The 109,823-nt window shown below is 66.5% G+C and carries 111 protein-coding genes, 4 tRNA genes, 1 other RNA gene and 2 pseudogenes (2 of these 118 only partly in view); 40 read left to right on the top strand and 78 right to left on the bottom strand.

All coding sequences use genetic code 11. The features are described from left to right. Positions 1-715, top strand: the end of a protein-coding gene (locus J7I89_RS09695; protein WP_214969461.1) for a stealth conserved region 3 domain-containing protein. 923 nt of this gene lie to the left of the window's left edge; the window shows 715 of its 1,638 coding nt (coding positions 924-1,638); its start codon lies off the left edge, out of view; its stop codon occupies positions 713-715. Between the two features lie 51 nt (positions 716-766). Here J7I89_RS09695 and J7I89_RS09690 read toward each other — a convergent pair whose 3' ends face one another. The 3 genes from J7I89_RS09690 to J7I89_RS09680 all read right to left on the bottom strand — a co-directional run bounded on the left by J7I89_RS09690 (position 767) and on the right by J7I89_RS09680 (position 3,731). After that, positions 767-1,678 (bottom strand): phosphodiesterase, encoded by a 912-nt coding sequence (locus tag J7I89_RS09690; protein ID WP_214969459.1) that lies wholly within the window; start codon positions 1,676-1,678, stop codon positions 767-769. Between the two features lie 174 nt (positions 1,679-1,852). After that, positions 1,853-2,338, bottom strand: coding sequence for a glutathione peroxidase (locus tag J7I89_RS09685; protein ID WP_308159857.1), 486 nt, complete (start codon positions 2,336-2,338; stop codon positions 1,853-1,855). Positions 2,339-2,462: 124 nt separating this feature from the next. Continuing rightward, positions 2,463-3,731, bottom strand: a complete 1,269-nt coding sequence (locus J7I89_RS09680; protein WP_251045108.1) for a M23 family metallopeptidase — start codon at positions 3,729-3,731, stop codon at positions 2,463-2,465. Between the two features lie 295 nt (positions 3,732-4,026). Between J7I89_RS09680 and J7I89_RS09675 the strand changes: the two genes are divergently transcribed. Further along, the gene (locus J7I89_RS09675) at positions 4,027-4,935 is read left to right on the top strand and encodes an oxygenase MpaB family protein (RefSeq protein ID WP_214969455.1); all 909 of its coding nucleotides are present in this window, start codon (positions 4,027-4,029) and stop codon (positions 4,933-4,935) included. Between the two features lie 46 nt (positions 4,936-4,981). Here the strand turns inward: J7I89_RS09675 and J7I89_RS09670 are convergent. Further along, positions 4,982-5,069, bottom strand: a tRNA-Ser gene (locus J7I89_RS09670). Positions 5,070-5,235: 166 nt separating this feature from the next. On the opposite strand from J7I89_RS09670, the gene J7I89_RS09665 reads away from it, so the two are divergent. The 5 genes from J7I89_RS09665 (at position 5,236) to J7I89_RS09645 (ending at position 11,472) form a co-directional block, all read left to right on the top strand. Continuing rightward, complete coding sequence (locus tag J7I89_RS09665) at positions 5,236-5,559, top strand: hypothetical protein (protein WP_214969453.1); 324 nt, start codon at positions 5,236-5,238, stop codon at positions 5,557-5,559. Between the two features lie 87 nt (positions 5,560-5,646). After that, an RNA gene (ffs, locus tag J7I89_RS09660) (signal recognition particle sRNA small type) lies at positions 5,647-5,743 on the top strand. After that, positions 5,742-9,290, top strand: a complete 3,549-nt coding sequence (locus J7I89_RS09655; RefSeq protein ID WP_214969451.1) for a DNA polymerase III subunit gamma and tau — start codon at positions 5,742-5,744, stop codon at positions 9,288-9,290. The genes ffs and J7I89_RS09655 overlap by 2 nt, the downstream gene beginning before the upstream one ends. 99 nt (positions 9,291-9,389) lie before the next feature. Beyond that, on the top strand, positions 9,390-9,989 hold the full coding sequence (gene recR, locus J7I89_RS09650) for a recombination mediator RecR (RefSeq protein ID WP_214969449.1): 600 nt from the start codon (positions 9,390-9,392) through the stop codon (positions 9,987-9,989). Positions 9,990-10,113: 124 nt separating this feature from the next. After that, complete coding sequence (locus J7I89_RS09645) at positions 10,114-11,472, top strand: aspartate kinase (RefSeq protein WP_214969447.1); 1,359 nt, start codon at positions 10,114-10,116, stop codon at positions 11,470-11,472. Positions 11,473-11,516: 44 nt separating this feature from the next. Here the strand turns inward: J7I89_RS09645 and J7I89_RS09640 are convergent, their stop codons facing one another. Together J7I89_RS09640 and J7I89_RS09635 are read right to left on the bottom strand one after the other, a co-directional pair. After that, positions 11,517-11,699, bottom strand: a complete 183-nt coding sequence (locus tag J7I89_RS09640; RefSeq protein ID WP_251045129.1) for a hypothetical protein — start codon at positions 11,697-11,699, stop codon at positions 11,517-11,519. 176 nt (positions 11,700-11,875) lie between these two features. Then, positions 11,876-12,100, bottom strand: a complete 225-nt coding sequence (locus tag J7I89_RS09635; protein ID WP_214969443.1) for a hypothetical protein — start codon at positions 12,098-12,100, stop codon at positions 11,876-11,878. 81 nt (positions 12,101-12,181) lie between these two features. On the opposite strand from J7I89_RS09635, the gene J7I89_RS09630 reads away from it, so the two are divergent. Beyond that, positions 12,182-12,685, top strand: coding sequence for a MarR family winged helix-turn-helix transcriptional regulator (locus tag J7I89_RS09630; RefSeq protein WP_214969441.1), 504 nt, complete (start codon positions 12,182-12,184; stop codon positions 12,683-12,685). A gap of 139 nt (positions 12,686-12,824) precedes the next feature. Here J7I89_RS09630 and J7I89_RS09625 read toward each other — a convergent pair whose 3' ends face one another. After that, positions 12,825-15,266, bottom strand: a complete 2,442-nt coding sequence (locus J7I89_RS09625; RefSeq protein ID WP_214969439.1) for a S8 family serine peptidase — start codon at positions 15,264-15,266, stop codon at positions 12,825-12,827. A 244-nt stretch (positions 15,267-15,510) separates the two neighbouring features. On the opposite strand from J7I89_RS09625, the gene J7I89_RS09620 reads away from it, so the two are divergent. The 3 genes from J7I89_RS09620 (at position 15,511) to J7I89_RS09610 (ending at position 17,490) form a co-directional block, all read left to right on the top strand. Continuing rightward, positions 15,511-16,122, top strand: a complete 612-nt coding sequence (locus J7I89_RS09620) for an SSI family serine proteinase inhibitor (RefSeq protein WP_214969437.1) — start codon at positions 15,511-15,513, stop codon at positions 16,120-16,122. 82 nt (positions 16,123-16,204) lie between these two features. Then, on the top strand, positions 16,205-17,125 hold the full coding sequence (locus J7I89_RS09615) for a 3-methyladenine DNA glycosylase (RefSeq protein ID WP_214969608.1): 921 nt from the start codon (positions 16,205-16,207) through the stop codon (positions 17,123-17,125). After that, complete coding sequence (locus tag J7I89_RS09610; protein WP_214969435.1) at positions 17,122-17,490, top strand: serine protease inhibitor; 369 nt, start codon at positions 17,122-17,124, stop codon at positions 17,488-17,490. Before J7I89_RS09615 ends, J7I89_RS09610 begins: the two co-directional genes overlap by 4 nt. Before the next feature lie 133 nt (positions 17,491-17,623). On the opposite strand, the gene J7I89_RS09605 is transcribed toward J7I89_RS09610, so the two are convergent. Beyond that, a complete protein-coding gene (locus tag J7I89_RS09605) occupies positions 17,624-20,704 on the bottom strand; it encodes a S8 family serine peptidase (RefSeq protein ID WP_251045107.1) in 3,081 nt (1,026 codons plus the stop codon). A gap of 334 nt (positions 20,705-21,038) precedes the next feature. Then, positions 21,039-21,224, bottom strand: a complete 186-nt coding sequence (locus tag J7I89_RS09600; protein WP_214969433.1) for a hypothetical protein — start codon at positions 21,222-21,224, stop codon at positions 21,039-21,041. 238 nt (positions 21,225-21,462) lie between these two features. Between J7I89_RS09600 and purS the strand changes: the two genes are divergently transcribed. From purS to purL, 3 genes are read left to right on the top strand one after another with little or no spacing between them, the layout of a single operon-like run. Then, positions 21,463-21,714 (top strand): phosphoribosylformylglycinamidine synthase subunit PurS, encoded by a 252-nt coding sequence (gene purS, locus J7I89_RS09595; protein ID WP_056631212.1) that lies wholly within the window; start codon positions 21,463-21,465, stop codon positions 21,712-21,714. Between the two features lies 1 nt (position 21,715). Continuing rightward, entirely contained in the window at positions 21,716-22,489 is a 774-nt protein-coding gene (gene purQ / locus J7I89_RS09590; RefSeq protein WP_214969431.1) for a phosphoribosylformylglycinamidine synthase subunit PurQ, read from the top strand. After that, positions 22,486-24,819 carry a phosphoribosylformylglycinamidine synthase subunit PurL gene (gene purL, locus J7I89_RS09585; protein ID WP_214969429.1) on the top strand — a complete coding sequence of 778 codons (2,334 nt, stop codon included), beginning with the start codon at positions 22,486-22,488 and terminating at the stop codon, positions 24,817-24,819. The genes purQ and purL overlap by 4 nt, the downstream gene beginning before the upstream one ends. Positions 24,820-24,890: 71 nt before the next feature. Here the strand turns inward: purL and J7I89_RS09580 are convergent, their stop codons facing one another. The 6 genes and pseudogenes from J7I89_RS09580 to J7I89_RS09555 form a co-directional block, all read right to left on the bottom strand. Next, positions 24,891-25,832: an endonuclease domain-containing protein gene (locus J7I89_RS09580; protein ID WP_251045106.1), complete on the bottom strand. Its 942-nt coding sequence runs from the start codon at positions 25,830-25,832 to the stop codon at positions 24,891-24,893. 121 nt (positions 25,833-25,953) lie between these two features. After that, a complete protein-coding gene (locus J7I89_RS09575) occupies positions 25,954-26,247 on the bottom strand; it encodes a DUF503 domain-containing protein (RefSeq protein WP_214969427.1) in 294 nt (97 codons plus the stop codon). A gap of 21 nt (positions 26,248-26,268) precedes the next feature. Further along, the gene (locus J7I89_RS09570) at positions 26,269-26,586 is read right to left on the bottom strand and encodes a putative quinol monooxygenase (RefSeq protein WP_214969425.1); all 318 of its coding nucleotides are present in this window, start codon (positions 26,584-26,586) and stop codon (positions 26,269-26,271) included. Positions 26,587-26,690: 104 nt separating this feature from the next. Then, on the bottom strand, positions 26,691-27,317 hold the full coding sequence (locus tag J7I89_RS09565; RefSeq protein WP_214969423.1) for a hypothetical protein: 627 nt from the start codon (positions 27,315-27,317) through the stop codon (positions 26,691-26,693). 14 nt (positions 27,318-27,331) lie between these two features. Further along, complete coding sequence (locus tag J7I89_RS09560) at positions 27,332-27,880, bottom strand: DUF1990 family protein (protein WP_214969421.1); 549 nt, start codon at positions 27,878-27,880, stop codon at positions 27,332-27,334. 113 nt (positions 27,881-27,993) lie between these two features. Continuing rightward, a pseudogene (locus tag J7I89_RS09555) lies at positions 27,994-28,386 on the bottom strand (MmcQ/YjbR family DNA-binding protein); the annotation flags it as partial. A 45-nt stretch (positions 28,387-28,431) separates the two neighbouring features. Here J7I89_RS09555 and J7I89_RS09550 point away from each other — a divergent pair. Continuing rightward, positions 28,432-29,460 carry an isopenicillin N synthase family oxygenase gene (locus J7I89_RS09550; protein ID WP_214969419.1) on the top strand — a complete coding sequence of 343 codons (1,029 nt, stop codon included), beginning with the start codon at positions 28,432-28,434 and terminating at the stop codon, positions 29,458-29,460. 20 nt (positions 29,461-29,480) lie between these two features. Here J7I89_RS09550 and J7I89_RS09545 read toward each other — a convergent pair whose 3' ends face one another. Then, complete coding sequence (locus tag J7I89_RS09545) at positions 29,481-29,906, bottom strand: CoA-binding protein (RefSeq protein WP_214969417.1); 426 nt, start codon at positions 29,904-29,906, stop codon at positions 29,481-29,483. 286 nt (positions 29,907-30,192) lie between these two features. Here J7I89_RS09545 and acs point away from each other — a divergent pair, with 286 nt between their 5' ends. Genes acs through J7I89_RS09525 form a run of 4 tightly spaced genes read left to right on the top strand, consistent with a single transcriptional unit; the run spans position 30,193 to position 35,501 of the window. Then, a complete protein-coding gene (gene acs, locus J7I89_RS09540; RefSeq protein WP_251045105.1) occupies positions 30,193-32,427 on the top strand; it encodes an acetate--CoA ligase in 2,235 nt (744 codons plus the stop codon). Positions 32,428-32,437: 10 nt separating this feature from the next. Next, on the top strand, positions 32,438-33,673 hold the full coding sequence (gene sfnG / locus J7I89_RS09535) for a dimethylsulfone monooxygenase SfnG (RefSeq protein WP_214969415.1): 1,236 nt from the start codon (positions 32,438-32,440) through the stop codon (positions 33,671-33,673). After that, entirely contained in the window at positions 33,673-35,010 is a 1,338-nt protein-coding gene (locus J7I89_RS09530; RefSeq protein ID WP_214969413.1) for an O-acetylhomoserine aminocarboxypropyltransferase/cysteine synthase family protein, read from the top strand. The genes sfnG and J7I89_RS09530 overlap by 1 nt, the downstream gene beginning before the upstream one ends. After that, positions 35,007-35,501 carry a CoA-binding protein gene (locus J7I89_RS09525; protein WP_214969411.1) on the top strand — a complete coding sequence of 165 codons (495 nt, stop codon included), beginning with the start codon at positions 35,007-35,009 and terminating at the stop codon, positions 35,499-35,501. The genes J7I89_RS09530 and J7I89_RS09525 overlap by 4 nt, the downstream gene beginning before the upstream one ends. A gap of 230 nt (positions 35,502-35,731) precedes the next feature. Here the strand turns inward: J7I89_RS09525 and J7I89_RS09520 are convergent, their stop codons facing one another. The 5 genes from J7I89_RS09520 to J7I89_RS09500 all read right to left on the bottom strand — a co-directional run bounded on the left by J7I89_RS09520 (position 35,732) and on the right by J7I89_RS09500 (position 39,360). Beyond that, positions 35,732-36,412 (bottom strand): hypothetical protein, encoded by a 681-nt coding sequence (locus J7I89_RS09520; RefSeq protein WP_214969409.1) that lies wholly within the window; start codon positions 36,410-36,412, stop codon positions 35,732-35,734. Further along, the gene (locus tag J7I89_RS09515; protein ID WP_214969407.1) at positions 36,409-36,957 is read right to left on the bottom strand and encodes an RNA polymerase sigma factor; all 549 of its coding nucleotides are present in this window, start codon (positions 36,955-36,957) and stop codon (positions 36,409-36,411) included. The genes J7I89_RS09520 and J7I89_RS09515 overlap by 4 nt, the downstream gene beginning before the upstream one ends. A gap of 87 nt (positions 36,958-37,044) precedes the next feature. Then, positions 37,045-37,569 carry a hypothetical protein gene (locus J7I89_RS09510; protein WP_214969405.1) on the bottom strand — a complete coding sequence of 175 codons (525 nt, stop codon included), beginning with the start codon at positions 37,567-37,569 and terminating at the stop codon, positions 37,045-37,047. Positions 37,570-37,755: 186 nt separating this feature from the next. Then, positions 37,756-37,938: a hypothetical protein gene (locus J7I89_RS09505; RefSeq protein ID WP_214969403.1), complete on the bottom strand. Its 183-nt coding sequence runs from the start codon at positions 37,936-37,938 to the stop codon at positions 37,756-37,758. Between the two features lie 132 nt (positions 37,939-38,070). Then, positions 38,071-39,360 carry an adenylosuccinate synthase gene (locus J7I89_RS09500; RefSeq protein ID WP_104140440.1) on the bottom strand — a complete coding sequence of 430 codons (1,290 nt, stop codon included), beginning with the start codon at positions 39,358-39,360 and terminating at the stop codon, positions 38,071-38,073. 398 nt (positions 39,361-39,758) lie between these two features. Here J7I89_RS09500 and J7I89_RS09495 point away from each other — a divergent pair, with 398 nt between their 5' ends. Then, positions 39,759-40,394 carry a uracil-DNA glycosylase gene (locus J7I89_RS09495; protein ID WP_214969402.1) on the top strand — a complete coding sequence of 212 codons (636 nt, stop codon included), beginning with the start codon at positions 39,759-39,761 and terminating at the stop codon, positions 40,392-40,394. Between the two features lie 123 nt (positions 40,395-40,517). On the opposite strand, the gene J7I89_RS09490 is transcribed toward J7I89_RS09495, so the two are convergent. The 3 genes from J7I89_RS09490 to J7I89_RS09480 all read right to left on the bottom strand — a co-directional run bounded on the left by J7I89_RS09490 (position 40,518) and on the right by J7I89_RS09480 (position 42,805). After that, complete coding sequence (locus J7I89_RS09490) at positions 40,518-40,940, bottom strand: DUF3151 domain-containing protein (RefSeq protein WP_214969400.1); 423 nt, start codon at positions 40,938-40,940, stop codon at positions 40,518-40,520. 2 nt (positions 40,941-40,942) lie between these two features. Next, positions 40,943-41,962: a class II fructose-bisphosphate aldolase gene (gene fbaA / locus J7I89_RS09485; RefSeq protein WP_214969398.1), complete on the bottom strand. Its 1,020-nt coding sequence runs from the start codon at positions 41,960-41,962 to the stop codon at positions 40,943-40,945. Positions 41,963-42,130: 168 nt separating this feature from the next. Then, positions 42,131-42,805 carry an RNA methyltransferase gene (locus tag J7I89_RS09480; protein ID WP_214969396.1) on the bottom strand — a complete coding sequence of 225 codons (675 nt, stop codon included), beginning with the start codon at positions 42,803-42,805 and terminating at the stop codon, positions 42,131-42,133. Between the two features lie 53 nt (positions 42,806-42,858). Here J7I89_RS09480 and J7I89_RS09475 point away from each other — a divergent pair, with 53 nt between their 5' ends. Continuing rightward, positions 42,859-43,689: an HAD-IIA family hydrolase gene (locus J7I89_RS09475; RefSeq protein WP_214969394.1), complete on the top strand. Its 831-nt coding sequence runs from the start codon at positions 42,859-42,861 to the stop codon at positions 43,687-43,689. A gap of 10 nt (positions 43,690-43,699) precedes the next feature. Here J7I89_RS09475 and J7I89_RS09470 read toward each other — a convergent pair whose 3' ends face one another. The 16 genes from J7I89_RS09470 to J7I89_RS09395 form a co-directional block, all read right to left on the bottom strand. Next, positions 43,700-44,749 (bottom strand): thioesterase domain-containing protein, encoded by a 1,050-nt coding sequence (locus J7I89_RS09470; RefSeq protein WP_214969392.1) that lies wholly within the window; start codon positions 44,747-44,749, stop codon positions 43,700-43,702. Positions 44,750-44,827: 78 nt separating this feature from the next. Continuing rightward, a complete protein-coding gene (locus tag J7I89_RS09465; protein WP_214969390.1) occupies positions 44,828-45,391 on the bottom strand; it encodes a hypothetical protein in 564 nt (187 codons plus the stop codon). A gap of 91 nt (positions 45,392-45,482) precedes the next feature. Then, positions 45,483-46,241, bottom strand: a complete 759-nt coding sequence (locus tag J7I89_RS09460; protein WP_214969388.1) for a GAF and ANTAR domain-containing protein — start codon at positions 46,239-46,241, stop codon at positions 45,483-45,485. 83 nt (positions 46,242-46,324) lie between these two features. Next, entirely contained in the window at positions 46,325-46,906 is a 582-nt protein-coding gene (pyrE, locus tag J7I89_RS09455; protein ID WP_214969386.1) for an orotate phosphoribosyltransferase, read from the bottom strand. Positions 46,907-46,946: 40 nt separating this feature from the next. Further along, a complete protein-coding gene (locus J7I89_RS09450) occupies positions 46,947-48,194 on the bottom strand; it encodes an FAD-dependent oxidoreductase (RefSeq protein WP_214969384.1) in 1,248 nt (415 codons plus the stop codon). A 148-nt stretch (positions 48,195-48,342) separates the two neighbouring features. Then, the gene (locus J7I89_RS09445) at positions 48,343-48,972 is read right to left on the bottom strand and encodes a gluconokinase (protein ID WP_214969383.1); all 630 of its coding nucleotides are present in this window, start codon (positions 48,970-48,972) and stop codon (positions 48,343-48,345) included. Next, positions 48,962-50,191 carry a D-mannonate dehydratase ManD gene (manD, locus tag J7I89_RS09440; protein WP_214969381.1) on the bottom strand — a complete coding sequence of 410 codons (1,230 nt, stop codon included), beginning with the start codon at positions 50,189-50,191 and terminating at the stop codon, positions 48,962-48,964. The genes J7I89_RS09445 and manD overlap by 11 nt, the downstream gene beginning before the upstream one ends. A 75-nt stretch (positions 50,192-50,266) precedes the next feature. Next, positions 50,267-51,718: a mannitol dehydrogenase family protein gene (locus tag J7I89_RS09435; protein WP_251045104.1), complete on the bottom strand. Its 1,452-nt coding sequence runs from the start codon at positions 51,716-51,718 to the stop codon at positions 50,267-50,269. Continuing rightward, positions 51,715-53,115 (bottom strand): glucuronate isomerase, encoded by a 1,401-nt coding sequence (uxaC, locus tag J7I89_RS09430; RefSeq protein WP_214969379.1) that lies wholly within the window; start codon positions 53,113-53,115, stop codon positions 51,715-51,717. The genes J7I89_RS09435 and uxaC overlap by 4 nt, the downstream gene beginning before the upstream one ends. Positions 53,116-53,289: 174 nt before the next feature. Continuing rightward, entirely contained in the window at positions 53,290-54,333 is a 1,044-nt protein-coding gene (locus tag J7I89_RS09425) for a LacI family DNA-binding transcriptional regulator (protein ID WP_214969377.1), read from the bottom strand. Between the two features lie 164 nt (positions 54,334-54,497). After that, positions 54,498-55,406: a sugar phosphate isomerase/epimerase gene (locus tag J7I89_RS09420; protein ID WP_214969375.1), complete on the bottom strand. Its 909-nt coding sequence runs from the start codon at positions 55,404-55,406 to the stop codon at positions 54,498-54,500. Next, complete coding sequence (locus tag J7I89_RS09415; RefSeq protein WP_214969598.1) at positions 55,403-56,599, bottom strand: Gfo/Idh/MocA family protein; 1,197 nt, start codon at positions 56,597-56,599, stop codon at positions 55,403-55,405. The genes J7I89_RS09420 and J7I89_RS09415 overlap by 4 nt, the downstream gene beginning before the upstream one ends. An 11-nt stretch (positions 56,600-56,610) precedes the next feature. Continuing rightward, positions 56,611-57,459 carry a sugar phosphate isomerase/epimerase gene (locus J7I89_RS09410; RefSeq protein WP_214969373.1) on the bottom strand — a complete coding sequence of 283 codons (849 nt, stop codon included), beginning with the start codon at positions 57,457-57,459 and terminating at the stop codon, positions 56,611-56,613. A 1-nt stretch (position 57,460) separates the two neighbouring features. Further along, positions 57,461-58,381, bottom strand: a complete 921-nt coding sequence (locus J7I89_RS09405; protein ID WP_214969371.1) for a carbohydrate ABC transporter permease — start codon at positions 58,379-58,381, stop codon at positions 57,461-57,463. Next, the gene (locus J7I89_RS09400; protein ID WP_214969369.1) at positions 58,378-59,427 is read right to left on the bottom strand and encodes an ABC transporter permease subunit; all 1,050 of its coding nucleotides are present in this window, start codon (positions 59,425-59,427) and stop codon (positions 58,378-58,380) included. Before J7I89_RS09400 ends, J7I89_RS09405 begins: the two co-directional genes overlap by 4 nt. Positions 59,428-59,439: 12 nt before the next feature. Then, positions 59,440-60,789, bottom strand: coding sequence for an ABC transporter substrate-binding protein (locus J7I89_RS09395; protein ID WP_214969367.1), 1,350 nt, complete (start codon positions 60,787-60,789; stop codon positions 59,440-59,442). Positions 60,790-60,982: 193 nt separating this feature from the next. On the opposite strand from J7I89_RS09395, the gene J7I89_RS09390 reads away from it, so the two are divergent. After that, positions 60,983-62,005 (top strand): LacI family DNA-binding transcriptional regulator, encoded by a 1,023-nt coding sequence (locus J7I89_RS09390; RefSeq protein WP_214969365.1) that lies wholly within the window; start codon positions 60,983-60,985, stop codon positions 62,003-62,005. A gap of 75 nt (positions 62,006-62,080) precedes the next feature. Then, positions 62,081-62,935 (top strand): ammonia-dependent NAD(+) synthetase, encoded by an 855-nt coding sequence (gene nadE, locus J7I89_RS09385; protein WP_214969363.1) that lies wholly within the window; start codon positions 62,081-62,083, stop codon positions 62,933-62,935. A gap of 100 nt (positions 62,936-63,035) precedes the next feature. Here nadE and J7I89_RS09380 read toward each other — a convergent pair whose 3' ends face one another. The 3 genes from J7I89_RS09380 to J7I89_RS09370 all read right to left on the bottom strand — a co-directional run bounded on the left by J7I89_RS09380 (position 63,036) and on the right by J7I89_RS09370 (position 65,734). Further along, positions 63,036-63,947, bottom strand: a complete 912-nt coding sequence (locus tag J7I89_RS09380) for an NADP-dependent oxidoreductase (RefSeq protein WP_214969361.1) — start codon at positions 63,945-63,947, stop codon at positions 63,036-63,038. Between the two features lie 98 nt (positions 63,948-64,045). Then, entirely contained in the window at positions 64,046-64,891 is an 846-nt protein-coding gene (locus tag J7I89_RS09375) for an SDR family NAD(P)-dependent oxidoreductase (protein ID WP_214969359.1), read from the bottom strand. Positions 64,892-64,945: 54 nt separating this feature from the next. Then, positions 64,946-65,734 (bottom strand): IclR family transcriptional regulator, encoded by a 789-nt coding sequence (locus tag J7I89_RS09370; RefSeq protein ID WP_214969357.1) that lies wholly within the window; start codon positions 65,732-65,734, stop codon positions 64,946-64,948. 181 nt (positions 65,735-65,915) lie between these two features. Between J7I89_RS09370 and J7I89_RS09365 the strand changes: the two genes are divergently transcribed. The 3 genes from J7I89_RS09365 (at position 65,916) to J7I89_RS09355 (ending at position 68,598) form a co-directional block, all read left to right on the top strand. Beyond that, the gene (locus J7I89_RS09365) at positions 65,916-66,644 is read left to right on the top strand and encodes a CoA transferase subunit A (protein WP_214969356.1); all 729 of its coding nucleotides are present in this window, start codon (positions 65,916-65,918) and stop codon (positions 66,642-66,644) included. Positions 66,645-66,736: 92 nt separating this feature from the next. After that, a complete protein-coding gene (locus tag J7I89_RS09360; protein WP_214969354.1) occupies positions 66,737-67,411 on the top strand; it encodes a CoA transferase subunit B in 675 nt (224 codons plus the stop codon). Further along, positions 67,402-68,598, top strand: a complete 1,197-nt coding sequence (locus J7I89_RS09355; protein ID WP_214969352.1) for an acetyl-CoA acetyltransferase — start codon at positions 67,402-67,404, stop codon at positions 68,596-68,598. The genes J7I89_RS09360 and J7I89_RS09355 overlap by 10 nt, the downstream gene beginning before the upstream one ends. Positions 68,599-68,713: 115 nt before the next feature. Here the strand turns inward: J7I89_RS09355 and J7I89_RS09350 are convergent, their stop codons facing one another. After that, a complete protein-coding gene (locus J7I89_RS09350) occupies positions 68,714-69,469 on the bottom strand; it encodes an ankyrin repeat domain-containing protein (protein WP_251045103.1) in 756 nt (251 codons plus the stop codon). Between the two features lie 10 nt (positions 69,470-69,479). Continuing rightward, positions 69,480-70,064, bottom strand: a complete 585-nt coding sequence (locus J7I89_RS09345; protein ID WP_214969350.1) for a heme-binding protein — start codon at positions 70,062-70,064, stop codon at positions 69,480-69,482. Between the two features lie 210 nt (positions 70,065-70,274). Here J7I89_RS09345 and J7I89_RS09340 point away from each other — a divergent pair, with 210 nt between their 5' ends. The 6 genes and pseudogenes from J7I89_RS09340 (at position 70,275) to J7I89_RS09315 (ending at position 76,922) form a co-directional block, all read left to right on the top strand. Then, complete coding sequence (locus J7I89_RS09340) at positions 70,275-71,465, top strand: sensor histidine kinase (protein ID WP_214969348.1); 1,191 nt, start codon at positions 70,275-70,277, stop codon at positions 71,463-71,465. Beyond that, a pseudogene (locus J7I89_RS09335) lies at positions 71,462-72,086 on the top strand (response regulator). Before J7I89_RS09340 ends, J7I89_RS09335 begins: the two are co-directional and overlap by 4 nt. A 234-nt stretch (positions 72,087-72,320) precedes the next feature. Beyond that, the gene (locus J7I89_RS09330; protein WP_214969346.1) at positions 72,321-72,641 is read left to right on the top strand and encodes a hypothetical protein; all 321 of its coding nucleotides are present in this window, start codon (positions 72,321-72,323) and stop codon (positions 72,639-72,641) included. 48 nt (positions 72,642-72,689) lie between these two features. Continuing rightward, the gene (locus J7I89_RS09325; RefSeq protein ID WP_214969344.1) at positions 72,690-75,617 is read left to right on the top strand and encodes a PEP/pyruvate-binding domain-containing protein; all 2,928 of its coding nucleotides are present in this window, start codon (positions 72,690-72,692) and stop codon (positions 75,615-75,617) included. Between the two features lie 265 nt (positions 75,618-75,882). Next, entirely contained in the window at positions 75,883-76,086 is a 204-nt protein-coding gene (locus J7I89_RS09320; protein ID WP_013599688.1) for a cold-shock protein, read from the top strand. 254 nt (positions 76,087-76,340) lie between these two features. Further along, a complete protein-coding gene (locus J7I89_RS09315) occupies positions 76,341-76,922 on the top strand; it encodes a DinB family protein (protein WP_214969342.1) in 582 nt (193 codons plus the stop codon). A gap of 170 nt (positions 76,923-77,092) precedes the next feature. Here J7I89_RS09315 and J7I89_RS09310 read toward each other — a convergent pair whose 3' ends face one another. Next, the gene (locus J7I89_RS09310) at positions 77,093-78,352 is read right to left on the bottom strand and encodes an acyl-CoA dehydrogenase family protein (protein WP_374102013.1); all 1,260 of its coding nucleotides are present in this window, start codon (positions 78,350-78,352) and stop codon (positions 77,093-77,095) included. Positions 78,353-78,447: 95 nt separating this feature from the next. On the opposite strand from J7I89_RS09310, the gene J7I89_RS09305 reads away from it, so the two are divergent. After that, a complete protein-coding gene (locus J7I89_RS09305) occupies positions 78,448-80,217 on the top strand; it encodes an AMP-binding protein (RefSeq protein WP_214969341.1) in 1,770 nt (589 codons plus the stop codon). 3 nt (positions 80,218-80,220) lie between these two features. Continuing rightward, positions 80,221-80,727 carry a MarR family winged helix-turn-helix transcriptional regulator gene (locus tag J7I89_RS09300; RefSeq protein ID WP_214969339.1) on the top strand — a complete coding sequence of 169 codons (507 nt, stop codon included), beginning with the start codon at positions 80,221-80,223 and terminating at the stop codon, positions 80,725-80,727. A gap of 93 nt (positions 80,728-80,820) precedes the next feature. Here J7I89_RS09300 and J7I89_RS09295 read toward each other — a convergent pair whose 3' ends face one another. From J7I89_RS09295 to J7I89_RS09270, 6 genes are all read right to left on the bottom strand, one after another. Continuing rightward, complete coding sequence (locus J7I89_RS09295) at positions 80,821-81,585, bottom strand: ABC transporter permease (protein WP_214969337.1); 765 nt, start codon at positions 81,583-81,585, stop codon at positions 80,821-80,823. Continuing rightward, positions 81,582-82,415: an ABC transporter ATP-binding protein gene (locus tag J7I89_RS09290; RefSeq protein ID WP_214969335.1), complete on the bottom strand. Its 834-nt coding sequence runs from the start codon at positions 82,413-82,415 to the stop codon at positions 81,582-81,584. Before J7I89_RS09290 ends, J7I89_RS09295 begins: the two co-directional genes overlap by 4 nt. A gap of 25 nt (positions 82,416-82,440) precedes the next feature. Beyond that, a complete protein-coding gene (locus J7I89_RS09285) occupies positions 82,441-82,806 on the bottom strand; it encodes a DUF1048 domain-containing protein (RefSeq protein WP_214969333.1) in 366 nt (121 codons plus the stop codon). 2 nt (positions 82,807-82,808) lie between these two features. Further along, entirely contained in the window at positions 82,809-83,159 is a 351-nt protein-coding gene (locus tag J7I89_RS09280) for a PadR family transcriptional regulator (protein ID WP_214969331.1), read from the bottom strand. A gap of 193 nt (positions 83,160-83,352) precedes the next feature. Then, positions 83,353-84,027 (bottom strand): PAS and ANTAR domain-containing protein, encoded by a 675-nt coding sequence (locus J7I89_RS09275; protein WP_214969329.1) that lies wholly within the window; start codon positions 84,025-84,027, stop codon positions 83,353-83,355. Between the two features lie 31 nt (positions 84,028-84,058). After that, positions 84,059-84,421, bottom strand: coding sequence for a DUF1508 domain-containing protein (locus J7I89_RS09270; RefSeq protein ID WP_214969327.1), 363 nt, complete (start codon positions 84,419-84,421; stop codon positions 84,059-84,061). Between the two features lie 309 nt (positions 84,422-84,730). On the opposite strand from J7I89_RS09270, the gene J7I89_RS09265 reads away from it, so the two are divergent. Then, positions 84,731-85,141, top strand: a complete 411-nt coding sequence (locus J7I89_RS09265) for a helix-turn-helix transcriptional regulator (RefSeq protein WP_214969325.1) — start codon at positions 84,731-84,733, stop codon at positions 85,139-85,141. A gap of 51 nt (positions 85,142-85,192) precedes the next feature. Here the strand turns inward: J7I89_RS09265 and J7I89_RS09260 are convergent, their stop codons facing one another. From J7I89_RS09260 to J7I89_RS09235, 6 genes are all read right to left on the bottom strand, one after another. After that, positions 85,193-85,456 carry a hypothetical protein gene (locus J7I89_RS09260; protein WP_214969323.1) on the bottom strand — a complete coding sequence of 88 codons (264 nt, stop codon included), beginning with the start codon at positions 85,454-85,456 and terminating at the stop codon, positions 85,193-85,195. Between the two features lie 133 nt (positions 85,457-85,589). Then, positions 85,590-86,345 carry a CPBP family intramembrane metalloprotease gene (locus J7I89_RS09255; protein WP_251045119.1) on the bottom strand — a complete coding sequence of 252 codons (756 nt, stop codon included), beginning with the start codon at positions 86,343-86,345 and terminating at the stop codon, positions 85,590-85,592. A gap of 62 nt (positions 86,346-86,407) precedes the next feature. Beyond that, positions 86,408-87,187 (bottom strand): enoyl-CoA hydratase, encoded by a 780-nt coding sequence (locus J7I89_RS09250; RefSeq protein ID WP_214969321.1) that lies wholly within the window; start codon positions 87,185-87,187, stop codon positions 86,408-86,410. A 37-nt stretch (positions 87,188-87,224) separates the two neighbouring features. Beyond that, a complete protein-coding gene (gene mmsB, locus J7I89_RS09245) occupies positions 87,225-88,145 on the bottom strand; it encodes a 3-hydroxyisobutyrate dehydrogenase (protein WP_214969590.1) in 921 nt (306 codons plus the stop codon). A 49-nt stretch (positions 88,146-88,194) separates the two neighbouring features. Next, positions 88,195-89,313, bottom strand: coding sequence for an enoyl-CoA hydratase/isomerase family protein (locus J7I89_RS09240; protein WP_214969319.1), 1,119 nt, complete (start codon positions 89,311-89,313; stop codon positions 88,195-88,197). Continuing rightward, complete coding sequence (locus J7I89_RS09235) at positions 89,313-90,812, bottom strand: CoA-acylating methylmalonate-semialdehyde dehydrogenase (protein WP_214969317.1); 1,500 nt, start codon at positions 90,810-90,812, stop codon at positions 89,313-89,315. Before J7I89_RS09235 ends, J7I89_RS09240 begins: the two co-directional genes overlap by 1 nt. 154 nt (positions 90,813-90,966) lie before the next feature. Between J7I89_RS09235 and J7I89_RS09230 the strand changes: the two genes are divergently transcribed. Both J7I89_RS09230 and J7I89_RS09225 read left to right on the top strand, forming a co-directional pair. Continuing rightward, the gene (locus tag J7I89_RS09230; protein WP_214969316.1) at positions 90,967-91,773 is read left to right on the top strand and encodes an exodeoxyribonuclease III; all 807 of its coding nucleotides are present in this window, start codon (positions 90,967-90,969) and stop codon (positions 91,771-91,773) included. A 33-nt stretch (positions 91,774-91,806) separates the two neighbouring features. Continuing rightward, on the top strand, positions 91,807-92,709 hold the full coding sequence (locus tag J7I89_RS09225) for a hypothetical protein (protein WP_214969314.1): 903 nt from the start codon (positions 91,807-91,809) through the stop codon (positions 92,707-92,709). Positions 92,710-92,793: 84 nt separating this feature from the next. Here the strand turns inward: J7I89_RS09225 and J7I89_RS09220 are convergent, their stop codons facing one another. From J7I89_RS09220 to J7I89_RS09200, 5 genes are all read right to left on the bottom strand, one after another. Beyond that, positions 92,794-93,846, bottom strand: coding sequence for a LacI family DNA-binding transcriptional regulator (locus J7I89_RS09220; RefSeq protein WP_214969312.1), 1,053 nt, complete (start codon positions 93,844-93,846; stop codon positions 92,794-92,796). Between the two features lie 80 nt (positions 93,847-93,926). Continuing rightward, positions 93,927-94,193 carry a hypothetical protein gene (locus J7I89_RS09215; protein ID WP_214969310.1) on the bottom strand — a complete coding sequence of 89 codons (267 nt, stop codon included), beginning with the start codon at positions 94,191-94,193 and terminating at the stop codon, positions 93,927-93,929. Beyond that, positions 94,190-95,080, bottom strand: coding sequence for a carbohydrate ABC transporter permease (locus tag J7I89_RS09210; RefSeq protein WP_214969308.1), 891 nt, complete (start codon positions 95,078-95,080; stop codon positions 94,190-94,192). Before J7I89_RS09210 ends, J7I89_RS09215 begins: the two co-directional genes overlap by 4 nt. Continuing rightward, entirely contained in the window at positions 95,077-96,114 is a 1,038-nt protein-coding gene (locus J7I89_RS09205; protein WP_214969306.1) for a carbohydrate ABC transporter permease, read from the bottom strand. Before J7I89_RS09205 ends, J7I89_RS09210 begins: the two co-directional genes overlap by 4 nt. Positions 96,115-96,122: 8 nt before the next feature. Beyond that, positions 96,123-97,409, bottom strand: coding sequence for an ABC transporter substrate-binding protein (locus J7I89_RS09200; RefSeq protein WP_214969304.1), 1,287 nt, complete (start codon positions 97,407-97,409; stop codon positions 96,123-96,125). A gap of 127 nt (positions 97,410-97,536) precedes the next feature. On the opposite strand from J7I89_RS09200, the gene J7I89_RS09195 reads away from it, so the two are divergent. After that, on the top strand, positions 97,537-99,582 hold the full coding sequence (locus J7I89_RS09195; protein ID WP_251045102.1) for a glycoside hydrolase family 13 protein: 2,046 nt from the start codon (positions 97,537-97,539) through the stop codon (positions 99,580-99,582). A 205-nt stretch (positions 99,583-99,787) separates the two neighbouring features. On the opposite strand, the gene J7I89_RS09190 is transcribed toward J7I89_RS09195, so the two are convergent. The 10 genes from J7I89_RS09190 to J7I89_RS09145 all read right to left on the bottom strand — a co-directional run bounded on the left by J7I89_RS09190 (position 99,788) and on the right by J7I89_RS09145 (position 106,379). After that, a complete protein-coding gene (locus J7I89_RS09190; protein ID WP_214969302.1) occupies positions 99,788-100,102 on the bottom strand; it encodes a hypothetical protein in 315 nt (104 codons plus the stop codon). Positions 100,103-100,263: 161 nt separating this feature from the next. Continuing rightward, on the bottom strand, positions 100,264-100,875 hold the full coding sequence (locus J7I89_RS09185) for a hypothetical protein (protein WP_214969301.1): 612 nt from the start codon (positions 100,873-100,875) through the stop codon (positions 100,264-100,266). Beyond that, on the bottom strand, positions 100,872-101,435 hold the full coding sequence (locus J7I89_RS09180; protein WP_251045118.1) for a DUF6286 domain-containing protein: 564 nt from the start codon (positions 101,433-101,435) through the stop codon (positions 100,872-100,874). Before J7I89_RS09180 ends, J7I89_RS09185 begins: the two co-directional genes overlap by 4 nt. An 83-nt stretch (positions 101,436-101,518) precedes the next feature. Next, a complete protein-coding gene (locus J7I89_RS09175) occupies positions 101,519-101,902 on the bottom strand; it encodes a hypothetical protein (RefSeq protein ID WP_214969297.1) in 384 nt (127 codons plus the stop codon). Beyond that, complete coding sequence (locus J7I89_RS09170) at positions 101,899-102,090, bottom strand: hypothetical protein (RefSeq protein ID WP_214969295.1); 192 nt, start codon at positions 102,088-102,090, stop codon at positions 101,899-101,901. Before J7I89_RS09170 ends, J7I89_RS09175 begins: the two co-directional genes overlap by 4 nt. Next, positions 102,087-102,545, bottom strand: a complete 459-nt coding sequence (locus J7I89_RS09165; protein ID WP_214969293.1) for an Asp23/Gls24 family envelope stress response protein — start codon at positions 102,543-102,545, stop codon at positions 102,087-102,089. The genes J7I89_RS09170 and J7I89_RS09165 overlap by 4 nt, the downstream gene beginning before the upstream one ends. A gap of 106 nt (positions 102,546-102,651) precedes the next feature. Beyond that, positions 102,652-103,113, bottom strand: coding sequence for a hypothetical protein (locus tag J7I89_RS09160; protein ID WP_214969291.1), 462 nt, complete (start codon positions 103,111-103,113; stop codon positions 102,652-102,654). Positions 103,114-103,402: 289 nt separating this feature from the next. Next, positions 103,403-104,998, bottom strand: coding sequence for a glycoside hydrolase family 68 protein (locus tag J7I89_RS09155; RefSeq protein ID WP_214969289.1), 1,596 nt, complete (start codon positions 104,996-104,998; stop codon positions 103,403-103,405). A gap of 425 nt (positions 104,999-105,423) precedes the next feature. Next, a complete protein-coding gene (locus J7I89_RS09150; RefSeq protein WP_214969287.1) occupies positions 105,424-105,609 on the bottom strand; it encodes a GH32 C-terminal domain-containing protein in 186 nt (61 codons plus the stop codon). 89 nt (positions 105,610-105,698) lie between these two features. After that, positions 105,699-106,379 carry a DUF2306 domain-containing protein gene (locus tag J7I89_RS09145; protein ID WP_214969285.1) on the bottom strand — a complete coding sequence of 227 codons (681 nt, stop codon included), beginning with the start codon at positions 106,377-106,379 and terminating at the stop codon, positions 105,699-105,701. 107 nt (positions 106,380-106,486) lie between these two features. Here J7I89_RS09145 and J7I89_RS09140 point away from each other — a divergent pair, with 107 nt between their 5' ends. Next, positions 106,487-107,215 carry a TetR/AcrR family transcriptional regulator C-terminal domain-containing protein gene (locus J7I89_RS09140; protein ID WP_214969283.1) on the top strand — a complete coding sequence of 243 codons (729 nt, stop codon included), beginning with the start codon at positions 106,487-106,489 and terminating at the stop codon, positions 107,213-107,215. Between the two features lie 16 nt (positions 107,216-107,231). Here the strand turns inward: J7I89_RS09140 and J7I89_RS09135 are convergent, their stop codons facing one another. The 5 genes from J7I89_RS09135 to J7I89_RS09115 form a co-directional block, all read right to left on the bottom strand. Further along, a complete protein-coding gene (locus tag J7I89_RS09135; RefSeq protein ID WP_308159852.1) occupies positions 107,232-108,230 on the bottom strand; it encodes a DMT family transporter in 999 nt (332 codons plus the stop codon). Next, a complete protein-coding gene (locus J7I89_RS09130) occupies positions 108,227-108,832 on the bottom strand; it encodes a TetR/AcrR family transcriptional regulator (RefSeq protein WP_214969281.1) in 606 nt (201 codons plus the stop codon). Before J7I89_RS09130 ends, J7I89_RS09135 begins: the two co-directional genes overlap by 4 nt. Before the next feature lie 146 nt (positions 108,833-108,978). Beyond that, a tRNA-Phe gene (locus J7I89_RS09125) sits at positions 108,979-109,051 on the bottom strand. A gap of 48 nt (positions 109,052-109,099) precedes the next feature. Then, positions 109,100-109,173, bottom strand: a tRNA-Asp gene (locus J7I89_RS09120). Between the two features lie 95 nt (positions 109,174-109,268). Beyond that, positions 109,269-109,341: transfer RNA gene (locus J7I89_RS09115), tRNA-Glu, on the bottom strand. Positions 109,342-109,570: 229 nt separating this feature from the next. Between J7I89_RS09115 and J7I89_RS09110 the strand changes: the two genes are divergently transcribed. After that, positions 109,571-109,823, top strand: the start of a protein-coding gene (locus J7I89_RS09110; RefSeq protein WP_214969279.1) for a DMT family transporter. Its footprint extends 710 nt past the window's final position; only the first 253 of its 963 coding nucleotides appear in the window; it begins with the start codon at positions 109,571-109,573; its stop codon lies beyond the right edge, outside the window.

The raw sequence follows: 109,823 nt of genomic DNA, 5'->3' as shown, positions 1-109,823 counted from the left end.
ATGGCTGGCGGACCATCCGTCGGTGACGATTGTCCGGAGCGAGGAGTTCTTCGCGGACCCCTCCGTGCTGCCGACGCACAACTCCCAGGCCGTCGAGTGCCAGCTGCACCATATCGACGGCCTGTCCGAGCACTTCCTGTACTCCAATGACGACATGTTCTTCGGGCGCCCGGTCGGACCGGACATGTTCTTCACGCCGGGCGGGATCACCAAGTTCATCGAGGCCGAGACACGCATCGGCCTGGGTGACAACGACGCAGAGCGCAGCGGATTCGAAAACGCAGCGCGGGTGAACCGCAAACTGCTGTGGAACCGCTTTGGCCGGATCACCACCCGGCACCTTGAGCACACGGCTGCGCCGCTGCGGCGCAGTGTGGTGGCCAAGATGGAGCGGGAGTTCCCCGCGGAGTTCGCCAAGACGGCGGCGAGCACGTTCCGTGCCGCGGACAACATCTCCGTGACCAATTCCTTCTACCACTACTACGCCCTGCTCACCGGACGCGCAGTCACCCAGACAGCGGCGAGGGTCAGGTACGTGGACACCACGGCCCGCGCCGGCCTGAACTACCTCCCGAAGCTGCTGGCCAAGCGCAACATGGACTTCTTCTGCCTCAATGACGGCAGCTTCCCGGAGGTTCCGGCACAGGAGCGGGCGGAACTCGTCACCGACTTCCTGGAAAAGTACTATCCCATCAAGGCGCCCTGGGAGAAGTAGCCGGGGAGCGCAGGCCGTTGCCCCCGGCTACCTCGCGGTCAGGACGGTTCGCTATTTGGCGGTCAGGACCGGGCGCTTGACCTGATCGGGGATGCGGACCCCGGCGGCGGCCAGCCGACGTTCCGTCTCCTCCGGGCTGACGTACTCCCCTACTGTCGGTGCGGCTCCGAGCGGAACGACCGAATGCACGATCGTGTGCTCATAGACGTGCACGAGGTTGAAGGCTTGTCCGGCGTCGCGGCCGCGTGTGCCTCCCACCGGGACGTTCAGATCCTGGGTGTAACACGTGGCCGAGGCCACCGACACCGGGATGCCGGCGAACGTTCCGGTGGTCGAATAGTGCAGGTGACCGGCGAGGATAGTGCGGACATCAGAGTTGCGGACCACCGCGGCCAGGGCAGCCTGGTCACGGAGCTCCACGAGCACGGACAGGTCCAGGACCGAGGGCACCGGAGGATGATGCAGCGCCAGGATGGTGCCGTCCGGGGCAGGGGTCTCCAGCTGGGCTGCAAGCCAGTCAAGCTGATCGTCGCTGAGCTCACCGTGGTGGAACCCCGGCACGGAGGTGTCCATGGTGATGACCCGCAGGCCGTTGACGTAGTAGCTGTGGTCCACAGGATCGTCGTTGCCCGGCTGGTCCAATAAGCCGGCCCGGAAGTTGGCACGGTTGTCATGGTTGCCCATGGCCCAGATGACCATCGCACCAAGGTCCCTGCACGCCGGTTCAACGATCGCGCGGAGCTTGGCGTAGGCCTCGGGGTCGCCTTTGTCTGCCAGGTCACCGGTGAAGATCACGGCTTCCGGGCGCGCGCCGGAGGCTTGTACCTCGTCGAAAAGCTGGATCAGGCGGGCTTCGCTGTCAACGGCTCCATAAAGGGGGTCCGGACCGCCCAGCAGGTGGGGGTCACTCAGGTGGAGTAGAAAATGACGCGGCCGGGGGTGCTCGGCCTCGATGAGCTCCATTGCTGCCTTCGCGGTAGTTAGGAAGCGGGGCGCCTCCTGTGTCCCTCTCAGTACGCTCCATCCAACCAGATAAAAAGCGAACTTTGGGGAAACTGGAGTTGGCATGTTGAAAAATTACGGCTGCGCCGCCGCTTTCGGGCTACCTTCCTCGCTTTCGTTTAATGACGGCGGTCATCACGCGATGACCTCCTCGATGGCTTGCCTTAGCTCCGGCGACGCCGGATCCACGGCGGAGGCGAACCGCCCCACAACTTCACCGACACGGTTGACGAGGAACTTCTCGAAGTTCCACTTGACCGTGCCCGGCAGAATGCTCTTCTTGAACTTGGTCAGCTCGCTGTACAGGGGGTGCTGCTCTTTGCCGCGGACATTGGCCTTGGCAGTCAGGGGGAAGGTTACGCCGAAGTTTTTCTCGCAAAAGTCGGAGATCTCCGCGTCGTCGCCGGGTTCCTGCCCGCCGAACTGGTTGCAGGGGACGCCCAGGATCTCGAGTCCGCGGCCGCGGTAGGCCGCGTAGAGCTCTTCAAGACCGGCGTACTGCCGCGTGAACCCGCACTCGGAGGCTACATTCACCACCAGCACTGCGTTCCCTTTGAATCGTCCGAAAGCGGTAGCGGTTCCGTCGTTGAGTGTCAGCGGAATCGTGTGGAGGGAAGTCACATGGTGCTCTCTGGCCGGGTGCATAGGTGTCATTAATGACAACGGTAATAGCTGCCGCTGCATTCCTTCGACCTCCTAACCCGGCTGGCGAACAGCCGGACGGCGGGCTACCGCCCGCCGCACCTTACGGCGCGGCGGCGGGTTCCACCGTTACTACACCTTCAGACACGGCCTCTGTGGCGGCAGCCACGGGGGCCTCAGTTGAAACGACTGTCGACGACACCACGGGTGCCGGATCAGCTGTGGGGACCGGCTCAGCCTGGACGGGAGCCACGGCCTCCGTGGGCGGCGGCGTCGGAACCGGATCGGTCACCGGCGCGGACTCGGTTGGTGTCGGCTCCGCTGTCACGACCGGTTCCGTGGGAGGGACCGGGTCAACGGGCACCGGCTCGGTGGTCACGGGCGGCGGCTCCACCGGCGCCGGTTCAACCGGAGGCGGAGTCGGATCGACCGGCGTCGGCGTAGGTGTGGGGGTGGGCGTCGGGGTGGGCGTCGGCGCCGGCTTGGTTGTCGCGGGGGCTGTCGGCTTGGGCGTTGCGGTGGTGGTCGGCGTCGAGGCCGCCTGTGTCGACGACGAGCTGGACACCAGTGTGGTCCCGGCTGCGGAGCTGGTCCGCGGGTTGGCGGCCAGAGCGGCAGCAATGGGCGACAGGCCGTCGTCGGTGTTCCCCGTCAGATAGGGGACGGCCCAGCCCGAGGTGACAGCGGCGCCGGGGTCGAAGCTGGTCAGGACCGCCGGAGTCAGCCCGTCGATCTGCCGGATGGGCAGCAGGGTCCAGTTCGACGGGTCCTGGTGTTGGCCATCCTTAACTACTTCGAAATGCAGGTGGCACCCGGTTGAGGATCCGGTGCTGCCCACTTCTGCGATGACCTCGCCAACCCGCACCTCATCGCCCTTTTCGACTGCTATGCCCTGCAGGTGGTTGTAGGTGGTGATCAGCCCGTTCCCGTGGTCGATCTCCACCCGGTTACCTCCGCCCCAGGGGTGCCATCCGGCTGCCCGGACCACTCCGGAGTCGGCGGCGTAGACGCGGGTTCCGCAGGCCGCGGCATAGTCCTGGCCCCAGTGGAATTCACCATCTTCGCCCGTAATCGGGTTGTGCCGCAGCCCGAACCCGGAAACCGGGTTGAGCACTTCAAGCGGCGCCATGAGGAAGCCTTCGCCGGGGCGCTGTAATTCAGTGGAAGCCACGCCGGGCGTTCGCGGCTTGGTCCGGTTCCCGACCGTCGACGTGTCCACGACCGTCCGGCCGTAGCGGATCCTAGCCAGGGCGTCAGCGGCCGCCTCGCCCAGCACATGCCCTTGGTGCGTGCTGTCCGGATCAAGGAGCGCCGGACCCACAACTCCGGAGGGAGCTGCCAGCGGGACGGCGTCCCCGGCAGGTTGCTGCAATGAAGTGGCCGGTCCTTGGAACCCAAAGGCGAAGACGGAGAACCCGACAACCACAGCCGCGGAGAGACTCCGCAAAGCAATCCGGCCAGGTCCAACTGCCCTCGATGCGCGTCCGTTTCCCCCATGAGTTGCCACTGAAATCTCCTGAATTAGGACCCGCCAACTTCCTTTCTCGACGAGCGTGTCCTCCATTGTGGCCACAGGCCAAGCCGGCGGGAAACCCCTAAAACTGGGGGGATAATGCGGTGCTTTTCATAGGCTTAAGCCGCCAGCATCCGTGGGCAACAATATAAACATGCGGAATTTCCCTAGGGAATGGCGGGCGGAAGTTAGGCGGACGCTCACCGGAAGTCCGGACGTGCCGCCCGACTGGTCACTGGCGTTTGCCCAGGGCGATGACCCGGGCTACTACCTGCCCGGTTCTGCAGTCTGGGCCGTCCATGGGGGCATGCCGACATTAATCGCAGGCATTCGGTCCCTGCTTATGCAGACGCTCCACCCCGGCGTCCTTGCGGGTGTCCACGACCACTCGAACTTCCGCGAGGACCCCGTGGGCCGGCTCGTCAGCACCACCCGCTGGATTCACGCCGTCACCTACGGTTCCCAGGCCGACGCCCTTGCCGCGAGCAGGCGCGTGCAGCGGCTCCACGAGTCGGTGCACGGAAAGTACATTGATGGACAGGGCGGGGTCCGGGACTACTCGGCGAACGATCCCGAGTTGCTCGGGTGGGTGCACCTCACCTTCACCGACTCGTTCCTCTGCGCTCACAAGGTGTGGGGCGGGCGCATCCCGGGCGGTCCCGATGCGTACGTCCGGGAATGGGCACAGGCAGGCCGGCTGATGGGAGTGGACTCGCCTCCGCTGAGCGAGTCCGACCTGAAGCCGCAACTGGACGCCTGGTTCGCATCAGGCGAGCTTCGTGCCGACGAGCGCGTTGCGGAAACCGTGGCCTTCATCCGCAATCCGCCCCTGCATCCGTTCCTGAAGCCCGGCTACCGCGTTCTGTTCGAGGCCGCGGTGCTCAGCCTGGAGCCCCGATACCGCGCCATGCTCGGCCTGCGGAGAGCCCGGCTTGGTCCCTTCCCGTTCCCGGTGACCATCGCCGCCCAGGTGACTCTCGCCGTCGTGCGCCTTGCGCTGGACCGGACAGGGCCGAGTGAGCACGCGGCCCGGGCGCGGCTCCGCCGGCTGGGCGTTGCCTAGAAACAGAAAAACCCGGTTCCGACAATGTCAGAACCGGGTTTCCCGATGGCGGAGAATGGGGGATTTGAACCCCCGAGGGCGTTAACCCAACACGCGTTCCAGGCGTGCGCCATAGGCCGCTAGGCGAATTCTCCAGTAGCTTCTGAATCAAAAGCAGATACTAGAATACCTGAACTTTTCAGCATCGCCCAATTGGGCCATTCGGGGGCTTCAGACGGCCCACGAACAGGCGGCACCGCGCCCGCCCTGGTGCCCTCAACGACCGGTGACGTGCGGGTGCCCGGCTGGCAGGATGGTGCCATGTCCCAGCTCCACGCGCTCGTTGCCTACGTCCCGGAATCCCACGCCGAAGAAGTGCTCGCCGCCATCGGGGATGCCGGGGCCGGCTGGCTGGGCAACTATTCGCACTGTGCGTTTACGTCTCCGGGCACGGGGCGCTTCACGCCCCTCCCAGGAGCCGAGCCCTTCATCGGCGCCAGGGGCGTGGCGGAGCAGGTGGCGGAAGTCCGGATCGAGTGCGTCGTGGAGGAGGAAAGGCTCGACGGCGTCATCCGGGCACTGCGGGCGGCGCACCCTTATGAGGAGCCTGCCTTCATGAGCTGGCCCGTGAACGGGCACCGGTGAGGGGCCCGGCACCGGGCCCCTCACCGGTGCCCGGGCGGCCGCTTCGGAGCCGATTCGGGGCACGCCAAAACTTCGGGTAAACTGTCTGACGGCCCCTCATGTGGCGTCATCCTGTTGAACTCCCCCAGGACCGGAAGGTAGCAAGGGTAGACGGGCTCTGGCGGGTGCATGAGGGGTCTTTTATGTCAGTCCCGATTGGTAGGGTTTTCTCTGTGACTGTTACTACTGCCCTTTACCGTAGATACCGCCCCGATTCGTTCGCGGACGTTATCGGGCAGGAACATGTCACGGAGCCGCTCATGACGGCCCTGCGGAAAAACCGGGTGAACCACGCCTACCTGTTCTCGGGCCCGCGCGGCTGCGGCAAGACCACGTCTGCCCGGATTCTGGCCCGCTGCCTCAACTGCGCCAAGGGCCCCACGGACACCCCCTGCGGCGTGTGCCCCAGCTGCGTGGAACTGGCCCGCGGCGGCTCGGGGTCCCTCGATGTGATCGAGATCGACGCCGCCAGCCACGGCGGTGTGGATGACGCCCGGGACCTCCGCGAGCGCGCCACGTATGCTCCGGTGCGGGACCGCTACAAGATCTTCATCATCGACGAAGCCCACATGGTCACCTCGGCCGGCTTCAACGCCCTGCTGAAGATCGTCGAAGAACCCCCGGAACACATCAAGTTCATCTTTGCCACCACGGAACCGGACAAGGTCATTGGAACCATCCGGTCCCGCACCCACCACTATCCTTTCCGGCTGGTGCCGCCAGAGCCGCTCATGGCCTATCTGGAGCTTCTCTGCAAGCAGGAAAACGTGCCTGTGGCGCCCGGCGTGCTGTCGCTGGTCATCCGCGCCGGAGCCGGGTCCGTCCGCGATTCCCTCTCCGTCCTTGACCAGCTGATGGCCGGCGCAGGCCCCGATGGCCTGGACTACGAGCTCGCCGTCGCGCTCCTGGGCTATACGCATGCTTCGCTCCTGGACGACGTCGTCGAGGCGATCGCAGCCTCGGACGCCGCCACCGTCTTCCGGGCAGTGGACCGCGTCATCCAGACGGGACACGATCCCCGCCGCTTCGTGGAAGACCTCCTGGAGCGGTTCCGGGATCTGATCATCGTCCAGGCAATGCCGGAGAGCGCCCAGTCCATCCTTCGCGGCATGCCCGCGGACCAGATTGCCCGGATGCAGAACCAGGCGCACAACCTCGGTGCGGCCGAGCTGTCCCGCGCAGCCGACGTCACCAATACCGCGCTCACGGAAATGACCGGCGCCACGTCACCGCGGCTGCACCTCGAACTGCTCTGCGCCCGCATCCTGCTGCCCAGCTCCGAACAGACCGAACGCGGGATCGCGGCCCGGATTGACCGCGTGGAGCGCCGGCTGAACTACGCCGGGAACGACGTCGGCGCTCCCGCCGCCGTTTCCGCAGCCCCCGCAGGGACTGCTTCTGCCGCGCCCGCTGCTGCAGCTCCCGTTCGGCCGGCCGCGGCCGCTGCTGCCCCGGCTCCTTCTGCAGCGGCCGCTTCTGCACCAGCCGTTCCGGCCGCCCAGCCTCCCGCAGCCCAACAGCCGGCAGCCGCTCCCGTCACTGCTCCTGCCGAGCGGGAGCCCCTCGCTGCACCCCGGATCAGCACCAATGACTGGCCGGTTGATGAGTCACCTGCGGGCGTCCGCCGGGCGGCTTCGGAACCGCCGGCCGGAGCCGGGCGGGAAGTTGCTGCGCAAGGCAGGCCCGCCGAGCCCGTGCAGACGCCCCGGGCCGCTCCCGGAGAGCAGGCCGCACCGGCTTTCCAGTCAGCGCCTGTCCAGCCGGCGCCTGTCGCGCCGCCCGTCAGCGACTCACGGCCCGCCCCTGGCACGCCGGCTGCCCGGGGTCCGGAGTCACGGCCGGAACCGGCCGCGGCGCAGTCTGCTCCGCCGCAGCGTGCGGCATCCGCACCGGCCGGCGCAGGTGCCGACGTCGAGGTTCTTCGCCGAGCCTGGCCGGAGATCCTGCAGACCCTCACCAAGATCAAGCGCAGCACTTGGGCCCTCGTGGAGCCGAACGCCCAGGTCGGCCAGTTCGACGGCCAGGTGCTCACCCTCGTCTTCACCACGTCCGGGCTGGCCGGGGCCTTCGGCCGCGCGGATCATTCCGAAAACCTGCGGCAGGCCATCCATAAGACGATCGGCATCGACTGCCAGATCACTGCGGTGGCGGCCGGATCCAGCAGCGCAGCGAGCTCTGAGCCAAACCCAAAAGCTCCTACTAGCCGGGACGTCCCGGCTACCACAACGGATGCGGACTGGGGGCTTGCCCCTGCCGCACCCGATTCAACGCCCGCTTCCGCGCCGGCTGCACAGAGTCGCGCCGCTTCCGTTGCGGCCCCCTCTGCCGCGGGGCGTTCGGACGCAGTTCCCGCGGACGGAGTTCCCTCGGACGGGGTTCCTTCGGACGGGGTTCCCTCCGGTGCGGGGCCGGCGCCTGCAGCGCGGCCGGCCGCTTCTGCCCCGGCCGTTTCCACGCCGGCCGTGTCATCGTCGGCCATGTCCACGCCGGCTGTGTCCTCGTCAGCTGAGTCCGCCCCGTCGGCGGATCCTGCGGCTGTATCGCGCCCGGCCGACGTGGCCGGAGCTGAAGCGGCCGCGCCCCTTGCGGCTGGGACCCGCGGTGACGGCGGCGGCCAGCCGTCGCCCGCGGACGGGCAGACCTCGCCGGGGCAGGCGTTTGACGCCGCGCAGGCCGGCGCTTATTCCTACCCGGACGACGATTGGGGGCCGCCCCTCGACGAGGACGCGCCGCCCCTGGATGAAGAACCTCCCATGGACTGGGAACCTTCGCCCCAGGCTCCGGCACGCCCTGCCACGTCTTCGCCCAACCTGCCCCGTGCAGCTCCGGCTGCCGTCGCCCCGGCCTCCGCCGCCCCCGGTGACCGCACCCCTGCACAGGACACATCCGATGATCCGTGGTCGCGTGCCGTGGAGCAGGCTCCCGGCGTGTGGCTCCTCGGTTCCGAGACCAATGTCGGCAGATCCCAGGGCGAGCCCGGTGACGCGCCGGAAACGATCCCCACGGAGCCGGCCGCCCCGCGCTACGAGCCGGCAGCGGCGCAGATTCCCCGGTCCGAACGCCCAGGAGCGAACGTCCCGGCGAGTGCACCTGTTCCTGCGAGTGCACCAGTTCCGGCGACCGGCTCGGCTCAGCCGCTGGGCAACGGCGGCACTCCCCCGCCGGCCGGAACGCCTGAGTCGGGAGTGCCGGAGTTCGCCCCCGCCTACGCGATGGCATCCGCCCAGGCATCGGGCAGCCATGATTACGGCGTCTCTGTACCCGGCATGCAGGCACACGGCACTCAGGCGCCCGGCATTCAGGTGCCCGCTGCGCGAGCTGTCAGTGCACAAACACAGATGCGTGTTCCGGTCTTCGCGCCGAGCGCCGCTCCGGTTACGCAGCCCGGCCCGGCGGCCGCTCCGGCCCACTCGGCAGGAGCCACTGCAGCAGCTCCTCCAGTGCCCGGCAACGGAAAGTTGAGCCTTTACCAGAGGCTGTCCAACAGCCCCGAGGCCGAGGCAGGACGGGCCAAGGCGCCTGCCCGGCAGGCCGAGCCCGCGGCGCCTTACGTGCAGGACATTCCCAGTGCGGACGACGAAACCATCGAGGAATCGGGCGTCTTTGGCCGCGCCGCCGTCGAGCGTATTCTGGGCGGAAAGCTCATTGAGGAACGGTCGCTGGACGGAAGCCCGCTGGTGCCCCGCTACTAGGCCCAACCGATCACCGCCTGACAGCCTGGCGTCCCTGCCCGGCCCCGCCGCGCCGGCCACGCCGGCCGGAGGTCTTCCAACCAAGTAATCGAGGACATTGTGTACGAGGGTGCAGTTCAAGAGCTGATCGATGAGCTCGGACGCCTCCCCGGCGTGGGGCCGAAGTCGGCCCAGCGGCTGGCCTTCCACATCCTGGAGGCCGACCCCCAGGACATGAAGCGCCTGGTGGAGGCCATCACCACGGTGAAGGAGCGCGTCAAGTTCTGCACGGCCTGCGGCAACGTGACAGAGCAGGAATTGTGCAACATCTGCCGGGACCCGCGCCGGGACCCGTCGGTCATCTGTGTTGTCGAGGAATCCAAGGATGTGCTGGCCGTGGAGCGCACCCGGTCATTCCGTGGCAGGTACCACGTGCTGGGCGGTGCGATCAATCCGATTGCGGGCATCGGCCCGGACCAGCTGCGGATCCGCGAGCTCCTCACCCGGCTCAATGACGGCGCCATCCAGGAAATCATCATTGCCACCGACCCGAACCTGGAGGGGGAAGCGACGGCAACCTACCTGGCGCGGATGCTCAAGTCGATCGGCATCACGGTCACCCGGCTCGCCTCCGGCCTGCCCGTTGGCGGCGACCTCGAATACGCCGATGAGGTCACCTTGGGCCGGGCCTTCGAAGGCCGCCGCAACGCCCTGAGCTGACCGCACAGGGTCACAATTCAACGCGAGGCGGACGGCGGCGATAAACTGTTGGCATTAGTTACGCCGTCGCGCCGCAAGGCCGCCTGGCCTCCAAAACTCCGATTGATCCAGTGAGGGTGCACGCATGAGTATGCCCAGTACCGATGTGAAGACCGAACCTCAGCCGCAGGAGCTGGCCGTTGGTGACACCGTCACCACGCAGCTCATTGTGCAGAAGTTCGGCGGCTCCTCGGTGGCCGACGCTGAGGGCATCAAGCGGGTTGCGAAGCGCGTGGTCGATGCGCAGAAGGCCGGCAACGAAGTTGTTGTGGTCGTCTCCGCGATGGGCGACACGACCGACGAGCTCCTGGACCTTGCCGCGCAGGTCACCGACTCCGCCCCGGCGCGGGAGATGGACATGCTCCTCTCCGCAGGCGAACGCATCTCCATGGCGCTGCTGGCGATGGCAATCAACAAGTTCGGCGCCTCCGCGCAGTCCTTCACCGGTTCCCAGGCCGGCATGATCACCGACGGCATCCATGGCAAGGCCCGGATCATCGACGTCGATCCGCACCGCATCCGGACAGCCCTGGACAAGGGACACATCGCCATCGTGGCCGGCTTCCAGGGCATGAGCCGCACCACGAACGAGATCACCACCTTGGGCCGCGGAGGTTCGGACACGACGGCGGTGGCCCTCGCCGCCGCCCTCGAAGCCGACGTCTGCGAGATCTACACCGACGTGGACGGCATCTACACGGCCGATCCCCGCGTCGTGCCGTCCGCGCAGAAGATCGACCGGATCTCCAGCGAGGAAATGCTGGAACTGGCCGCCTCCGGCGCCAAGATCCTTCACCTGCGGTGCGTTGAATACGCCCGGCGGTTCGGCGTGCCGCTGCACGTCCGTTCCTCATTCAGCCAGCACGAAGGCACCTGGGTCCTGCCCGGCGCCGATGACAAGATCACGACTCAAGAGGGAGTTGCCTTGGAGCAGCCAATCATCTCCGGTGTTGCACACGACCGCTCGGAAGCGAAGGTCACCGTTGTGGGTGTACCGGACATTCCCGGCAAGGCTGCGGCGATTTTCCAGGTGATCGCTGACGCGCACTCGAATATCGACATGATCGTCCAGAACGTCTCCACGCACGGCACCGGGCGGACGGACATCTCGTTCACCCTTCCCATCGTCGAGGGCGCGGATGCCCTGGCGGCCCTCCGCGCGGCCGAGCAGGAAATCGGCTTCGAGAGCATCGAGTACAACGAGCACATCGGAAAGCTGTCCCTGATCGGTGCCGGCATGCGTTCGCACCCGGGCGTCTCGGCCACGTTCTTCAAGGCACTGTCCGCAGCCGGCATCAACATCAACATGATCTCCACGTCGGAGATCCGCATCTCGGTTGTGACGCACGCAGACCTCCTGGATGACGCGGTCCGCGCCATCCACAAGGCCTTCGATCTGGACAGCGAAGCAGAAGCCACCGTCTACGGCGGCACCGGCCGCTAAGCACCGGCTGCGCCTACCCGCTCGGCCAGTCCCGTCGGCGCGACCTACTTGAGGTCGCTCTTGCGGACTGCATAGTGGTGACCCTCGGAGTCAGTCTCGACTTCAAACTGGGCCAGATCGTCCTCTGAAGCGTGCTCATAATCGTCATGCAGGTGAACCACCGGTGCGGTCTGATCGCCCTGGGTGGCTGGGCCGAATATGAACCGGAGCCTGTCGGTCATGTCCATAAAGCCAGCAAGCACATGTGCCACAAGTCCCACCCCCTTCCCTGATCGAAGGCGGAGAGCAACTGCTCTTCCATACTGCCAGTGCCCCTATTTTACGCCGGGACCACGAAAATGGCCCCCGGCCGGGCGTGAGGGTCGGGGGCAGGCGAAGGGCGTTTTACGAAGGGCGTTGGGATCTAGCGCAGGGACTTGTCGTCGGGGTTGCGCGGCACCACGTAGGTGCTGCCGTCGGGGCGCTTGACTGTTTCCCACTGCCGGGTCTCGGCCTCGCGCTGGGCGAGCAACCTGCGGTTCTCCTCGGTCATGTCATGCCCCAGGGAACTCCGGTTTGCCGGGCCGAAGATGGCCCTAAGCTTGCCGGTTGCGCGCATGAACCTCTGTGTTGCGTTCTCTTTTGCCACGGTATCCACTCCATTTCCAGGGCCACTGCCGGAATCAACGATACACTAATCATTAGTGCACTAACTATCGAAGGGATGCTCATGACCGGCCGACCGGAAGCCCATGCCACGTCCTCAGCCACCGGGCCAGCCGCTGGCCCCGAAGTACTCGAGGACGACCTCCTGCTGGAACGCCAGCTGTGCTTCGCCCTGACCGTCGCCTCCCGCAGCGTTGTTGGCGCGTACAAGCCGGTGCTGGACAAGCTGGGGCTGACGCATCCCCAATATCTCGTCATGCTGTGCCTGTGGGAATCAAGCCCTCGCTCGGTCCGCGACATCAGCGACGCCCTGGCCCAGGAGCCCGCCACCATTTCACCTCTGCTCCGCCGCCTGGAAACGGCCGGACTCATCACCAGGCGCCGCGTTGAAGGAAACGAACGCGCCCTGGCTGTCGAGTTGACCCCAGCCGGAGCCGCCCTGCGCCGGCGGGCAACGGAGGTTCCCGGCACCATGATGGCCAAACTGGGACTGACCCGGGAACAGGTGGAAAGCCTGCACCGCGCCATGATGGACCTCATAGCCGCCACCGGTTCCGCCCGGAACTAGCGCATCACCAGCGCTCCGCGCGCGCCAAGCGGCGAACGCTCCACACGTACGACGCCGGCACTCACCACGTGAGGTGAGTGCCGGCGTCGCATGTTGTTGCCGGAGCACCTGGCCGCCCCGTCCGGGCGGCCGCCAGGCGCTATGGCGCTACGGGCCGCACCGCCACCGGAGAGCGGACGCTGTTCTTGGACGAGGTCCATGTCAGCGAGCCCATGGAATAGGTGTCCAGCGGAGCTCCGGCGGTGGTGAAGGTGACTGTGAAGGTCGCGCGTTCACCCTTAGCCAGGGTCACCTCGGCAGGGCTTACCGTCGCGGTGATGCCGGGAAGCGTGACGGCCGCCCGGTAGGTTCCCGCTGTCAGTGCAGTGACGGTGCGGGTGACGGTCTGGCTGCCGGCCAAGGCACCGAGCGCCACCGACGGCACGTTGACATCCTTGGCGGCGATCGGCGCCACACCCAATGCGAATCCCTGCCCCTGGAGGAAGCCCATCCAGTCGGCAATTCCAGCGTCGTAGACGAGCCCCGGCGAGGAGAATTTGGCCGGATCCACATGCCCGGCGCCCTGGGCGAAGACGTCATGCACGGCGGCACCGTCAGCGTTGACCAGGTCATAGGCGGTGGTCATGATGGCGGACTTTACCGCCGCCGGTGACCACTGCGGGTTCTTTCCGAGCAACAGGGCACCGGAGCCGGCAATGTGCGGCGCCGCCATGGATGTGCCGGACAGGAACCCGAACTCCTCGCCCTTGAAACCGATCGGCGAAACGGCAGCGAGCACCGCCACGCCGGGAGCCGTGACGTCCGGCTTCAGCAGGTCGCCGTCGGATGCAAGGGTTGGCCCGCGGGAGGAGAAGTCCGCGATCTGCGGCACCGGCGGCAGTTTCGCGCCCGTGGTGTCAGTGGCTTTGAGGCTTGCGGTCAGCCCTGGATTGGCCGTGACCACATCCTTCACCTTGGGGTCGTCGACGTGGACAGTGGGAACAGCATGCAGGTCCGCGTCCATGGACCCTGGGACCAGGTTGACCAGCACCATGCCCACGCCGCCTGCCCGTTTGACCTCGTCACTCTTGGCGACCCGCGGCACCACACCCCGGTCGCAGACCACGATCTTTCCGGCCGCCTTGGCCGGGTCGAGTGTGTCCGGAGCGCAGAGCGCCGCGTTCGCGTCCACGGCAGCGGCCGCCTTCACGGTAACCGCAAGGACGATGGGCTTGGAGCCCACCTCGGTGCTCATCACGCTGGCTCCGGCGAATTTCGCGCCGTTGGACAGCTCAGCGGTTCCGCGGAGGGAGTTGTCGAACGTGGAGGCCGCAACACTGGTCAGCCAGGGACCCGCATGGTTCACAGTGCCCGCACCCGGCCCGGCATTGCCTGCCGACGTCGCCACAAACACCCCTGCCGCTGCAGCATTGAGGAAGGCCAGGGATACGGCGTCGACCGTTGAATTATTGTTGCCGGAGATGGAGTAGTTCAGTACGTCGACGCCGTCCAGGACGGCATCCTGGATGGCGTTGAGGATGTCGGATTCCAGGCACCCCGTTGCCTCAGGGACCGTGCCTTCCCAGCAGACCTTGTATACGGCGAGCTTCGCCGCCGGCGCAACGCCCGAGCTCTTTCCGAAGTCCCGTCCGCCCGCCACCTGGGTGACGTCGCTGTTACCGGCAGCAGTGCTGCCCGTGTGCGAGCCGTGGCCGTTGACATCCAGGGGGGAAAACTTTTCCAGCGGCGACCGGAACTCAGGGGGAACCGCGGCCTTGTAGGCCTGGTCGTAGAAGCGGGCCCCGAGCACTTTGCTGTTGCACTCAGTGCCGTCGAAGCCGTCACCGCTCACGCAGTTACCCACGAACGTTCCGCCGTTGGCCTTCTGCATGCCGATGACGTTGCCTTGCAGACGGAACGGCTCGCCCACGTCGGGAGTGCCGGAGAGCGGCGAGACCTCGTCACCGGCGAAGAACGGGTTGTCCGGCGAGTAGCCGGTGTCCAGCATTCCCACAACCACGCCCTTGCCGGCATCGCTTTCGCCGCCGAAGTGCTTTTCCCAAACGCCGTCGCCGCCGGGAAGGCCGAGGAAATCGCTGGTGGAGTAGTCGGGCTTGCGCAGGCTGTCAGGGACCACGGCCAGCACGTTGTTGTCGCTGGCCAGCCCCTTGACCTGTGCCGCCGAGAGTGCGGCGCTGAAGGCGTTGACGGCCAGGGTGTAGCTCCTGTTGATCGTCACGCCCTTCGCAGCGGCCGCCTGCCGCTGCTTGGCCTTGAGGTGCGCGTCGTACTTACGCGAGTTGGGGCCGGAGGGGTTCAGTTTCTTGCCCTTCGGGACCGCCGTGCCGGGAATGCCGGGCACACCGCCCGAATATGTGGCCAGCGGCTTGTCCTTGAGCATCACAATGTAGCGGCCGTCATCAAAGGATGAGTCGCCGGAGCGGACGGTCGCCGGTGCGCCCGCCTGTGCGGATGACGGCCCTGGCGCTGCCGCCGTCGGTGCGGCGAGGCCCTGGCTGATGACCATTGCGAGACCGGCTGCCAGTACTGCGGGTAGCCGTCTGCAGAATCCGGGGCGGGAAGTTTCTGGATGGGGGGTCATGGGGAGATGCCTTCCTTTGTTCTTGGACCTGTAGACCTTCGGTCCCACGAACTGGACGCTCTGCCCCCCATGGGCGTCATCACTCTTTGGTTGTTGCCGCGCACCCGTTGATGTCAGAAAGATACCGCGGACGCCGCAAAGAATCGATACCCTTCCGTTAGCAATCGCCGGATACCGTTACCGGCCCGTTCCGGCGGCCGGAAGCCGCCGACGGTAGAATAGGAAAAACTTGAGGAGACCCGGCATGCGCAAGCTACTGATTTCTGTGCTGCTCGCCCTCGGAGCGGTGGGCGGCCTTGCCGCCTGCACCCCTGACACCGGAACCGGCCAGCCTTCGGCGACGCCCACCAGCGAATCCCCCGGCACCGGAACGGAGTCACCGGGGGCCACGCCCGGGCCGGGAACGTCTTCCCCTGCCAGCCCGGCTCCGGGCACCACACCGCCCGACGCCGAGACCACCGTTCCCGCCCCGGCGCCGCCGGCCGCTTCGCCGCTGCCGTCGGGCCCCGGTGCCGGTGACGCCGAGCTTTCCATCACGGTGAAGGCCTCCAAAGACGGAACGGCAGTCAACTACACGCTGGTGTGCAAGGGCGGGGCTCCCGTGGCCGAAAGCCAGCACCCCAAGGCCGCTGCGGCCTGCACGGCCCTGAAGAACAATGCCGCCATCCTGAACCGCGTTGCGCCAAGCAAGGACGTCTCCTGCACGCAGCAATACGGCGGCCCGCAGGTTGCGACCGTCACGGGAGTGGTCGACGGCACGCCGGTCGAGACAACGTTCGCCCTGCGCGACGGCTGCGAAATCGGCGCCTGGAACGCCGCCCAGGACGTCCTGGGTTCCTCCAGTGGGTCTGTCTAGGACTGTGGGTCTGTCTAATACCGTGGAGCATGCCAGGACATTGCCGGGCCGGGCGCTGACCACGCCGCCCGCCCGCCCGCACGTGCTTCCTCCAGCCGACTGGAGGGCGCGCGAAGCCGCCCATGCCGAGCGGGTGCGCCGTTACGCCGATCCCTACCTTGCGCGCCGATCAGCCGGCCGCAAGCATCCGGTGGAGGATTTCCTCTTCACCTACTACACGCAAAAGCCCGGCCAGCTCATGCGCTGGCATCCAGGGGACGGCACTGTGCTCTCCGGCGCGGAGGCAGCCGGGCGCAGGGACTGGAAGTACTACCGCGCGCTCGGCGCCGACGAACTTGCCGCCGCCGGCCTGCCGGCCGGCAGCGCTGCCGTGACCCTGGACCGGGCCTCGTTCCTGGCCGAGCGCCGGGACGCGCTGCTCTTCGCCCAGGTCATCCTGGCAGGCACGGCCGCCCGCCCCGCCCAGTTCGGGTGCTTCGGCCTGCATGAGTGGGCCATGGTCTACCGCCAGGAAAAGTTCGAACTCCGCCACGAGTACCTGACACTGCGGCTGGGCGCCACCGGCACAGACAAGGTGGTCGAGGACAACAGGATCCGCTGCTCGCATTTTGACGCGTTCCGGTTCTACACCCCGGACGCCGTGCCGCTGAACGAACTCTCGCCAAGCAGGGAGAACCAGCGGACCATGGAGCAGCCCGGCTGCCTGCACGCGAACATGGATCTGTATAAATGGGCTTACAAGCTCTCGCCCGCCCTGCCCAGCGAACTCGTGATGGACTGCTTCGAGTTGTCATGGCGGGTACGGGCCATGGACATGCAGGCCTCCCCGTACGACCTCACGGACTGGGGCTACCCGCCGATTCCGATAGAGACGGCGGAGGGCAAGGCAGCATACGTGGAGCACCAGCGGGCTTTCTCAGCCGAGGCCCAGGTGTTGCGGACCCGGCTGTTGGCGGAGCTGGCGCCCCTGTTCGAGGCACTCGGCCCGGAGGAACGGCAGTGAGCAGCACGGAACCGGCTCCCGACTTCGACCTGACCGTCACCCTGACCGAGGCACCCGGAAGTCCTGCCCACGTCTTTACGCTGGTCTGCCGTTCCGGCCGACTCACCGAATCAACGCTGCCGGACCCGGCAGGGGCGGTTGCCGCCGTCGAACGCTTCGGCGAGCGGATCTTTTTCCCCACGCCTGGACCGCCCAAACTCTGCACGCAGCAGTACGGCGGTCCGCAGGTGGCAGTCGTGACGGGCCACTACGGCGGACGCACGGTGCAGTCGCGGTTCTCCCTGACGGACGGCTGCGAGATTGCGCGCTGGCGCGCACTGTCCCCTCTCTTGGGCGGAACTGCCGGATCTGCGGGTGCCATCTGAACTTGCCGCCGCTGAGAGGCCGGCCGTGCGGGAGTAGCCGTCTCAGGACTGCCGCTTAACAGCAATGGCCGGCGGTGCCAACCGCCGGCCATTGCTGTCAGGAAACCCTGGGGAACCCGGATCCGGGACCTTCCTAGATGGAGTTATCCGGTGTCCGCGTCAGGTCGTCATTGACGACCTTCCCGGTTTCCTGCTTTTTCTTCGGATCATCCGAAGCCGGCGGGACCCCTGCAATGCCTGCCGGTGTCACCACTACGCTGACGAACGTCGGTGCACTGGCACCGTCGAACGTAACCCGGCCAATGTAGGAACCTGGGGCGAGGTTTTTCCAAGCGAGGGCGAGCTGGCCGGTCTTGCCGTTGGCAAGCCGCACGGGGTCAGGGGTAACGGTTGCGTTGCCCTCGTTTGCGCCAAGGACCGCCGCATCCACGGAAGCCTTGGTGCCCTGGCCGTTGGGGCTGTCGTAGAGATTCACGAACATCCGGTACGTGCCCGCGGCCGGGTTAGGGATGGAAACCGATTCGCTGGCCGCGGCCGTGGCAACAACGATCGCCTGGCCGCTGGGCGTGATGACCACCATGTCGAAATCAGCGCGTTCATCCGCGGAGAACACGGATAGCTTGGCCAGCGGAACGTTGGCGGGGACCTCTACGGTCTTGACGAAATTCGAGGCGTCGGCCGCGTACTTGAACGGCCCGGGAACCAGTTCAATGGCGGAGGAGTCCGCCTTGGACAGGCCGTCCAGCGTCACGTTCGTGGGCGAGCTGGAACCCGAGACGATGCTGATGTTCCCGGCCCCGTTGCCTCCCGCTGACGTGAACGCGACGTTCTTGGGCGCCACGACCGACTGCGGACGGACGGCGATCGGCGAAGCCACGTTCTTGTTGGCGCCTTGCCAGCTGAGCGAACCCGTGGCGAACTGCCCCAGCTTTGCGCTCTGGTTTTCGAAGGACACCTTGAACGTGCGCTTCTCTCCGGCCGCGCCGAACTGCAGGATGGACGGGGTCACCGTGACCTTCACTCCCGGCACGCTGGCCTTGGCGCGGTAAACGCCCGGCGTCAGCGCGGTCACCGTGCGGGTGACCTCGATCTTGCCGGCAAGATTGCCCAGCGAGAAGGAGGGGACGTTCATGTCGCGGGGCCTGGTGACACCGAGGCCGGGCATGCCCAGATCGACGCCGGTGCCCTGGACGAACCGGAGGTAGTCATCGCCGTCGGCGTCATAGACCAGTCCCGGATCCAGTACCCGGGCCGGATCCACCTGCCCGGCACCCGTGGCCAGCACATCGGTGTTCTTCGTGCCGTCGGCGAGCTTGACGTCGCCCGCGGTGGTCATCATGGCCGACTTCACCGCGGCCGGAGACCACACCGGGTTCTTGCCCAGGATGAGGGCGCCGAAACCTGCCACGTGGGGTGAGGCCATGGACGTGCCGGACATGAACCCGAACTTGTCACCGCCTGCGCCAATCGGCGAAACACCGGCCAGTACAGCAACGCCGGGCGCTGCGACGTCGGGCTTCAGCACGTCCGAGTCTGTGGCGATCAGTGGTCCGCGCGACGAGAAACCGGCGATCTGGGGCTGGGCCTCTGCGGGCAGTCCCGTGGTGTCCTTGTTGACGAGGGAGACGGTGATGGCCGGGTTTGCCGCCACCTTGGCCTTGATCGTCTCGGTGGCCGGCGGGTTCACGTGGACGGTGGGGACGGAGTGCTTGTCCGCGTCGAGCGACGATGCGGTCAGGTTCACCAGGATCATCCCGACGCCGCCGCCGCGCGCCACCTCGGCGCTCTTGGCCACGCGGTCATAGGTGCCGCGGTCACAGACCACGACTTTCCCGGCGATTTTCGCCGGATCCAGTGAGCCCGGGCCGCACAGCCGCGGGGTGGGATCCTGCCCGGAAGCTGCGTCGGCGGCAATGACGACGCCGGCCCCGGCAACCTCGCGGTTCATGATGCTGGCACCCCGGAACTTGCTGCCGTCGGAGAACTCCACCGTGCCCTGCAGTTCTTGCGAGAAGCTGCTGGCTGCGACGGTGGTGACCCACGGTTCCCCGTGGTTTACGGTGCTGGCTTCGGGGCCCGAGTTGCCGGCCGAAGCCGCCACGAAGATCCCGGCGGAGGCGGCGGACAGGAACGCCAGGGACACCGGATCCGTCGTGGTGGACGTGGTTCCGGAGATGGAGTAGTTCAGGACGTCGACGCCGTCCAGCACGGCCTGGTTGATGGCATCGATGGACGCGGAGGTGTAGCAGCCGCCTGTGCCGGGGTCGTTGTCTTCCCAGCAGATCTTGTAGATGGAGAGTTTGGCTGCCGGGGCAACGCCGCTCGTGAGGCCGAAGCTGCGGCCATCCACGAACGTTTCCACGTTGGCGTTGCCGGCGGCGGTGCTGGTGGTGTGGGTTCCGTGGCTGCCGACGTCAACAGGGGAAATGAGCTCTTCCGGTGCGCGGTCCTTCTTGGCCACTGTTGCCTCAAAGCCGTCGGAGAAGTAGCGCGCGCCGAGGACCTTGGAGTTGCAGGCGCTGCCGTCAAATCCTTCGCCGGCCTGGCATTCACCCTCGAAGGTGCTGCCGTCGGACTTCAGCATGGCGATTTTGCCGTCGCCGGTGCGGTACGGGACGCCGACCTGCGGTTCGCCGGTGAGGGACTTCACGTCGCTGCCCGCGAAGAACTCGCTGGAGGGCGTGTATCCGGAGTCGATGACGCCCACCACGACACCCTTGCCCGCGCCGTCCTGGCCGCCGAACTGGGTGTTCCACGTGCCATTGGCCCCGCTGAGCTTCAGGAAGTCGGTGGTGGAGTAGTCCGGTGCCCGCTGGGTGTCCGGTGCGACCGCGAGGACGCCGGGGTTCTTGGCGAGGCTCACGGCCTGGTCCGCGGTGAGCGTTGCGCTAAAGCCGTTGAGCGCCGCGGTGTAGCGGTGCCGGATCTGCACGTTTTGCTGCCGGGCCACCTCGGTCTGCTTCGCCTCGAGGTGGGCCTGGTAGCGCTGCACCTCGGCGCGGTCCGCGTCGAGTTTCCGGCCCGAGCGCGGCTTGGTGGCCTGCAGCCCCGGTGTGCCGCCGTCATATGTGGCCGCGGGCTTTTCGGTCAGGACCACAATGTAGCGGCCTGCTTGGTAGTCGTTCGGATCGATGTTCTTTTGCTGGGCTGCCGGCGCCGTGCCCTGGATCGGGGCGGCGGTGGCCGGCAAGGCTGCGAAGGATGAAAGGAGCAAAGGCAAACCGACACACAGTGCCGCTGCTTTCCGGGCCCCCCGGCTTCGGAAGAAGCTTTTTCCTGCTGATTTCACGAGTGATTTGAACCTTTCATAAGGAACGGCCCCGGCCGCGTCGCCGGGCGCATTGGTGTCGTGTCACGTTGGTTGACAGGTCTTGTCAGGCCATGCGAACGGCAGCCGATCCCACAGTACCTACCGGGAGGTAGTTATGACATAGGACACAAAGACAAAATTTTTCTGTCACTCGGAAAGGGCTGCGTTAAAAGCCGCGGCGGGCGCCCGCGAGGGGCACCCGCCGTTGCGGCATGCGGTGTTGGCGCTGCTGGACCGGCTACTGCCGGGGCGTGCGGACTACGTCACTGATCCACTGGCGCGTCTTCTCGTCCACCGGGCCTGCGACGTGGTTCTGCCTGGCAGCTCGGTCGGCCTTGATCTTATGGAGGACCATCTTGCCCAGTCCCGCGAATACGGCGGCAGCAACCAACGGCAACAATACGGATTTCGGTTTCTCACCCATTCCGCAATCCTACTGACGGCGGGGACGGCGGGCCAGAGCCGCCGTCGTCCTTCGTGCGCTCCGGCGCCGGCGGTCCCGAATACGGCGTGCAGCGCCGGGGCCGGTAGAATGGGCTAGCAAGCTCGCGGAGCGCTCGTCCATGTTGTGCCATTTGTACCGCCCAGGCCACAGAGGAATGGCGTGAGACGGCATCACTCCGCTGCGCCCTTACCCAATGCTCACGCACAGGAGTTACCGGATGCCCCGGATCGTTGTCGACGTCATGCCCAAGCCCGAGATTCTGGACCCGCAGGGGAAGGCCATCGTGGGTGCACTCCCCCGCTTGGGCTTCACCAGCTTTAGCTCTGTCCGCCAGGGCAAGCGTTTCGAACTGACCGTCGACGGCGAGGTGACCGACGCAATCCTGGCCCAGGCCCGGGAAGCCGCGGAGACCCTGCTGTCCAACCCCGTGATCGAGGACGTCGTCAACGTCGAGGTCGTCGAGGCCTGACATGACTGAACTTCCCCTGATCGGCGAGGCAGTCGCCGTCGCCGCCGAGCCGCGGCTGGCCGGCGCCCGCATCGGCGTCGTCACCTTCCCAGGAACACTTGATGACCGCGACGCCGCCCGCGCGGTCCGCCTCGCCGGCGGCACCCCCGTGCCGCTCTGGCACGCGGACAACGCACTGGGTGACGTGGACGCCGTCGTCATTCCCGGCGGGTTTTCCTACGGCGACTACCTCCGTGCCGGCGCCATCGCGCGCTTTGCTCCGCTGATGTCCAAGATCATCGACGCCGCTAACTCCGACGCCAGGCTGCCCGTGCTGGGCATCTGCAACGGCTTCCAGATCCTCACCGAGTCTCACCTGCTGCCCGGTTCCATGATCAAGAACGACCACCTGAAGTTCATGTGCCGCGACCAGGTGCTGCGGGTTGAAAACAACAGCACCGACTGGACCCTCGATTACGAGGCAGGCCAGGAGATCACGGTGCCCCTGAAGAACCAGGACGGCCAGTACATCGCCGACGAGAAAACCCTGGACGCCCTCGAGGCCGAAGGCCGCGTGGTGTTCCGCTACGTGGGCTTCAACCCGAACGGTTCCCGCCGCGACATCGCCGGCATCTCCAACGCCGCCGGCAACGTGGTGGGCCTCATGCCCCACCCCGAGCACGCGGTGGAGGTCGGCTACGGCCCCGAGTCCCTGGACGGAATCGGCGGATCGGACACCGACGGCCTCGCTTTCTTCACCTCTGTCCTGAACAAGATCGTGGGAGCAAACAAATGACGGAGACACCCTCAGTGGCAGCGCCCGTGGAGACCGCACGGAAGTTCAACATCGACACCGTCGAGAACGCGGCCAAGACGCCGGACACCGAACTGCCCTGGGCCGAGCTGGGCCTAAAGCAGAACGAGTTCGATGAGGTCGTCAAGGTCCTGGGCCGCCGCCCGACAGGCGCAGAGCTCGCCATGTACTCCGTGATGTGGAGCGAGCACTGCTCGTACAAGTCCTCCAAAAATCACCTGCGCCAGTTCGGCGACAAAGTGACGGAGGAGATGAAGAAGGACATGCTGGTGGGCATCGGCGAAAACGCCGGCGTCACCAACCTGGGCGACGGCTGGGCCGTGACGTTCAAGATCGAGTCCCACAACTCGCCGTCGTTCGTGGAGCCCTACCAGGGTGCCGCAACCGGCATCGGCGGCATCGTCCGCGACATCATCTCCATGGGCGCCCGCCCGGTGGCCGTGATGGATCCGCTGCGGTTCGGCGCCATCGACCACCCTGACACGGCCCGCGTCATGCACGGCGCCGTTGCTGGCATCGGCGGCTACGGCAACTCCCTGGGCCTGCCGAACATCGGCGGCGAAATGGTCTTCGACTCGGTGTACCAGGGCAACCCTCTGGTCAACGCGCTGGCCGTCGGCGTCATGCGCCACGAGGACATCCGCCTGGCCAACGCCTCCGGCAAGGGCAACAAGGTGGTGCTGTTCGGTGCCCGCACCGGCGGCGACGGAATCGGCGGCGCCTCGGTGCTGGCCTCCGAGTCCTTCGACGACACCAAGCCGTCCAAGCGCCCCGCCGTCCAGGTGGGCGACCCCTTCGCCGAGAAGGTCCTGATCGAATGCTGCCTGGAGCTCTTCAAGGGTTCCCTGGTTGAGGGTATCCAGGACCTGGGCGCCGCAGGCATTTCCTGCGCCACGTCCGAGCTCGCCTCCAACGGCGACGGCGGCATGGAGGTTGAACTGACCTCCGTCCTGCTGCGCGACCCCACGCTGACCCCGGGCGAAATCCTGATGTCCGAGTCGCAGGAACGCATGATGGCCGTGGTCACGCCCGAGAACATCGCCGCCTTTGAAGCGGTCATGGACAAGTGGGCCGTGGAGTACTCCTGGCTCGGCGAGGTGACTGACACCGGCCGCCTGATCATCACGTGGGAAGGCGAGGTCATTGTCGACGTCGACCCGCGCACCGTGGCCCACGACGGCCCGGTCTACGACCGCCCGTATGCCCGCCCGGAATGGCAGGACTCAGTCCAGGCCGATACCTTCACCGGTTCCGTGCAGGACGCCGGCCGCCCCTCCGCCCCGGCGGAACTGGCCGCCGCCGTCACCGAGCTGGTTGCCTCGCCCAACATGTGCGACAAGTCCTGGATCACCAACCAGTACGACCGCTACGTCGGCGGCAACACCGCCATGGCGTTCCCGGACGATGCCGGAGTGGTCCGCGTGGACCAGGAAACCGGCCTCGGCGTGGCCCTGGCCACCGACGCCAACGGCCGCTACACCTACCTCGACCCGTACCACGGCGCACAGCTGGCACTGGCCGAGGCCTACCGCAACGTCGCCACCTCCGGCGCCGTGCCGATGGCCGTCAGCGACTGCCTGAACTTCGGTTCCCCCGAGGATCCGGATGTCATGTGGCAGCTCGCCGAGTCCATCCGCGGCCTGTCCGACGCCTGCATGGAGCTCGGCATCCCGGTCACCGGCGGCAACGTCTCGCTGTACAACCAGACCGGCACCACCCCCATCCACCCTTCCCCCGTGGTGGCGGTGCTGGGCAAGCTGGACGACGTCGCCCGCCGCACGCCGTCGGGCTGGCGCGAGGACGGCCAGGCCATCTACCTGCTGGGCACCACCGCAGCAGAACTGGACGGTTCGGAATGGTCCAACATGCGCGGACACCTCGGCGGTTTGCCGCCCAAGGTTGACCTCGGCGCAGAACGCGCGCTGGGTGAAATCCTGATCAACGCGTCCCGCGACGGCATGGTCGACTCCGCACATGACCTCTCCGAAGGCGGCCTCGCGGCAGCCCTCGTGGAGTCCTCGCTGCGCTACGGTGTCGGTGCCCGGATCGCGCTCCAGGATGTCCTGGACCGCGACGGCGTTGACCTGTTCACGGCGCTGTTCTCCGAGTCCCAGGGCCGCGCCATCGTGGGCGTCCCGCGCTCCGAGGAGGTCCGCTTCACGGACATGTGCACCGCCCGCGGCTTTGCCCACACCCGCATCGGCGTGGTGGACGCAGCCAGCGGCCAACTGGAAATCAACGGCGTGGACACGCTCTCGCTTGATTCGCTCCGCGAAGCCCACGAGGCCACGCTGCCGAAGTACTTCGGCTAGTCCCCATCCATCGACTGCTCCGTAACTGCCCTTTTGATCGCTCAGAAGGGCAGTTACGGAGCATTCGTTCGTTAACGGCCAGGCCGCCAGCCGGCCCGGACCAAGGCCGTCCGGACTTTGGCCACAGCCGCCTTGGCGTCGTTGACCATGTGGCGCTTGGAGATGCGGACCTCCGTCCAGCCCAAGGATTCGTATCTCTCGGAGCGGGCGATGTCCCGGACAATCTGCCCTTCGTCGCCATGGTGCTCACCCTCGTATTCGATGCCGATCCTGTATTTTCGGTACGAGAGGTCCGGCTGATGGTGCCTGGTTCCGTCGTCGTCGATGATGGGAACGTTCAGTTCCGGCTCTGGCAGCCCCGCCCTTTTCATGGCCAGCCGCAGCAGGGACTCCTGCGGGGAGTCGGAGCCTACGCGGATGAGCTTGATGGCTTCCTTGGCTTTGCGGATGCCGCGCTTTCCCTTATGGCGGTCGATCATCCGCTGGAGGTCGTCCAGACTACACAGCGGCATATCTCTGCCCTCCAGCTCGGCACGCGGAACACGGACGCAGCTGTCACCGGCGACCACGAGTTCGTCGACGCTTAGCATTTCGGCCAGGTCCAGCCATGTGCGCTCCGGAGTGGTGATGGGTATCCCGTCCAGCACGGTGACTTCGTCCTCGTAGAGCTTCATGCGGTGGACGATCACGTGGGGGCGGTTGAGATGGGCGGCGCCCTCCGGTCGGATCACGTGGTACATCTGCTGTGCCTCCTTCTGCCGGCGACGCGGCAGCGATGAGAGCTCCGCGGCGGTGAGGTGGGATGCGGCGCATCCGTCATTGACCTCGATGAATGGCCGCACTCTGACGCTTAAGGGGAGCTCCGACGTCGGGCCCTTCGATCGGATACCTCTTCCCAAAGCCGTCAGCGACCCGTGGCGCAACCGCTTCGCGGTGACGCCGGCGCGGCCTGCCTCGGCGACGGTGAACGGGCGTCCTTCTAACTCCTCCGGGAGCCGGCGTGCGGTTTTCATGGATTCATCAGATCAGAACCCCATGCGCGGTGCAGAAGTTATCCACACCCTCCATCGACTGCTCCGTAGCGGCCCTTATGGACGCTCAAAAGGGCCGTTACGGAGCAATCGATGGTCTGGTTTAGTCCTCGCTGTGGAGTTCGCGCTGCCTCGCGCTGAGCAGCTCGATCTCCGGCCGGGCGGCCACGAAGCGCTCGACGGCGGTGAGGACCGCCACGAGGTGCGCCCGGTCGGCGGCGACGAGGCCGGCCCCCACCTGCGTGCGCCGGTACTGCTCGTGGTCCCCTACCTCTGCAACGGAGACATCGAAGCGGCGCTTGACCTCCGCCAGCAGCGGCCTGACGAAGGCGCGCTTCTCCTTCAGGCTCTGGACGTCCCCGAGGAGGATGTCGAACTCAATCCATCCGATCCACATGGCTTAATCGTATCGACGCGGTCAGATGGTGAGTTCGCCCATCCGGTCCCAGCCCTCGCCGTCGAGCTGGCGGCTGATGATCCGGGGTGTCTCCGCGAGTGCCTGCGGCATGTCGGCCATGGCCCGCTTGAAGTGGGCACTGTTGACGTGGTCCCCGGCGGCGTCGTCCTTGAACGCTTCCACGAGCACAAACTCATGGGGATCGTCCACGCTGCGGGACCAGTCGAACCACAGGTTGCCGGGCTCCCGCCGGGTGGCCTCGGTGAAGTCAGCCACGAGGTCGAGCCACTTCTCAGACCAGTCGGGCTTGACCTTAAACTTAACGACAATGAAAATCACGGGAGATCGCCTTCCAATCGTGGCCCTGCTGGGGTTCAGCTCGTGCACTTCAAAGGATCAATTCTTTCACCGGCCGTCGCGGCCCGCGTGCTCAGCCGCCAGACTCAGCCCCCGGCCAGGGCATGCTCGCATTCGTCGATCGCCTCACGGGCGTGCTGCTGCTGGGCCGGGGTCCCCACCCGCTCCGCCCACTGTTCGGCCAGCTGGAATTCCACCAGGGCTTCGGTGAGCCGGCCCGCGCCGTGGAGTGTCCAGCCGAGGTTGTTGTGCAGCGCCACCATCCAGCGCCTGGCGAAGGCGTCGTGGGCGGTGGATGCGTACTCCAGCGCGCTCCGGGTCCAGGTTTCCGCATGGGCGGAGTCCGCGATGGCCAGCATGTGCAGTGCGTCCACGGCGAGGAACTCCTCGCCGAGATGGTCACCGAGCTCGGCTGCCTGCTCGAACAGCGGCACCGCCATCGCGGCATGGCCGCTCGAATTCAGGACCCGTCCGCGCTCCAGCAGGATTCGGACGCCGATGGTTGGCTCGTCCTCCCCGTCGATTGAATCGAGCAGTGCGTCCGCCTCTTCAAAGAGGCCCTGCAGTCCGATCGCCCGCCCCAGCTGGGTGGCGAGCTCGGCCCTTTCGTCGGCGTCGTACTTCTGGTCGGCCATCGCGTCCCGGAAACGCTGCTCGGACAGCTCCGGATCCTCGAAATTCCATAAACGGTCAAGGGTCTTTTGGTCCAGCATGTACCTTCTCCTGATCAGCTTTCACCTGCGGCGAGTTGGCGTGCACCTTCAATGTATCGGGAAGTGATCAGGCTCTGCGCCCGCCTGGCCAGTGCGCCGCCGGCCCTGTAGAACCAATTGGAGTGCCTGCTGAAGGCGGTGATCTTGAGAAACACGCTGCCCTGGGCATCGATCTCCACCTCGAACGCCTCCTCGCCCCGCTCGGGGTGACCCGGCAGCGTGCCGTACGCGAAGCCGGCACGCTGCGGCGCGCCGCCCGGCAGGGGCGGGTGGACCCACACCACCTCGCAGGGCGCGTTGATGCGGAAGGGACCGACGCCGAATCCGCTCACCACGCGCGCGCCGGGGACCACGACGTCGGACTCGGTGCGGACCCGCAGCCCGGACCGCCGCTGCAGCTCCCACGTCAGCAGGCCCTGCGCCACCCGGCGGTAGACGGCGAGGCCCTCGCCGAGGTAGGTCTGCGATACGAGGCAGGGGAATCCCTCCGGGGGCTGGCCATGCTCGGTGGAGCCGATGCCTGGATAGTTGAGCTCGCCGCGCGCCAGGCGCTTTCCAGTCAACGCTGCCGTCCCGTGCGGGCGGCATCGACGGGAGCGGAGCCGGAGCCGGAGGCGGACCCGGAGCCGGAGGCGGAGGCGGAAGAGCCGTCGTCGGACGTCGTGTCGTGGGCGCCGGCCAGACGCGCCCAGCCAAGTTGCTCCTGCTGCTTCCGGCTCAGCGATGCCACGACGAGGTCGTAGGAATCCTCCACCATGTCGCGGATCATGTCGTCCGGCAACGACCCGTCCAGCCGAACGCCGTTCCAGTGCGTCTTGTTCATGTGCCAGGCGCCGGTAATTTCGGGGTGCGCCGCACGCAGCTGTTCCGCCAACGCCGGTTCGCATTTGAGGCTCACGGACCAATCCGCCGGATCCATCGTCGAAGCAGCGAACATCTTTGCTCCGTGCCGCGCGCCGCCGGCCACAGCCGCCCGGACCTTGAAGACGGATGTCTCGGGGCCGAAGGGAAAGTCCTCGAAGGCACCCGGAAAGCTGAGGCAGATCTCCCTGAGTTCGGCTGTATCCATGCAGCGAGCCTATAAAGCCTTCCACGCCGGTGCTAGTCTGCGACTATGCCACAGGATCAGGAGACGATACCTGTTCTGGACTTGGCCGCCGCGCGTCAGGCCGACGGGTCGTTTAGTCCGGACTTCATCGAGCAGCTCCGCGATGCCTCGCACCGGGTTGGCTTCTTCCAGCTCGTCGGCTACGGGGCCGCGCCCGGCCAGGCGGAGGATCTCCTGGCAACCATCAAGCGCTTCTTCGATCTGCCCCTCGAGGAACGGATGAAGCTGGACAACCGGCTCTCCCCGCATTTCCGTGGGTACACCCGAATGGGCACGGAGGTCACGCAGGGAAGGGCGGACGCGCGGGAGCAGATCGACTACTCTCCCGACCGTGAACCGGTACTGGATTATCCCCTCGAGCAGCCGTACTGGCTCCTCCAAGGCCACAACATGTGGCCGGATGACTCGTTGCCGGAGCTGGAGCAGGCTGCGATGGCCTGGGCAGAGCTCATGTCCAGGGTGGGAGGCGAACTTCTGCGAGCGATCGCAGTTTCGCTCCAACTGCCGGAGGACTACTTTGACGAACCCTTCCGGGACTCACCCGCCTGGATGGGCAAGCTTGTCCACTACGTCGGCGGAGTGGTGGAAGCTGCCGGCGACCAGGGCGTGGGCTCGCATGCGGACTACGGTTTTGTCACCCTCCTCCTTCAGGACGCGGTAGGCGGCCTGGAGGTGCTCCCGCCGGGAGCCAGCGGGTGGACGCCCGTGGAACCCATTCCCGGAGCGCTGGTGGTGAACCTTGGCGAGATGCTGGAAGTGGCAACCGAGGGCTATCTCGCCGCCACCATCCACCGGGTGCAGGCGCCGCCGCCCGGTGTGGACCGTTACTCCGTGCCGTTCTTCTGGTCACCGCGGCTGGATGCGGTGATCGAGCCGGTCCCGCTCCCGGAGGAGCTGGAGGCGCAGGCCCGGGGCATCTCGGATGACCCGTCCAACCCGATGCTCGCCTCCTTTGGCCTCAACATGCTCAAGGGCCGGATGCGCGCCCATCCGGATGTGACGGAACGTCACTACCCGCAGCTCATGAAGCCCTGAACACAGCCCGAACGGCCGGCTCAGAGGCCGAAGTGCCAGCCTTCGCGGGCCGGGCACGAGTCCACCACCACGTCCAGGCCCGCGGCCTTCGCGCGCTCCACCGCAGCGTCGTCGAAGACTCCCAGCTGCAGCCAAATTGCTTTGGCGCCCACCGCGATGGCCTGATCAATCACCGGGCCCACCTTGTGGGAATTCACAAAGCACTCCACGACGTCGATGGGGTGCTTCTCCGCCGGGATTTCGCCCAGGGAGCGGTACCCCTTCTCCCCGTGGACGTCGTCTCCGGGAAGGTTCACCGGGATGATCTCCATGCCCATGCGGTCCCGGACGTACAGGGCGACGTCGTACGCGGAGCGCCACTCGTTGGTGCTGAGGCCGACGATCGCCCACGTCCCCTTGGTTCGCATGAGGCGTTCAACGACTGCTCGATCGTTAACGTGGGCCATACATCAAGCGTACTCCTGCGGCGTTTCGGCGCAGTTGCCGAAGAAATGACTGAAAACGTGCCGGGGCGTTCCGCCGTGAACGAATATTACGCAGGAAAATGGACGAATTTTGTGGAACCGTGCGCCTCGGTTTTAGTGGGTAGTGACCATCCCGAGCGGCTGAGAGACCTGGATCGATGAAGCCGCAGCAACCCCGGTGACGTGAGACGACCATTCCCACGGAACTGTTTCTTCTCTTGAGGAGGAACACGAGGGTGCTACTGCCAGGACCGATGGAGTACCTGCAATGACACCTGAGATTTCTTTTGCCCTGCCCTCGCCTGCCCGGATTTCCACTGCGGAGAACCAGGCAGCCGAACACCCACAAACCACTTCGACCGCGACGGCGATCGAAGCAGGGCTGCGTGACGCGCCCGGCTCCCCTCGCGGCTCTTCGGGATGGTCCTCGACCGAGCCCACGGACGGCGCAGTGCACGGCGCCGCCACTGGCGGGCCGGCGCGTCACAGCAGCACCACCCCCAGTACGGCGCCCTTGAAAGGCACGCCGGTAAAGGACACTGTCGCCTTCTGGGAAACACAGGCACTCCGGCTCACTTGGGAGACCACGCCCAAGAGCGCCGGAACGAACGGCGGCAAGCCCTGGCACACCGCCCACCGGCGGGTGCCCGCCGACCTGGAAGCAGGCACCGGCCCCGACATCACCTGGTTCGAGGGCGGCAAGCTCAACGTCGCCTACAACTGCGTGGACCGCCATGTTGCGGCCGGCCGGGGCGACAAGGTCGCGCTGCACTTCGAGGGCGAGCCGGGCGACCGCCGCGACGTCACGTACGCCGAACTGCAGCGGGAAGTGTCCAGGGCCGCGAATGCCCTCCTGGACCTGGGCATCACCAAGGGCGACCGCGTGGTCATCTACCTCCCGGTCATCCCCGAAACCGTCATCATCACGCTCGCGGTGGCCCGCATCGGCGCCGTCCATTCCCTCGTGTTCGGCGGATTCTCCGCCGAGGCGCTGAAGTTCCGCGTGGAGGACACCCGGGCCAAGCTCCTGGTCACCACGGACGGCCAGTTCCGCCGAGGCGAGGCCGTGCCGGTCAAGGACAACGCCGATGCAGCAGTTGCCGGGGACAACGCCATCGAGCACGTCCTGGTGGTCAACCGCACCACCCCCGCGGACCAGCTGGCCGACGTCCCCATGACCGAAGGCCGCGACGTGTGGTGGCACGACGCCGTCGGGCGGGCCTCCGACGTGCACGAGCCGGAGGCCTTCGACGCCGAGACGCCCCTGTTCATCATGTACACCTCCGGGACCACGGGTAAGCCCAAGGGCCTCGTTCACACGTCGGGCGGCTACCTGACACAGGCGTCTTGGAGCTTCGAGCACCTGTTCAGCAACCCGGACCCCGAACTCCGGGACCAGGATGTGCACTGGTGCACCGCGGACCTGGCCTGGGTCACCGCCCACACCTACGAGATCTACGGCCCGCTCTCCAATGGCGTCACGCAGGTGATCTTCGAAGGCACGCCCAATACCCCGCACCCGGGCCGGCACTTCGAGATCATCGAGCGCTACGGCGTCACCCAGTACTACACGGCGCCCACGCTGGTCCGCTCACTCATGGGCTGGTTCCCCGACGGCGTACCCGATACCTACGACCTCTCCTCCATCAGGATGCTCGGCACCGTGGGCGAAGCAGTCAACCCCGAAGCCTGGCGCTGGCTGCGCCGGAACGTCGGCGCCGGCACGTCACCCGTGGTGGACACCTGGTGGCAGTCCGAAACCGGCGCCACCATCCTGTCCCCCGCTCCGACGGACACCGAGTTCAAGCCCGGCTGCGCGGCCCGTCCGCTGCCCGGGGTGAGTACCCGGATCGTTGACGACGCCGGCAACGCAGTTCCGCCGGGCGTCCAGGGATTCATTGTGGTGGACACCCCCGGGCCCGCCATCGCCCGCACCGTCTGGGGCAACCCCCAGCGGTACTTCGATTCGTATTGGCGCAAGTACGCGGAGCAGGGCTGGTTCCTGGCCGGCGATGGCGCCAAATACGACGCCGACGGCGACATCTGGATCCTGGGGCGGGTGGACGACACCCTCAATGTGTCCGGGCATCTGCTGTCCACCATCGAAATCGAATCGGCCCTCGTCTCGCACCCGGACGTGGTGGAAGCCGGCGTCTGTCCGGTGGCGGACCCGAAGACCGGCCATGCCGTCGTCGCCTTCGTGGTGCTGAAGGGCGGGGTTTCCGGGGAACTGGCCGCCGAACTGATTATTGAGGAACTGCGCAACCACGTCGCGAAGGAGATCGGTCCGATCGCCAAGCCGCGCGACGTCGTCGTGGTTCCCGACGTGCCCAAGACGCGCAGCGGCAAGATCATGCGCCGGCTGCTCACCCAGCTTTTCGAGGGAACCGCCCTCGGCGACACCACGTCACTTCAGAACGAACCGGCGATCGCCGAAATCCAGGACGCACTGCGTGACTACGCTGCAGCGGTCCCGGCATCTCCCCTCAACGGACAGAAGTAAAGGAACAATCATGAACGACATCAGCAACGTTGCCCGTCTTTCCGAGCCCCTCAAGTTCGCTTACTGGGTGCCGAACGTTTCCGGCGGCCTGGTGGTCTCAACGATCGAACAGCGCACCGGCTGGGACTTCGACTACAACAAGAAGCTGGCCCGGATCGCGGAAAACTCAGGCTTCGAATACGCCCTGACCCAGACCCGCTACGCCGCCTCCTACGGCGCGGACAAGCAGCACGAGGCCACGTCGTTCAGCCTGGCGCTGCTGGCGGCCACGGAGCGGCTCAAGGTCATCTCCGCCGTCCACCCCGGCATGTGGCACCCCGGCGTGCTGGCCAAATACATCATCACCGCGGACCACATCTCCAACGGCCGCGCCGCCGTGAACATCGTCTCCGGCTGGCTCAAGAACGAGTTCACCAACTTTGGCCTCGAATGGCTCGAGCATGACGAACGCTATGTCCGCACCGAGGAGTTCATCAAGGTCCTGCGTGGCCTCTGGACCGAGCAGGAGTACAGCCAGTCCGGCAAGTACTACAACATCACCGACTTCACCCTGAACCCGGCCCCGGTGGACGTTCCCGGCCGCGCGCACCCGGAGATCTTCTTCGGCGGCAACTCCACCGCGGCCCAGGCCACCGCCGGCCGCGTGGCGGACTGGTACTTCTCCAACGGCAAGGACCTGGACGGGTTCAAGGAGAACATCGCAGGCGTGGTCGCCTCCGCAGGAGAAAGCGGGCGGGAGACTCAGCGCGGCGCCGAAGGCCGGCTCGCGGCCCCCCGCTTCGGCCTCAACGGCTTCGTGATCGCCCGCGACTCCGAGAAGGAAGCCCGCGACACCCTCCGCGAAATCGTGGAGAAGGCGCACAAGCCCGCAGTCCAGGGTTTCCGCGACGCCGTCCAGGAAGCCGGCGCCTCCACCAAGGACGGCAAGGGCATGTGGGCCGACTCCACCTTCGAGGACCTGGTCCAGTACAACGACGGCTTCAAGACCCAGCTGATCGGCACGCCGGAACGGATCGCTGAGCGGATCGTGGAGTACAAGAAGATCGGCGTGAACCTGTTCCTCACCGGCTACCTGCACTTCCAGGAGGAAGTGGCAGCGTTCGGCCAGGACATCCTGCCGATCGTCCGCGAACTCGAGGCGGACCTCGCCCGCAGGAACGGCACGGAGCTGGACCTGTCCGGGACGCCCGTGGCTTCGGCCAGCACCGCCGGGGCAGGCTCAACCGCCGGGCTGGTGAACGCGTAATGGCTGACCGCAAGTTCGGTTTCCGCACCCGCGCCCTGCATGCCGGCGGCACCCCCGACGCCGAGCACGGCGCCCGCGCCGTGCCCATCTACCAGACCACGTCCTTCGTGTTCAAGGACACCCAGGACGCCGCCAACCTCTTCGCGCTGCAGAAGTACGGCAACATCTACTCGCGCATCGGCAACCCGACCGTGGCGGCGTTTGAGGAGCGCATAGCGTCCCTCGAGGGCGGCATCGGCGCGGTCGCGACGTCGTCGGGCATGGCCGCGGAGTTCATCACCTTCGCCGCGCTCACCCAGGCCGGTGACCACATCGTGGCGGCCTCCCAGCTGTACGGCGGAACGGTCACCCAGCTGGATGTCACCCTGCGCCGGTTCGGCGTTGACACCACGTTCGTTCCCGGCACCGACCCCGCGGATTACGCGGCTGCCGTACAGGAGAACACCAAGGCGATCTTCGTCGAGGTGGTGGCCAACCCGTCGTCGGAGGTCCAGGACCTGGCGGCCCTGGCGAAGGTAGCGAACGACGCCGGTATCCCCCTCGTCGTGGACGCCACCTTGAGCACGCCGTACCTCGTGCGGCCGATCGAGCACGGCGCGGACATCGTGATCCACTCCGCCACCAAGTTCCTCGGCGGCCACGGCACCACCCTGGGCGGCGTGATCGTGGAGAGCGGCCGATTCAACTGGGGCAACGGCAAGTTCCCCACTATGACCGAGCCCGTGGCCTCCTACGGCAACGTCTCCTGGTGGGGGAACTTCGGCGAGTACGGCTTCCTGACCAAGCTGCGCTGCGAGCAGCTGCGGGACATCGGTCCGGCGCTCTCACCGCAGTCCGCTTTCCAGCTGCTGCAGGGCGTGGAGACGCTTCCGCAGCGCCTTGACGAGCACCTGAAGAACGCCCAGGCCGTGGCGGAATGGCTCGAGGCCGACGAACGCGTTGCCTACGTGAACTTCTCCGGTCTGCCGTCCCACCCGCACTTTGAGCGGGCGCAGAAGTATCTGCCCTTGGGCCCCGGTTCGGTGTTCTCCTTCGGCGTGAAGGGCGGCCGCGCAGCCGGGCAGAAGTTCATCGAGGCACTCCAGCTGGCCTCGCACCTGGCCAACGTGGGCGACTCGCGCACCCTGGTCATCCACCCCGGTTCGACCACGCACCAGCAGCTCAGCCCGGAACAGCTCGAGTCCGCCGGCGTCCCGGAAGACCTGGTCCGCATCTCCGTGGGCCTGGAAGACATTGACGACATCCTCTGGGACTTGGACCAGGCCCTGGACGCGGCGGCGGAAGTGGCGACGGACAACTTGTCGGCCGACACTTGCACGATTGGAGCACGGGCATGAGCACCACAGACCGCGCCTGGGAGGGCCCGACAGCGCCGGAACGCCTGAACCTGCTCCGGCAGGCTAAATCCATCGCGATCGTGGGGGCCTCGGACAAGCCGTCCCGGGCCAGCTACTTCGTGGCCACGTACCTGCAGTCGTCCACCCGGTACAAGGTGTACTTCGTGAACCCGGTGGTGAAGGAAATCCTAGGGCAGCCGACGTACGCCTCCCTCGCTGACCTGCCGGAGAGCCCTGACATCGTGGACGTCTTCCGAAAGCACGATGACCTGCCGGGAGTCCTGGATGAGGCCGTTGCCGCCGGGGCACAGACCCTCTGGCTGCAGCTGGGCTCGTGGCATGAGGGCGTGGCCCTTGGAGCGGAGGCGGCGGGTCTGAACGTGGTGATGGACCGTTGCGTCAAGATCGAACATGCGCGCTTCCACGGCGGCCTGCACCTGGCGGGCTTCGACACCGGCGTCATTTCCTCGAGGCGGCAAGTGCTGGCTTAGGCGGACTGCTTACGCGGGCCTCGGCGGGTGGTGTGCCTCAACGGCAGCTGAAGCCGCCGGTGGCAAGAAAAAGGGCCGGGCTGGAACCTGATGGGGGACACATTCCAGCCCGGCCTTTCACTTACGTAATCGACGGGGCCGCCCCGGAGGTTACGCCATTTTCAAAAAAAATTTGAAAACTTTTTTCTGCCCTGTTTCCCGGGCCTGGAAGTAGGGCCCAGGGGTCGGGCTCAGGGCTTCCCTGGAACAGTCCCCGGAAGGGTGGGAAGCAACGGAAGCAGGCTGGCAAACGGCCTTGGGCCGGCGCCGGGCGGGGCCGGCACGGGGGTTGCCGGCACGGTCGTCGGCCGCAGCGGCACCGCCGGAGCTTTGGCCTGGCTCCCTCCGTGCTCAGCCGCGGCGTTGCCCGGAGCCGGTGTGGCGGACGCCGGCGCTTGCGGCCGGGCAGCCTTTGACGCCGTCACTGACCTTGACGGAGTTGCCGAGGGAAACGGCGCCACCGCCGCCGGGGACGGGACCGACACGCCAGGGGCCGCGGGCGGAGCAGCATCGGCGTTCGGCGCAGGGGTCTGGCTGGTCGGCTCGAAGATCTTCACCACGGCATGGCTGACGCTCAGGCGGAAGTCCTCGGAGGCAGCCACGGCGCCCGCGCCGAGGCCCATGGCACCGACCACAGCCGCGCCAAGAACGACGCCCATCCGGCGCTTCCGGCTGCGGCGGCGCAGGTCCAGCCTGGTGACGCCGGGCGTCAGCAGGGCTTGGAGGTCCGCGCGCGGTTCAGGTGGTCCGTCCAGAGCGAACGCGCGCAAATCTTCCAGCGACCTGCGAAGGTCCGTGTCCTCTTCGAACCCGGAATCCTGGAGGATCGCCTGGATATCCCCCTCTTCCCGGCCTATTGGCGAGACACTCATGATGGTGTGTAGTCCTTTTCCTTGACGAGTTCGCGCAGGGCAATGAGCCCGCGCCGCTGGAGCTGCTTGATCGCGCCCGGAGTCTTGTTCATGATGCCTGCCACTTGTTCGACGGAGAGGTCCGCGACGATCCGCAGTATCAGGACTTCACGCTGCTCGTCGTTGAGCATGGCAAGAGTGGACGAGATGCCGCCCAGCGAGCCGAGGACCTCGTCCTCGGCGGAGTTTGAATACCGTTCGTCAGCAAGGGGGTCGTATTCGGTCAGCTGGGGTGTTCTAGCGTGTCGGCGCCGGTAGTCGACGAGCCGGGCGTGGGCCACCGAGAAAATGAAGGTCCGGAGGCCCGAGTGACCGCCTTTGACGCCACTGAGTTTGGGCAGGACATCAACGAAGACGTCCTGCGTGAGGGCTTCGGCGTCATCAACGCCACGGGCCCGGAAATAGCCAAGCACTGCGGGGGAAATAGTGCTGTAGACGGCGCTAAAACCGGAAGGATCGCCGGCTAAGGCGGCTGACAATTCGTCGTCGGTCAGCTGAACTGCCAAGGAGCTGTCCTTCCCTTACGGCTGGTGTGCGGCGGTAGTAAGCCTAGCCGCCGCACACCGTATGGCCCTATTCGGGAAAGTCCGTGCCTACTTGCCGAGCTCCGGCAGGTCTGCGGACGGAACGGCCGGCACAGCCGGGGCTGCCACGTTGTCTGCAGCGCCGGGAACAGCCGGAACGGCAGGGGTTGCCGGCACATTAGGCGTGGCCGGTACAGCCGGAACAGCCGGGGTCGCCGGGACAGCAGGCGTAGCCGGAACGCCGGCGCCACCCGGAACTGCCGGGACGGCGGGAGTGGCCGGAACGGCGGCGGTCGCGTCAACCTTGGCGGCGGCGGAGCCCTTGCGGGCCGCAACCTTGGCTTCACCGGAAACCTTGGCGCCCTTGACTGCAGGAGCCTTGACCGACGGGGTCTTGACCGAGGGGGAAGCCGGAACTGCGGGGACAGCCGGGAGCTCGGGAGCAGCGGGGACGGCGGGCGTAGCGGGGGTCACCTCTGCGTGCTGCGAGCCGGAGACCTGGGCCGCGTTGGCCAGTCCGATGCCGGAGAACCCTCCGACAGCGATGATGGCGGCTCCGACAGCAATCCTGGTGGTCTTGCTAACACTCTTCATAAGAAAAAAACATCCTTTGGTTGGTTGAAGGCCGGGCTGGAGGCTGATGGGGGACAACCCCCGGCCTGGCGCTTACACAGAGGTAATCGAAGCGCGGGGGCCGCAGGTTACGCGCCGGCCGGAATTCCCTTGGGACGGGATGTGCAACGACGGAGGGCCCGCCTCGGTCAGGAGGCTCCCGGCGGGTCAGAAGAGGCGGAGCTGCCCGCCGGGAATGCCGTCAACGCCGGCCTCAGGCAGCATCTGGATGAGGGCGTGCACACTAAGCACATCACCCAGGTCCATGAGCAGCTCATCGATGCACGTCTGACCGTCCAGCACCGGAACCACCGCTAGGCGTTCGCTGTCATCGGTGCTGAGATTTCCCACCTGAGTGAGCTTAGGGCAGACCGCCCGCGGCCGAAGACCGACACTCCGCCTGCTGCCGGCAACGACGGCGGCGGGCCACCTCTGAGAGGTGACCCGCCGCCGTCGGAACTGCTGAGGATATGGCCGGGAACGTCAGTCGTTGATCAGATCGTTGACAACGATGGTCTGGTCCCGGTCGGGGCCCACGCCGATCGCGGAGAAACGCGTGCCGGAGAGCTTCTCGAGGGCCAGGACGTAGTTCCGGGCGTTCTCGGGCAGATCGGCCAGCGTGCGTGCTCCGGTGATGTCCTCGGTCCAGCCCTCGAAGTACTCGAAGATCGGCTTAGCGTGGTGGAACTCGGTCTGGGTCATGGGCATTTCGTCGTGCCGGACGCCGTCGACGTCGTACGCGACGCACACCGGGATCTGCTCGATGCCGGTGAGGACGTCCAGCTTGGTGACGAAGTAGTCCGTGAAGCCGTTGACGCGGGAAGCGTGGCGGGCCAGGACGGCGTCGTACCAGCCGCAGCGGCGCGGACGGCCGGTGTTGACCCCGAACTCGCCGCCGGTCTTCTGCAGGTACATGCCCATCTCATCGAAGAGCTCGGTGGGGAACGGGCCGGCGCCGACACGCGTGGTGTACGCCTTGATGATGCCGATCGAGCGCGAGATGCGTGTGGGGCCGATGCCGGAGCCCACGGAGGCGCCGCCGGCGGTCGGGTTGGAGGACGTGACGAACGGGTACGTGCCGTGGTCCACGTCCAGGAACGTGGCCTGGCCGCCCTCCATGAGCACCACCTTGCCTTCGTCCAGGGCCGTGTTCAGCACCAGGGTGCTGTCGATGACCAGGGGGCGCAGGCGCTCCGCGAAGGAGAGGAAGTATTCAACGATCTCGTCCACCACGACGCTGCGCCGGTTGTACACCTTGACCAGGAGTTCGTTCTTCTGGCGCAGCGAGCCTTCAACCTTTTGGCGCAGGATGGATTCGTCAAAGACGTCCTGCACGCGGATGCCGAGGCGGGCCACCTTGTCCATGTAAGCCGGGCCGATGCCGCGGCCGGTGGTGCCGATGGCGCGGCTGCCGAGGAAACGTTCGGTGACCTTGTCCAGCACCTGGTGGTAGGGCGCAACGAGGTGCGCGTTTGCGGAGACGCGCAGCTTGGACGTGTCCGCACCGCGGGCCTCCAGGCCGTCAATCTCCTGGAACAGTGCCTCCAGGTTCACCACGCAGCCGTTGCCGATGATGGGAACCGCGTTGGGGCTGAGGATGCCGGCAGGAAGGAGCTTCAGCTCATACTTCTCACCGCCCACGACGACGGTGTGCCCGGCGTTGTTGCCGCCGTTCGGCTTCACGACGTAGTCGACGCGGCCTCCGAGCAGGTCAGTGGCCTTACCTTTTCCTTCGTCGCCCCATTGGGCTCCGACGATAACGATTGCTGGCATGGGATCCTCCCCCATTCGTTCGGGCCGACTTCCGTTTCAGTCACCGGGGGTTTCACCGCAGTGTCTGGCCTGAAGGCAGCGCCGTTCATGAGAATGCCCCGAATGTCAGCGACCGCACCCTCGGCGTTGGCCGATGGACAAAGACGCAAGAGTTCCGGGGCTCTTACCACCCAAGTTTAGCCGATGGCCACCGGATTTCTTGCTTTGGCCATCCCCCGCGGTGCCTGTTCTGCCGGGAGGCGAGCGGTGCAGTGAGCGGTACATTTTGCGGGGCTTGCTAAACTGATAAGGATCGACCAGGAATCGATCCACACCACATTTTCAAACCGACCCGGACCTGGCGCGCCCGTTTCCGGTACGGCAGCGTGACCGATCCCCGCAGGAGACACAGCACTTACATGACAGCCCTGGCTACTGAATCTTTCCGTGAACAACTCCTGAGCCGCCGTTACGAACCCAATGTCGCCGCTGTTAATGAATTGTGCGACTCACTGCAGAGCACCAAGCCGGGCACCCAGGTGCCGTATGTCGACCCCATGCACGACGTCGACGAATGCCGCATCATCAGCCTCTACTCCAACATCGGCACTGCCTCGCCGTCGGGCTTCATCACTCCGGGCGACGACGACGCCGCCACCCGCATGCTCGGCGTGCAGTGGAAGCTCGGGCTCCGGCCGGAGTACATCATGCCCTGGAACGTGCACCCGTGGCACACCCCCGGCGAACCGAACGGCAAGTTCACGCCTGACCAGATCTCCGCCGGACTCAAGCCGCTGCTGAAGTTCCTGGCCCTGGTGCCGCGCGCCTCGGTCATCGTGGCCCACGGCACCGAGGCCAACCGGCTGGCCGGCCTGCTGCTCAAGACCGAGGTCCCGCTGCTGTGGCGCCGCGGCCTGAAGACTTACAAGGTCCGCTCGCTCAGCGGCCGCGCCTTCGCCGGCACCCCGGCGCGGCAGCAGCAGTACCTCGACGAAATGCACGTTGTGTACCTGGACGCCATGGCCCGCACGGGCCTGGCGAAGGCCGCCAGCTAGTCCCCACCTGCCCCCTAACCTCGCAAGCTCGGTCAGGGAACCCGGCAGTCGTGGGCCCACCACAAATAACGACGTCGGCCCCTCACCTTTTTGGTGAGGGGCCGACGTCGTTATGTGGTGCGGTTACTTGGCTTCGATGGCCGCTTTGGCGGAGGGATCGGAGTCATTGAGGAACTTCTCAATCCGCTCCGGTTCCTCGGCCTCATTGATGGCCGCCGAGGCACGTCCCAGTGAGTAGAGCGCACGTAGGAAACCGCGGTTAGGCTCGTGCTCCCACGGGATGGGCCCGACGCCCCGCCAGCCGTTGCGGCGGAGCGAGTCCAGGCCGCGGTGGTAGCCCACGCGGGCGTAGGCGTAGGAGTCGATGGTGCGTCCGTCCGCCCAGGCTTCCTCGGCCAGCACAGCCCACAGCAGTGAGGATGTGGGGTGCTTCTCCACCAGGTCCAGGGCTTCCTGGCCCGCGTCCAGCTGCGCGTAGACCTCGGTCTCGGCAGGCAGGAGCGTCGGCTCGGGACCCATCAGGTTCCTGCGGAACTCGTCGGACATGCTTAGAAGGTCTTTCCGGCGGAGCCGAGCTGCTTGGTGGCTTCAACAACGCGGGCGGCCAGGCCGGCCTCGGCGGAAGCGCCCCAGACGCGGGGGTCGTAGGTCTTCTTGTTGCCCACTTCGCCGTCGACCTTCAGCACGCCGTCATAGTTCTTGAACATGTGATCGGCCACGGGACGCGTGTAGGCGTACTGGGTGTCGGTGTCGATGTTCATCTTGATGGTGCCGTAGGACACCGCGTCGGCGATCTCCTGGTCCGAGGAGCCCGAGCCGCCGTGGAACACGAGGTCGAACGGGTTCTCCTTGCCGATCTTCGCGCCCACCTGGGCCTGGATGTCCTTCAGGATCTCCGGGCGCAGCTTCACACCGCCCGGCTTGTACACACCGTGCACGTTGCCGAAGGTCAGCGCGGTGATGTAGCGGCCGTTCTCGCCGGCGCCCAGCGCGTCGATGGTCGCCAGCGCGTCCTCCACCGTGGTGTAGAGCTTCTCGTTGATCTCGTGCTCCACGCCGTCTTCCTCGCCACCGACCGTGCCGATCTCGACCTCGAGGATGATCTTCGCCGCGGCGGTGCGCGCCAGCAGCTCACGGGCGATGCGCAGGTTCTCCTGCAGCGTCTCGGCGGAACCGTCCCACATGTGGGAGTTGAAGAGCGGGTTGCGGCCGGCCTTGACCTCGGCCTCGGACGCCGCCAGCAGCGGCAGGACAAAGCCGTCCAGCTTGTCCTTGGGGCAGTGGTCCGTGTGCAGCGCGATGTTCACGCCGTAGTTCTTGGCCACCTCGCGGGCGAACGCGGCGAAGCCCAGCGAACCGGCAACCATGTCCTTCGTGGAGGCGCCGGACCAGTACGCGGCACCGCCGGTGGAAACCTGGACGATGCCGTCGGACTCGGCCTCGGCGAAACCGCGCAGCGCGGCATTCAGGGTCTGGGAAGACGTGACGTTGACCGCCGGGAATGCGAAGCCGCCCGCCTTTGCGCGGTCGATCATCTCGGAGTAGATCTCTGGGGTTGCAATGGGCATGCTGACTCCTAAAGTGAATTTCGTCTGCGGGTTGTGTGGACCCTGGAGTGAACCTCGTCGGCTACGAACCATCCTAGCCAGTTCTGCGCCGTGGCAGTGTTTCGGGTCACGCGGCCGGGTAACACTTTGTTCCGGTCCGGTTGTTCCGGCCCGGCGGACGGATATCCGCTACACGTGCTGGCCGAAGACGTGGCGGCGCACCCACGCGTGCATGGCAATCGCCGCTGCAGAGCCTGCGTTGATGGAACGCGTGGAACCGAACTGTTCGATCGACAACGTGGCCTCCGCAGCTTCATGCACCTCCGGGGTCAGGCCCGGGCCTTCCTGGCCGAAGACAAGAACGCATTTCCGTGGCAGTTCATACGTTTCCAGCGGCACCGAGTCCGGGAAGATGTCGATTCCGATGATCGCCAGCCCCTCCCCCTGCGCCCACGCGACGAAATCGTCCACGGTGGGGTGGTAGCGGACGTGCTGGTAGCGGTCGGTGACCATTGCCCCGCGGCGGTTCCACCGGCGTCGTCCGATGATGTGCACCTCTTTGGCGAGGAACGCATTGGCGGTTCGCACCACGGTGCCGATGTTGAGGTCGTGCTGCCAGTTTTCGATGGCGATGTGGAATTCGTGGCGTTTGGAATCGAGGTCCGTCACGATCGCGTCGTGCTTCCAGTAGCGGTATTTGTCCACCACGTTGCGCCGGTCGCCGTCCGACAGGAGGTCCGGGTCCCAATGCTCGCCCTGCGGCCACTCGCCTTCCCAGGGCCCGACGCCGACCTCCGGCTTTGGCTCGGGCGTTTCCTCCGCGGCTCGTTGGGGTTCTGCTGGGGTCCCGGGCGTTTGAGTCACCCCTCAACACTAGACTGGGCTCCGGAAGCAACCATCACCGGCGGAGGTAAATCGTGGCAGAAGCGGATCAGGTAAAGGGAAACGCTGCGGTGTATCGCAGCGGCCAGGAAATCGAGTGCTGGCTGACCGATATGGACGGTGTCCTGGTGCACGAAAACCAGCCCGTCCCGGGGGCGGCGGAACTGATCCAGCGCTGGGTGGACACGTCCAAGCGGTTCCTGGTGCTGACCAACAACTCCATCTTTACGCCGCGTGACCTCGCAGCCCGGCTGCGCGCCTCCGGACTGGAGATCCCGGAAGAGAACATCTGGACCTCGGCCCTGGCCACTGCGCAGTTCCTGAAGGACCAGGTGCAGGGCTCCGATTCCGGCAACCGCGCGTACACCATCGGCGAAGCAGGACTCACGACGGCGCTGCACGAGGCCGGCTTCATCCTCACCGACCAGAATCCCGACTTTGTGGTGCTGGGTGAGACGCGCACCTATTCCTTCGAGGCGATCACCATGGCGATCCGGCTGATCCTCGCGGGGGCGCGTTTCATTGCCACCAACCCCGACGCCACCGGCCCCTCCAAGGAGGGCCCCATGCCCGCCACCGGCGCCATCGCCGCCCTGATCTCCAAGGCGACCGGCCGCGAACCGTACATCGTGGGCAAGCCGAATCCCATGATGTTCCGCTCCGCCATGAACCAGATCGATGCCCACTCCGAAACCACCGCCATGATCGGCGACCGCATGGACACGGACATCATCGCGGGCATGGAAGCGGGGCTGCACACCGTGCTGGTGCTCACCGGCATCACGCAGCGGGAGGACATCGCGGCGTACCCGTTCCGCCCCAACCAGGTGCTGAACTCGGTGGCGGACCTCAAGAGCCAGATCTGACGCGGTCCGGCTAGAACGGCGTCATTTTCCGTCCGCCGGACGGCATCGGGAAGATCTCGTCCTGCAGTGCCGCGAGGATGGGCCGGTAGACGAACGGGTTCCAGCCCGGGCTGGCGTGGGCGGGCAGCGCTCCCTCGGTCTGACGGTCGGAAGACACCATGTTGCCGGCGAACGTCCGGGCCCAGGATTGGTGGGCGGTCTGGTAATTGACGGTCTGGTCCCGGGGGTTTCCGATGTAGGCCATCCGGGCATCGCCGATCCGGCCCGCGAACCGGGTGGCGTCGAAGTGGTAGATGTAGGCGGATTCGGACTGGATCAGCACGCTGGACGGGGCAATCGGGGAAAGCTGCTCCAGCGTCTGGTCCACGATCTGCCGCCAGGTCCGCTCGTCCTTGTGCACCACACGCTCGCCGAGCTCGTAGCCCCCGCGCAGCACGGACGGGATCCGGAACCCGCTTTCGTACAGGAACACCACACCGTCGAACCAGCTCTGGTCAAGGACGTCGAACTTGCTGTAGGGGCTGGAGTCGAGCACGATCAGCGCCACCTCGGCGCCGTGGAGTTCGAGCAGCCGGGCCGCCACCTGCGTCGCGACCATGCCGCCGAAGCTGTGCCCGTAGAAGTAGAGCTTGGTGAGGTTGTTGGCCCGGACGTGCTCGATCACGGCGATGACCAGCTGGTCGATGTCCAGGCCGAGGTTGGAGTAGCCCACGGCCGCCAGCTGACCGCGTTGCCGCAGCGTTCCGCGCAGGGAGTTGAGGATCCACTGCGCTTCTTCCCAGCTGGTCTTGTAGCCCGGGAACAGGATCCAGCTGGCGTTCGGGAAGTAGGTCTGCGCAAAGTCGTCCTCCACGACCAGGATCTTCTGGACCTGGCGCTCCTCCTGGACCCGCTGGGTCAGCAGCATGTCCGCGGCCAGCACGGACGAAGCCCCTGCCCCGGCGAGGAATGTCCGCCTTGAGAAGCGCTTCAGCTCCGCGGCATGCCGGAGCAGCCGGGCTGCATCTGCCCCCGGCCGTTCCCCCTGACCCGTCTGACCTGCGGCTCCTTCGTATGGCACTGAACTACCCTAGGCACACTTCAAACCCTAGGCACAGTTCAGATCACTGGACCGCAGGTTTGAGGCCGGCCCGGCCGGTCAGCTGCTTGGGGCGCGATCCTCTGCGGACTCGGCCAGTTCCCGGCGGGCGATCTCCTCGCCGATTGCGTCGTACCGTGCCAGCAGTTCTTGTCCGGAATGCCCGGCCGGATCGTCCAGCAGCCCGAAGACCGAGTCGCTCGCGGCCAGCAGCTCGTCAGAGGAATAGTCGGACAGCGGGCGGATCCCGGCGGCCTCCAGCGCCTGCGACAGCTCTGACGGGTTCGTCAGCGCCGTGAAGTCGGGGCGGGATTCCGCCACGGCGTGGTCGCGGGTGGACAGGACCTCAAGCAACACGCCTGGCGCGGCCGCAGGTGAAACCTGCCGTGTGCCGGCGTCGAGGACATTGAGGTCGATGCGAAGGCCGGCCAAGGCGGATGACTCCACGAAAGCGGCGCGGGAAAGATCCACGGTGATGTGCGAGGAGATGCCCATCCGGCGGACGCGCTGGATTTCGTGCATCAGTTCCGGGCGGGACGCCCGGGTGAGGCTCCCCCGGACATCGATCCGAGCGGTGCCGGCGTCGTCGTCGATCTTAATGAGGGGATTTAGCTGGTTGTCCATAGGTACTCCAAAAGGGGTGTCTATGGCCGACGGCTCAACCTCGGACAGCCTATCCCGGGCGGGCCGGCCGCACAAGCAGCGGGCACCCGGGCTAGCCCGCCTGAACCTTCCCGGGCTCCTCGAAGTGGGTGCGGGCCTCCGCACCGCCCACCGAATTCACCAGCGACGCCGCGATGTCGCGGAGTTTCACGTTGCTATGGCTGGAGGCATCGGTGAGGATCCGGACGGCCGCCTCCTGGCTGCACCGGTTCTGCGCCATGACGATGCCGACGGCGATGTCGATGACGGTCCGCGATTCCAGCGTGGCACGGAGATTCGTTGCGCTGTCTGTGTGCAGCGAAAACCTGACCGCCAGGCGCAGGGCCTGGGAGATCTCCCGGGTGTACCCGCGGGCGCGGGCCGCGGAAATCTCATTGAACTTGTACGGCACGTCAGAGTAGAGGTTGAGCGCGGCCTTCGCGTCCCCCTGCAGGTCAAACGGAAGCGACAGCACCGACCGCAGCCCGTGCGAAGCTACCGCGTTAGCGTAATCAGGGCCCCAGCGGTCTTCTTCGAAGAGATCCGGAACGTGGACTTCCCGTTCCTCCTCCGCGGCGGTCAGGCACGGCCCCCGGGACAGCGAATACTGGATTTCGTCGACTTCGCGGGCGGAGTCGCTGCTCCAGCCGATCGTCGCCGCCTTGCGGTCCCGCAGCAGCGTGATTCCGCAGAGGGCGTCGTCACCGTCGCCCGCCACCTGGTGCGCCGAGTACCGCGCAAGCTCATTGAGGAAGTCTTCAAAGTCGGCGCTCTCCAGAATGAGGTTCTGGATTTGCTCAACACTGCTCAGGGCTTGATCCGACGGGCGCATGGCGGGTACTCCAAGTGAAGGGGCTGTTCCGGGGTACGGAAAGACTAGGCCACCCGGGGTGTGCCGTCCACTAGGGCAGGCTGTCAGCTCAGGCCGAGTTCGTCCTTGCCGAAGGCGAACAGGTAGGGCACGCCTGTTTCGGCTTCGATCTTTTCCTTGGCTCCGGTGTCGCGGTCGACGATCACGGCAACGGCAACCACGTTGCCGCCGGCCTTCCTGACGCCCTCGACGGCGGTCAGCGCCGAGCCGCCGGTGGTGGACGTATCTTCCAGGACCAGCACCTTGCGCCCTTCTACGGATGGCCCTTCGACCTGCCGGCCCATGCCGTAGGACTTCTGGGCCTTCCGGACCACGAACGCGTCCACGGTTCGGCCGGCGTCGGTGGCTGCGTGCATGACCGCCGTGCCCACCGGGTCAGCCCCCATCGTGAGGCCGCCTGCGCACTCAAAGTCGACACCGGCGTCGTCAATCAGTGACAGCATGACCTGGCCCACCAGCTTGGAAGCCTCATGGTGAAGGGTGATGCGGCGCAGGTCGATGTAGTAGTCGGCCTCGGCTCCGCTGGACAGGATGACCTTGCCGCGGACCACGGCGAGCTCCTTGATGAGTTCCAGCAGGCGGGCACGGGCAGCAGTGTCGGAGACAGAGTCCGGAGTGGCAGTCATGGGTTCAAGTTTAGTGCGTGGCGGATTTGTGACGGACACGCTATGCCACTGCCCGCGGTTCCTGCCGCCGGGCAAACCCGGGAGCGTGCTCGGGCCGGGGCCCGAAGGCGATGAGGCGCGGCATGACCTTCCGGACCGCCGGAACCCGCCGGGCGATAAACGGCAGCAGCGCCGGCGGCCCGGCCCTCCTGCCCGTGAACAACGGAACGAACACCACCCGGTGCATGATCCGCTGGACAGTCTGAATGACCACCGTGGGCATCTGCCGGCGACGCTGCACGGCTTCGAGCTCTTTGCGGGTCACCTGGCCCCGGAGGAGGGCTGGGGCAAGCCGCGCCGCTGCGGCAACAGCGTCCTGGATGGCGAGGTTGATGCCCACGCCCCCGGCCGGCGACATCGCATGGGCCGCGTCCCCGATGCAGAGCAGCCCGTCCACGTACCAGCGCCGCAGCCGGTCGAGCCGCACGTCGAGCCAGTGGAGGTCATCCACTGACCGAATGGCGTCCAGGCGGTCCGCCAGGTCGGGTCTCAGGGCGCCGACACGTTCCCGGAACCGTTCCACGCCCTCGCTGCGGATGCGGGCGTCCGAGCCCTTTGGCCCGAGGTAGCCCATTTGGTAGTAGTCGTCGCGGAACAGCGCGATCATGGCCTCGTGGCCCTTGAACGAGGGAACAATCCCGGCCACTTCACCCTGCTCCGAGGCATACCGCGGAAGCTTGAACCACCAGGTGTCGAACGGTACGGGGAATTCCTTGGGCTTAAGGCCGGCGGCCTGGCGCAGCACGGAATGCCGGCCGTCCGTGGCCACCACCAGGTCCGCCCGGATCGCGCCCTCGGTTCCGGTCTTGGTCCGGTAGCGGACGCCGGTGACCCGGCCGCCGTCGAACATCAGCGACGTCGCGGTGTGTTCCATCCGCAGCGTGAACGTCGGCTCCTCCGCGGCGGCACGGGCCAGGAAATTCAGGAAGTCCCACTGGGGCATCATGGCGATGTAGTTGTACGGCGGCCGCAGGGATGCGAAATCACCAAGTGTCACCAGTCCGACGCCCGGGACGGGGAACGCGACGTTGCGCAGGCGGCTCTGCGGAAGCTCGCGGAATGCGCCGCCCAGGCCGAGCTCGTCGATGAGGCGGATGGTTGACGCGTGCACGGTGTCGCCGCGGAAGTCCCGGAGGAAGTCGCCGTGCTTTTCGAGGACCGTGACCTCCACGCCGGCCCGCGCCAGCAGGAGACTCAGCATCATGCCCGCCGGTCCGCCGCCGACCACCACGCAACCCGTTCTCTCCATGAGGCAACGCTACGCCTGTCCGTGCGGCGGGGCACTGGCAGATTGCACCGCGCTGCGGAAACGGACGGGCGCTACGGGGATTCCCGTAGCGCCCGTCCGAATTCGAGTCGCCGGGCCGGAACCGTAGCGAATTCGTGGATGGTGCGGCCTATGCCGCCCGCGGCTTGCCGGCGCTCCGGCCAGCCGAAACGGAACGAAGGCGGGCCAGGCCCTCCAGCGCGTCGCTCACCACGTCAGCAACCGGTGCGGCGATATCGACGACGACGCCAGGTTCGTCGGCGCCGAGCGGCTCCAGCGTGGCGAGCTGGGATTCCAGCAGGGCCGCCGGCATGAAGTGGCCGCTTCGGCCCTCCAGCCGGGAGCCCAGGACCTCTTTGCTGCCGTGCAGGTGCAGGAAAACCGTGTCCGGCGCCTGGGCCCGGATGGCGTCCCGGTAACTGCGGCGCAGGGCCGAGCAGGCGAGAACCAGCCCGTCCGGACCGGCGGAGGCCAGTTCGCCGCCCACGATGCCCAGCCAGGGCCAGCGGTCCTCGTCGGTCAGCGGCGTACCGGCGGCCATCTTGGTGACGTTTTCCACGGGGTGCAGGGAATCCCCGTCGAGGAACCTCAGGCCCAGTCCGTGGGCTACGAGGTCACCGATGGTGGTCTTGCCGCAGCCGGAAACGCCCATGACAACCACCTGGGGCCGGGCGGATCCTTCGGTGCCGCCAAGTGCTGCCGGTGCTGCCGGCGCTGCGGGTGCGTCGTGGCCCGTCACCTGTTGTGGTTCACCAGTCATGGACGGTGCCGTCGACGAGGCGGTTATAGGGCAGGTAGGCCTGCTGGTAGGGGTAGGCCGCGGCGGCTTCCTCGTTGAATTCGACGCCGATGCCCGGCTTATCCCCCGGGTGCAGGTACCCGTCGGTGAACGTCATGGACTGCTCGAACACCTCGTTGGTCTTGTCGGAGTGCTGCATGTATTCTTGGATGCCGTAGTTATGGATCGCCAGGCCCACGTGCAGCTGCGCGGCGAACCCCACCGGGGAGATATCCGTGGGGCCGTGGAAGCCGGACTTGATCTGGTACTGCGCGGCGAAATCCATCACCTTCTTCAGCGGCGAGATCCCGCCGAAGTGCGTCGAGGCGGCCCGGACGTAATCGATCAGCTGTTCCTTGATGATCGTCTGATAGTCATACACGGTGTTGAAGATTTCACCGATGGCCAGCGGGGTGGTGGTGTGCTGGCGGACCAGGCGCAGCGCCTCCTGGTTTTCGGCCGGGGTGCAGTCCTCCAGCCAGAACAGGTCATACGGCTCCAGCGCCTTGCCCAGCTTCGCCGCCTGGATCGGGGTCATCCGGTGGTGCCCGTCGTGCAGCAGCGGCAGCTCCGGGCCGAACTCGTTCCGCACCGCCTCGAACACCGTGGGCAGGTGCCGCAGATAGGCCCGGGTGTCCCAGTCCTCCTCCACCGGGAACGCCCCGCGCCCGGCCGGCTCGTAGTCATACCGCTCCCCCGAGGCCTGCGCCTGCGCGGCCACCCCGTACACCGCCTTGATCCCCGGCACCGCCGTCTGGATGCGGACCGACTTGTAGCCGAGCTCCAGGTGCTCCCGGACCGAATCAAACAACGACGGAATATCCGCACCCGAGGCGTGCCCGTACGCCCGCAAACCGTTCCGCGACGCACCCCCAAGCAACTGATACACCGGCATCCCGGCCAACTTGCCCTTGATATCCCACAACGCCATGTCCACCGCCGCGATCGCGGCCATCGTCACCGGACCCCGCCGCCAATACGAAGACCGGTACAGGAACTGCCAGGTATCCTCGATCCGGTGCGGATCCTTCCCGATCAGCAGCTGCGCAACATGCTCCTTCAAATACGCCGCCACCGCCAACTCACGCCCGTTCAACGTTGCATCCCCGATCCCGGTCACCCCGTCCTCGGTGGTGATCCGCAACGTCACGAAATTACGAGAGGGGCTCGTCACGAACACTTCCGCGGCAATGATTTTCACAACAGGTCCTTTCGGAGGGACTGGTTCAGGGGTTCAGTGGGTTGGGCGCCGTGTGCGGCTTTGAGGCCTGAAAAGCTAGGCAGGGACAGCCGGCTCCGTGAGCGTTCCGCAGAGGCTTTCAATGAGCGAGACCACGGCAGCGTCCTCCCCCAGTCCGGGGCCAAGCAGCCCCAGGAGCGTGGCGATCCGCCGGGTGCCCGGGAGAGTGCTCGCCGCCTGCACGTCTGCAGCCAGCGGGTCGGCAAGTTTGTCGCCCGCGCCCGGAAAGTCCAGCCGTGTGTAGTCCATCCAGGCCGCGATCATGCGCGCAGCCGCCGCGCCGGTGCGCCCCGCGGCCCGTTCCGCACGCAGCACGGGCACGGCCCGCAGCCGCAGTTTGGTGCTCCCGTCCATGGCGATCTGGGCCAGGTTGTGCGCTATGCGGGCATTGCCGAAACGTGCCAGCAGCGCGGCCCGGTAGTCCCCGATCCTCAAGTCGGCGCCCGTCAAATGGGCCGCCGCCTCATCCCAAAACGCCTCCACGGCCTCCCGGCAGCCCGGATCGGCCAGCGCCTGCGCAACCGTCGTGTGGCCGCGCAATTGACCGGCATAGGCCAAGAGCGAGTGGGCTCCGTTGAGAAGCCAGAGCTTTCGGTTTTCGAACGGCTCAATGTCATCCACGAAGGTGGCTCCGGCATCCTCCCAGCGTGGCCTGCCCGCAGGGAAAGCCCCGCTGAGCACCCAGTCACGGAAGGGCTCGGTGACCACGGGCGACTCGTCGCGGTAGCCGCAGGCGGACGCGACGGCGACAAGGTCGGCGTCGGTGGTCCGGGGCGTGATCCGGTCCACGGACGTACTCACGAAGCTGATGTTGGCCCGGATCCAGGCCGCCAGTTCGGCGTCGAAAGCCTCCGCCATTCCCAGCACCGCCTGCCGGGCGACCTTCCCGTTGTGGGCAAGATTGTCGCAACAAACCACCGCGAGCGGCCCGGCACCGGATCCGCGGCGGGCTGCCAGGGCGAGTACCAGCCGGCCGAGCGGCGTTGCCGGAAAACGCCCCGTCGCCGATCCCGCCGCGAGTAGCCTGAGGTCCGCCGCGATCGCCGGCGCGGTGGAATCCAGATGGCCGTCCGACCCGAGCCCGTAGGCAGCTTCAGTGACGGTCAGCGTCACGACGGCGGTCCGTCGCGCGGCGATCAGCTCAGCCAGCCGGCCGACGTCGCCGCCGTCCGCAGCCTCGACAATGCTGGTGATCACCTCGAAGCTGTCTCCGCCGTCGGCGCGTTCCACCAGCGTGTACAGGCCGTCCTGCTCCGACAATCCCGCCGCGGCGTCCGGGCGCCTGCCGGTGAATGACGCGATGCCCCACTCGGAGGAGTCGCCCGCGTGCTGGGTGTACCAGGCCTGATGAGAGCGGTGGAAGGCGCCCAGCCCGAGGTGCACGATGCGGATCGGGGCCGCCTCCGCGGGCTTGACGGAGCGGGTGAGCCGCGGGAGTTCCGGACGCCGCGTGTCCTTGGACGAACCGGCATACATTTGGGCACTCATAGTTTGAAGACCCGCCGCGGCGAACCGTCAACGACGTCGACGATCAGTTCATGCGCGCGAGCTTCGCTGATGCGGTGCTCGGCGACGAGGCGCGCAAGGAAGGACGCTTCGATCCGGCGGGAGGCGTCATGCCTGGCCGGGATGGAGCAGAACGCCCGCGTGTCGTCGATGAATCCGGAGGACCGGTAGAAGCCAGCGGTTTCGGTGACCGCCGAGCGGAACCGGAGCATGGCGTCGGGGGCGTCCAGGAACCACCACGGTGCGCCGAGGTAGACCGCCGGGTAGAAGCCTGCCAGGGGCGCGAGCTCCCGGGAAAACACAGTCTCATCAAGAGTGAACAGCACCAGATGGAAGTCCTTCGCGGTGCCGAAGTCCTGCAGCAGGGGGCGGATCGCCTCCGTGTAGTTGGTGGCGACGGGTATGTCGTGGCCGGTATCGGCGCCGAAGGCCTTGAAGGTGGGCTCGTGGTGGTTGCGGAAGGATCCGGGGTGGATGGTCATGACGAGCCCGTCCTCCACCGACATCCGCGCCATCTGGTACATCATGTGGGCTTCGAACGCGTCGCGGTCCGCCGGCGTGGCCTGGCCGGCGCGGGCGAGATCGAACAGCCGTGCCGCCCCGGCCGCATCAAGTTTGAGTGTTGCCGGGGTCCTGACGCCATGGTCCGCGGACACGGCACCGTGCTCCACGAAGTGGCGGCGCCGGTTTTCGAGGGCCGTGATGTAGCCGGCATAGCCGTCCGTTCCGTCACCGGCTTCAGCAATCAGGCGCTCGACGTTGCCGGCCCAGGCAGGATGGGCAATGTCGAGGTAGGCGTCGGGGCGGAACGTGGGCAGGACGCGGCCGTGGAACGTGGGATCCGCAGTGATCGCCGTGTGGCTTGCCAGCGAGTCAAGGGGATCATCGGTGGTTGCGAGCACTTCGATATTGAAGTCCTTAAACAGTTCCCGCGGCCGGAAGCCGGGCTCGGCAAGCCGTGCAGCGATGGCGTCATAGCTGGCGTCGGCGGCTTCGGCACTCAGCTCGGCATCCACACCGAAAACACTCACGAGCTGGGTCCGCAGCCAGTATCCGGAGGCTGTTCCTTCAAACAGCGGCCAAGCCCTGCAGAACGCCCGCCAGACGTCGCGCGGCCCCGTATTGCCGCCCGCACGCAGTTGCTCGAACGGCACGCCGGACGCATGAATCAGCCGGGTGACGTAGTGGTCGGGACTCACGAGGAGCGCTGCAGGATCCGGGAAGGGGGTGTTCTGCTCGATGACGGCGGCGTCAACGTGCCCGTGCGGGGAGAGGATGGGGAGGTCCTGGACCCGGCCCAGCAGCGAGCGCGCGATGCTGCGCGTTCCCGGGTCGGCGGGCAGGAGCCTGTCTGGGTTGACGGCGATCGACTGTGACATGGATCAATAATCGGCGTTCCGGCAACTTTTTGTCAACCGGTTGCCAAAACTTGCCATCGCATTGCCAGAGTCAGTGCCGTTGCGGGGACGATAGTTCCCAACTAGGTAGCAGTAGGTGTCGTTATGGGGCTCCATAACGACACCTACTGCTACCTAGTTGGGCAGGGTGTGGGCTCAGCCGGTGCTGGAGGCCAGCAGGCGCCCGCTTGAGCCCCGCGCCACGAGGGTGGTCCGCAGCTCCAGCGGCCGGGCCGACGGCGCGGGTTTGCCGGTTGCGGCTGCCGTGTCCGGCAGCGCTGCCAGCAGCAGTTCCAGTGCGGCGGCACCGCATTCGCGCAGGGGCGAGGCGATGGTGGAGAGCTGCGGCGTGGTGAAGTCCGAGCCGAAGATGTTGTCGAATCCGATAATGCTGAATTCGTCCGGAACCTTGACCGACGCCGCCTGGAGCTCCCGCATCAGGCCGATGGCCAGCAGGTCGTTGTAGCAGAGGGCCGAGGTTGCCCCGGAGCCGATCACCTCGCGGGCGGCGCGGCGTCCGCCGTCGAGCGTGGGCGAAGCCGCCGGCAGCAGCACGGAGACCAGATGGGACCACTCGCAGGCCGCCCGGAAGCTCTCCCAGCGCCGCGCGGCCATCCACGACTGCTTCGGTCCGCCAACGAAGGCCAGCTTGCGGTGGCCGTTCGCGGCGAGGTGCCGGACGGCCTCGCCGATGCCGGGATCGACGTCGGGCACGACTGATCCGATGCCTTCGACGCTGCGGTTGATGACCACCACCGGCTTGCCTTCGGCGAGTTCGCGGATCCGGGAATCGGGCATGCGCGGGCTGGCCAGGATGACCCCATCGGTCGCGGGGAGCATCCGCCGGGCGACTGTCAGTTCGGTGTCCGCGGATTCGGCCGACTCCGCCAGGACCATGGTGAAGCCGCTCAGGGAGGCCGCGGCCTCCGCTCCGCGGATGATGTCGAAGTAGATGGGGTTGGTGATGTCCGAGACGATGAGGCCGAACGTGTTGGTCCGGCCGGTTGGAAGCGCCCTGGCGAAGGGATTCACGCTGTAGTTCAACTCCGCTGCGGCATCCTCGACAAGCTTCTGGGTCTTGGCGCTGACGCGGCCCGGCTTGCCGAGGGCCCGGGAAACCGTTGACGGATTGACGCCGGCCAGTTTGGCGATGTCATAGATGGTGGCCTTGCTGCCGGCCGTTTTGGAAGTCTTCGCCATGGTGAGGAGGCCCGTTCCGTGCTGCGGTGCTGTCTGACGTGCCGATCCTACGCCAAGGCAGCCGGTTGCCGGATTCAGCCGGGCGCGACGCGGGATTTCCCGGGCGCATACCCGCTGCCACCGGCAACCGGCTGACGCACTGCACAGTTCCGTTGAGCCGGCCTCTAGGCGGCAGCTCCCGTGCCGACCGGAATTCCGGCCAGCTCGGCGGCCCGGCGCAGGTAGTGCAGGTTGCCGGCGGTGCGGCCGGCCAGCGGGACTTCGGTGGAGAAATCCTCGACGGTGGCCCAGCCGTCGTAACCTGCATCTGCCAGGGCCCGGAAGTAGCCCAGGACGCTGCCCTGCCCCTCGGCCAGCGGGGCCCACTCGCTCTGCCACACGGCACCGCCTGCCTCGTCGCGGCCGGAGCTGCGGACCCAGCGGGCATTTTTCACGTGAACGTGGGCAAGGTAGGGGCCCAGGAGCTGCAGTGCCGGGAGCGGAGACTCCCAGCCCTCAATGAGCAGGTTCCCAAGGTCGTGGATGACGCCCACGTGCTGTGGGTCCAGCCCGTCAAGAAGCCGGCGTGCGGACGACGCCGAGGCCGTGACAGTCCCGTGGTGGAGCTCCACGAGAGCCTTCACCCCATGGTGTGCCGCCCGCGACGCGACCCATTCATAGTGTTCCCGGGTCTCGGCGAACAGCTCAGGGTACGGCCGTCCGCTGGCTTCCTGTCCGCCCTTGGTCGAATTCCCCAGCGGCAGGACGTTGACCCGGACCTGCCGCGCACCCAAGGCGGCCGTGGCCGCAAGCATGCGTTCGACGTCGTCGTGGTTGTCGCAGGGGGCGTAGCCTCCCAGCCCCGAGAATTCCAGGCCGGCGTCCGCGGTGATCCGGGCGATCTCCGGAAGGAGATCTTCCAGCCCCGTCATGGGCCAGGTGGCGCGGTTGCCTGCCCAGAAGCCAGGCTCGGCGGCTTCCGGCTGGTCCGTGACCCGCCATTCGATGCCGTCCCAGCCCTGGGCGGACAACTGTGCGGCGGCCTCCGCGGGAGACCACTCCGGGGTGGAGGCAGTGAACACCGAGAACTTCATGCCGGAACCTCCTCGAGGTGGCCGCTGCCGGTCCGCACCTCGGTGTCGTTGTACTTTCCGTCCAGGACGTCGGCTATCCGCACGGGCTGCCCGAGCGTTGACGAGAGGTAAAGGGCCCGCACCGTCGCCAGCGCCGTGACGGCGTCCCGGATGGTGACGCCAGCGGGGCGACCCTGCCTGATTGCCTCCACGATGTCGCGGTACTGCCTGACGTGGCCGGCCGGGTACACGGTCGGGTCCAGGGCCTCCACCCGCTCCTCGGGGTATTTGGCAAGTTCGTCGGCCGCCTGGTTGCCGCCGCCGAGCAGGCCCATGCTGCTTTCCGCATTGTCCGCGGCGTCCGCGGCGTGGAAGTACTCGAGGTGGTCGTTGTCGACCACGGCGGACCCCTTAGTGCCCATCACCTGCAGCCGCACCGTCAGGCCCGGATAGGCGGCCGTAGTGGCGTGCAGCACGGCGAGCGCGCCCGATTCAAAGGTCACTGTTGCCACCGCGGTGTCCTCGACTTCAAGGCCGTCGTGCGCCAGAAGTGCGGTCTTGGCGCTGATCTCAACGGGGCGGCCGAGGAACCACAGGAGCAGGTCAACGGTGTGGACGCCCTGGTTCATGACGGCACCGCCGCCGTCCATGGCCCAGGTACCGCGCCAGGCACCGGAGTCGTAATAGCCCTGGCTCCGCCACCAGCTGACAGAGGCGATGGCGGAGGTCAGCCGTCCGAACCGGCCGGCCCGCCGGGCCTTGTCGACGGCCCTGCTTGCGGGATCGAAGCGGTGCTGGCTGATCACGCTCGCCACGAGGCCCTTGGCTTCCGCTTCCGCGGCCGCGGCCAGGATCTCGTTCGCACGGTCCAGGCTGACGTCCAGCGGTTTCTCTATCACCACGTGCTTGCCGGCCTCGAGGACTTCCAGTGCCTGCTCGATGTGGAGCCCGCTCGGCGTGGCGATGATCACCAGATCCACCGCCGAACCGGCTAGGGCACCGGCGAGCGTGCGGAACGTCGCAGGCCGCGGCGTCCCGTCTTCCTCGACCCAGGCCGCCAGGGCCTCAGACGCCTCGGCGACTTCATCGATGAGGGCTGTGACCAGCAGTTCCGGCAACTCCCGCACGGCTGCAGCGTGCGTCCGGCCGATGACGCCGCAGCCGGCGATCGCCACGCGAAGCTGCGTTGGGGAAACTTGGGTATTCGTGCTCATGTCGTCCTTGCTCACTTGGCTCCAACTCCTGCTTCGTTCAGCACCTTGGCAAACGCCCGGGCAGCGATGCCGAAGGCAGTCGGTCCGGAGAATCCGCCCAGGCCGTGGGCTCCGGCGAGGTGCGGTTCAAGGCTCGCGTAGCCGGTGTAGCCGTCCGCCTTAAGCGCCTCGACCGTGCGCAGCAGGTCGCCGTCGCCCTCCCCCGCGGGCACCACGGAGGAATCCTCGAAGCGCGCGTCCTTCACCTGAAGATACTCAAGGTGCGGGCGTAGCTTGGCGTATGCCTCGTCGAAAGGCTTCACGCCGACCTGGACAAAGTTGGCTGCGTCCCAGGCCACCTTAAGTGCCGGCGACCCGACCGTTTCGATGATGTCCAGGACGCGTTCCGGGATATCGCCGAAGATGTCCTTCTCGTTCTCGTGCAGCAGGATCACGCCGCTCTCTTCGGCGACGGCGGCCAGGGCGCGCATGCGCTCCATGACGTCGTCCCGGATGCTTTCAACGGCCACGTCCCCGCCGTAGTAGAAAGAAAAGATGCGGATGTAGCGGGCATCCAGGACCCTGGCCGCGTTGGCCGCGCGCCGGAGCCGCTCCACCTCGTGCGCCACGGGCAATGACACGTCAACCTTGCCGATCGGGGACGCGATCGCCGAGACCGACATGCCCGCAGCGTCGAGCAACGCTTTGAGGCGGTCCAGTTGATCGCCGTCGAGATCCACGATGTTGGTGCCCCACGCGCTGCGGACTTCAATGTGGTTGGCCCCCAGGGCCTGCAGCACCGCGATCTGAATCACGGGGTCGTCGTCGATCTCGTCTCCGAAGCCTGAAAGCGTCCACTCAACAGTTTTCGATCCGGTCATGCTATTTGACTCCTCCGGCGGTGAGTCCGCCTACTAGGTATCGCTGGAAAATGAGGTAAAGGATGACCACCGGGGCCGCGCACACGAGCGAGGCCGCCATCATCTGGCCATACAACGGGATCGCGCCGCCTTCCTGCGAGGCACCGAAGACCTGGAGCGCGACGGCGGCTGTCTGGCTTTCCGGCCGGGTCATCACCGAGGCGAACAGGACGTCGTTCCACCCCAGGAGGAAGGCGAAGATTCCGGACACCACGATCCCGGGCCAGCTGAGCGGAAGGATGATCCGAACGAGCACCCCGACGTTGCTGGCCCCGTCGATCCGGGCCGCTTCCTCCAGCTCCCGCGGAAGGCCGCGCAGGTAGGTGACCATGACCCACGTGGAGAACGGCATCGCAAAGGTCAGGTAGGTGATGAACAGGCCCCACTGCGTCCCGATCACCTGAACGCCCAGGTAACTTGCCGATGACGAGAACAGGACGAACACCGGCAGCACCATGAGGGTTCCCGGTACGGACTGCAGAGCCAGCAGCCCGCGCAATGCGGTCAGCCGTCCGCGGAACTGGTAGCGGACCAGCACGTAGGCCGTGGCGATCGAGAGGGCGGCCGAGACAACGGCTGTCATTCCCGCCACGACGACGCTGTTCGCCAGGCCCGTGGCGAGGCCGACGCTGGACCAGATCTTGCCGTAGTTCTCCAGCGAGAAGGTGGACGGCAGGAATTCGCCGTTGGCGACGCCGATGTCCGAGTTCACGGAGGCCAGGAAGATGTAGGCCACCGGAATCAGGACGAGGGCGCAGAGGAACACCAGGATGCCCGCCAGCAGGGGGCCGGGCAGCAGCCTGGTCACCTCGTGCTGGCGCTTGGAACCGGGACGGAATGACTGGGCCGCGCTGGTCCTTTCGGCTGTGGCGGTAGCTGTCACTTCTTGCCTCCGGGGGTCTCGGCGTCGTCGAGTTTCACGGCGCGCAGGTAGATGAACAACGGGATCGCAATCAGCACCAGCGACACGAACGCCATTGCCGCGCTGAGCCCGAAGCGGAAACTTTGGAAACTCGTAACGTACGTCAGGATCGGGAGGACCTCGACGTCGGCCGGTGCGGGAACGCCGAACAGGACGAACGGCAGCGTGAAGTTGTTGATGTGGTGCAGCATGCCGATCAGGAACGCCAGCGCCAGCGGTCCTTTCAGGTACGGGAAGACGACGTAGCGGAGCTTGTTCCACCACAGTGCGCCGTCCAGGGCCGAGGCCTCGTGGACCTCATGGTCCACGGACTGCAGACCGGAGAGGGCCAGCAGGTAGATGAACGGCCACGAGGCCCAGATCTGGACAAGGACCAGCGTCCAGAATGTCTGCGGGCCGTTGAGCCACAGCCCGGCGTCGATTCCGACCGAGCCCAGGGCCGAATCGATGACCCCGTCCGGCTGGAACATGGTCCGCCAGACCGTAGCCACCACGAAGGACGGCAGCACGTACGGCACCAGGAAGATAGAGCGGACCACCGCCCGGCCCCTGAAGGCGTTCTGCGTTGCGACGGCGGCGGCAATGCCCAACGGCAGGGTGACCACCATGGCGATCAGGGAGTAGCTCACGCTGAGCCAGACCGAATGAAGCAGCGGTGAGGCGGTCAGCGCCTCCACGAAGTTCTCCACCCCGATGAACGGTGCACTGACCCACTTGCGCAGCGTGTATTGGTCCAGGCTCAACGCGGACATGAAAATGCCGAGCAGCAGCGGCACCACAATGATGACGAGCATCAGCAGGCCGCCGGGAATCAGCATCCACAGCGGGCGGTTCCGCTCGCTGAGCCCCTTGCGCCGGGCCGGCTTGCGCTGCGGCCTGGCCGGGCCGTCGTGCCCCGGTGTTGCGCCGGCGCCGTGCCCCGAGGGCAGGTCAGCCCCGGCCGTTTGCGGTAACGCTGCAGGCGGCCGCGGCGCGGTCCTCAGGTCCTTGAAGGAATCGGTGGTCATTGGAATTCCTGCCTAGGACTTCGCGGCCCGGTCGAGGGATGCTTGCCCTTTGGTCTGTGCGTCCTCGATGCGGTTCAGGAGTCCGGATTCGTCAACGGAACCGTTCGAGAGGTCCGGAACCGACTGGACGGTGACGTTGAGCAGGGCCAGCTGAATGTCGCCCCACGCCCCCGTGAACGGAGTGGCCTTCGATTTGCCCGCGGCATCCACCACCGGCTTCAGCTTGGGATCGGTCAGGGACTTCAGGGCCTCGGCATTTGCGGGCAGGTCACCGAAGATCTTCTGGTAGTTCAGCTGCTCTTCCTTGGAGGTGATGAGCTTGATGTAAGCGAAGGCGAGGTCCTTCTGCTTTGAGTAGTCCGCCACCACCACGTTGTCGCCGGAAAGGATGCTGGCGGCCTTATCGCCGTCGCCCTTCGGGGCAGCCTCTCCGGGAGCCGTCGTCGGCATGGTGGCGTAGGCGTACTTCCCTGCCACGGCCGACTTTTCAAGGGTCGGGACGGAGCTTGACGTGGTCATCATGAGGTAACCGGACTTGCCGGCGGCAAAGGCGGCCACGGCGTTGCTGTTGCTCCAACCGACGGCGCTGGGATCCACAACCTTGTCCTTCGTGAGCCAGCCGAAGTACGTTTCGTACGCCTTCTTCACGGACGGGTCGTCAAGCTTCAGGGTCTTGCCGTCCACCAGCGGATTGCCGGCCTGGACTGACATGGCCCAGATGAACTTCCAGGGATCGAAGTTGTCCTTGTACCCGGTGGCCAGGCCATAGGTCCCGGTTGCCGGGTTGGTGAGCTTCTTCGCCTGCTGGGCCAGTTCGTCCCACGTGGTGGCGGGCTTCTCGATTCCGGCGGCTGCCAGCAGTTCTTTGTTGTAGGCCATGACGAACGGACGGCTGACGAACGGAATGCCCGCCTGGTGCTCCGCGTCGGGGCCGGAAATGCCGAGGGCGGCGGGGTTGAACCTGTCCTTGCCGCCCACCTTCTTCCAGTCGTCGTCAGACAGGGTCACGAAAGCCTGGGTGGCATAGGCGGTGGGCGTAAACGTAGTGCCGAGGCTGTAGACGTCAGGCCCCTGCCCCGATACGACGGAGGTTTGAATGCGGGTCAGTTCGTCATTGGCCGAGGCGAACGTCTCGAATTCAATGTCAGCGCCTGTCTGCGCCTTGAACTTAGCCCCGATATCGCTGAACCATTCCTTCTGCTGGGCCGAGTAGTGGGCGTTGACGCCCACCAGCACACTCAGCTTCTTGCCCTTGCCGTCAACGGCTCCCCCCGAGTCGCTTCCGCCGCCTCCGCAGGCAGTCAATGCCACGGCTGCCGCTGTCATAACGGCCGCCAACCTGGCTGACGATGCAAACTTCATTGTTTCCTCCTCGGATACCCCGCAGGCTACGGTCGTGTGCTGCGTCACATGGGCTTCGGCGTCGAGTCTATGGCGGTGAAAACTGGTCGGCAAGCGATTGCCAAAAATTGCCAACGATGCTCCAATGGTCTGACACGCAGGACCGCCGCGAGCTGCAGAGGGTCTGCACCCCCAAATCAGGAAGGCTGGGCCAATGGCAGGTGTGGAACTCCCGTCCCCGGACAGGACACCGACTATCCGTGATGTGGCTGAGTTGGCGGGAGTTGCCACGTCCACGGTCTCCAGGGCGCTGTCCAATCCGGACAGGGTCAACCGGGTGACGCGCGAGCGGATCCAGCAGGTCGCGGCCCAGCTGAACTACGTGCCGAGTTCGCAGGCGCGGGGCCTGAGTTCCGGCCGGACGCAGGCCATTGCCGTTCTGGTCCCGGACGTCACCAACCCGTTCTATTTCGACATCATCCGGGGCACCCAGCACCAGCTGAAGGCAGCGGGGTACACGCAGCTGCTCGTGGACACGGAGGAATCGGCAGAGATGGAGGAAGAAGCCCTGCACAAAATGCGGCGCTCAGCCGACGGCTTCATCCTGGCGGCCTCCCGCCTCACGGATGCCCAGCTGGCGGAGTCCGCGGCCGCGCACCCCATGGTGACCATCAACCGGGCCTCCGCGAATGCCCCCACGGTGGTCATTGACACGCCGTCGGCCATTGTTCAGTCGCTTGAGCACCTGGCCTCGCTGGGGCATTCGAAGATTTGCTTCGTGGGCGGACCGGCGAGCTCGTGGTCGAATGCCAAGCGCTGGAAGGCCTTCGAGGACGAAACCCGGGAACGCGGCATGACCACCTTCCGGGTGGGTCCGTTTGCCCCGAAGACCACCTCCGGGGCCGCGGCCGCCGACGCCGCTGCCCACACGGGCGCCACGGCATGCATAGTCTTCAACGACCTCCTGGCCATCGGCATGCTTCAGCGGTTGCGGGAGCGGGGCGTTCGCGTGCCGGAGGACATGAGCATCGTCGGGTGCGATGACATCTTCGGTGCCGACTTCTGCAACCCTCCGCTCACCACCATCGCCTCCCCCATCGAGCAGGCCGGACGTGTGGCCGTCTCCATGCTGCTGGCCCAACTCAATCCGCTGCAGGGCGGCCCCAGCAGGCGCCTTGCCGTCATGCCCACCCACCTCACCATCCGCGGCTCCACCGGGCCGGCGCGCGTTCCCTAGCTGATGCGCGACGCATTCCGCCCGGCGCGGCAACGCAGTTGAGTGTTCCCGACCACGCTGACTAGGCTGGGTCACATGCGCGAACTCCAGGCCAAGATCATTGAAGAAATGGGCGTCCAGCCCCGGATCGATCCCGCAGAGGAGGTGCGCAAACGCGTCACTTTCCTGAAGGAGTACCTCAAGGCCACCGGCACCAAGGGCTTCGTCCTGGGCATTTCCGGAGGCCTGGACTCGTCGCTCGCCGGGCGACTTGCCCAGCTCGCCGTCGAAGAGCTTCAAGCCGAGGGCACGGATGCCAGCTTTGTGGCACTCCGTCTCCCCTACGGCGTGCAGCACGACGAGGACGACGCCCAGGCCGCCCTGGATTTCATCCGGGCCACAAGGGAATGGACGTTCAACATCTCGGCGGCTGTGGACGGCTTCGAAGACGAGTTCGCCAAGACCGTCGGCGCTGAGATCTCAGACTTCCACAAGGGCAACACCAAGGCACGGACCCGCATGATTGCGCAGTACGCCCTGGCCGGCGAGCACAACTACCTTGTGATCGGCACGGACCACGGCGCCGAATCCGTGACCGGCTTCTTCACCAAGTACGGCGACGGCGGCGCGGACGTCCTCCCGCTCTTCGGCCTGAACAAGCGCCAGAACCGTGCACTGCTCGCCGAACTCGGTGCCCCCGCCCGCGTCTGGGAGAAGATCCCCACGGCCGATCTCCTCGATGCCAGGCCGGGCCGCACGGACGAGGACGAACTCGGCGTGAGCTACGACCAGATCGACGACTACCTCGAAGGCCGCGGAATCCCCGAAAGCGCAGCAGCCCTCATCGAGGAAAAGTACCTCCGCACCCGGCACAAACGCACCGTTCCCGTCACCATTTTCGATACCTGGTGGAAGCACGAGGGTCCGGAGGAGCCCAGGGCAGGACTCTAGTCCTGCTTTGAACCACGACGCCGGGGGCTGCTTGACCGGCAAGCCGCCGGCCGCCGTCGAACGCTTCGCCTCAAAGGCAGCCTCGCGTGCTGCTGCCAGCCTATGGCAGCAGCACGATCTTGCCGCGGCCGTGGCCGGCCCGGCTGATCTCCAGCGCCTCGGCCGCCTCGATCAGCGGCATCCGGTGGGCGATGGTGAAGGTGAGCTGGCCTTCCGCGGCGAGCGTTGCGGCTTCCTCGATGCGGCCCTCCAGTTGCCGGACAGCCGCCAGCCCGGCCTCGGACGAACGCTTCCCTGGGACGGTGGTCACCGCCCGGTTGCTGCCCTGAAGAAGTTCCGCTGTCGCGGCCACTGAATCGTCGCTGCCCACGGCGTCCAGCACGGCCGTGACGCTTCCGGCCTCAGCCAGCAGCCGCACCCTGTCGGCCAGCCCGGGGCCATAGGTTACGGGTTCGGCCCCCAGCTCCCTGAGGTATTCCTGATTCGCCTCGGATGCCGTGCCGATCACCCGCGCACCGAAAGCCTGGGCGATCTGCACCGCGGCCGAACCCACACCTCCCGCGGCCGCATGGATAAGGACGGTGTCATCGGCGCCGACTGCCAGCTGCTTTAGGGCCGAGTACGCCGTCCCGCCGGCCACCGGAATGCACGCTGCCTGCTCGAAATCGACTCCGGCCGGCAAGGGTGTCAGCTGATCGGCGGGCACCACCGCCTCCGTCCGGTAGCCGCCGATGAAGCCGTTCCAAATGACTTCGTCACCCACGGCGAATCCTTCGAAGGCGGGCCCCACCGCGGCGACCACACCAGCCGCCTCGCTGCCGGGCACGGCCGGGAGGTCAAGGGGAGCCCATTGTTTCAGGTGGCCCGCCACGAGTTTCCAGTCCATGGGATTGACGCTCACAGCACGGAACTCCACCAGGACCTGGCCCTCGCCGGGCTCTGGCAGCTCCTCGATGCCCACCTTGAGGACCTGCGGGCTGCCATATTCCTCAAAGTAGATCCTTGTGCTCATGGCGCCGGCTCCTTCGATGGTGTCCAGGCTCTGTTGCAGGGCCCGACTGCAAGCCTAGGCACGGCGATGCGGGCTTCACAACAGTTTGGGCGGGTCGCTCAGGGATCGCTTACGGCGGCCTTCGCGGCGGCATGGATGTCCGCAAGTGTCAGCGCCGGCGGCGAACTGCCGTCGATGTCCAGGACGCCGAACTCCTTCGCAACCGCGGCGGCCACGAGCACCTGGCCGGTCCGCGCCATCAGGTTCGGATCGTGGAACAGCGCGTTGATCACGCGGCCGATGAACTCGGGGCTTTCGCTGGTCGAGAGATCGAACGCGCCGCTTTTCGCCGCTGCCAGGACCGACTCGGTTCGAACCAGACCGGGGTAGATCGAGATGACCGGAATAGCGAACGGTTTCAGCTCGACGGCCATGTCGGACGTCATCTTGTCCGTTGCCGCTTTTGCGATGCCGTAGATCGTGTTGCCGAGGTGGCGCTGCGCCGACCAGAAGCTGATGTTGACGATCAGGCCGCGGTGCCGCGGCGTCATCATGCGCGCCGCGTGCGCCGAACACACAAACGCGGCGCGCACGCCGGCGTCCATCATGCCGGTCCAGCGGTGCGGCGGTTGTTCCCAAAACGGCGCGGGCCACGTGAACACGCCGCCTTCGACCATCGTCTCGTAGCCGCCCCAGGCGCAATTGACGAGGAGATCGAGCTCGCCGGACTCGGACCGGATCGCTTCAAACACGCGCGCCGTCTCGTCGTCTTTGAGATGGTCGCAGCGCAGGCGCCGTATCTCCCGCGGCAGGTCCGCCTGGTCGATTGAGCGGCCCGTGCCGTATACGCGAAACCCCGCTGTCAGCAGGGCAAGCGCGATGCCCCGGCCGACGCCCCGGCTCGCGCCGGTCACGAGGGCAACGTTTCCCGCCGGCGCTTCGTTGCGTTCGCGATCGTTGGTCATGCTAAGCGGCCCCGCTTACCTTCCGTTCCGCGACCCATGATACGCCGGAGCTGGCTACCGCCTGTCCCGGCCCGGGGCGCTGAGCTGGACCGTGAGCCGGTGGGCCTCCTCCAGCAGGAGCCGGCCAAGGAGCTCCTGCCGGTCTCCGCGGAAACGGGGTTCGATGCCGGTCAGGGACAGCGCCCACGCGGGTCGGCCTGCCTGGTCAAAGACCGCCGCTCCCATCCCCCAGCTTCCTTCGAGCACCAGCCCGGGGTTCACCGAATATCCGGTGCGGCGCGTCTGGCGGAGGTTGGCCCTGACCACGCTTTCAGTGTGCCCTGTGGCGAAGTCCCCGGCGTGCGCGGCCCAGTCCGAGAGGATCTGTTCCTGCTCGTCGTCGGGCAGGAAGGCCAGGATCGCGGTGCCTGCCGACGCCACGCCCAGCGGAAACCGGACGCCCTCATGCAGCACAAACGAACGGACAGGGAAGCTGCCCTCCTCCCGCAACAGGCACACGGTCTCGGCGCCCCGGCGGATGGAGAAGAAGGCGCTTTCGCCGGTTTCCTCGGCGAGCCGGCGAAGGCTGGGCCGGGCGATGTCCTCCAGCGGGAAGCGTGCGGAGGCCACCGCTCCCAGGAGCAGGACCTCGGGTCCCAGGACCCAGTTTCCGCTGCGCGGGTCATGGTCGAGGAGTCCCTCCGAGGCCAGTGACGCCAGGAGCCGGTGGACGGTGGGCCGGGTAAGGCCGGATTCCCGCACGAGCTCGACGAGCGAGCTGCCCTCCGGCCGGCGTCCCACGATGCGCAGGAGCCCGGCAATGCGGCTGACCACCTGGGCACCCTGGACTGGGGTTTGGTTCATATTTCTCCTCATGTATCCATATTGTGGATACCCCACAGCCTACCGTCCACACTGTAATAGGCGGTAAACCAAGCCAAACATTGCCGTTGACAGAGCACCTGGGCGGACCGTACGCTCCATGATCAGATGTTTCGTCCACAAAGTGGACAGCCGCCCGTACACAGCTCAACGAGGAGATGCGATGTCCAAACTGAAATCCGGCGCTGCCCAGGCGCTGAACGACGTCCTGCGGGACGGCATGACGGTCGCCGTCGGCGGCTTTGGCCTCAGCGGCATCCCGGCGGACCTGATCGAGGCCGTCCGGGACTCCGGTGTCCGCGGCCTCACGGTGGTCTCCAACAACATGGGCGTCGACGGCAAGGGCCTCGGTGTCCTGATCGAGGCAGGCCAGGTGCGGAAGGTGATCGCGTCCTACGTGGGCGAGAACAAGCTGTTTGCCGAGCAGTACCTGGCTGGGCTCCTCGATGTGGAGTTCACGCCGCAGGGCACGCTGGCCGAGCGGCTGCGCGCCGGCGGCGCCGGCATCCCGGCGTTCTACACCAAGACCGGCGTGGGCACGCTCGTCGCTGAAGGCAAGCCGCTCGCGGAGTTCGACGGCGAAACGTACGTCCGGGAGCGGGCCATCCGGGCCGACGTCGCACTGGTCCACGCGCACACTGCCGACACCGACGGCAACCTGATCTACCGCTACACCGCGCGGAACTTCAACCCGGTGGTGGCCACTGCAGGTGCCGTCACCATCGCCGAGGCCGAGGTGATCGTGGAGCCCGGCGCCCTGGACCCCAACCACGTCGTGACGCCCGGCGTCTACGTCCAGCGCCTGGTGCAGGCCAGCGGCCGGGTCAAGGACATCGAGCAGCGCACGGTCCGCCCGCGGGTTGAGCTCGCCTCCGCAGCAGCTCCCGCCTGACCCCGCCAACCCTCCAAGCGCGAACGAACACTATAGCCCCTGCTCCAAGCGCGAACGAACACTTAAGCCCCCTAAAACCCAAGGAGAACCCCATGGCCTGGACCAGGGATGAAATGGCTGCCATCGCGGCCGAAGAACTCAACGACGGCGACTACGTCAACCTGGGCATCGGCATTCCGACGCTCGTGGCCAACAACCTGCCCGACGGCGTCCGCGTGGTCCTGCAGAGCGAAAACGGGCTGCTCGGCATGGGCCCGTTCCCGTACGAGGGCCAGGAGGACGCGGACCTCATCAACGCCGGAAAGCAGACCGTCACGGTCCTGCCCGGCGGCAGCATCTTCGACTCCGCCACATCCTTCGGCATGATCCGTGGCGGCCACGTCAAGGTGGCCATCCTGGGCGCCATGCAGGTCTCCGGCGACGGCGACCTCGCCAACTGGACCATTCCCGGCAAGATGGTCAAGGGCATGGGCGGTGCCATGGACCTCGTGGCCGGCACGCCCCGAGTGGTGGTCCTGACCGAGCACAACGCCAAGGACGGCACCGCCAAGATCGTCAAGGAATGCACCCTCCCGCTCACCGGGCTCCGGGTGGTGGACCGCATCATCAGCGACCTCGCGGTCTTTGACCTCGAAAAGCGCGACGGCGGCCGGCAGCTCACGCTGACCCGTCTCGCCCCGGGCGTCACTGTGGAGGAGATCCGGGAGAAGACCGAGGCCGGGTTCGACGTCCAGCTTGAAAACGAGGGAGTGGCAGCATGGGCCTGAAGGAACAGTTCGGCAAGGATGTCCTGCTCACCGGCTGGGGCCACAGCCGCTTCGGCAGACTGACGGACGAGACCCTGGAGTCCCTGATCGTCCAGGTGGCCACCGAGGCGATCGGCAACGCCGGCATTGAGCCCGGCCAGATTGACGAGGTCTACCTCGGCCAGTTCAACTCCGGCATGATGCCGCTGGCCTTCCCGTCCTCGCTCGCGCTGCAGGTGTCCGAGCAGCTCGCCAACGTGCCGTCCACCCGCGTGGAGAACGCCTGTGCTTCCGGCTCGGCCGCTTTCCAGCAGGGCACCAAATCGCTGCTGGCAGGCAGCGCGAAAACCGTGCTCGTCATCGGCGCCGAGAAGATGACCCACGCCGGGGCCGATGTTGTGGGCGCGGCCCTGCTGGGCGCGGACTACGACATGGCCGGCAAGGCCTCCACCACGGGCTTCACCGGCCTGTTCGCCGAAGTGGCCAAGCACTACGAGAAGCGCTACGGGGCCGGCGTCGGAAATCTGGGCGACATCCTGGGCACCATCGCGGCCAAGAACCACCGCAACGGCGTGGACAACCCCTACGCCCAGCTCCGCAAGGACCTCGGCGAGGACTTCTGCCGCACAGTCTCGGACAAGAACCCGCTGGTGGCCGATCCGCTGCGCCGCACCGACTGCTCCCCCGTCTCCGACGGCGCCGCCGCCGTCGTGCTGTCTGTCTCACCGACCGGTGGAGTCACTGCGCCGGTGCGCCTCGCCGGCTTCGGCCACGCGAACGATTTCTTCCCCGCCGAGCGCCGCGACCCCACCGCTTTCAATGCGACGCGTGCGTCGTGGCAGCGCGCGCTGGCGATGGCCGGCGTCGGGCTTGAAGACCTGGACTTCGCCGAGGTGCACGACTGTTTCACCATCGCCGAACTGCTCATGTATGAAGCCATGGGCTTGACCGAACCGGGCCAGGGATCCCGCGCCCTGGCGGAAGGCTGGGTCTACAAGGACGGCAAGCTGCCCGTCAACGTCTCCGGCGGCCTCAAGGCAAAAGGCCACCCGGTCGGCGCCACCGGAGTGTCCCAGCACGTCATCGCCGCGATGCAGCTCACCGGCACCGCGGGCGACATGCAGCTCGCCAACCCCCGCCGCGCTGCGGTGCAGAACATGGGCGGTGTAGGCATCGCCAACTACGTGAGCGTGCTGGAAGCGGTCTAGGGAGCCGGCGGCTGCCGAACCAGCCCAGTTTTGATGCGCCTGCCCCGCCGGGCAGACGCATCAGCGCGGGCGGCACGACCAAAACCGGGCCAGTTCAGCACACACTGGCGGCCTGTCAGCCGTGGGCCCGGATCAGCCGGGCTATTTCGGCAAAGCCCAGCCGTTCCGCGCTCACCAAGGCTGTCCGGCCCTGCGGATCCAGGATGCTGGGGTTTGCGCCGGCGGCGAGCAGCTGCCGGACCACTTCCTGCTGGTTCGGCCCGCCGTTGTTCAGCAGAATGGCTTCCTGCATGGCGGTCCAGCCGAGATTGTTGACGTGGTTGACGGGCACACCGGCGGCGATGAGGATCCGGACGGTCTCCACGTGGCCGTGCTCGGAGGCAGGAATCAGCGCCGTCCCGCCGAAGCGGTTGGTGCTGGAAACGTCCGCGCCGTTGGCCAGGGTCAGCCGCAGGACGTCGTTGAAGCCTTCAGCCCCCGCGTACAGGAAGGCCGAATCCTGGATGGCGTCCTTCGCGTTCACGTTCCCGCCGTCCTGGATCAGTTTCCGAACGAGGGCGACGTTGTTGGCTTTGGCCGCGAGGATCAGCTGCTGGTCCAGCTTCCTCTGGGCCTCCGGAGACAACGCCGGCCGGGACTGTCCGGGACTGGACTGTGTAGGGCTGGTGGCGGCTGGACGGGTAGTGGCCGGCGGCGCAGCAGCGGCGCTGTTGGCGGACGCGCTCCCCGACGCCGGTCCGCCGGCTGACGGGGAACCGGCGTCGCACCCCGCCAGCAGCGCCGCCAAGGACGCCAGCCCCAGCAGCCGAAGCGCGGCGGCCGAACGCCAGCCGCCGGATCTGAGCCTCGCCCCGGACCTGTGCCTTGCCATGGACCAGAGCCTACTTCGTGGTTCCGGCAATCGCCTCGGCGCCGGCAACTGCGCAGGCCTCGTCAAGCTTGCCGTCGGGAGCGCCGCCCACACCGATCCCTGCCACGGAGGCGCCATTCACCTTGAGCGGGACGCCGCCGGGCAGGTAAAGGGTGCCCGGCAGGTCGGCGATGCTGGGTCCGCTGCCGGTGATGCGCTTGGCCAGCTCACTCGTGGGCGCGCCAAACACGGCGGCGGTGTAGGCCTTCTGCTTGGCGGACTCGATGGTGTGCTCGGCCGCGTTGTCGCCGCGCAGAATGGCCTGCACCGTGCCGAACCGGTCCACGAGGGCAACGGTCACGAACGGCAGCTTGTCCGCCTGGCACTTGGCCAGCGCGGCACCGACGGCCTTCGCTGAGGCGCCCACGCTGATCCTGTTCTGGGCCACGACGTTTTCGGGCACGGGCTGGACGTCCGCCGCCGGCACCGCTGCCGGCACGGCCGCGGGAGCTGCAGATGCCGGAGCCATACTGGCATTGGCAACCGCGGTTACGCCGGCGGTCAGCACGACCGCCCCTGCTGCTGCAGCGGCAAGAATCTTCTGGGACTTCTTCACGGTGGTTCTCCTTAAACTGGGCCTGAACTCAAACGGCCTGAACGGCTACTTTTCCATCGTGCCGCCCGGCCGAATTGGGCACATCGGGCCTTCAGGTGGGCCGCCGTCGTACTTCGGGCTGGCGGGATCAGCCAAAAGGCTGAGAGACCAGCAACGGCGCGGGCAATAGCATGGTGGGTAGCACTTCAACCACCCGAACCGGATCCCCCAATGCCTTCCTCAGCCCCAGCCGCATCCCCAGAAGTACTGCCCGCAGCACAGGGCAGCGGCCGGCTGGGCCGGATTGACGCCGCCGTCCACCTTGGATTCGCGGTGCTGATGGTGGCGTCCGTGGTGCGCTACGTGATGCGGCACAGCCCGCAGGACAACCTCCTGGTCCTGGGCCTGGCGGCCGCGGCCTGTGCCCTCTACGCCGTCATCGCCGTGTTGGCCCAGCGCCGGCGCCCCTGGGCGGTCTGGATGTTTGCCCTCGTGGCGGCCTGGGCACTGCTGGTGATTTCCGCCCCCAGCTTCGCCTGGTGCTCGTTCGCGCTGTTCTTCCTCTGCCGCACGGCGTTCACGGGCGCTGTGGCCTATGTTGCGGCCGGCGCGACGGCGGCCGCCACCGCCGTCGGGCTGTTCCGGCTGAGCGACGGCACCGATCTCGCCATGTTGCTGGGTCCGCTCGCCGTCGGGGTCATGCTGACGCTGATCTACGACCGCATAGAACACGACGCCGCCGAACAGCGCCGCCTGCACGCCGAGGTGTCGCTCGCCCAGGGGCAGCTGGCGGCCAGCGAACGCCGTGCAGGCACCATCGCTGAACGCGAGCGCGTCTCCCGCGAAATCCACGACACCGTAACCCAGGGCCTGGCCAGCAGCCTCCTCCTCCTCGAAGCGGCCAACCGCGCCTGGCCCGGCCCCACATCCCGGCAGGACCTTCGCCAGGCCAGCGAACTGCTCCGGCACAACCTGTCCGATACCCGCAGCCTGGTCCATGAACTGGCTTCCCCGGGGCTCGATGCCTCTCCGCTGCCGGACGCCCTGCTGCAGGCGGCGTCCCAGTACGTGCCGGATGCCAGGCTGCTGGTCACCGGCGAACCGCGGCCTGTCCCCGCCGAGGTCCGCCATGCACTGCTCAGGGTGGTGCAGAGCGCCGCGGCCAACATCAAACTCCATGCCTCCGCGGCGAACGCCACTGTCACGCTGGGTTTCCTGCCGGACGCCGTCACCCTGGACATTTACGACGACGGCGCCGGCTTCGATCCGGCGGCGACAGCACCGCCGTCGGACGCCGGAGGGTACGGGCTGCGGGCCATGCGGCAACGCGTGGAGCAGCTCGGCGGAGCCTTCTCCGTGGAAAGCACGCCGGGCGAAGGAACGATCGTGGCCGCCCAGCTGCCGGTCAGGGGAGAAGAATGAGCGCCATCACCGTCCTCCTGGTGGACGATCACCTCGTGGTCCGCAGCGGGCTCAAGGCCCTGCTCGGCACCCGGCCGGACATCGAGGTGGTGGCCGAGGCGTCCTCCGGCGAGGAAGCGCTGGCGGCTGTGGCGGATCACTCCCCCGCCGTCGTGGTGATGCCTGGCCATGGGTCCCGGCATGGACGGGATTGAGGCCATCCGGAAGCTCCGCGAGCGCAACCGCAGCCAAGCCGTTCTCGTGTTCACCACCTACGATTCCGACGCAGACATTGTCCGAGCCGTGGACGCGGGCGCCATGTGTTACCTGCTCAAGGACGCCGCGCCGGAGGAGATCTTCGCCGCCGTCCGCGGCGCCGTGCAGGGCAGGAGCGTGATGAGCGCGCCCGTGGCCTCCAGGCTGTTCCAGCAGCTGCGCAATCCGGACGAGGTGCTGACCCCGCGGGAGGCCGAGCTGTGGAGCCTGCTCACCGAGGGACTCAGTAACCGGGAACTCGGCCAGCGGCTGTTCATCTCCGAGGCGACGGTCAAGACCCACCTCGCTCACATCTACGCCAAGCTCGGCGTCGAGACCCGTGCAGCTGCCATCGCCACCGCGATCCGCCGCGAGGGGATGCGCTAGGAGAACTGCCGTGCTCAACCTGCGCGCCGTCGTGACCTTGTTCGGCCGACCAGCGTGGGCAACACGCCGCGGTGGGTGCGTGTCGCGGCTCGTCCGGCGCGAAACAGGGTCAGGACGGCTGCCGCCCGGGGCTAGACTCACTTGCACGCCCGAACCCGTCCCGGGCCCTTGCGTTGCCTGAGCACCGGGTCTACCGTGATCCGCACCAGCATCCACCGCCGTCGAGGAGCCGTCATGGCCGGGTTTGTGCAGATCATCGAATTCCAGACCTCCCGGATCGAGGAGATCGAACAGCTGGGCCGGCCGTCAAGAACCGAGGGAACCACCGCCCCGACGTTCCGCCGCATCATCGCGACAGCGGACCGCGACCGGCCCGGAACGTACCTCACCATCGTGGAATTCGACTCCTACGAGTCGGCGATGGAGAACTCCAACCGGCCGGAAACGTCGGACTTCGCCGCCAAGATGGCTGCCCTGTGTGACGGGCCCCCGGTATTCCGCAATCTCGACGTGCAGTGGGAGGACACCGGCCAGGGGTCGGACACCACCGCGTAGCCCGGAAAGCAGACGAGCGAAACCCTGACCAGAAACGAGGCACAGGACATGGGCCCTCCGGAGAGCGCCACGCCTGACCGGCTCGTGCTGGACCTCGGCAGGCTGGGCTCCGGGTCCCTGTTGCTCGTGGGTGGCAAAGCCCTGAATCTCGGCAGGCTCGCCAATGCCGGTTTCCCCGTGCCGGCCGGGTTCTGCCTGACCACGGCCGCCTACATGATGGCGGTTCCGCCCGAGCTGGAGGCGCTGGCCGCCCGCCTCGACGCCCTGGCGGCCGGGGCACCCATCGGCGAGGCGCCGGCCACAGGCAGTCCATCCGGCAATGAGACTGCCCAGCGTGAGGGTGCACAGCAGACTTCACCGCGGGAGAACGCCGAGCGCGAGAGCACCCAGCGCGAGATTGCGAAGCGTGCACGGGAGCTCGTGGGAACGGCACCGGTCCCGCCTGAGGTGGAGGCTGCCGTCCGCGGCGCCTACGCCGCCATGGGCAACGCACCCGTTTCCGCCGACGGCACACGCTCGTCTGACGGGCCGCCCGAGGACGGCACGTCGCCCGCTGCTGTCAGCCCGCCCGCCGGCAACCCACCCGCCGTGGCGGTGCGGTCCTCCGCCACTGCCGAGGACCTCCCCTTCGCGAGCTTCGCCGGGCAACAGGATTCCTTCCTCGATGTCGTCGGAGCCGACGCCGTGATTCAGGCACTCCGGCGCTGCTGGGCCTCGCTCTGGACGGACCGGGCAGTTGCGTACCGCTCGGCCAACGGGATCCGCCATAGCGACGTCGCCCTCGCCGTCGTCGTCCAGCATGTTGTGGACGCTGCCGCCGCCGGCGTGCTGTTCAGCGCAAACCCGGTCGCCGGAACGCGCGGCGAGACGGTCATCGATGCGAGCGCCGGCCCCGGGCAGGCAGTCGTTTCCGGAGCGGTCACTCCGGACCATTTCGTGGTGGAGACGGCCACGGGAAAGATCCGGCAGTCCAGCCCCGGACGCGGCGGCTCCGGAAAAGGCGACGGCGGAAAAGGCGACGGCGGAGGCAGCCCGGTCCTTTCCGGCGCGCAGCTCCGCGAACTCGCATCGTTGGGAGTGGCCGCCCAGGAGCATTTCGGGGAACCGCAGGACGTGGAATGGGTCATCGACGCCGACGGCAAAATCTGGCTGACCCAGTCCCGGCCAATCACCACCCTGTACCCCCTGCCTGATCCATCGTCCGCCAAGCCTTTCGGGCTGGAATCGGTCCCGGCTGCTGAAACCCGCGTGTATCTGTGCGGCACCCTGCTGCAGGGGCTGACGCGTCCCCTCACGCCGATGGGGCTCTCAGTCATGGGAAGTGTGGGGAGCCGCAGGTCGCCCTGGGCCTATGTCAACCCCGGGCTGCGCATGTACGTGGACCTGACACCTTTGATCCGCACCGCGTCCGGCCGCCGGATGCTGCTGAAGTGGCTGCCCTTGGCGGACGGGAGATCGGCTTCTGTTCTGCCGGCCCTCCTCGACGACCCGAGGTTCGGCGTCACTAAAGGCCAGCCCCGGCCGTCCAAACTTAGGGCATCGGAAGGGCGTGGCAGGGACGGCACGGCAGGCCTCGCCACGATGGTTTGGCTGGTCCCCGCCCTGATCCGGGCCGTCGTCCGGCCCAAGGCCGAGCTACGCCGGGCATTGCGCTTCGGTAAGCGGCTTGAGGCTGACCTGGCCCTGGCCGAACCCGCCACAGTGTTCAGGCGGCTGGACCACGCCCAGAACGTCCCGGCCCGCACAGTTGACGGCCTGATCCGGACCACGCTGCCGGCACCAGCCGCCGGTTACGCAATGCTGGGACTAGCCCGCTGGCTTCTCCGCGGAGTTGCCGAGCCCCGGGAGCTGGAGGCCGTCCTGCGCGGACTCCCCCACAACGTGACCACCGAAATGGACCTTGAACTGTGGCGCCTGGCTGTTTCCGTCCGCGACGACGCCGCCTCGCGGGAGGCATTCCTGGGCAGGCGTCCCGGCGAACTGGCTGTCAGCTATGCCGCCGGTGCGCTACCGCCGGTGGCCCAGGCCGGTCTGCGCCGCTTCCTGGAACGGTACGGCCACCGGGCCGTGGCGGAAATCGACCTCGGCATGCCGCGGTGGTCCGAGAAGCCGGACCACATTCTGGGAATGATCTCCAACTACCTCAGGGTGGAGGATCCCGAGTTGGCCCCGGACCGGCAGTTCGAGCGGGCTGCCGACCATGCAGAGGCCAGAATCCGCAGCCTCGTGGCACGGGCCGGGGCAGTGAGCCGGTTGCGGGGCCGCATGGTGGCTGTGTGCCTGCACCGGACGCGGCAGCTGGCCGGCCTGCGCGAACTGCCCAAGTTCTACGTTGTGACCGTCTTTGGCGAAGTCCACAGGCAGCTCGTGGCCATTGGCGCCGAGCTGGCCAGGGCCGGCACCATTGGGGCGGCGGACGACGTCTTTTTCCTGACGTTCGACGAGGTCCGGGTGGGCCTTCGTGGCGGCGAGCTGAAGGGAATGATTGCCGAGCGCCGTCGGATCTATGACGCGGAACTTCGGCGGAGGCGCGTACCGCGGCTCCTGCTCTCCGACGGCACAGACGTCGAGGCCGCAGTCGCCAGCGCGGCTGCACCCTCCGGCGCCCTCGTTGGAACACCTGCGTCGGCCGGCACCGCCGCGGGCCGGGTCAGGGTGATCCTGGACCCCGTGGGCGCGCATCTGGAACCAGGGGAAATCCTGGTGGCGCCGTCCACCGATCCCGGCTGGACCCCGCTTTTCCTGACCGCCGGTGCCCTGGTGATGGAGATGGGCGGGGTCATCTCGCACGGTGCAGTGGTAGCCCGTGAATACGGCATCCCTGCCGTCGTCGGCGTGCCGGACGCCACCACCAGGCTGCGCACCGGCCAGACTGTCGTCGTGGACGGAGCCGCCGGGACCATCACCGCGGTTGAGACCGCAACCGACGGCGGGACCGTTAGCGACGCTGGGACCGTGACGCAGTCCGGTCCTTAGAGGAGTGTTTGGGAGCCGGCCGGGCTCCGGTGGATTCAGTCTTTCCGGGGCCCGGAAATCTTCAAATCGGCCCGGCCGAAGTCCGCAAAACGACGGCCGCCTGACCTTTCTGGACAAAAATCTGCCGTTACAGGAGGGGCAGTTGATGACCGTAGCTATTGCACGCCCAGCGTGCGCACCCTAGGTTTGAGACAGCGGAAAACATCTCCGCATCTGCCTGCCGTCGGAGCAGGACCAGAAAAGGGTTACAAAGGAAGTAGTAGTAATGGCAACAGGCACAGTTAAATGGTTCAACGCCGAAAAGGGTTTTGGCTTCATCGCTCCGGATGACGGATCAGCAGATGTTTTCGCCCACTATTCGGCAATTGCCAGCAGCGGCTACCGCTCCCTGGACGAAAACCAGAAAGTCGAATTCGATGTGACCCAGGGCCCCAAGGGCCCGCAGGCAGAGAACATTCGCCCGCTGTAACGGCTTAAAAACTCCCCTGTCCGTGCCCTGAGCACGAACAGGGGAGTTTTTTGCCCTCCGCGGCCTTGGCTGTCCGGCTGTTCCGGCGCATTTCTGCACCTTTTTCCGCGGCTCCAAGGCCGGTGCCGCCCGTCATCCCGGGCTTGATTCCGGGCTTGCCGGACCGGCCGGCGCGGCAAAGTGGTGCATAACTGCTGCCGGCGGCCAGCGAGTGTGACAGCCCGCGCCCAAGCTACCTCGGTATAGTGCCCGCTATGGATGACAAAGGGATTCTGCACCGCTATTTGAAGACGCGCCGGGCCCAACTCCTCGCCAAGCTCGACGGCCTTGACGAATACGACGTCCGCCGTCCCATGACTCCCACCGGCACCAACCTCCTGGGCCTCGTGAAGCACGTCGCCAGCGTGGAGCTCGGCTACTTCGGCGAGGTCTTCGGACGCCCGAGCGAGCAGGACATGCCATGGCTCGATGACGGCGCCGAACCGGATGCGGATATGTGGGCGACGCCGGCCGAGACCCGGGCGGACATCATCGCCCTGCACCGTTTCTCGGCGGAGCACAGCGATGCCACCATCGAGGCCCTTGCGCTCGACGCGCCCGGCGTGGTGCCGTGGTGGCCCGAGGAGCGCAAGCACGTAACCCTGCAGCAGATCCTGGTGCACATGTGCTCCGAGACGGCCCAGCACCTGGGGCACGCCGACATCCTCCGCGAACTTATCGACGGCGCCGCAGGGCAGGGCCCCAACGACCCCAACCTCCCGATGCGGAGCGACACGGAGAAGGCCGCGCACTTCGCCCGGCTTGAAGCCGCCGCCCGTGAAGCCGCGGCCCGCTGAGCCGAAACCAGCGCATTTCTGCACCGTTTTGCCGCCGGGACCCCGCGGCCAGCCCAGGCCAGCCCGCGGAAGTTCAGCCCTCAGGCACAGGTCCCTTCAGGAAAGTGGTGCAAATTTGCCCGCCGCAGCCCCGCCGCAGCCAGCCGCGCCGAAAAGCGTGCAGCCCGGTCCTACACGAAGGCCGATTTCCCCGTCACGGCCCGGGCCACGATCAGCGAGTTGATCTCGTAGCTGCCCTCGTAGGTGTAAAGGATCTCGGCGTCGCCGAACAGTTTGCCCATCTCGAAGTCGCTGCTGATGCCATTGCCGCCCAGCAGGGAACGTCCCATGGCCACCGACGCGCGCGCGAGCCTGGTGGTGGTGGCCTTGGCCATGGCCGCCTGCGCCATTTCCAGCCTGCCGTCCTCCTGGATCCGGGCAAGCTGAACCATCAGTGCCAGCGACGCGGACGCATTGCCCAGGATCTCGGCGAGCTGCTGCTGGATGAGCTGGAAACGGGCCAGTTCCCTGCCGAATTGCCTGCGCTGCAGTGAATAGGAACGGGCGACGTCGAACGCGGCCAGCTGGATCCCGGCACCTTGCCAGCCCACCCAGGCACGCGAATCCCGCAGCAGCTCGTTGGCCTTGGAGAAATCGGTGGCGCCGGGGAGCAGGTTTGCCTCCGGGATCCGGACGTCATCGAGCACGATGTCCGCGTTCTGCATGATCCGCAGCCCGATCTTGTTGGCGATCTTCGTGGCGGCATAACCCGGGCGGTCCGTTTCCACGATGAAGCCCTTGATCTGCTGGTCGGCCACGTCCCGGGCCCACACCAGGGCGAAGTCCGCAATGGTGCCGGCGCCGATCCACCGCTTGGCCCCGTTGATCACCCATTCGCCGTTCTCGAGCCGGGCGGTGCTGGCCAGGCCGCCGGCGATGTCCGAACCGTGATCCGGCTCAGTGAGCGCAAAGGCCCCCAGCTGGGTGAAAGCGGTCAGGCCGGGCAACCAGCGCCGCTTTTGTTCCTCGGAGCCAAGCTCGTTGATCATGCCCACAATGAGCTCGTTGTGGATGCCCACCAGGGCCGAGAGGGATACGTCGGCCCGGGCCACTTCCACGTACATGAGGCCCTTGAACAGCTTGGATGTGCCGTCCGTCTGCAGCCCGCCGAGCCCGCGCTTTCCCATCTCCGCGAGGAGCCCGAACGGGAACTCCTCGCGGTTCCAGTAGTCGATGGACTGGGCGCGTACCCGGGACTGCAGGAACTCCCTGATGTCGAGGTAGCGCTGCCGTTCGCCGGCCGGCAGCAGGTCCGCGATGTACATGAGGTCCGCGTCAGGAAAAGGCGGCGCAGGGTTCTCCTGCTCCGGGCCTGCACCTGAGGCGTCGGCACCAACCGCCTTCGTTCCTGTTGGTTGTCCGCTGTCACGACTTTGTGGCTGCACGGGCATAGGTCCCTTCGCTCTTCCAAACCCTTGGATGTCCTAGTATATTGCACAGTGATGTGGATCACTAGGATGTGGATTCAAAAGGCGAAAGGTGCCCCATGACAGTCACCGACGACTTCCGTGCAGCACGCGACCAACTGCTCGCCCTGCGCCATGACTACGGCCAGGCGAGGAGCACCTTCGAGTGGCCGCGGCCGGCGGAGTTCAACTTCGCACTCGACTGGTTCGACGCCATTGCTGCCGATCCGGCCACAGGGAGCAATCCGGCGCTGGTGATCGTCGAGCAGGACGGCTCGGCGACGCGCCGCAGCTTTGCCCAGTTGTCGGCGCGCTCAAACCAGGTGGCCAACTGGCTCCGCGGCCAGGGAGTCAAACGCGGGGACCGCATGATCATCATGCTGGGCAACCAGGTGGAGCTGTGGGAGCTCATGCTGGCAGGCATCAAGCTCGGCATCGTGCTCATCCCCACCACCACGCTCATGGGCCCTACCGACCTGCAGGACCGCGTGGAGCGCGGCGAAGCGGGCTGGGCCGCCGTCGGAAGTTCCAACATCGGCAAGTTTGCCGAGGTTCCCGGAGATTACAAGCTCATTGAAATCGGCGACGGCGGAGCTTCCGCTGCGGAAGCGGCGCCCGGTGCCGCCCGGTACACGGAGTCAGCGGCAGCCCCGGAGGACTTCACGCCGGATGCTCCGACCAAGGCCGACGAAACGCTGCTGCTGTATTTCACCTCGGGCACCACGTCCAAGGCCAAGCTCGTGGAGCACACTCACACGTCCTATCCGGTGGGGCACCTGTCCACGATGTACTGGATCGGCCTGGAGCCCGGCGATGTGCACCTCAACGTGGCATCCCCGGGCTGGGCCAAGCACGCCTGGTCCAACGTGTTCACCCCGTGGATCGCGGAGGCCTGCGTGTTCGTCTACAACTACGAGCGCTTCGATGCCCGCGCCCTGATGGAACAGATGGACCGTGAGAAGGTCACCAGCTTCTGCGCGCCGCCGACCGTCTGGCGGATGCTCATCCAGGCTGATCTCGGCCTCCTGAAGAACCCGCCCACCAAGGTTGTGTCCGCCGGCGAGCCGCTCAACGCCGAGGTGATCGGGCAGGTCCAGCGCGCCTGGGGCCAGACCATCCGCGACGGCTTCGGCCAGACGGAGACCACCGTGCAGGTGGCCAACACGCCCGGCCAGCCGGCGAAGATCGGCGCCATGGGCCAGCCGCTCCCGGGGTACGACGTGGTGCTGGTGGACCCTGCCACCGGGGAGGAATCCGACGACGGCGAACTCTGCCTGCGCCTGGACCCGCGGCCCGTGGGCCTGATGAAGTCCTACTACGGCGATCCGGACAAGACGGCCGACGCCTTCCGCGGCGGCTACTATCACACGGGCGACATGGCCAGTCGGGACGAGCGCGGGATCATCACGTATGTGGGCCGCGGCGACGACGTCTTCAAGTCCTCCGACTACCGGCTGTCCCCGTTCGAGCTGGAGAGCGTACTGATTGAGCATCCGGCCGTGGCGGAGGCCGCCGTGGTCCCGTCCCCTGACCCGCTCAAGCTGTCCGTGCCCAAGGCGTTCGTGGTCCTCGCGGCCGGCCATGAGCCCGGCCCCGAGCTGGCCGAGGAGATCCTGCGCTACTGCCGCGACCACCTGGCGCCGTTCAAGCGCATCCGCCGGATCGAATTCACCGAACTGCCGAAGACCATTTCCGGGAAGATCCGGCGCGTTGAGCTGCGGCACAGCGAGGAGGTCCGGCACGGCGCCGATGGGACGTCCGGGACTCCGGCGTCCGGTGCTGCGACTCACGCTGGCCTCGGCAGGGAATATTCGGAAGCGGATTTCCCGGGCCTGAAAAGCCAGGGCTGAGCCATGAACGCGCCGCTGCCCCGCGACCCCATTGCCGATGCACAACGCAACTGGGAGCGCCACGGCTGGGGGGACGTCGCCGCGCCGATGGCCGCCATCACGGCCATCATGCGCACGCAGCAGATCCTCCTGGCCCGGATCGAGGGAGCGCTGAAGCCCTTCGGCCTGACCTTTGCCCGTTACGAGCTGCTGGCGCTGCTGAGTTTCGCCCGGAGCGGCGCGCTGCCCATGAACAAGGCGAGCGCCCTCCTCCAGGTCCATCCCACCTCGGTGACCAACGCCGTCGACCGCCTTGAAAAGGCAGGGCTGGTGGTCCGGTCGCAGCACCCCACCGACGGGCGCACCACGCTGATCGAGCTCACCGCGGAGGGGCGCACCCTTGCGAAGAGCGCGACGGCGGTGCTCAACACCGAAGTTTTCAGCCAGTCCGGCTTCGCGGACCGTGACGTTGACCAGCTCATCCGCATCCTGGGCGACTTCCGCCGGGGAGCCGGGGACTTTTCCGAATGACCACAACGAGTAACGACGCCGCCCGCTTCCCCGTGCGGGAAGCGGGCGGAGTCGTTCGGCGCGGAGCGCCCCTGCCGCGAGCGGCGCCCGGCCTCAGCTGATCTTGCGACGGTAGATGGCGATCGCGAAGGCGTAGGCGACGACGAGAATGCCGAGGAGCCAGGCGAGGGCGATCCAGACGTCACTGCCGACGGGTTGCTGGGCGAACAGGGCCCGGATGGTGTTCACGATGGACGTCACGGGCTGGTTCTCGGCGAACCATGCGACCGGGCCGGGCATCGAGTCGGTGGGCGCGAACGCCGAGCTGATGAACGGCAGGAAGATGAGTGGGTAGCTGAACGCGCTCGCGCCGTCGACAGTCTTCGCCGAGAGGCCGGCGATCACGGCGACCCAGGTCAGCGCGAGAGTGAACAGGATCAGGATGCCGGCGACGGCGAGCCAGGCGGCCACGGATGCTCCTGTGCGGAACCCCATGATCAGCGCGACGCCGATGACTATCCCGACCGAGACCAGGTTCGCGGCCAGGGAGGTGAGCACGTGCGCCCAGAGTACGCTCGACCTCGCGATCGGCATGGACTGGAAGCGTTCGAAGATGCCGCCCTGCAGGTCGAGGAACAGCCGGTACGCAGTGTAGGCAATGCCGGAGGCGATGGTGATGAGCAGGATGCCGGGGAGCATGTAGTTGATGTATGACTCGTCGGATCCGGTGTTGATCGCGCCGCCGAACACGTATACGAAGAGCAGCATCAGCGCGATCGGGGTGACCGCGGTGGTGATGATCGTGTCGGGGCTGCGGAGGATGTGGCGCAGCGAGCGGCTGGTCAGGATGCCGGTGTCGCCGAGGACGTGGGTGGTCATCGGGGTTCCTTTCGTGCCGGGACCGTGCCGTAGCTGCGGTCGTCGTCGGCGGTGTCTGTCTCGTCGGTGTCGCCGACGAGGGCGAGGAAGACATCCTCGAGGGAGGGCTGCTTCTCGACGTATTCGACCTTGGCGGGCGGGAGGAGTCGCTTGAGTTCGGCGAGGGTCCCGTTCTGGATGATCGTGCCCTTGTGCAGGATTGCGATGCGGTCGGCGAGCTGTTCGGCCTCGTCGAGGTACTGCGTCGTGAGCAGCACCGTCGTGCCCTGACCGGCGAGCTTCTTGACGGTCTGCCACACCTCGATGCGCGCCTGGGGGTCGAGGCCCGTCGTCGGTTCGTCGAGAAAGATGATCGGCGGGTTTCCGATCAGGCTCATCGCGATGTCGAGTCGGCGTCGCATGCCGCCCGAGTACGTCGACGCCTTCCGGTTCCCTGCTTCGGTGAGCGAGAAGCGGGCGAGTAGGTCGTCGGCGATCGCACGGGGGTTCTTCAGGTGACGCAACTTGGCGACCAGCACGAGGTTCTCCCGGCCGGTGAGCACTTCATCGACCGCGGCGAACTGGCCGGTCAGGCTGATCGATTCGCGCACGTCGCCGGGCTTCGCGGCGACGTCGAAGCCGTGGACCGTGGCGGTGCCCGCGTCGGCCTTCAGCAGCGTCGACAGGATCCGCACCAGCGTGGTCTTGCCCGCACCGTTCGAGCCGAGCAGCGCGAAGATGCTCCCCGTCCTCACGTCGAAGTCGACGCCCCGCAGCACGTGCAGGTCCTTGAACGACTTCTCGATGCCCTGCACCCGGATCGCGGGTTCGAGGGCCTGGTTGGTGGTCATGTCCGGTTCTCCGTTCTCGGCGCGTTCACGCATCGTCGCCGGCGGCCTGATCGATGGCGTCGGTCAGGCGCTTGCGCTCCTTGTTGATCCACTGGCCGTCCGAGTAGTTCTCGATGAACGTGTCTGCGAACTCCACCGGCTCGTCCCCGACGATGTCGCGGATCGGGGTGCCGTCGGCAGCGGCCCGCTCGATCAGGTCCGCGAGGTCCTCGAGCATCTGCATGAGCACATCGCCCTTGACGATCGACCCGGCGTACATGAAGTAGCGCTCGAGTCCGTCAATCGCGGTTCGGTAGCTCGCGGGGAGCTGTTCCTTGCGGGCCTTGTACTGGCGCCAGCGCTTCTTGTCGTCGAACGAGCCCGTGATCTGCTCGATCCATCTTGCGGCCATGGTTACTCTCCTTCTTCCTGCGGGTGTTCGATGTGGTGGTGGAGCTGTCCGATCCGTTCTACGAGGAAGGTCCAGGTCCTCCAGAATTCTTCGAGGTACTCGCCGCCCAGTGCGTTCAGCGTGTAGACCTTGCGCGGCGGCCCCTTCTCGGACGGGACCTTCGCCACGTCCACGAGGCCGCGCTGCTCGATCCTGACCAGCAGCGCATAGACGGTGCCCTCGACGATGTCGGAGAAGCCCTGCTCGCGCAGCCGCGCCGTGATCTCGTAGCCGTATGCCGGCTGCACGGCCAGGATCGCGAGGACGATGCCCTCGAGCGTGCCCTTGAGCATCTCGGTCATCTGCTTGCCCATGGAACCCTCCCTCAACTACTTAGTGATGCTGACTACCACTAGATAGTATCACTGAATAGCGACCGCGCGAGGGGCGGATGCAGCAAAATCCGATTGCGGGTTCCGCCGCGGGAACGAACGAGTGCCGTGCGCGATGAGGCGCACGGCACGTGAGGTCGGACGACCAGAAACCGCTACATTGGACCGGGCACAGCTAGCGGCCGGGAACGGAATCCGTTCCTGATTGGATTTCAGACGGGCGGCGCAGCTCTTCGATGAATGTGTCGAGCAGTGCGTGCTGGTTCGGATCGTTGGCCAGCTGCACGAGGTCTGCGGCCGTGCTCGCCACTTTGATGTTGGTGTGCTGGCTGTAGGTGGCCAGCAGGTGGAATGCAGCGTCGGAGCCGATGCGCAGGGCTCCCATCAGGATTCCCTTGGCCTGCTCTATGATGCTCCGCGTGCCTACGGCTCCTTCGACGGCTTCCCGGGACGCCCGCTCCGTCTCCCAGTGCAGGGTACTTGTGAGGTCAACGATGAACCCGTCTACGGCCCGTAGGGTTCCGTCCTCCACCAGCGCCTCCCCCGCCGTCAGGACGCGGTGTTCGCGCAGGCGGGCGTCGATGAGGCGGTGGTAGCTGCAGAAGTATCCTCCCGAGGCACAGGCCGCGGCGAAAATGTCCTGGCAGCGATCCCGGTCGTCCGGGTGTTTGTGGGAAAAGAGCAGTTCAAGCGTCGGGACGATCTCTCCGCGGCTGTATCCGTGAAGGGCGTAGAGGTCGTCCGACCAGTCCAGCCGCCCGGTGGCCGCATCGTAGCGGAACGTGCCCGCAACACAGTCCTCCGCAGCGAGGGCACTCGAGTAGGTTCGGACGGTCTTCGGGATGTTCATCGGGGCATCTTCTGCGCCATCTGCCGGCTCATCAACGAGCACCGGCGGGATATCGGACGAAGGAGGCCGCGAGCGAAAGGGCAGGGACGGACTCCTTGCAGGTAGGCCGCAGCTCGGGCCGCGCGGGCAGGCCCCGCCGGGCCGTTCCTGGCAGCGCAACCGTTCCTCCCAGCGCCACTGCGGGCTGATGTGCCGCACGGCGGTCTGGGGGCGCTTCTGCCAGCTCCCGCACATGGCCCATGCCGGCGTATTCGCGTACGGCGGCGATGCCTTCCACCGCGGCTGCCTTGCTGGGAAATGACCGGGAAACCGCCATCACGGTCCCGTCCGGTGCAGTGAGCTGAAATCTGAAAGAAGCGTCTGTGTCGATGAATAGTTCGAACATGCCAGCCATAAAGTCCTCCTGGATCCAGGGATCACCCAGCCTCCGTCGACGCCGTCGTCACCGGAGGCAGCTGAAAATTTTCCGCACCGTCACCCCGCAGATATCTGGGGTTCGAATTGATGAATTTATGAAATTGTGAACTAGCCGAGGGTCTCTTGGCAAGGCTTGTCCGTGCCGAAGGCCGGGCCCCGGGCGCCCGACACAGATAATTGGCGAGCAAACTTGGGACGAAGCCGAGGACAGACCGTTCTGTCTCTATACTTGGAGCTAGGTGCGAATTTTCGGCGCCGGAATCAGGAACGCAGCGGAGGAAATCCCATGACGGATGACATGCCCGAAGGCGTGATCCAGACAGAGGTGAAGGCCGAGCTGTTCAAATCCATGGGTCACCCCGCACGGATCCTCATTCTGGAGATGCTGGTCGACGGACCCGTGGCGGTCAGCCGCCTGCGGGACGGGACGGGCCTTGAGGCCTCGAACCTTTCCCAGCACCTGGGCATCCTCCGGCGCCAGCGCCTGATCGTCCCGTCGCGTAAGGACGGCCGCCTGTTCTACGAGCTCTCGTGCTCGGATGTGAGTGAAGTTCTCGACGCAGCGCGGGGACTGCTTGGCTCCGTCCTCCAGCCCAGCAGTTTTCCCCAGGCCAGCGGCATCCAGGCTGGCAGCGTGCCGTCAGTCGCCGGACTGGTGGCCGCCGGTGCCCGCAGCCGTCATACGGCGGCACTCTAGCCGCTGCGGACCAGCGCATCAGGCTGTGCCCCGCGTCAGGGGGTCAGCCCGTCAGGCCGGATTTGCGGCGGCGGCCGTGGCGGGCGCGCCGAAAAGCCACGCCGCGACGTCGCTCCTCAGGACCAGATGAGGACTTCCGGTCCCGCTGACGCTTCCTGCCGGCACGTAGTAGCCGCGCCCGGACCCCGGCCCGCCTGCAGCGCGATCAAGCGCCTCAACGATCCTGCGGGTGAGGTGGCCGTGGGGCCCCGCGGCGTGGATTTCCTCAAGTTCATCCGGGGTGAGTCGTCCCAGTACAGCAGCAATATTGGCCACGATCGCTTCCCTTCCCGCACAGTTGCCGGTTCGCACAGATGCTTGAAGTGCAAGGCTAGAGCACCGCGATTAACGGCGGGTGAAATCCCGACGGCGAACAGCGTACGGAATCTGGCGGGCGGATCACCTGTCCTCAGTACACGAAGATGTCGAACCATTCCCGGTTGTGGGCGTGGAGCAGCACAAGGAACAGCACGAAGTCGAAGAGCAGGTGGACCGCCACAATGTAGGAGAGGGACTTCGTGATCGTGAAGATGCGCGCCTGAAGCAGCGCGAACGGGAAGATGAACAGCGGCGCCCAGGCCCGGAATCCCAGCTCCCACAGGAAAGATGTAAACAGGACTGCCTGCAGGAGGTTGGCCTGCCAGTCGGGCAGGTGACGGCGCAGTAGCGCGAAGCATGCGCAAATAAAGAACAGCTCGTCCCAGATGCCCAGTGCGTTGGTCCCCACGAAGAGCCGCGCGATGCCGTCGGGATCGTGCACCGCCGGCCAGTTGGCATAGACGCCTGTCCGGATCATATATACGGGCAGGAGGGCATAGCCGAGCACCAACACAACGGGCAGGTACCACTTCTCTCCGCGCGTCCACTTGTTCCCGGTCATGACCGGAAAGACCACGGCGTGCTCCTTGGTAACCCAGCGCGACACCGCATAGGGAATGCCCACGGCCAGGATCATGGCGGAACCCATGACGAGCATGTGTTCCGTGCTGACGTCGGTGGTAATGGGAACTGCGCTGATCACTGAGATTCCGACGGCGATGAGGACGAGATCGCGGAACAGCGCCCGGTCAACGAGCGCGGCGACCACCAGCGAAGCCGCCAGCAGAGCGTAACCGGGGACAAGTTGGTGCAACGCAAACAGGATGAAGCCGGACAGCGACATCATCGCCGCGGGAATCAAGCGCAGGGAAGTCCCCTTGACGGTGCGCTGCACGGCAAGGGGGGTGTTCACCGGTGCCTGAACTCCGGCTGGCGCTTCTCCGAGAATGCCGCCATGCCTTCCTTCTGGTCCTCGGTGGCGAAGAGCGAATGGAACAGCCGGCGCTCGAACAGCACGCCCTGCGCCAGCCCCGTCTCGAAGGACGCGTTGACGGCTTCCTTGGCCAGCATGGCCGCCGGCTTGGACTTGGACGCGATCACCGCGGCGGCTTTCAGCGCCTCCTCCACGGCATCGCCGGCGGGCACCACCCTGGCCACCAGCCCGGACCGCTCCGCCTCATCCGCATCGATGAACCGGCCAGTGAGAATCATGTCCATGGCCTTGGCCTTGCCCACAGCGCGGGTGAGCCGCTGGGAGCCGCCCATCCCCGGCAGCACCCCCAGGTTGATTTCCGGCTGGCCGAACTTGGCGTTGTCACCGGCGATGATGAAGTCGCACATCATGGCCAGTTCGCAGCCCCCGCCCAGGGCGAAGCCGGACACGGCGGCGATCAGCGGTATGCGCAGCCTGGTGAGGTCCTCCCACCCGCGGAACCAGTCGGCGTCGTACATCTCCATGTAGCCCTGGGAGGCCATTTCCTTGATGTCGGCCCCGGCGGCGAACGCCTTGCCCGACCCCGTGATCACCACGGCGCCCACGCCGGGGTCCGTGTCCATCGCAGACACGGCGGTTACGAGCTCATCCAGGGTCGCCTTGTTCAGCGCGTTCAGTGCCTCGGGCCTGTTCAGAGTTACAAGGCCAACGCGCCCGCGGCGCTCCACCAGAATATTGCCGTACTTCTGCGTCATGCATGCCCCTTAGGTGCTTGGTGATGAAAACATCAGACTACTGTCCGGATTTGTCCCGAATGTCGGTGATGATGCCGGAAAAGTCGCGGCCGGCGCCGCCCTCAGCGGAGAAAGCATCGTAGATTTCAGAGGCGAGCGGTCCCATCCGGGCAGCCACGCCCGTGCTTTGGACGGCATTCAGTGCCAGTTTCAGGTCCTTTGCCATCAGGGCACCGGCGAATCCGGGCTGATAGTCCCGGTTGGCCGGACTGGTGGGCACAGGTCCCGGGACCGGGCAGTACGTGGTGAGCGCCCAGCACTGGCCCGAAGCCGCGGAGGCGACGTCGAACAGGGCCTGATGCGTCAGCCCCAGCTTCTCGCCCAGGACGAATGCCTCGCTCACCGCGATCATGGACACGCCCAGGATGAGGTTGTTGCAGATCTTCGCCGCTTGGCCCGCGCCGTGCTCTCCGCACAGGACCGCCCGCTTGCCCATCACGTCCAGCATGGGCCGGACCGCCTCAAAGTCCTCCGGCAGCGCGCCCACCATGAACGTCAGCGTGCCGGCTTCGGCGCCGACAACGCCACCGGAGACCGGCGCGTCCACGGAGCGGTGCCCGGCGTCCAGGGCCAGCCTGGCCGCTTCCCTGGCCTCGTCCACGTTGATGGTGGAGCAGTCCAGGAACATGGTGTCCGCCCCGGCGGTGGCGAGCAGCCCGGGCTGCCCCTCGGTGCCGAGGTACGCGTCCAGCACATGCTGCCCGCTCGGGAACATCGTGAGCACAACGTCAGCCCCGGCGACGGCTTCGGCGGCGCTGGCGGCGACAGGTACGCCGTGCTCCCGCGCGGCCTCCACCGCCGCGGGCACGACGTCGAATCCGGTGACCGGATAGCCCGCTTTGACCAGGTTGACGGCCATGGGCCCGCCCATGTGACCCATCCCGAGGAAGGCGATATGTTCCTTCCTGGCCGCTTCCATCCTGGCCGCCGAATCGTCCGCCGTTCCCGCTACATCCGGTGTTGCATCGTCAGGCATGACCCGTCTCCTTCTCCAAAAGAACCAGCTCCCTGTCCCCCAACGGCGCAAAGTACCTCTCGACGTCGTCAGCGCGCACTTCCGCGAGGGTGCCCGGCCGCCAGTTCGGGTTGCGGTCCTTGTCCACCACCTGCGCGCGTATTCCCTCACGGAAGTTCGGGCCGGCCAGGCAGCGCAGTCCCACACGGTACTCCTGGGCGAGCGCTTCGTCGAGGCTCAGCCCCCTGACCCGGCGCAGCGATGCCAGTGTCACCTTGACTGCCGTGGGCGACTTCGCCTCAATGGTGTCCGCAGCCTCCGCGGCCTCCCCGCCCGCGGCACGTAGCCGCCGGACGATTTCCTCGGCGTCATCCGTGGCATAACAGGCGTCAATCCAGTGCCGCTGTGCCTCCAGTCCGGAGGCGGGGGCCTCATCGGAAAAACGCCCGACGGCGGCTTCCGCGGTTTCGTTTTCCAGCGCCGCTGCGAGGTCGGCGAGCCTTCCGGACGGAACGAAGTGGTCCGCGAGGCCCAGGAACAGCGCATCGGCGCCGCTCAGGTGTGCCCCTGTCAGGGCCGCGTGGGCGCCGGACTCCCCCGGCGAGCGCGAGAGCAGCAGCGTGCCGCCGACGTCGGGCACGAAGCCTATGGTGGTCTCGGGCATGCCCGTCCGGGTCCGCTCGGTGACGATGCGCACGGAGCCGTGGGCCGAGATGCCCACGCCGCCGCCCAGCACCAGCCCGTCCATGAACGCCACGTAGGGCTTCGGGTAGCGCGCGATGAGCGAATTCAGCCGGTATTCCGCCTCCCAGAAGCCGGCCGTTTCGTCCCCTCCCGCCAGCATGTCCCGGTAAATGGCCACGATGTCGCCGCCGGCGCACAATCCGCGCTCACCGGAACCCTGCACCAGAACGGCGGCCACGCCGTCGTCGTCCGACCAGGCGGTCAGCTGATCCAGCATCGCCGACACCATCCCCGCGGTGAGCGCGTTGACCGCCTTGGGCCGGTTCAACGTCACCACACCGAGGTGGCCGCGCCGTTCGAACAGCACTTCTTCGGGCGTGGCTTCCTCGGGAACTGCGTCCCCAGGAACTGCGTCTGCGGGGCTGGCGTCAGGGGATGATCCGGTCATCAGCTTCCTTCCGGCATGATGAAACTGGCGCCCTGACGGATGCCCGAAGGCCAGCGGGTGGTCACTGTCTTGGTCTTGGTGTAGAAGCGGAAAGCATCGGCGCCGTGCTGGTTGAGGTCCCCGAAGCCGGAGGATTTCCAGCCGCCGAAAGTGTAGTAGGCGATGGGCACCGGAATGGGAACGTTGACTCCCACCATGCCCACCTGCACGCGGCTGGCGAAGTCGCGGGCGGCATCGCCGTCGCGCGTGAAGATGGCCACGCCGTTGCCGAACTCGTGCTCGCTGCAAAGCCGCAGGGCTTCGTCGTAGTCGGCCGCGCGGAGGACGCTCAGCACGGGGCCGAAGATCTCCTCCTTGTAGATCTTCATGTCCTTGGTGACGTTGTCGAAGAGCGTGGGGCCCACCCAGAAGCCGCCCTCATACCCTTCCACGGTGAGGCCGCGGCCGTCAGTCACCAGGGTGGCGCCGTCGTCGACGCCGGACTGGATATACCCCTCGATCCGCTCCTTCGCGGCGGCCGCCACGACGGGCCCGAAGTCGGAATCCTTGTCCAGGCTGTGGCCTACCTTCAGTCCCTTGATCCTTTCCTGGAGCCGTGAGACGAGCCTGTCCGCAGTGTCCTCCCCCACGGGAACAGCCACCGAGATGGCCATACAGCGTTCGCCTGCGGAACCGTACCCCGCGCCGATCAGGGCGTCCGCGGCCATGTCGAGGTCCGCGTCCGGCATGATCACCATGTGGTTTTTGGCGCCGCCGAAGCACTGCGCCCGCTTGCCGTGGGCGGCGGCCGTGGCATAGATGTACTGGGCAATCGGCGTGGACCCCACGAAGCCGATCGCCTTGACGCGGCGGTCCTCAAGGAGCGCGTCCACTGCTTCCTTGTCCCCGTTGACCACGTTGAACACGCCGTCCGGCACGCCCGCCTCGGTGAAGAGCTCGGCCAGGCGAAGGGGCACGGAGGGATCCCGCTCGGAGGGCTTAAGGATGAAGGCGTTGCCCGCAGCCAGCGCGGGACCGGACTTCCAGAGCGGGATCATGGCGGGGAAGTTGAACGGCGTAATGCCCGCCACCACGCCCAGCGGCTGGCGCATGGAATGAACGTCAATGCCCGAACCAGCGTCGTCCGAAAACTCACCCTTGAGCAGATGCGGCGCTCCGGCGGCGAACTCCACCACCTCGATGCCGCGTTGGATGTCCCCCTTGGCATCCGGAACGGTCTTGCCGTGCTCAGAGGAGAGGAGCCTGGCCAGCTCGTCCAAGTGCTCGTTCACGAGGTCCACAAACTTAAGCAGGATCCGGCCGCGGCGCTGCGGGTTCATGGCGCCCCACTCCAGCTGGGCCTTTTCCGCGCTGGAGATGATGTTCCGGACCTCCTCCGCGCTGGCCAGCGGAAGCTTGGCCTGGACCTCGCCCGTGCAGGGGTCATAGACGTCGCTGAATCTCCCGGAGGTTCCCTCGACCCTCCGGCCGTCAACGTAGTGGGACAGTTCGCGCACCATGGTGGAATGCTCCTTTGCATGTGACCTGGGTCATCTTGGAGCTGAATATACTCGGACTTCCTACTAAATTCCAGAGTCCAGGAATGCGGGACGGGCACCCCGGCACCCAACCGCCACCATCCGTCCAGGGCCTAAGTTCGGTAAGTTAGGAACTGTGAAGATTGCTACCTGGAATGTGAACTCGCTCCGTGCCCGCGCCGACCGTGTGGAGGCTTGGCTGCAGCGCACTGACTGCGATGTCCTGGCCATCCAGGAAACGAAGTGCAAGGACGACAACTTTCCGTGGGAGCTGTTCGAACGGATGGGCTACGAGGTGGCGCACTACGGCGTCAACCAGTGGAACGGCGTGGCGATTGCCTCCCGGGTGGGCCTCGAGGACGTCGAGCGCGCCTTCGTGGACCAGCCGGTGTTCGGCAAGGCGGGCAAGGACCCCATCCAGGAAGCCCGCGCCATGGCGGCCACCTGCGGCGGAGTCCGGATCTGGAGCCTGTACGTCCCCAACGGCCGCGCCCTCGACGACGAGCACATGCCGTACAAGCTCGAGTGGCTGGACGCCCTCAAGAACCATGCCGCCGGCTGGGTCTCCGAGAGCCCCGAGGCCCAGATCGCCCTGATGGGCGACTGGAACATCGCGCCCACGGACGACGACGTCTGGGACATCGACATGTTCCTCGCCCAGGGCCTCACCCACGTCAGCGAGCCCGAGCGCGCCGCGTTCCGCGCCTTCGAAGCCGTCGGCTACTCCGACGTCGTGCGCCCCCACACCCCGGGTCCGGGCGTCTACACCTACTGGGACTACACGCAGCTGCGCTTCCCGAAGAAGGAAGGCATGCGGATCGACTTCATCCTGGCCTCCCCTGCCCTTGCGGCCCGTGTCACCGGCGCCTCAATCGACCGCGAGGAACGCAAGGGCAAGGGCGCCTCTGACCACGCGCCGGTAATCGTGGAACTGGCCGACTGATGGGGACTCAACGCCGATGACAGGCAGGCACTCATGACGGGAAACCTTTACCGGGGGCAGGCCGGGCTGCCGTTCTCGTCCACGCTCCGGGTCTACGAACCGCTGGAGGCTTTCCCGGAAGACCAGCGAGCCGGCCTCAAAGCCGCAGGCAAGCGGGCAGTTTCGCGCGCCGCGGTCGAAAACGCCGAGCTGCTGGCCTCGCTGGGCCGGATCACGCGGCCCGGCGGAGATCCGTTCCCCACGGGACGGACAGATCTGGTGCGTGTCACCCGGGCGCCGGGTTTTCCGGTCGGGGACGACGCCACGAAGGACCCTGCCGGCGGGGAAACGTCCGACGGCGCCGCCCTGCTGTACTGCCCCAGCCAGCTTGTGCTGCGGGCCGGGCTGGCTGCCAACGCGCTCATGGAAGGAATCCACGGCCCTCTGGCCGAATTGCTGATACCCGAGGAGCAGCGGGACCGGCACCAGGAACGGATCGACCAGGTCAACGCCCGCGATGGCATTACCCGGGTGCACACCCGGGCTTCCACCTGGGGAATCCCCTTCAGCTGGTTCTCGCTGTTCCTGGAGTCTGACCCGCAGGACGTGGTGGAGGCCGGCGGCAGGATCCTCACCGTCCGGGTGTGGGCGCCCATAGCCGAGGCGCTGGACAGGGTGCGCTACGCGGTGGCCAACCTGGCCCTGGCGGCGCCCGACCTGGACATGCTGGATGACCTGACCCAGCTCACCGAATGGCTGGAGCTGTTCCATGCGGATTCCATGGTGGAACTGGACTATGGGGCCGTGGCGGACAAGGTCTACCCGGACGACTCCCCCATGGACGTGCGCCTGGGGATCGAGTGCCTCGCCGAGGGCGACATGACCGGCGCGGCCGCCGCCTACCGCAGGCTCGCCTCGCGCTGGATCCCCATCCGCCAGCTGGCGCGCGCTTCCTGACCCGGTTTCCTGACCCGGTTTCCTTGCGGACGCCGGCCGCTGGAGGTCCCCCACCGGCGGACCGGCGGCCGGTTCCCCGGCCCGCTATGCGCGCGGCGGCGCCGTCGTGCGTCTGACGATGAGTTTGTGGGGCGCGACGGCGGAATGCACGGAGCCGGCGATCCCCACCAATTCGTCCAGTAGCATTTTCGTGGCCAGTTCGGCCTGTTCGTCCGGCCGCTGGCCCACGGTGGTAAGGCCCAAGGCGTCGGAGAAATCGTGGTCGTCGATCCCGATCACGGACAGGTCCTCGGGAATCCGGACACCCACGCGGTTCGCTTCGAAGATGACCCCCATGGCCATTTCGTCGGAGGCACAGAAGATGGCGGTCGGCTTGGATCCCGGCTGGCCCCACAGCCGCCGGAACGCCTCCTGGCCGCTGCGGAGGGTGAAGTCGCCCCACTCGTCCCACTCCGGACGGACCTCTAGTCCCGCCGCAGTCATCACGTCCTGGAAGGCCAGGATGCGGACGCGCGGGACATCGAAGTTAAGGTCCGTTTCGTCGTCCCCGTGGAGCAGGGCAATATCGCGGTGGCCGAGGTCGATCAGGTGCTTGACGGCAGTGGAGGCGGCAGCGTAGTCGTCGATGCCGATGTAGGCGCATTCCTCCACATGCCCGCCCACCACCACCAGCGGGATCTCGATCTTCTGCAGGTGTTCCAGTTCCTCGTGCGTGAGCGCCATACACAGGACCAGCAGGGCGTCTATCTGCTTGTAGACCATGGTCTTGCTGAAGAGCCGCTCGCGGTGGCTGCCGTGGCCCCCCAGGTTGAACAGGGACAGGTTGTACTGGCGCGCGTGGAGTTCGCGGTCGGCGCCCTCGATGGCTTTCGAGAAGAACCAGCGGCTCACAAAGGGCGCCAGCACACCGATGGTCTTGGTGCGGCCGGTGGCCAGGCCCGACGCCGACGACGACGCCACGTACCCCAGGGCACTGGCCACTTCGAGAATTTTTTCCCGAGTGGCCGGGGAAACCCTGGGCAGGCCGCGCACGGCGCGGGACACGGTTGCCGTGGACACTCCGGCTGCCGCGGCCACGTCCTCGATGCTTACTCCGGAGTGGCCGCCGCGCTGTGCCCGGTCAGTTGTGCGCGCCACGGTATCCCCTCAAAGCCCCTATGCAGATTTCCGCCATGATGTTCTCCCAGCGGCAACAAACCATTTTAGTCTGGCCGCGCTCAGCTGCGGCGCGTAGCCGTGCGTGCGGGAAGGCGCCTGCGCAGCCTGATCATCCCGTACAGCGCCAAGAGCGTGGCCAGCAGGCCCAGCGCCCACCCGAGTGCCGGCTGGGCGGTGAGCTCCATCCAGACCGTAACGACGAGCAGCACCACTGCCCAGAAGCCGAGGAATCCGATGATGATGTCGAAGTCCTCGCCGGAGCGGACCCGCTTATGCCCGATCCCGGCTGCCGGCTTCTTGCCCTGCGGTGCTGCTCCGTCCGTCATTTGACTGCGCCTGCCGTCAGCCCGGCCACGATCTTGCGCTGGAACACCAGCACCACGATGACCAGCGGAATAGTGACGATGGTACCGGCCGCCATGATGGCCGTGTACGGGATCTGCTGCGGCTGCGCCCCGGCGAAGTTGGCGATAGCCACCGTTACCGGCTGGGTTGCATCACTTGACAACTGGCTGGCAATCAGGAATTCGTTCCAAGAGGAAATGAACGCCAGGATGGCCGTGGTGAAGATGGCCGGCGCCGCCAGCGGCATGATCACCTTCCTGAACGCCTGTCCCTGCGTGCACCCGTCAACCCGGGCCGATTCCTCAAGTTCCCACGGCATTTCGCGGAAGAAGGAGGTCATGGTGTAGACGGTCAGCGGCAGTACGAACGAGATATTCGGGATGATCAGGGCCTGGTACGTGCCCATCCAGCCGATATTGGTGAACAGCTGGAACAGCGGGGTGATGAGCGCGACGCCCGGAAACATCGAGGCGCCCAAGATGAAGCCCAGCACCAGGAACTTGAACTTGAAGTTCAGCCGGGCCAGCGCATACGCGGCAAAAACGCCGATCAGCAGCGAGACGGCAGTGACCACCACGCCGATGAACACGCTGTTCAGCAGGGCCTGACCGAACCTGTTGCCAAATGACGTGTCGAACGCCGTGATGAAGTTATCCAGGGTGACATGGGTGGGGAAAAACGAGGTGTCGTACGTGAAGCCGACCTCGCGGAAGGCCACTACGACCATCCAGTACGCCGGCGCCAGGCACCAAATCAGGATCACTAACGCACTGATGTACGTGCGGGCCTGCGCCCATTTTTCCCGGTTCTGCGCCGCCTTGCGGCCTCGGTCCTGCTGCGCACGCAGTTCGGTTGTCGCGGCGGTCATTTCTTCCCCTTAGCGCTGGCGCCGCTTTGCTCCACGACGTTCGCGCCGAGGAAACGCACAAAGATGAAAGCGACAAGAAAGATGATGAAGAAGGTGATGGTGGACAGCGCGGCCGCCGCGTTGAACCCCTGGCGGACCTGATTGATCACCAGAATGGACAGCGTGGTGGTGTTGTTCGCGCCGCCCGTCAGGATGTACGGAAGGTCGAACATGCGCAGCGCATCCAAAGTACGGAACAGGATGGCCACCATCAGCGCTGGCTTTACCAGCGGCAGCGTGATCATCCGGAACCGTTGCCAGGCGGAGGCGCCGTCGACCTTAGCTGCCTCGTAGACCTCGGCGGGGATGATCTGCAGGCCCGCGAGGATCAGCAGTGCCATGAACGGCGTGGTCTTCCAGGTGTCGGCGATGATGACCGCCCACCTGGCAGGCCACTCGCTGCCAGTCCATAGGATGGACGCGTTGAAGATCTTGTTGGCAATGCCCTGGAAGTCGAAGATGAACAGCCACAGCTGCGCCGTCACCGCCGTGGGGATGGCCCACGGCACCAGAACCGCTGCGCGCACCAAGCTGCGGCCCTTGAAGGTCCGCGCCATGATCATGGCCATCCAAAACCCCATCACGGTTTCAAGCGTGACGGTGATGACGGTGAAGATAAACGTCGTAGCGGTGGCGGACCAGAACTGGCCGCCGAGGGTGCCGGGCGGGCAGGCGACCGTGCCGCCGGCGGGGGCGGCGCACTGCTGCGCGATCCAGTTCACATAGTTCTGCAGGCCTGCAGAGCCGCCTGCGGTAAACAGGCCGGTGGCAGGATCCAGGCCGGCATCCTTCTGGAAGGACATCACGATGGCACTGATGATCGGATAAACGATCACCACGGCAAGCGCAATGATGGTGGGGGCAAGAAGCCAAGAGGCCCACCTGCCTTGGCTGAGGATCTTGTTATCCTCGCCCACGCCCTTGGGCGCATGGTGTACGGGGGTACCGCCCGACGCCGGTGCCTTGACCGGCGTCGGGCCTAATTCGGTTGCCATGGCTGGGCCTACGATCCTGCACCGGCGGATTCGATGGACTTCTGCATGTCAGACAATGCCTGATCCACGGACTTCTCGCCTTTCAGTGCCGAGTAGGAGTTTGTCTGGATGGCCTGCGTTACGGCCGGGTAGAACGGAGTGACCGGGCGGGGCACAGCGTTCGAGATGGAGGTCTTCAGGACCGGCAGGTACGGAAGCTTCTTCACCAGTGCGGCGTCGTCATAGAGCTTGGACAGCACCGGTGCAAGCGATCCCTGGATGGCGTAGAACTTCTGATTTTCCTCCGAAGCGATGTATTTGATGAAATCCACCGCCGTGGCCTTGTACTTCGAGTACACACTGATGCCCGCACTGTGGCCGCCGAGGCTCGACGCACCGGGGCCATCCTTGCCCGGAAGCGGGGCCACGGCGAACTTGTCTTTCACCTTCGACGAACCTTCACTTGACATGAGGCTGTGCGCATAAGGCCAGTTGCGCAGGAAGAGCAGGTTGCCGGTCTGGAAGGCTCGGCGGCTTTCCTCTTCCTGGTAGGTGATGGCTTCCTTCGGGATGTTTCCGTCCGAGAAGGCCTTAACGAGGTTCTCCAAGCCCGCCTTGGCCTCGGGAGTGTTCAAGCTGGGCTTGCCGTCCTTGTCCAGCACTGAGCCGCCGGCCGAGTTGATCGCTTCCGAGGCGTTGACAGTGAGGCCCTCGTACTGCTTGTACTGGCCCGAGAAGCAGCCGATCTTGTTCTCCTTGGCAATGGAGCACATCTGCATCATTTCGTCCCATGTCTTGGGCGGGGTGGGCACAAGGTCCTTGCGGTAGTAGAGCATGCCACCGTCAGATTCCTTAGGTGTTGCGTAAAGCGTTCCCTTGTACGTTGCAGCGTCAACAGTCGGCTTGAGCATGGCGGACGTATCGATCGCCACTTTATCCTTGAGTGGCTGCAGCCAGCCCTTGGCCGCGAACTCTGCCGTCCAGACGACGTCGACACTCACTACGTCGTAGTTGGGATCCTTGGCCTGGAAGTGCTGAACCAGGTCGTCGTGCTGCTGGTCAGCCTTGTCCGTCTGCTCCTTGAAGGTAACCTTCTCGTTGGGGTGCGCCGCGTTCCATTTTGCGATCATGGGGCGGACCACGCTGTTGTTGTCCTTGCCCTGCACGTACGTGATGGGCCCGCGCCCGTCAAGCCCCGCTTCGGCGTCGCCGCCGCCTGCCGTGGTGCCGCCTCCGCCGCCGCCACCACAGGCGGAGAGCGTCAGGGCGAGAATGCCGGCAGTTGCTACCGGGAGTAAGAACTTCGGGGTTTTCATTGGCTGGAGACTCCTCGCTGAGTGACAAGAAAAAAACATGGTGCGGTTGATGTGGTGACAGTCACACTAGTAACGTTGCGATGAGAAATGCAAGCGTTTACACCTAATTGTTACCGGAGAGGCAACTATGACCCACCGCCCTATTGCAACGCCCGGTTCGGACATCGCGGCGTGGTGGGCCAGCGCCGTCGTCTATCAGATCTACCCCCGCTCTTTCGCTGACGCCAACGGGGACGGAATGGGCGATCTCCTCGGTGTGACGGCGCGGTTGCCGTACCTTCAGCGGCTCGGTGTGGACGCGATCTGGTTGTCCCCGTTCTACAAATCTCCCCAGGCAGATGCCGGCTATGACGTTGCCGACTACCGCCAGGTGGACCCCATGTTTGGCCGGCTGGCTGACTTCGACGGCATGTTGCGGAAAGCTCACAGCTTGGGCCTCAAGGTAATCGTGGACCTGGTGCCGAACCACACTTCTGATGAACACGTCTGGTTCCAGCAGGCTCTGGCGGCGGCGCCCGGCTCGGCCGAGCGGGAACGCTACATGTTCAGGCCCGGGAAGGACCAGGTGGCGGCTTCCGGCGACGGAAACCTGGCGCCGAACAACTGGAAATCAATCTTCGGCGGCCCGGCGTGGACGCGGACCACAAATCCGGACGGATCTTCCGGCGACTGGTACCTGCACCTTTTCGACACCAAGCAGCCCGATCTGAACTGGGAGAACCCGGAAGTCCAGGAGGAGATGCGCTCCGTGCTGCGGTTCTGGCTGGACCGCGGAGTGGACGGCTTCCGCGTGGACGTGGCGCATGGCATGGTCAAGGAGGCCGGGCTCCCGGACTGGGACGGTGTGGCCGCCATGGTGGAGGGTTCGGCCGACGCCGGGCACCTGCCGGATGCACCGGGGGCCCACACTGAGGCGGTGGAACCGCACACGGCCCACCATTCCTATGACGGCGACGTTCACTCCGGAAACGAAGGCGGGCACCAGCCAGTATCACCGCTGCACCCGCCGTCGCCCTTCTTTGACCAGGACGGCGTGCATGAGATCTACCGCGACTGGAACCGCGTGCTGGCCGAGTACGACGGTGACCGGATGCTAGTGGCCGAGGCCTGGGTGGAACCAGCGGAACGCCTTGCACGGTACATCCGCAAGGACGAGATGCAGCAGGCCTTCAACTTCGATTTCCTCCTGGCCGGCTGGGACGCCCAGCGCATGGCCGTTGCCATCGAAGATTCCCTGGAGGCGGCCGCTTCGGTGGAGGCACCGTCAACATGGGTCCTGAGCAACCACGACACCGTGCGCCACACCAGCCGGTTCGGCCTGGCGGACCCCACCACCTTCCCGAAGGGCATTGCGGCGGAGGACGAGCAGCCGGGTGCCGGGCTGGGCCTGGCCCGCGCCCGCGCCGCCACCTTGGTGTCCTTTGCGCTTCCGGGTTCGGCCTACGTGTACCAGGGCGAGGAGCTGGGCCTGCCCGAGCACACCACACTGCCGGCTGGGGCCCGCCAGGACCCGACATTTTTCCGCACCAACGGCATTGAGCGCGGACGCGACGGGTGCCGCGTGCCGCTGCCGTGGAAGTCCGGCGAGCCCGGCTACGGCTTCGCCGACGCCCACACCGGCGGCCTTTCGTCCGACGGCGTTTCGTCCGACGGCGGGTCGGGTCACCTAGCGCCTGCAGCCCCATGGCTGCCGCAACCCGAGTCGTTCGGGGAACTGGCCGCGGACCGGCAGGACGGCGTCGAGGGTTCAACACTGGAGCTGTACCGCTCGGCGCTGTCGCTGCGCAAGAGCCACGGCCTGGGTTCCGGTTCGTTCTGCTGGGCCGACATGCACGATCCCGAACTGGGCGTCCTGGCCTTCCAGAACCGTGACGTCCTGGTGATCGCCAACATGGGGACTGCGCCGACTCCGGTGCCTGACGGTTACCGGGTGGAGCTTTCGAGTGCCGCAGGTGCCGGCGCCGCCGAGCCGGCCTTCGCCGAACCGGCCATTGTCGGGGCGGCCACCGGAACGACCGGGTCACGCGCGACCGCGTCGGAGTCCGGAGCCCTGGCTGGTGGAACCGTCGCGGAAGGAGCCCCGACGGAGGGCGCGGGCGGTGCCCTGCGTAGGGTCTTGGCGGATACCGCCGTGATTGCGCCCAACACAGCCGCGTACCTCGTGGCCGGATAGCCCGGCGTTCCGCACCAGCCGGGGAGACCGGCACCAGGCCTGCCGCGCTGCTATCTGACTGAGGCGCGGGGACTGAAACCTGAATAGCCGGCCGGGAGCTAACCCGCGCTGTGGCCTTAACTAACGGAGCGCTGCGTCCCGAAAAGAACGCAGAGCTCCGTGGCGCATCGGTCAGAGCCGTGGGGCGCGGCGGGCCCGGTTGTGGCTAGTTGCCGCCCTTGAAGAGGCCGGCGATCTTAGCTCCGAGGCCCTTGACGTTCTCGGTAACGCCTCCCGCGATTTCCTTGGCGTTCCCGGCCACGTCACTGGCAAGTTCCTTGGCGTTGTCCGCAACATCTCCGGAGAGGAATTCTTTGACATTTTCCGTGGCCTGGCCGGCGAATTCCTTGGCGTGGCCGGCCGCCTCGCCGGCGAAATCCTTCACATTTTCGGCTGCCTCACCGGCGAATTCCTTGGCGTGGCCAACCGCGTTTTCGAGTCCGTCCTTGGCAGCCTGGTTTCCTGTTACTTCATCGCTCACAGTGTTCTCCTTGTCGACGGGCTTGGCCGGGGCGATGGCCCCGGTCAGGGCAGTGGCGTCCGCGGAGCAGCCGCCGGCCCTCGTGTTTCAACCTAGGGCCTTGATGTTCCCGGGGCCAAAACCGTCCGGCCATGACGCGTCATGAGGCAAGGAACGCTAGATCAGCGGACGCGCTCCGCACGGCTGAAGCGGGAGCGGGCACCCGCGGCGATGTGCACCAGCGCCGGCGTCCGCTGGCCCACCACGGCTTCCAGTGCGGCCACCAGTGCCGAGGTCTCCGCGGCGAGAACCTGCGGCGGCACTCCCGGCCTTGGGTGCAGGCGGATCCTCAGGGCAGGCTGGCCGCGGACCTCGTATGTGGCAACTGTGGCTCCCGCGATGTCGGGACGTTCAGCCAGCGCGTTCTTCAACGCCTGTTCGGCCACTCCGCCTCCGATCCGTATGTCGCCGGGAACACCGCCGGGATCCTCGGCGGCCAGCAGGAGGTCTGCGCGGCCCTTTCCTTGCTGGGCGACCCAGGCCACCATCAGACCGATAAGGACAACCAGGACCAGTGCCAGGACGATCCAAAGCCAGCTTTCCGTCCGTCCCGGGAACCGCGTGCCCTCAAACATGCGGTTGGCGTCGTCCCACACGCTCCGGGACCAGGATTGCCACCACGTCCCGACTGCGGGAACAGTGGCCAGCAGCATAAGCAGGACGCCCACCGCCAGCAGCTTGAATCCCAGGATCCCGATGAGGATCCGGTTGAGCATCCTTGGCGTGCTGTTCAAGCGCCGATCACCCCCGACGTCGCAAGATTGATGCGTACCTGGGGCATGGGAGCCGGTGCCATGGAACGCAGTTCGTCCTCGACCGCCTCACGGATTGCGTTCTCGCTGACCGGCACCCCGGACGTGGGGCGGACGTTCACTATTGCCTGCCGCTGGGACACCACCACCATGACCTGCTCCTGGGTGACGTTCGCCGCCAGTCGGGCGCGGCGGGCAAGGGCCGAGGCGATGACTTCGTCATCAACCACCACGGCGATGTGCCGGTCCTCAAGCAAGTGCCGGGCCCGGCGGCCCGGCAGGATGGCGCTGAGGAAGAAGAACAGGCCCGCCGCCGCGGTCACGGCCCCGATGGCACCCAAGAGGAGGGGCGGAATTCCGGCCGGGAGCGACGCAATCCGTTCCGCCGCCGTTTGGGGATCGATAAGCCAGGGCGGCTGGCCGATGGCGCGCACGGCGGACTCGAGGAGGGCGTAAAGGCAGAGGAGAACCACCAGGGCAGCGGCGAGCCCTGCCGCTGCCGCACGGGACGAATGCGTCTCCCGGTGCAGGACCCTCTTCATGTCGAACGAGGCGGCATGCGCCGGACCGGGCGCGCCCTCACCTGGTTCTTCGCCTGCTTCGTCCTGCTGTTCAATGACGGAACTCAACGAACCCGGCCCCTCTCCGTGACGTGCGCCCCGCTGATGCGGATGTCCACCCTGCTCAACCGGGCACCGCTGAGTTCGGTGACCTTGGTAAGGATGTCGGATTTGGCGGAGACGGCCCTCTCCCAGATGGATCCGCCGAACACAGCGACACGTTCCGGATCACGGAGAACGGCGGTCAAGCCGGGGATTTTGATAGGCGTGACGAGGGACAAAGCCAGCAGGCCGTCGTCGTCCGACCACTCTGCGCGCACGTCATGGGCCGGGACGCCCAGGGATTCGGCGGCGGCGGCCTTGGCCAGGCTGGTGAGGGCCTGGGTGCTGATCCGGTTGTGCCCGCTGTACAGCAGGCTCGGTGTGGCTGCTTCGGCTGCCTGGCTCATGATGAGGAGCGCCGGCCGCTCAGGGCGTCGATGACGCTGCGAAGGTCCAGTTTCCCTTCTGCGGCGCGGCCCAAGAGGGCACCTATGCCCATGAATAACAGAGACACCAGGAAACCCCACCAGCCGAACTGGAATGACATGAACGCCATGAACGCACCTATTGCGATGCCAACCACCGTCAGGCTCACAGGACCGCCTCCCTTTCATTCACAGCCGGCGCCCCCGCGGGTTTCGGCGGCGGCGCTATGTAGACGTCGTTGATTTCGACGTTCACTTCGATGACCTGCAGGCCAACGAGTTTTTCGACCGCCGCATAGACGGCCGCGCGGACCTGGTTGGCCAGGGAATGCAACGGCGTGCCATAGGCCGCCACCAGCGTGATGTCGACGGCAACCTGGGTCTCGCCGACCTCGGCGTGAACACCAGCGGCATGGTCCGAGCTGCCCACGGCGTCGCGGATGGCGCCCAGCGCCCGTGAGGAGCCCGTTCCCAAGGAATACACTCCGGGCACGGCGCGGGCGGCAATTCCCGCGACCTTGGCCACTGCCGTCTCCGAGATGATGGTGCGGCCGCTGGCCGCGGGCTGGCTCACGGCCGCCTCCGCGCGGACTCCGGCGGACGGTTGTGGGTTCTGGTATTCCATCAGGCGCTCCCCTTCTGTTGAACACAACCCTATCCCTTAGGTCCGACAACGTCAGGGGCGCAGCGCACCGGATTCGCCCGCAGTTCCGGAAGCCCCTGCCGGTCCTCTACGAGCAGTTGGCGGCCAGCCACGTGGTCACGGGTGCCATGGCCTGCTGGAACTGGCCGCTGGAATAGACCGTCTGGTCTTTCAGCCCCGCCACGGCGACTTCGTTCAGCTTGGCGAAGTCCGCCTTCAGCGCGTCCGGAACGCGCTCCGCCGTTGCACTGAGCTCCGCCTTCTTCTGCTCAAGTTCCGCAGTCTTCCCCTGGGCAGCCGACATTGGCAGCAGCGAGGCTCCGGTGGCCTGCTCGGAGATGGCCGCGCACGCCTCCGCGGCTGAGGCGTAGCCTCCGAACGGGCCGGACGAGGGGCTGGCTGTAGCAGCAGCGGAAGGGCTGCCGTCTGAAGTTGCGCTGCCGGTGGAGGCCGACGACGGCGCGCTGCCGGCTGTCGGGGCGGAGCAGGCGGTGAGTGCCGCAACAGCGAAGAGGGCGGCGGCGGTCAGCGGGCGTGCAAGGTTTTTCAAAAGTTCACATTTCCTGGATCGGTTGCGCCGCCAGCGGCGGCCTGTCTGGGCAGGCGCGGGCGCCGGCCATGTCCCCCGGCGTGCGAGTCTAGCCCGGGCCGTAGCCCGCTTTCCAAGTTGACATTGCGCGGGGTCCTTGCAGTCTTTCCCTATATATAGGGAGCCCTCCCCTATATATAGGGAGCGATGACAATGTTCAGGGAGCGAAGAGGCGGGAAGGGCGCCGGTTAACGCAGAAGGCGCCCGGACGGGTTCCGGGCGCCTTCGCGGTTACTGCTGTACTACTGGCTTACTTGTAGAGTCCGTTGCCGCCAACGTTGACGTTGGTGGGCAGGTAGCCGAACGGGCCGAGGCCGTTCTGGCCGTAGCTGCGGTCAACCTTGGACACGCCGTCACGGAAGTTGATCTTCACGGTGGGCGACAGGGAGCCGCCGCGGACGCCGTTGACGTTGTCGATGAAGGACTGGACCAGTCCGCCCGGCTGCACGTAGTGCGAGTAGGCCTGGAACTGGCGGCCGTTCTGGTTGGGAGTCGGGGCTTCCGGGGATTCGGACGGGAGGTTCAGGTCCGTCGGGGATCCGAGGGACAGGCCGCTGTTGTTCATCGGCTGGTAGTCCGAGCGCACGCCGTCACCCACGAAACCGTAGACGCCGTCGGGGCCGCGCATGCCTGCCGCGTAGGTGAACTGGTGGCTGATGGTGAACAGGTAGTACTTGTTCTTGCCGCCCTCATTCTGGATGAAGATCTGCGGACGCTCGGTCTGGTCGTTGACGCAGTTAGCGGACAGCAGCGGAGGCAGGAACTTCCACTTGGTCAGGTCCTTGTTCTCGGCCACTGCCAGGCCCACGTTTGCAGTCTGGTAGTAGGCACCCGTGCTGTTGACCTCGTCGAGCTTCTCGGCGTTGGCGTCGCCCTTGGCATAGCCCAGGTCGGCGTCCTCGCAGCGGTAGTCGCCGCGCTTGCCGCCGGTGTTGCCTTCGAAGACCATGAACGTCTTGCCGGGGTGGGCCGGGTCGGCAAACGTGTAGGGATCGCGGAACGCGAAGCCGGGGTTCTGCTGCTTGTTCTGGTACATCTTGCCGTCCGGTTCGAGCAGCTTGGTGTGCTTGAAGCCGTCGAAGGTGACGCCGTTCTTGTCAGCGTGGATGTTACCCAGCGCCTTGGCGATGGCTGCGTCGGGGGCGATTCCGCCGCCGCCGGCGTTGCGCTCCTTGACGTCGTAGAACGTGGTGGCCGTGTAGAACACGTTCACCTGGTCGCCCTTCATGAGCCGGGTAGAACCGGACCACTCGGTGTTGCCGATGGAAGAACCGTCCACGAACACGTGTCCGCCGTAGTTCCACTTGTCCTTGGCCGGATCTGCGTTGGTCTTGCGGAAGAAGTAACCGATGCGGGCGTTCCAGTGACGCTGGTCGAAGCCGTAGCCGGCGTGGCGGTCGGCGACGAGCGAGAAGATCACGTCGTAACCCTTGTAGCTGATCTGGTTGGCGTTCTCATCGGTCAGGGACCAGGTGTCCCAGACCCACACGTCGTCGTTCATGGCGGGGAAATCCTCAGGGATCTCCGGCATGGTGACGTCAGGGCTCATGGAGTTCTTGCCCGGCGCGACGGTGGAGTCGCTCTGCGCCATGATCTGCTTGGCATCCGCACGGGTCCACTTGGAGGTGAAGTCGGCCGCCGGATCGTAAGCCTTCTGCGTGTGCTTGGTCGGCAGGGGGAAGCCCGGAGTGGGGGCGGGCATCTGCGTGTTCGACGGCGGATCCGACGGCTCGTTTGCCTGCGCCGACGGCACGGCCAGGAAGGTGGTGGCTGCGACAGCGGCCGCCAGAGCTGCGGCGGCGGGACGCCACCGCAGCATCCGGGGTGTCTTGGGGTGCTTGTGCATGTTTTGCTCTTCTCGCGGAGTTACATTTCGTGGAAGACGGGCATATGCCCTTGTCCCCGCGCACTCCGGAGGCCCCGATGACACGGCCGGCGTCATCGAGGACGCCGTTGTGTCGAGGGGGAAACGGGGCTTGGGTAGGGCCCCGGTAAGGCGGTCCGGAAATGTTGAACACTTCCCGGCCCGCACTCCACGGTAGACAACGTTGTCGACCGAGTTCAACCCGGTTTTCAGCGCCCCCCGAAGGCCAGCGCGAAAAAGTGCAAGCGCTTACATCTCCGTTTGCGCGCGCGTGCCACATCGGCCGCGCTGATTCAAATGCCGCGTAATAAATCTGCTTTATATCCGGCATTCACCACTTGTTTACCCATCGATCGCTCCATAACTGCCCTTTTCGAGCCGCAAATCGGCAGTTACGGAGCAGCCGATCACCCCGGAAAGAGATTCCGGGATGTGTTGAAGATCGCGTCCATCCGCCAGGCGTCGAGCTGGTGCAGCCGGACGTTTGCGTCTGCCGAGACTCGCACGCGTCCGCCGCCCAGTGTCGGGTAGGCACGGGCTGTCAAGGGCCTGCCGTTGGCAAAGGTCTCCAGCGCGGACCGGTCCACCAGCACACCCGCAGCCTCAGCCTTCCACCCGGGGAGGGTCAGGGCAGCCTGTCAATGGGCAATTCGAATCTGATAATCCCGGGAACCCGCAGGTTCTACCGGCGCACGGATCCCTGTGCCCGCCGGCGGACGAAGTACTCTGCCACCGCGAGATTGATCACCCATGCCGCCCCCATCAGCACTGCACGGGTCAGCTCGCTGGCGGGGCCGACCAGGAGAATCCAGGGGATGGACACGAGGGCCTGGGTTCCCGCAGCGACCCCGATCGCGTAGCCGCGGGCCATCCACGCACTGTGGCTGACGAAATCCCGGCGCCCAATCGCGAGAAGCCCCAGGACGATGCTCGCCACCATGCCCAAGCCGAAGATGAGCCGAAGGACGAGCAGTATGTCGCCGTCGCCTTCCGGGAGGTCGTAGAAGACCGCCATCCACAGGCCCGAGAGTCCCACGAGCAGGCCGGCCGGCACGAGAATCCGCCCCGCCATCCGGTGCCAGCTGAGCCGGCCGCGACCGCCCCGGCGGAGGGAGGGAACGAACTGGAACGCCCCCAGCAGGCTGTACACGATGGCAGCGGGAATGTGGATCAGCACGGGGAGGGGCGAGTCGAAGAAGCGCGCGTTCTGCGGTGTGACCGAAGCGCCGCCCGTCAGCTCGGTGAGACGCACCGCCCCGAAAAAGACCGGGATGAGGCTGAGCAAAATCAGGGCGGTGGGCACGGGCCACTGAGCCCGTTGACGCCGGACCGGCGCCGGGGCGCCGATGGTTTCCGTTGACATGTCGATCCCTCCGCTCATCGGGTGTACGGCGTACACCTCATGCATCCCGACAGTAGGTGTACGCAGTACACTTGTCAAGAGGACACCGCTAAGGGAGGCTGGTCCGGATGACTCAGCAGGTGGAAGCTACACGCCGCGTACCCTTGAGCCGCGACCGCGTGCTGGCCGCCGCCGTCGAGCTGGCCGATGAGGTGGGCATCGAGTCACTCAGCATGCGCAGGCTCGCCCAGGAACTCGGCGTGGTGCCGATGGCCCTGTACAAGCACGTCGCCAACAAGGACGAACTTCTCGACGGCATGGTCGATGCGATCATCGCGGAGATCGATCCCCCGGTCCGGGATGCGGGCTGGAAGCGTACGGTCAGGCTGAGGGTCCTTTCGGCGAGGCGGGCACTTCTGCGTCACCGTTGGGCACGGCGGGTGCTCGAATCCCGCACCAGCACGACGCCTGCCGTTCTTGGATACATGGACTCGTTTATGGGCATGTTCCTGGCTGGAGGGTTCTCCGTCGACCTCACCCACCATGTGATGCATGCCCTCGGCAGCCGGATGTGGGGGTTCACCCAGGAGTTGTTCGACGACCCCGCAAACGGGAACTTTGCCGATATGGCGCCGGATGCGCAGGCCGCCATGCTCAGCGAAATGGCGGAGCGGTATCCGAACATATTGAAGGTCGCTACGGCCGCCAGTCACGACGACGGTTCCGTAGTCGGGGCCGGCTGCGACGACCAGTTTGAGTTCGAGTTTGCCCTCGACCTGATGCTTGACGGCTTCGAGCGGCTCCACGGGCAGGGCTGGACGTCGGAGAAACCGGCTGGCGGCGCAGCAGAGGAATAGCGGGGCCCGCCTAAAGCTAGGCCCGGGTCCGCGCTGCGGGGACAGGCCTGCTGTCTTCGGGCGGGGTTTCTTCGGCCCGCCCGTAGCGTTTGGTTGGGGCAGGCAGCGTCAGAACAAAGAGGCTGCCCGCGACAAGTGCGGCACCAGCCCACGCCAGCGCCGGCAGCCGCTCACCCACCACCAGAACGGCCAGGATGGCGGCCACCACCGTCTCAGCGAGGGAAATGGTCGTGGCCATGCTCGCCCGGACGCGGGCGAGGCCCCAGCCGAAGACGACATAGCCCGCAAACATCGGGACAAGCGCCATATACATGCCGACCATCAGGTTCTGCCCGGAAGCGACGAGTGGGGATCCGGTGACGGCCAGCACGGGCATGAGGAGCAGGCCGCCCAGGCCGAAGACGGCCCCCATGACCGCCCTTGAGGGCACCCCTGTGCTAATCAGGCGGTGCGCAGCCCAGGAGTACAGCGCATACGTGAGTCCGGCAATGAGCCCCAGGCCGATGCCGGCGGACGCGGACCATCCCGGATCCGTGGCCGACGCCGGATCAGCCTGCCCGGCTTCCGCGAAGCACAACAGCCCGGCACCGGCGAGACCGAGCACTGCGCCGGCAACCCACCGGCCGGTAAACCTTCTCTTGTCCACAATCCGCTCGATGACGGCGGAGGCAAGGGGCGCCGAACCGATGGAGACAACTGTGCCAACCGCAACGCCGGCCAGGTGCATTGAAGAGTAGAAGGCAAGCGGGTAGGTTGCGACTGCCAACGATCCCAAGGCCGCCGTGGGCCACCGGGTGCGCAGGGATGCCGAGAACGCGATGATGGGCCGGGCCGCGAACGCCGCCTGGAGCAGGCCGCCCAGGCCCATGGCCACTGCCCCGATCGCCAGTGGGCTGACGTCGGGGGCAAATGTGGCTGCGGTTCCCGTGGTGCCCCACAACACCGAGGCTGCCAGCACAAACAGCGCACCCCACGCGCTTCCCTTGTAACCCGCGCCGAAACCCGCGCCCTTCACAGGGCGCCGATCAGGGCTGCCGCGATCCGGCGGGCTTCCTGAATGCAGCGGTCATCGCCTTCCAGGCCCGCACGGGCCATCGAACCTTCAAGCAGGAACGCCAGGTGCCGGGCAATTGAACGGGCGCGCTCAGGTGAGTGCGGGAGGAGTTCGGCCACATGCTGCGATATCAAAGCCTCAACCTCCTCCTTGTGACGCCGGACCACCGTCCTGCCCGGGTCCCCGGCAGGCAGTTCGGCCGCGGCGTTGAGCAGGCCACAGCCCCGAAAGCCACGCTCGTACGCCAGGTCAGCGTGGTCCGCATAGGCATCGAAGACCGCAAGGACACGGTCCTGGCCGTTGGCGGCCCCATCCAGCCGCACCTGGTACAGCCCCATCCACTCCTCATGGCGGGCGTTCAGGTACGCCGTCACGAGGTCTGCCTTGGAGGAAAAGTTGTTGTAGAGGCTCTTTTTGGCCACGCCCGCCTCGGCCGTAATGGTGTCAATTCCGGTTCGTGCCAGGCCGTCGGCATAGAAGCGCCGCGAGGCCGCTTCAAGCAGTGCGTCGCGGGCGCGCCTTTTGGGAGGGTCGCTTTGCGGTGTCACCGGATTCTCGGGCATCAGTGGTCCTCGCTGGCGTCGAAGTAAGAGTAGGTAGACCAGTCTACCTACTCTTGGCTTCCGGGGCAACGAAAAAACCCCGCAGCTCCCGTGTAAACACGAGGAACTGCGGGGTCTTAGCTGCCAGCGTTGAGCTTGCCGAAAAGTGGCTCCGACCGGCGTCGATCCGGTGACCTTTCGATTTTCAGTCGAACGCTCTACCAACTGAGCTACAGAGCCTAGGTGACATGTCACCATGACAGCCGGAATTTCTTCTGGCAATCAGAGCGACCCTGACGGGACTTGAACCCGCGACCTCCGCCGTGACAGGGCGGCGCGCTAACCAACTGCGCTACAGGGCCTTGCTTGTTTCTTGCTGTTCACAGTATCGCTACTGCAATTTTTCAAGGCCTTTAGCCTACCAGACTTTTTGGTCCGGTTTGACCACTTCCTTGCGTACCCCCAACGGGATTCGAACCCGTGCCGCCGCCGTGAAAGGGCGGTGTCCTAGGCCGCTAGACGATGGGGGCCTGAACTCAATCCGGCTCATTCAGGGCAAAAATAAAGGGCCGAAGCCTTTCGTTTTTGTCCCTCCGAGTTGCTCCGAACTGGACCTCTAAAACTATAGGGCCTACGCCGGGAAATTCCAAAATCGGCGCGAAAGCCTCCGCGCCGGGCACTACAAGAATGGCAGTTTCTTGCCTAGAGGTGACCGATTTCCGCCAGCCCCGGGACACGGAACAGGACTAGATTGTCACCATGGCAACCACCGCCGACACCAGCTCCCTGCACCCTGCCGATCCCCACGAAGGATCCGCCGCTGCAGCACCCGCCCAATCCACCCGGCAGCCCAAGCAGCCCGTCAACAAACTGGGCGTCGCCGCCGTCGTTGTCACGGTGGTGCTCTGGGCCTCCGCTTTCGTCGGCATCCGCGCCGTCGGCCCAAGCTTCTCCCCCGGCTCCCTGACGCTCGGGCGGCTGGCGATTGCCGCCGTCGTGCTGGGGGCAGTGG

Source organism: Arthrobacter sp. ISL-5, assembly GCF_018613835.1.
Lineage (GTDB): Bacteria > Actinomycetota > Actinomycetes > Actinomycetales > Micrococcaceae > Arthrobacter.
The sequence above is the reverse complement of the archived record's forward strand: the minus strand, read 5'-3'. Positions and strand labels throughout refer to the sequence as shown.

What these genes read in the sequence shown, in the direction of transcription:
- J7I89_RS09690 (WP_214969459.1), bottom strand. Translation starts at nt 1,678, where the DNA reads ATGGAGCTCATCGAGGCCGAGCACCCCCGGCCGCGTCATTTTCTACTC.
- J7I89_RS09675 (WP_214969455.1), top strand. Translation starts at nt 4,027, where the DNA reads ATGCGGAATTTCCCTAGGGAATGGCGGGCGGAAGTTAGGCGGACGCTC.
- J7I89_RS09665 (WP_214969453.1), top strand. Translation starts at nt 5,236, where the DNA reads ATGTCCCAGCTCCACGCGCTCGTTGCCTACGTCCCGGAATCCCACGCC.
- J7I89_RS09655 (WP_214969451.1), top strand. Translation starts at nt 5,742, where the DNA reads ATGTCAGTCCCGATTGGTAGGGTTTTCTCTGTGACTGTTACTACTGCC.
- J7I89_RS09645 (WP_214969447.1), top strand. Translation starts at nt 10,114, where the DNA reads ATGAGTATGCCCAGTACCGATGTGAAGACCGAACCTCAGCCGCAGGAG.
- J7I89_RS09640 (WP_251045129.1), bottom strand. Translation starts at nt 11,699, where the DNA reads ATGGACATGACCGACAGGCTCCGGTTCATATTCGGCCCAGCCACCCAG.
- J7I89_RS09630 (WP_214969441.1), top strand. Translation starts at nt 12,182, where the DNA reads ATGACCGGCCGACCGGAAGCCCATGCCACGTCCTCAGCCACCGGGCCA.
- J7I89_RS09625 (WP_214969439.1), bottom strand. Translation starts at nt 15,266, where the DNA reads ATGACCCCCCATCCAGAAACTTCCCGCCCCGGATTCTGCAGACGGCTA.
- J7I89_RS09620 (WP_214969437.1), top strand. Translation starts at nt 15,511, where the DNA reads ATGCGCAAGCTACTGATTTCTGTGCTGCTCGCCCTCGGAGCGGTGGGC.
- J7I89_RS09600 (WP_214969433.1), bottom strand. Translation starts at nt 21,224, where the DNA reads ATGGGTGAGAAACCGAAATCCGTATTGTTGCCGTTGGTTGCTGCCGCC.
- purS (WP_056631212.1), top strand. Translation starts at nt 21,463, where the DNA reads ATGCCCCGGATCGTTGTCGACGTCATGCCCAAGCCCGAGATTCTGGAC.
- purQ (WP_214969431.1), top strand. Translation starts at nt 21,716, where the DNA reads ATGACTGAACTTCCCCTGATCGGCGAGGCAGTCGCCGTCGCCGCCGAG.
- purL (WP_214969429.1), top strand. Translation starts at nt 22,486, where the DNA reads ATGACGGAGACACCCTCAGTGGCAGCGCCCGTGGAGACCGCACGGAAG.
- J7I89_RS09580 (WP_251045106.1), bottom strand. Translation starts at nt 25,832, where the DNA reads ATGAAAACCGCACGCCGGCTCCCGGAGGAGTTAGAAGGACGCCCGTTC.
- J7I89_RS09575 (WP_214969427.1), bottom strand. Translation starts at nt 26,247, where the DNA reads ATGTGGATCGGATGGATTGAGTTCGACATCCTCCTCGGGGACGTCCAG.
- J7I89_RS09565 (WP_214969423.1), bottom strand. Translation starts at nt 27,317, where the DNA reads ATGCTGGACCAAAAGACCCTTGACCGTTTATGGAATTTCGAGGATCCG.
- J7I89_RS09550 (WP_214969419.1), top strand. Translation starts at nt 28,432, where the DNA reads ATGCCACAGGATCAGGAGACGATACCTGTTCTGGACTTGGCCGCCGCG.
- J7I89_RS09545 (WP_214969417.1), bottom strand. Translation starts at nt 29,906, where the DNA reads ATGGCCCACGTTAACGATCGAGCAGTCGTTGAACGCCTCATGCGAACC.
- acs (WP_251045105.1), top strand. Translation starts at nt 30,193, where the DNA reads ATGACACCTGAGATTTCTTTTGCCCTGCCCTCGCCTGCCCGGATTTCC.
- sfnG (WP_214969415.1), top strand. Translation starts at nt 32,438, where the DNA reads ATGAACGACATCAGCAACGTTGCCCGTCTTTCCGAGCCCCTCAAGTTC.
- J7I89_RS09530 (WP_214969413.1), top strand. Translation starts at nt 33,673, where the DNA reads ATGGCTGACCGCAAGTTCGGTTTCCGCACCCGCGCCCTGCATGCCGGC.
- J7I89_RS09525 (WP_214969411.1), top strand. Translation starts at nt 35,007, where the DNA reads ATGAGCACCACAGACCGCGCCTGGGAGGGCCCGACAGCGCCGGAACGC.
- J7I89_RS09520 (WP_214969409.1), bottom strand. Translation starts at nt 36,412, where the DNA reads ATGAGTGTCTCGCCAATAGGCCGGGAAGAGGGGGATATCCAGGCGATC.
- J7I89_RS09510 (WP_214969405.1), bottom strand. Translation starts at nt 37,569, where the DNA reads ATGAAGAGTGTTAGCAAGACCACCAGGATTGCTGTCGGAGCCGCCATC.
- J7I89_RS09500 (WP_104140440.1), bottom strand. Translation starts at nt 39,360, where the DNA reads ATGCCAGCAATCGTTATCGTCGGAGCCCAATGGGGCGACGAAGGAAAA.
- J7I89_RS09495 (WP_214969402.1), top strand. Translation starts at nt 39,759, where the DNA reads ATGACAGCCCTGGCTACTGAATCTTTCCGTGAACAACTCCTGAGCCGC.
- J7I89_RS09490 (WP_214969400.1), bottom strand. Translation starts at nt 40,940, where the DNA reads ATGTCCGACGAGTTCCGCAGGAACCTGATGGGTCCCGAGCCGACGCTC.
- fbaA (WP_214969398.1), bottom strand. Translation starts at nt 41,962, where the DNA reads ATGCCCATTGCAACCCCAGAGATCTACTCCGAGATGATCGACCGCGCA.
- J7I89_RS09465 (WP_214969390.1), bottom strand. Translation starts at nt 45,391, where the DNA reads ATGGACAACCAGCTAAATCCCCTCATTAAGATCGACGACGACGCCGGC.
- J7I89_RS09460 (WP_214969388.1), bottom strand. Translation starts at nt 46,241, where the DNA reads ATGCGCCCGTCGGATCAAGCCCTGAGCAGTGTTGAGCAAATCCAGAAC.
- pyrE (WP_214969386.1), bottom strand. Translation starts at nt 46,906, where the DNA reads ATGACTGCCACTCCGGACTCTGTCTCCGACACTGCTGCCCGTGCCCGC.
- J7I89_RS09450 (WP_214969384.1), bottom strand. Translation starts at nt 48,194, where the DNA reads ATGGAGAGAACGGGTTGCGTGGTGGTCGGCGGCGGACCGGCGGGCATG.
- J7I89_RS09445 (WP_214969383.1), bottom strand. Translation starts at nt 48,972, where the DNA reads ATGACTGGTGAACCACAACAGGTGACGGGCCACGACGCACCCGCAGCG.
- J7I89_RS09435 (WP_251045104.1), bottom strand. Translation starts at nt 51,718, where the DNA reads ATGAGTGCCCAAATGTATGCCGGTTCGTCCAAGGACACGCGGCGTCCG.
- uxaC (WP_214969379.1), bottom strand. Translation starts at nt 53,115, where the DNA reads ATGTCACAGTCGATCGCCGTCAACCCAGACAGGCTCCTGCCCGCCGAC.
- J7I89_RS09425 (WP_214969377.1), bottom strand. Translation starts at nt 54,333, where the DNA reads ATGGCGAAGACTTCCAAAACGGCCGGCAGCAAGGCCACCATCTATGAC.
- J7I89_RS09420 (WP_214969375.1), bottom strand. Translation starts at nt 55,406, where the DNA reads ATGAAGTTCTCGGTGTTCACTGCCTCCACCCCGGAGTGGTCTCCCGCG.
- J7I89_RS09415 (WP_214969598.1), bottom strand. Translation starts at nt 56,599, where the DNA reads ATGAGCACGAATACCCAAGTTTCCCCAACGCAGCTTCGCGTGGCGATC.
- J7I89_RS09410 (WP_214969373.1), bottom strand. Translation starts at nt 57,459, where the DNA reads ATGACCGGATCGAAAACTGTTGAGTGGACGCTTTCAGGCTTCGGAGAC.
- J7I89_RS09400 (WP_214969369.1), bottom strand. Translation starts at nt 59,427, where the DNA reads ATGACCACCGATTCCTTCAAGGACCTGAGGACCGCGCCGCGGCCGCCT.
- J7I89_RS09395 (WP_214969367.1), bottom strand. Translation starts at nt 60,789, where the DNA reads ATGAAGTTTGCATCGTCAGCCAGGTTGGCGGCCGTTATGACAGCGGCA.
- J7I89_RS09390 (WP_214969365.1), top strand. Translation starts at nt 60,983, where the DNA reads ATGGCAGGTGTGGAACTCCCGTCCCCGGACAGGACACCGACTATCCGT.
- nadE (WP_214969363.1), top strand. Translation starts at nt 62,081, where the DNA reads ATGCGCGAACTCCAGGCCAAGATCATTGAAGAAATGGGCGTCCAGCCC.
- J7I89_RS09380 (WP_214969361.1), bottom strand. Translation starts at nt 63,947, where the DNA reads ATGAGCACAAGGATCTACTTTGAGGAATATGGCAGCCCGCAGGTCCTC.
- J7I89_RS09375 (WP_214969359.1), bottom strand. Translation starts at nt 64,891, where the DNA reads ATGACCAACGATCGCGAACGCAACGAAGCGCCGGCGGGAAACGTTGCC.
- J7I89_RS09370 (WP_214969357.1), bottom strand. Translation starts at nt 65,734, where the DNA reads ATGAACCAAACCCCAGTCCAGGGTGCCCAGGTGGTCAGCCGCATTGCC.
- J7I89_RS09365 (WP_214969356.1), top strand. Translation starts at nt 65,916, where the DNA reads ATGTCCAAACTGAAATCCGGCGCTGCCCAGGCGCTGAACGACGTCCTG.
- J7I89_RS09360 (WP_214969354.1), top strand. Translation starts at nt 66,737, where the DNA reads ATGGCCTGGACCAGGGATGAAATGGCTGCCATCGCGGCCGAAGAACTC.
- J7I89_RS09355 (WP_214969352.1), top strand. Translation starts at nt 67,402, where the DNA reads ATGGGCCTGAAGGAACAGTTCGGCAAGGATGTCCTGCTCACCGGCTGG.
- J7I89_RS09350 (WP_251045103.1), bottom strand. Translation starts at nt 69,469, where the DNA reads ATGGCAAGGCACAGGTCCGGGGCGAGGCTCAGATCCGGCGGCTGGCGT.
- J7I89_RS09340 (WP_214969348.1), top strand. Translation starts at nt 70,275, where the DNA reads ATGCCTTCCTCAGCCCCAGCCGCATCCCCAGAAGTACTGCCCGCAGCA.
- J7I89_RS09330 (WP_214969346.1), top strand. Translation starts at nt 72,321, where the DNA reads ATGGCCGGGTTTGTGCAGATCATCGAATTCCAGACCTCCCGGATCGAG.
- J7I89_RS09325 (WP_214969344.1), top strand. Translation starts at nt 72,690, where the DNA reads ATGGGCCCTCCGGAGAGCGCCACGCCTGACCGGCTCGTGCTGGACCTC.
- J7I89_RS09320 (WP_013599688.1), top strand. Translation starts at nt 75,883, where the DNA reads ATGGCAACAGGCACAGTTAAATGGTTCAACGCCGAAAAGGGTTTTGGC.
- J7I89_RS09315 (WP_214969342.1), top strand. Translation starts at nt 76,341, where the DNA reads ATGGATGACAAAGGGATTCTGCACCGCTATTTGAAGACGCGCCGGGCC.
- J7I89_RS09310 (WP_374102013.1), bottom strand. Translation starts at nt 78,352, where the DNA reads ATGCCCGTGCAGCCACAAAGTCGTGACAGCGGACAACCAACAGGAACG.
- J7I89_RS09305 (WP_214969341.1), top strand. Translation starts at nt 78,448, where the DNA reads ATGACAGTCACCGACGACTTCCGTGCAGCACGCGACCAACTGCTCGCC.
- J7I89_RS09300 (WP_214969339.1), top strand. Translation starts at nt 80,221, where the DNA reads ATGAACGCGCCGCTGCCCCGCGACCCCATTGCCGATGCACAACGCAAC.
- J7I89_RS09295 (WP_214969337.1), bottom strand. Translation starts at nt 81,585, where the DNA reads ATGACCACCCACGTCCTCGGCGACACCGGCATCCTGACCAGCCGCTCG.
- J7I89_RS09290 (WP_214969335.1), bottom strand. Translation starts at nt 82,415, where the DNA reads ATGACCACCAACCAGGCCCTCGAACCCGCGATCCGGGTGCAGGGCATC.
- J7I89_RS09285 (WP_214969333.1), bottom strand. Translation starts at nt 82,806, where the DNA reads ATGGCCGCAAGATGGATCGAGCAGATCACGGGCTCGTTCGACGACAAG.
- J7I89_RS09280 (WP_214969331.1), bottom strand. Translation starts at nt 83,159, where the DNA reads ATGGGCAAGCAGATGACCGAGATGCTCAAGGGCACGCTCGAGGGCATC.
- J7I89_RS09275 (WP_214969329.1), bottom strand. Translation starts at nt 84,027, where the DNA reads ATGAACATCCCGAAGACCGTCCGAACCTACTCGAGTGCCCTCGCTGCG.
- J7I89_RS09270 (WP_214969327.1), bottom strand. Translation starts at nt 84,421, where the DNA reads ATGGCTGGCATGTTCGAACTATTCATCGACACAGACGCTTCTTTCAGA.
- J7I89_RS09265 (WP_214969325.1), top strand. Translation starts at nt 84,731, where the DNA reads ATGACGGATGACATGCCCGAAGGCGTGATCCAGACAGAGGTGAAGGCC.
- J7I89_RS09255 (WP_251045119.1), bottom strand. Translation starts at nt 86,345, where the DNA reads ATGATGTCGCTGTCCGGCTTCATCCTGTTTGCGTTGCACCAACTTGTC.
- J7I89_RS09250 (WP_214969321.1), bottom strand. Translation starts at nt 87,187, where the DNA reads ATGACGCAGAAGTACGGCAATATTCTGGTGGAGCGCCGCGGGCGCGTT.
- mmsB (WP_214969590.1), bottom strand. Translation starts at nt 88,145, where the DNA reads ATGGAAGCGGCCAGGAAGGAACATATCGCCTTCCTCGGGATGGGTCAC.
- J7I89_RS09240 (WP_214969319.1), bottom strand. Translation starts at nt 89,313, where the DNA reads ATGACCGGATCATCCCCTGACGCCAGCCCCGCAGACGCAGTTCCTGGG.
- J7I89_RS09235 (WP_214969317.1), bottom strand. Translation starts at nt 90,812, where the DNA reads ATGGTGCGCGAACTGTCCCACTACGTTGACGGCCGGAGGGTCGAGGGA.
- J7I89_RS09225 (WP_214969314.1), top strand. Translation starts at nt 91,807, where the DNA reads ATGACGGGAAACCTTTACCGGGGGCAGGCCGGGCTGCCGTTCTCGTCC.
- J7I89_RS09215 (WP_214969310.1), bottom strand. Translation starts at nt 94,193, where the DNA reads ATGACGGACGGAGCAGCACCGCAGGGCAAGAAGCCGGCAGCCGGGATC.
- J7I89_RS09210 (WP_214969308.1), bottom strand. Translation starts at nt 95,080, where the DNA reads ATGACCGCCGCGACAACCGAACTGCGTGCGCAGCAGGACCGAGGCCGC.
- J7I89_RS09205 (WP_214969306.1), bottom strand. Translation starts at nt 96,114, where the DNA reads ATGGCAACCGAATTAGGCCCGACGCCGGTCAAGGCACCGGCGTCGGGC.
- J7I89_RS09200 (WP_214969304.1), bottom strand. Translation starts at nt 97,409, where the DNA reads ATGAAAACCCCGAAGTTCTTACTCCCGGTAGCAACTGCCGGCATTCTC.
- J7I89_RS09195 (WP_251045102.1), top strand. Translation starts at nt 97,537, where the DNA reads ATGACCCACCGCCCTATTGCAACGCCCGGTTCGGACATCGCGGCGTGG.
- J7I89_RS09180 (WP_251045118.1), bottom strand. Translation starts at nt 101,435, where the DNA reads ATGAAGAGGGTCCTGCACCGGGAGACGCATTCGTCCCGTGCGGCAGCG.
- J7I89_RS09175 (WP_214969297.1), bottom strand. Translation starts at nt 101,902, where the DNA reads ATGAGCCAGGCAGCCGAAGCAGCCACACCGAGCCTGCTGTACAGCGGG.
- J7I89_RS09165 (WP_214969293.1), bottom strand. Translation starts at nt 102,545, where the DNA reads ATGGAATACCAGAACCCACAACCGTCCGCCGGAGTCCGCGCGGAGGCG.
- J7I89_RS09155 (WP_214969289.1), bottom strand. Translation starts at nt 104,998, where the DNA reads ATGCACAAGCACCCCAAGACACCCCGGATGCTGCGGTGGCGTCCCGCC.
- J7I89_RS09145 (WP_214969285.1), bottom strand. Translation starts at nt 106,379, where the DNA reads ATGTCAACGGAAACCATCGGCGCCCCGGCGCCGGTCCGGCGTCAACGG.
- J7I89_RS09140 (WP_214969283.1), top strand. Translation starts at nt 106,487, where the DNA reads ATGACTCAGCAGGTGGAAGCTACACGCCGCGTACCCTTGAGCCGCGAC.
- J7I89_RS09130 (WP_214969281.1), bottom strand. Translation starts at nt 108,832, where the DNA reads ATGCCCGAGAATCCGGTGACACCGCAAAGCGACCCTCCCAAAAGGCGC.